Source organism: Bradyrhizobium sp. USDA 4449 (assembly GCF_054056275.1).
Window position 1 is genome coordinate 907,760 of record NZ_JBSRYD010000001.1, and the last position, 108,663, is coordinate 1,016,422.

Genomic DNA, 108,663 nt, shown 5'->3' on the forward strand with positions numbered 1-108,663 from the left:
ACGACGATGAGCGAGGGATCCTCTTCGTGCAGCCGCATCAACGACTGACCGAGCTTGACGTCGTCCTTGCGGTCGGTGGCCGCAACCGACATGGCGAGCACCGGTGGCGTCGGCTCCGACGCCGTGAGTGCAGCCGGCGCGGTCTTGCCGCTCGACACGGTGTCGCCCGTCTTGACGGGATCGAGCTTGGCCAGCGCCACGGTGTCACCGGCTTCGGCCGAGGTCCGCTTGCTGTCGTAAGCGCCGCTCACCGCGAGGATGCCGGAGATACGGCTCGTTGCTCCGGAGGAGGATTGCAGCGTGGCACCGTCGTCGAGATGGCCGGAGAGCAGCCGCGTCAGCGACAGCTTTCCTCCGTGCTGCGAGTGCAGCGTCTTGAACACGAAGCCGAGCGCGTCCTTGGTCTCGGGCGCGCCGAGACGTTTTGCGGTCTCCGCGATTCCCGGCGCCTCGTGGCGCAGCGCCTTCATCAGGCGCAGAACGCCGTTTTCGCGCGCGGCGGCACCGAGCAGCACGGGACAGATCAGCCCTTCGCGCAATTCGCGGGCAAGATCGTCGAACACCGCATCACGCGGCGGCTGGATGTCCTCGAGCAGTTGCTCCATCAGCGCATCGTCGTGATCGGCGAGCTTCTCCAGCATCGAGAAGCGCGCTTCCTTCTCCCGATCGAGATTGCCTCCGTCGAGCGCGACCACTTCGGAGGCCCTGTGCTCGCGATAAATGAACGCACGTTCCAGTGCGAGATCGACAAAGCCTTCGATCAGCTCGTTTTTCCAGATCGGGATCTGGCGCAGCACCAGCGGCACGCGCGAAGCGGGCTGGAGCATCGCGAGCGTCTCACGGATGCGCTCGTTGGCGCGGTCGATCTTGTTCAGGAACAGGAAACGCGGAATCTTCAGCTCCTCCAGCTCGCGCAGGATGATCTGCAGCTGCGGCAGCTTCTTCTCGTCGGCCTCGCAGACCACGATGGCGGCGTCGACCGCGGGCAAAGCGGCGCGCATGTCGTGGGCGAACTCAACGGACCCGGGACAATCCAGGAAAGTGTAGCTGTCGCCCATGAAGCTCGTGCTGGCGGCAGTGAGCCCGACGGTCATCTTGTGCTGACGCGCCTCGGGCGTGGCGTCGCCGACGGACGTTCCGGCATCGACACTGCCGGCGCGGGGGATTGCGCCCGTACGCGCCAGGATCGCTTCGAGAAGTGTGGTTTTACCTGCTTGGAAAGGGCCCACCAGCGCAATGCACCGTGGACCTCGGGGACTTCTGACGTCTTGTCCCATTCGCCGCCTCCTTGGTGTGGAGCTCGGCCCATGATTGGGTCGGCAAGCGCAGATGCTCTGCCCCTCCCCGAGATTTGGCAAGCATCAAACGTCGCTGCGGTGCGTCGTCAGTTCGATTAGGTCGTGACTGTTGGCGTTCCCCCTTTCCCCAGTTGGGAGACGTGAAAGCGGCACCGCCATTGACGCGTCTCAGCGACCCGGACGCAGTTCCAGGCTTTCGAGTCCGGCCGCGACGTTGAGGCCGACCTGGCCCTGCACGCTGAGCGGCTGGAGCGCGATCGAATTGTTGGAGCCGCCGACCAACACGTTTCCACCGAGGCCGACCCCGACCGAGGCGCTGCCCTGCGCGCCCGCGTAATTGCCGGAGAGATCGCCGGGGCCGAGCCGGTTGACCGGCGCGAACACGCCCCAGGCCAGCGTGGTTTCCTGGGTGATGCCGATGTCGAGGCCCACTTTGCGGATCGTCGCGACATAGCGGTCTTCAGGCAGGCCGTCGGCGCGCAGCACGCAGCCGAGATTGGTCACCGATCCCACCACGAAGCCGATGCTGGCACCGCCGCGGCATTCGAGCACGCCGACCTGCACCAAGCGCGACTGAGCGCTGGCGCTCGCGATGGAGGCAACGAGGCTCGCGGCAGCGAGCCCGGCGAGGAGGAATGAGCGGCGCATGAATGTCTCCGGCGATGAATGTGATGCAGGCAAAGAGGCACGGCAGGCGGCCGCACCGGCGTTCTATGCCACAAGTGGCGTGAGCGTGCCAGATCGCTCGAATGTGAAGGAAAAAGGGCCCGCATCGGGCGGGCCCTCCCGTATCGGATCGTTACTTCAAGGCTCAGCGCAGATTGCCGCAGAAGCGCTGGATACGCTTGCAGGCGTCTTCGAGGTCGGAGGTCTTGGTCGCGTAGGAGATGCGGAAGGCCGGGCCGAGGCCGAAGGCCGAACCCTGCACGACGGCGACGCCTTCGGTTTCCAGGAGCTCGGTGACGAACTGCTCATCGTTCGAGATCACGTTCCCCGACGGCGCCTTCTTGCCGATCGTGCCGGCGCAGGACGGGTAGACGTAGAACGCACCTTCGGGACGCGGGCACTCGATGCCGTTGGCCTGGTTGAGCATGGAGACGACGAGATCGCGACGCTCCTTGAACACCTTGTTGTTGGCCGCGATGAAGTCCTGCGGACCGTTCAGCGCTTCCACCGACGCCCACTGCGAGATCGAGGACGGGTTCGAGGTCGATTGCGACTGGATGGTCGACATCGCCTTGATCAGATGCGCAGGACCACCGGCGTAGCCGATACGCCAGCCGGTCATGCAATAGGCCTTCGACACGCCGTTCACGGTGAGCGTGCGGTCGTAGAGGCTGGGCTCGACCTGCGCGACGGTGGTGAACTGGAAGTCGTCGTAGACGAGATGCTCGTACATGTCGTCGGTCATCACCCAGACATGCGGATGCTTGACCAACACGTCGGTGAGCGCCTTCAGCTCGGCCCTGGTGTAGGCGGCGCCGGTCGGGTTCGACGGCGAGCACAGGATGACCCATTTGGTCTTCGGCGTGATCGCGCGATCGAGCGCCGCGGCCTGCAGCTTGAATCCGTCAGCGGCGGTGCAGACCACCGGCACCGGCTCGCCGCCGGCGAGCGCTACCATTTCAGGATAGCTGACCCAATAGGGCGCCGGGATGATCACCTCGTCGCCCGGGTTGATGGTCGCCATCAGCGCGTTGTAGAGCACCTGCTTGCCGCCGGTGCCGACGATGATCTGGTTCGGCTTGTAGGCGACACCGTTCTCGCGCTGAAACTTCGCGATGATCGCGTCCTTCAGCTCGGGAATGCCGTCCACCGCGGTGTACTTGGTCTTGCCTGATTCGATGGCGTGGATCGCCGCCAGCTTGATGTTGGCCGGCGTGTCGAAATCGGGCTCGCCGGCACCGAGGCCGATGACGTTGCGGCCCGCCGCTTTCAGCGCGCGTGCTTTATCCGTGACCGCGATGGTCGCGGACGGCTTCACACGGTCGAGCGCAGCGGCAAGGAAGGACATCGTCATCTCCTGACAAGCGTCGTGAACCCTTTGCTCACGACTCCAATTGTGGGAATGAAGACACCCTAAAACGTGTGCCGCAGCACCGCAAGAAACTTCGGCCTGATCTCGGAAAAGTTTATGGGACCTCAGCGTTTCAAGCTCGATTTCCCGCAATTTTCCGCAACTTTACCCGGCAAACCCCTCATATCCGGCAAGGCTTGTCCTCGGAGCAATTGTGCGTGTGCCATGAGCCGTCATGCCCGGGCTCTTGTCCCGGACATCCACGTTCTGCGCGTCGCGCGGCACGGCGTGGATGGCCGGGCCATAGGCGAGCGGAAGCGACGCCGTCCTTCGGACGGCTTTGCCCGGCCATGACGATGTGGCGACTTCAGCGTACTCTACGCACGACCGCGCGACGCGATGAGTCCTGCATGTTGACGCAAGCGTGATCTGATTTGCAGCGTCGCACGAACATGATCTTTCCTGGAGTTGCAGTGCGGTAGAGTTTTCCAGTTTTTCTATTGAGCGGCCCTTGCGGCGGATTCGCATCGGCATCATTGTTTAGCCGCGATGCGGGACAACAAGCACCGCACCTCCCTGATCCCGGAATCGAACTCCCAGAATGTACAAGCTCTATTCGATGCAGCGCTCGGGCAACAGCTACAAGGTCCGCCTTGCGCTGGCGCTGTTGAACCAGCCTTACGAAGCGGTCGAGGTGGACATTCTGCGCGGCGAGAGCCGCACGCCTGATTTCCTGACCAAGAACCCGTCCGGTCAGGTGCCGCTGCTCGAGGTCGGCGACAACCGCTTCCTTGCCGAGTCGAATGCCATCCTCTGGTACGTTGCCGTCGGCACGCCGCTCGCACCGGAGAACCGCATCGATCGCGCCGAGGCGCTGCAGTGGATGTTCTTCGAGCAGCACGCGCTCGAGCCGAATATCGGTGCCGCCTATTTCTGGCTGTCGCTGGTCAAGGGTGGGCGCGACCTCCAGACCCACGCTCTGGAGGACTGGATGGAGCGCGGCTACGGCGCGCTCCAGGTGATGGAGAACCATCTCAAGGCCAATGCCTACTTCGCCGCGCGCCAGCTCACCGTCGCCGACATCGCGCTGTACGGCTACACCCACCTCGCCGACCGTTGCGACTTCGATCTCGCGCCGTTCCCGGCGATCCGGGACTGGCTGAAGCGCGTCGAGGCTGCCCCCGGCTTCGTGGCGATGGACTGGCGTCCCGCCGACATCGACAACCCCGCCAGCATCGCGGCGGGGGCTTAAATCCGGTGCAGCGTTAAGAAATAGCGGGCATTGCGTTAACCTTTGCCCCAATCCTGCCGTTTTCGACGCGATCGCTGCCCCAATATTGCCGGTTGAAATTGTGACGTTATGAGGCGTCGCGGGTGATTCGCTCGCACGTTGAAGGATTTGGACCCATGATGCGGGCGTCCGGCACGGTCGGCTTTCAGGGCCACACCGATACCGTCGCGTCTTCTCGGCTGACCAGCGCGGTCGCGGCATCGCTCGCCGTCGCCGCCCTCTCGCTGTGCCTGATCGTCACCCTCACGGTGCTGTCGACCAAGGCGAGCATGGCGATGGGCCTGCCGGTCTGATCCCGGTTTCATTCTGGATCGCCTTCAAGGTGCCGCGCGGCCCGCCGCCTATGGCATCCCGATGGGACACCGATGAAATCGCCCGTGGTCATCGTTGCAATCACCCTGACTGCGGCCATCCTGGTCGCGGCCTCGCTGTTGATTTTCGTCGGCACCCGCAAGGGCCCGGGAACGTCGACATGGAACGCGCCCGCCGCGCAACAGCGCATCATGCACGCCCATTTGGTCTAAAATCATCCGAAAGCTTTGGGCCCGCTCGCAAGCGCCCGTTAAGCGCAACAAGCGAATCCGGATTGCGCTCGCGCAACCATGGGTCAGTGTAATCGCCTTCTCGTTCAGGGAGGAACGAGCCAGGCCATGCGGTTCGAATGGCGTACCATATGCGGTCCCGTGCTGACGGTAGTGATCGCACTGCTGGCGACCCCATTCGATCGTCATGCGCTCATGCTCGCACCGCTGTTCGTCTGCATTGTGGCGTTGGCCGCTTCGCTCTCGGGCTTGGCGTCGGCGCTTGCCAGCGCCACCATCGCCGTGATCGGCACGCTGTTGCTGTCGCTCGGCGATCGTTCAACGCCGGGCATGACCGCGACCGATCTCGCTCAGCTCGCGCTGCTCGCGCTCACGACCGGCGGCACCGCCGCAATCACCGGGCTGATGCGCGAACGCCTGCTCGCTGCTTTCGCCGCCGAGCGGCACAACCACGCCAGTGCGGCACGCTTGTCGGCCGCACTCGACCAGGTCGATATCGGCATCGTGCTGCTCGACGGCGAGACCCGCGCCGAATTCATCAACCGCGCCTTCCGTGACTATTTCGCGCTGCCGGACGAAAAGGCCGACGACAAGCCGCCCTTCATCGCGCTGATGTATCACGGCCGGGACACCGACGCGTTCGATCTGCCGGAGGATGAGCTGGGTCTCTTCATCGCGCAGCGGATGGAGATGGTGCGAATCGGCGATGCCACGCCGATCAACATCGCCTTGCGCAATGGCGAGGTGCTGCGCTTCGTGTGCACCGCGCTGCCCGACGGCGGCCGCATGCTGAGCTATACGCCCGTCACCGACCTCGTGCGCCACACCGACGCGCCGGCGCGCGCCGACTACTATCGCTCGCTGCGCGATCCCCAGGGGCGCAAGCTGATCCGCTATCTTCGGCCGGCGGAGTGATGCGACGCCATTGATCGGCGGACCCATCATCACGTATGAAGGCGCAGCATCGATCCACGGATTTCCCAGATGTCGCTCGCCATTCGCTCCGTGACCCGGCAGGACTACGATCAATGGCTGCCGCTGTGGGACGGCTACAATGCCTTCTACGGCCGCTCCGGCCCGACCGCGCTGGCGCCCGAAATCACACGCATGACCTGGCAGCGCTTCTTCGATGCCTATGAGCCGGTGCATGCGCTGGTCGCCGAGAGCGACGGCAAGCTGCTCGGGCTGACGCATTACCTGTTCCATCGCAGCACCACCGCGATCGAGCCGTCGTGCTATCTGCAAGACCTGTTCACGAACGAGGCTTCGCGCGGCAAGGGCGTCGCCTCGGCACTGATCTACGGCGTCTACGAGCGCGCCAGGCTCGCGGGCGCGCCGCGCGTCTACTGGCAGACCCATGAGACCAACACCACGGCACAGGGCCTCTACGACAAGGTCGCGGAACGCTCCGGCTTCATCGTCTACCGCAAGCTGTTCTGATCCTCACCACACCTGTGGATAAGTCCTGCTGTCACCGGCGCGTAACACACCGGGGTTAGGTTGCATTTGCGTCTGATCTGGCCCCCGTCACCGATCAAGCGCCTCAGGCGGTCCCCGTCAGTCGCCGCGTCTGACAGGGGCCGCATTTTTTTGCCTGCAATTCCGTGGCGGCATGGCTGCAACGCAGGCAAGTGCTTGCCGCTGCGTCGCAGCGCGGTCACAATGGCCGCCGGCTCTCCTTTGACAGGACCCGGCATGGAAATTCGCAATCTCGGCGGCTCCGGCCTGCGCGTGTCCGCGGTCGGGCTCGGGTGCAACAATTTCGGCCAGCGCACCGATCTGGAAACCTCGCGCAAGGTGATCCACCGCGCGATCGATCTTGGCATCACGCTGTTCGACACCGCCGATATCTATGCGGGCCAGGGCGGCTCGGAGACCGTGCTCGGCACCGTGCTCGGCGACCGCCGCAAGGACATCGTACTCGCCACGAAATATTCCAAGCCGATGGCGGCCGACGGCACCAAGCAGGGTGCCTCGCGGCGCTACATCATGAACGCTGTCGAGGCCAGCCTGACGCGGCTCAAGACCGACTACATCGATCTCTACCAGCAGCATGATTTCGATCCGCTGACGCCGCTGGAGGAGACGCTGCGCGCGCTCGACGATCTCGTCCGCCAGGGCAAGGTCCGCTACATCGGCCATTCCAACTTTCCGGCGTGGCGCATCGCCGAGGCCGAATTCACCGCGCGCGCGATGAATGTCGGCCGTTTCGTCTCGGCACAGGACGAGTACAGTCTCCTCGTTCGCGACATCGAGAAGGATTTGCTGCCCGCCGCCGAGGAATACAAGCTCGGCCTGCTGCCGTTCTTCCCGCTGGCGAGCGGTCTGTTGACCGGCAAATATCAGCGCGGCGCGGCAGCGCCCGCCGATACGCGCTTCGGGAAGGCGCCGGCGCTGCGCGATCGCTACGTCACGCCGCGCAACGAGGATATCGTCGAGAAGCTTCAGGCCTTTGCGCAGGCGCGCGGCCATTCGATGCTCGAGCTCGCCTTCTCCTGGCTCGCCGCGCGTCCGCAGGTCTCGAGCGTGATCGCAGGCGCCACCCGCATCGAGCAGGTCGAGCAGAACGTCAAGGCGATCGCCTGGCGGCTGAGCGCGGACGATCGCGCCGAGATCGACAAGATCACGCTGGGATGATCGTGTCGGCGCGGCGTCATTGCGCGCCGCGCGCCACCGTCTGCATCACCTCGAAACCTTCGAACTGGGGGTGGCCGAGATACAGCGGCTTGTTGTCGCCGGCCCTGTGATGGGCGGCACGAAACGCTTCCGACTTGGTCCACGCGTCAAACGCCGCGTGATTGGCCCACACCGTATGCGACGCATACAACGTATGGTCCTCGAGCTCCGGTCCGCGCAGCAGATGGAATTCGACGAAGCCGGGCACCTTGTCCAGATGGCTGTCGCGCGACAACCAGACCTGCTCGAAGGCAGCCTCCGAGCCCTTGACGACACGGAAGCGATTCATGGCGATGTACATGGCTTGCCTCTCCTGATGCTCAGGCGATCATGTCGTCATTCCGCGACGCGCCGCAAGGCGCGGCACCGGAATGATGGAATCAAGCGACCAGCCCCTTCATCGGCCTTGCGCTTGCGCTGTCGGGGAACACCGTCTGGGCCAGCACCTGATCCGACAGGCCGAACTGGCTTTGCAGCACGCCCTTGATCACGGAGCGCAGGTCGGTGGTGGGCTTGAGGTCGCGGGCCTCGTGGAGATTGCCGGGCTTGAGGCCGGGCCAGTCTGAGATGATGCGGCCGCCCTTCACGGCCCCACCGGCGAGCAACGCGATGGTGCCGGTGCCATGATCGGTGCCGTCAGTGCCGTTGATGCGCGCGGTGCGGCCGAACTCGGTGGCGACGACGACGACGGTGTCGCGCCAGCGATCGCCGAGCCCGCTTTCGAATTCGGCGAGCGCGCCGTCGAGACCGCCGAGCAGGAAGGCGAGACGTCCGACGGGGCCGCCTTCATTGGCATGCGTATCCCAGCCGTCGAAAGCGAGCGCCGCGATGCGCGGGCCATCATCGGCGGCCATCAGCTTCGCGGCGCCGCGTGCGACCTGGCGCATCTGCGCGACGGCATTGCCGGGCTTCGGCTTCATGTCGTCGCCGCTCGCAGCCTTCTCCAACTGCAGGCCCTGCGTCAGCGCCGAGGCCAGCGCCGGATCGCGATGGCGGTAGAGATCGACCAGCCGCATCGCGGTGTCGTCGTCGGCCTGCGGCAGCGCGACCGGCGCCCAGCCGACGGTCGGCGCATTGCCGCGCAGCACCAGCGGCGTGGTCGGGCCGACCGCGAGTCCGCTCGACACGCGCTCGCCGCGCGGCAGCGCCTCGAGCGCACGATTGAGCCAGCCCGACTGCACGCGACCGGGGCCGGCGTAGCCGCTCTCGAGCACGTCCTGGCCGTCGAAATGCGAGCGATCGCGGTAAGGCGTCGAGACCGCGTGAATCACCGCGGCATGCTGGGCGCGGTACATGCGCGCGAATTCCGGCATCGACGGATGCAGCCCGAAGAAGGAGTCCAGCATCAGCGCGGGATGCGCGCCATCCGCCGTGAGCGCGATCGAGCCGTGCAGGCCGGCATAATCGGGGTCGCCGATCGGCGCGACGGTCGCGAGCCCATCGAGCGCACCGCGCAGGATCACCACGATCAGTCGGGGATCGCGCCCGTCGGCTGCGCGCGCGAATTTCGGCAGATAGGCCCAGGCTGCAAACGACGCGCCGCCGAGCAGAAGGCCGCGGCGCGAGGTGAGGAGCCGGTTTTCGACGCAGTCGATCATCATCATCTCCTCTGAATTTCCGGGGACATCAGCAGCAGCGCCAGCGCCTGCTGGCGCGATTCCGCGCGCTCGATGGTTTTGCGGGTTTCGACCGACGCCGCGTCCGCCGCCGCGAATTCCAGAAGGTCGAGCGGATCGATGTTGGGTCCGAGCCGCGCGCCCATCTGCGAAGCGATATCGAGCCTGAGCTTGATGCCCTCGGGCGCGGCCCAGGCCGCGGCGGTATCCGGAAAACCGTTCGGCCCGGCCGGGGTCCATAACGGCTGGCCGAGCAGGTTCAGACTATTGAGATAGAAGCCGGGATCCTCCGGCATGCGCGCGAGCAGCCGGCCGCTCGCGACCAGGAAATCATAGGGCGAGCGCATCTTGGTCAGCGGCGCTTTCCACGCCTCGTCGGAATCGACCAGCGCCGCGGCCAGTGCCTTGAGATCGCCATCGGTCTTGACGAAGACGTCGCGCAACCGCGCAACCAGCGCCGGCGGCGGATCGTCGGCGACGAAGTGGCGAACGAGTTTGGTCGCGATGAAATTCGCCGTCGACGGATGCCGCGCAATATCGGCAAGTGCGGCCTCGCCCTGCGCGAGACCGTTCGCTTCATAGGTTTTGCCGAGCAGCACCTGCGGCCCCGGCTGGTGCGCATTGGCGTTGAAGACGAACGCGCCGGGCGCGCCAAGCTGGCCTTTCCGGCCCGCAAAGGTCCAGCCGGTGATGATGCGCGCGAGCGAGGTGACGTCGGCTTGCGTATAGCCGCCGCCGACGCCGAGCGTATGCAGCTCCATGATCTCGCGCGCGAGATTTTCGTTCAGCCCGCGCTTGCGGTTCTGCCCGGCGCGCGAATCCGGTCCGAGCGATTGCTGGTTGTCGAGGAAGAACAGCATCGCCGGATGCTGCTCGACCGCTTGCAGCATGTCGGCGAAGCGGCCCAGGACATGCGGGCGGATCGCCTCGCGCTCGAAGGCGCCGGCCCACATCCGCGCCAGCTCGCCCTTGCTCGCGGAGATGCAGAAATGATTCGACCAGAACACGACCAGGCGCTCGGTGAAGCCGCAATCGACCAGCATCGCGCGCTGCAACCGCGCCAGCGCCTCGGCGCGAAAGGTCTTCTGGATCACGTTGAGCGGCTGTGCCGGTTTTGCAGCGGCCGGCGCGGAGACGCCAGGCTGCATGCTTTCGGGCTTCGACGTGGCGCCGGCCTGCTTCGCGTCAGCCGTCTGCTGGCCCGCGATCTCGCTGGTCACCGTGTTGAGCGAAAGATTGCGCCGCAATTGGTTGTCGGCCTTCTGCTCGGCGGGCGGCGCGGGCGCTTCGGCCGGCGTGGCCACCTTCGCGGCTTCGCGCGCCTGTTTGACCTCGTCCTGATACGCGAATGCAGCCTGTCCGAGTTGCGGCGTCGATTGCAGCCCAGGCGCCTCAAGCAGCACGCCATAGGGACGCGCCAGTTCCGCCTTCACAAAACCTCTGGCGTCGGAGGCTGCATTGACGAGATCGCCGGATGCGCCGCCGCGCGGCCCAAAGCCGAAGCGGTTCAGCGCGACGAGAGCGGCTTGCGAATCGCGGGCCATCGATTTGTTCTCCGCGCGTTGCCAACCACTTTCCTGGTTTGCACGCGGCGCCTAATATACTGCAGCGACAGATGAACCCGGCATGAAAATGACGGCAAAGCTTCGACCTGAATCATGACAAATCCGAAAGAAATCACGCTGACCCAACCGGTCCCGCGCCGCCTCGCCTGTTCCCGCTGCGGCACCGAGTTCGGCTGCGATCTCGCGGGCCATTGCTGGTGCGCGGAGGAGACCGCCAAGCTGCCGATGCCGATCAAGGGCGAGGATTGCTTGTGCCGGGAATGTTTGCGGAAGGCGGCGGCGGAGGCAGGATCGTAGGATGGGCAAGCGAAAGCGTGCCCACCATTTCCATGGCGTGGGCACGGCGCGATCCGCCTTTGCCGACCCTGCGAAGTCTACACTGGATGCCCCGGCGATGTCCGCGCCATGCCGTCGAACGCATCGAGCAGCTTTTCGCGCCAAACGTAAATCGGATCATCGGCCTCGATCAGCCTGAACGGGCTCACCACACGTGCCCATTGAAAACCACCGAACACGATGTAGTCGGCATAGTTCGGCGCAGCGCCGCCGAGATAGGGTTGCGTCTTGAAGGTTTGCCGCATCAGTTCCAGCGACTTGCGGAACGCGACGACGCCGGTGTCGCGGCTCGCCATGATCTCTTCGAGTGTCTTGCCGCCGAACCGCGCCTCGCGCGATTGGCGGAAATACGCGGCATCGATCTCGGCCAGATTCTTCGGGATGTCGGCGATGATGAGCGGAAAGATGCCGCCGACGATCGCGATATCGCCCCAGGCATTGATCATGCGCGCCATGGCACGGCCGCCCTCGCCGCCGAACAGCGACGGACGATCCGGAAAATTGTCTTCGAGATAGTTCGCGATCGCCCAGGAATCGACCACCGGCTTGTCGTGATGCAGCAGCACCGGGACTTTGTCCGAGCCGTGCGGCGCGATCGTGCTTTTCTCGGTGAAGCGCCACGGCAGCGATTCCGCCGTCAGCCCCTTATGCGCCAGCGCCATCCGCGTGCGCCAGCAATAGGGGCTGAACGGGCGCGAGGCATCGGTGCCGACGAGTTCGTAGAGTTTGAGCGACATGGTGTGGTTCCGTCATTGCGAGCTTAGCACCGGCCGAAGGCCGACCCGCGCCTGATGTTACGGTCAGTCTACCGCGGCGGAGGCATTCTGGATTGCTTCGCTTGCGCTCGCAACGACGATGTGGCGAGACGCTAGCGCCCGTTGTTTCGCAGCAGCCTCTCACCGTCTTCCGTCACGGCGATGACCAGGCCGAGGCCGGGCAGCGTTTCGCGTGCGACGAAGCCACGATCGGCGGCGTCCTCCCAGATGGTGAGGCGCGGGCAGGAGGTCTTCCAGGTCGCGATCACCTCGGCATAGGCGCGTGGCTCGCGCGCGATCCATTCGACGAAATCCAGCACCAGCGGGTCGGCCGTCTCGCTCATTGCAAACCTCCCTTGGTCAACGCGGCAAGCACCGGCACGCGCAGCAGGAGCCAGCCGCCATAGGCGATGTAGTAGCAACCGATGGTCGTGATCAGCTTGTTCGACCAGGCCACGAATTGCTGGTCGGTCATGGCCTCGAGAAGGCGTCGCGCCAGCGTGGTGCCCAGCATCGAGGCCGCGATCGCAAGGCCGGCCAGCACGGGATCGAGCGAGGCGGCCTGGTCGATGACACCGCCGAAATAGATCAGCTTGGTGAAATGACTGACGATCTGGCACATCGATTTGGTCGCCACCTTCTCGCGCCGGCCGAAATTGCCGCCGAGGAAAAAGGTGTCAAGCAATGGGCCGGAGACGCCGGTCATCAGCATCAAGCCCATGCAGATCGTGCCATAAACGGTGCCCTGCCAGAGGCGATCAGGGTCGGGCTTGATATTGGTCGGCAGCAGCCGCGCCATGAACGGCGTGGCACCCAGCATCAAAAGCGCCATGGGCTTGTCTGGCACGTAGCGCGTGAGCGACCAGGCCGCGAGCGCGATGGCAGCGCCGACCATGTAGTTTGCGACCGGCCGCCAGCGGATATGCTTGCGCCACAGCAAAGCGCGCCAGCCGTTCGAGGCCATCTGCGTGATCGCATGCAGCACCATCGCTGTCGGCAGCGGCATCAGGGCAAGCAGCACGCCGATCAGGATCAGCCCGCCCGCCATGCCGAATAGCCCCGACAGGAACGCGGTGCCGACCATCAGCAATCCAAGCGCAGCAATCATGATGGGCGTCACGTGGGTCTCCTTTCGACAGGCCCGGGACGCAGGCTGCCCATTCCGCCTCGCCCCGCTTGCGGGGAGAGGCGAAAGGCCGTGCGCCCCTCAACAATCAGCATGAATTACGCTGATGTTTGTGCCTCGCTTGCTCTGCCTTCGCAAACTGAGTTATCTTGGCCTGGCATCAGCTTTCCTGAGGGTCGATACGGTTGCGACGGCTGCTCTTTCTCAACGGCATCAAGGCATTCGAGGCGGCGGCGCGGACCGGCAGCTTTGCTGCGGCTGGCATCGAGCTGAGCGTGTCGGCGGCCGCCGTCAGCCGCATGGTCCATCTGCTGGAAGAACGGCTCGGCGTCGCGCTGTTCGAGCGCAAGGCCAACAGGCTGGTGCTGACGCAGGCAGGCCGCGCCTATCAGAGCGGGCTGACGCCGATCTTTGATGCGCTCGCCAGCCTCACCGCGCAGGTGACGGCGCCGTCCAGCGTGCGCGTGCTCACCATCGGCGTCGGACATACGTTTGCGATGCGCTGGCTGATTCCGCGGCTGTCGGAGTTCCGCAACGAAGAGCCTGACATCGAGGTACGCTTCACCACCGGCGGGGCGTCGGTGCCGTTCGGCGAGGACTGGAGCTGCGGCATCAAGCTCGGCACCGGCGACTGGCCGGGGCTCGTCGCCGAGCCCTTGTTCGCCGGCGACCTGACGCCGGTCTGCGTGCCCCGCCTCGCCGCCAGCCTGAAGCGGCCGGCCGACCTCAAAGGCCCGAGCCTGATCCGCGTCGAGCATTCGCCGGAGGATTGGCCGCTCTGGCTGAAGGCCGCGAACCTCACCCGCATCAATCCACGCGGGCCCGAGTTCCAGTTCTACGGCCAGGCGTTGCAAGCCGCGGCCGACGGGCTCGGCATCGCCATGGGCATCCGGCCCTATATCGACGACGATCTCGCCGCCGGACGCCTGGTGGCGCCGTTCTTCGAGCTCTCCGTGCCCAAGGGCATGCGCTGGTACCTGCTGTACCGCAGTTTCCAGACCGAACAGCGCGACTTCGCCGCGTTCCGCCGCTGGATCATGCGGGCGGCAGCGGAACCCGCGGCGAGGCCGCGGCGGTCCGGACGCGTCGCGGCGCGGAGCTGACGCCTAAAAAAGCCGGCCGCTTGTGAACCGCTTCACATTTCCAAATCCGCAAACGTGGTGCTCTAACCCTCCGGCACGAGACCATTTTGGGGACCACCAATGACGACCCTTTACGACGGCTTTGACATCGAATCCTTCGAAGCTGGCAAGGGGCTGTGGCACGCCCGTATCCGGCGCGCCGATTTCAGCCCGGTTGCCATCGATGGCGTGCTGTTTCCGACCATGGAAGTCGGCTTCGCCTGGCCCGATTCCGAAGCCGCGATCGCCGACGCCAAGCATCACATCGACCGCTTCCGCCACCGCGCCGACGACCGCGACGACGAATAGTCGACGGCAACAGGACTGAAGCGCAACAGGGGACACCGGTTCATGTCGGTCATCGAATACGACAACGATCCAGGGTCAAGGATCTATCCGCGCAAGGTGCTGGCGATATGCCCGGAATGCGATGGCGATCTCACGGTGCTCCGTGTGATCGGCGGCCGCGCCGGATGCGAGTACTGGACCATGCGCTGCATCGATTGCGGCGGGATCCATCTCGATATCCTCAAGCCGCGCCTGACGGTCGGCGACGGCGACGGGCCGCTGCCGGTGGCGTAATCGCCAGCGGTCAGGTAACAGGGATCACTGAACAAGGCCTGCTGCCAACCTGCTGTCAGCAGCCTGCGCACGGAACGGGCATTCGCTCTTTTCTGAGGGGCGGACTCGTCCCATATTCGGAGCATGGCGAAGAAACCTGCTCCCCCGAAATCTCCGAAAGCCAAAGCACCGAATTCGAAGGCACATCGGCCCGATGTGCAGCCGATCGGGCCGGCCCTGGCCGAATTGCTCAATCCCGCAATCAATCGCGGCGATGCCGGGCTGGGATCGGGTACCGGGCTGCAGCCGCCGCCGGATAATTCGCGCGATCGCCGCGCCGGGGGCGAGGCCGCGGCGCATCGGGCCCGCGCTTCGACGCCGAAGGAGTTTCCGCAGGATTCGACGCGGCCGATGCCGCTGCGGCCCAATCCGCAGCCGGCAGGCGCCCGCGCCTCGACCGAAGGTCTAGGCGAGGCGCCGCAGGCCAATTACGGAACCGCGGCCACGATCCCGACGCTCGATCCGGAACTGGCGCGTCAGCTCGGCCTGCCCACCGAAGAGGACGATGCCGAGGCACTCGCGCGTCCACCGCGCAGCAAGATGGAGGCGCTCGGCGTCAAGGCGACGGCCGACGCACTGGAATCGCTGATCCGCGAGGGCCGGCCCGAGTTCCGCAAGGACGACGGCTCCACCAAAGTGTGGACCCCGCACCGGCCGCCGCGCCCGGAAAAGTCGGAAGGCGGCGTCCGTTTCGAGATCAAATCGCCATACGAGCCGCGCGGCGACCAGCCGACCGCGATCGCCGAGCTTGTCGAGGGCATCCAGCGCAACGAACGTTCGCAGGTGCTGCTCGGCGTCACCGGCTCGGGCAAGACCTACACCATGGCCAAGGTGATCGAGGCGACGCAACGGCCCGCGATCATCCTCGCGCCGAACAAGACGCTCGCCGCCCAGCTCTACGGCGAGTTCAAGAGTTTCTTCCCCGACAACGCGGTCGAGTACTTCGTCAGCTATTACGACTACTACCAGCCGGAAGCGTATGTGCCGCGCACGGACACCTACATAGAGAAGGACTCCTCGATCAACGAGCAGATCGATCGCATGCGCCATTCGGCGACGCGCGCGCTGCTCGAACGCGACGACGTCATCATCGTCGCCTCGGTGTCCTGCATCTACGGTATCGGTTCGGTCGAAACCTACACCGCGATGACCTTCGCGCTGAAGAAGGGCGAGCGCATCGACCAGCGCCAGCTCATCGCCGACCTCGTCGCGCTGCAGTACAAGCGCACGCAGGCCGACTTTACCCGCGGCACGTTTCGCGTGCGCGGCGACGTCATCGACATCTTCCCGGCGCACTATGAAGACCGCGCCTGGCGCGTGAACCTGTTCGGCGACACCATCGAGAGTATCGAGGAGTTCGATCCGCTCACCGGCCACAAGCAGGACGAGCTCGAATTCATCAAGATGTACGCCAACTCGCACTATGTGACGCCGCGCCCGACGCTGGTGCAGGCGATCAAGTCGATCAAATCTGAACTGAAGCAGCGGCTCGACCAGCTCAACAACCAGGGACGCCTGCTGGAGGCGCAGCGGCTGGAGCAGCGCACCACCTTCGATCTCGAGATGATGGAGGCGACGGGAAGCTGCGCCGGCATCGAGAATTATTCGCGCTATCTCACCGGGCGGCTGCCCGGCGAGCCGCCGCCGACGCTGTTCGAATACGTCCCCGACAACGCGCTGGTGTTCGCCGACGAAAGCCACGTCACCGTGCCGCAGATCGGCGGCATGTTCCGCGGCGACTTCCGCCGCAAGGCGACACTGGCCGAATACGGTTTCCGCCTGCCGTCATGCATGGACAACCGCCCGCTGCGCTTCGAGGAATGGGACATGATGCGGCCGCAGACGGTCGCGGTATCGGCGACCCCGGGCAGCTGGGAACTGAACGAGAGCGGCGGCGTGTTCGTCGAGCAGGTCATCCGCCCGACCGGGCTGATCGACCCGCCCGTCGACATCCGCCCCGCCCGCACCCAGGTCGACGATCTCGTCGGCGAAGTGCGCGCCACCGCGCAGGCCGGCTACCGTTCGCTGATCACGGTTCTCACAAAACGCATGGCGGAGGACCTCACCGAATATCTGCACGAGCAGGGCATACGTGTCCGCTACATGCACTCCGATATCGACACGATCGAGCGCATCGAGATCATCCGCGACCTTCGCTTGGGCGCGTTCGACGCGCTGGTCGGCATCAACCTGTTGCGCGAAGGCCTCGACATCCCCGAATGCGCGCTGGTCGCGATTCTCGACGCCGACAAGGAAGGCTTCCTGCGCAGCGAGACCTCGCTGATCCAGACCATCGGCCGCGCCGCGCGCAACGTCGACGGCAAGGTGATCCTCTATGCCGACCAGATGACCGGCTCGATGGAGCGCGCCATCGCCGAGACCAACCGTCGCCGCGAGAAGCAGGTCGAGTACAACAATGCCAACGGCATCACGCCGGAGAGCGTGAAGAAGCAGATCGGCGACATCCTCAACTCGGTCTACGAGCGCGACCACGTGCTGGTCGAGATCGGCGGCCACGACATGACCGACGACGTCATCTCGATCGGCCACAATTTCGAAGCCGTGCTCGCCGATCTCGAGACGCGCATGCGCGAGGCCGCCGCCGATCTGAACTTCGAGGAAGCCGCCCGCCTCCGCGACGAGGTCAAGCGCCTGCGCGCCACCGAGCTCGCCGTCGTCGACGACCCCACCGCCAAGCAGCGCACCGTGCAGGTCAAGGCCGGCGCCTATGCCGGCACCAGAAAGTATGGCGATGCCGCGAACCTGCCGGTCAGCGCCATGAAGAAAAAGACCGTGAGCTCCGCGCTGAAAGCCAGCGGCGGCGGCAGCGGCTCGAAAGTGCACAAGCCGCATCTCGACGAGATGCACGGCCCGGAATCGCTGCCCTATCGGGAAAACCAGTCGCTGCCGTCAAAGCCGTTCGGCAGCACGAGCCGGATCATCCAGCCGACGGATTCACGGCAGTCGGGACCGGAGTTCGGGCCGGCACCGAAGTCGACGGGTGGTGCGCCGGGGCGACGGGGTGGGTGGAAGAAGAGGTAGGTGCTCGTTTGGTCGATGAGTGGCGGGTGTCCTCACCGCGCACTCACCGCCATCACGGACAGTATCAGCCCGGTCATCGCGAGCCGACGCGATGCAGCAGGTTGGGTGCATCATTCAGTGATCTTGTCGGAGAGCGACAGGCGCTTACAGCTTGCCCTGGCCGTTCACCTGGCTCTGCTGTTGCTGCTGCCTGTCCTGCTCGTTGGCGCGATGGCGGCCGTAGAGGCAGCCGGCGGCGGCGCCGAGCATGCCGTGATGGCCGGCATAATGGCCGGCCACGCCGCCGACGATGGCGCCCTTGATGCAGCCCTTGGCGTTGGCGGCGGAGCTTGCGCCCAGCATGAGGAGCGCGGCGGTGATCGCGATGAGCGGGGATTTCATGATTGTCTCCTGCGGTGTCCGGCGTCTCAACGAACACAAACGCGCTGGGTTCCCGCACTCGCCGCGTGGCGAGACGCGCTCACATGCACGGCGTCAAGATGTCCGCCGTCATCCCGGCGAAGGCCAGGTCGGCACGGGGAGTGAGCACTGTCGCGGGCTTGAACCTCCCTCGCCTGTCCTTCGACTGATCAGGGGACGTTGGGAACGCCGGCTGGGGATCGGTGCCGATGAAAGTTGCGTTGCTTGCAATGTTGGGACTGTTCCTGGGCGCATTGGGCGGAGCCGCGCTCGGCATCGGGGCCGGGCTCGCCTGGGTCGAGATCGCGCATACGACGCGTTTCGAAGGCTATAGCGGCATGCTGGTGTTTTTCACCTTCATGCCGGTGGGGGCCGCCATCGGCGGGATCGGCGGCGGGGTGCTGTTCGCCCTGCTGGCCATGCGCGACGACGTCATCGCGGTTGAGCCGGGGTCCGCGACCGAGCCGGCCCGTGGCCGGGACCGGTAAAATTGCGGGGTTCTATTGTAAATCTCACATTTCGCGCTCACTTGCGCATTGCAAAAACGTGATTTGAGTTTTTCCGGAAATCCCGTATTTGTTCGTATACGAATGAATTGACCGGCCCTTCGGCACCTTGCTGTGCACGGGGTTGTTTTCCGTTTTTCTGCAAGCCAGTTTCAGGACGCCCCAAAATGACGGAGCACAGTCTCTGGCGTTTCTCGCGTGCGTTGCACCGCGCGATCAACGACCGGCATTTCGACGATATCGAGGCCCTGATCGACGAGGACGTCGAGTGGGCGATCTACGGTCCGATCGACATGTTTCCGTTCCTGGGCGCGCGCCAGGGCAAGGCGGCCGTGCTCCAGGTCATCCGCCAGCTCGCCGACAATTTCCGCGTCCGCCGCTTCGACCGCGAGAGCATCATGCTGGGCATCGATTCCGCCTCCTCGATGCTGCGCTATTCGCTGACGGCCCTCGATTCCGACAAGCCGATCAGCTTGCGCGTGGCGCAGTTCGCCCAGTTCAGGGCTGACAGGCTCGTCAGCATGCGGGTGCTGGTCGATACGTTCGATCTGGTCGAGCAGGCACTCGGCCGCGCCATTCATCTGCCAAGGATGACCGGCGTCGGCTGAGCGGGACACCAACGGGCTCCGCAATGCGGGACCGGTCGATTGATGCTACCGCGACTTCGTCATGGCCTCCAGCCCCGCCGGACGGCGTCGTGGACAAGCTCGTCGTCGGGCGCGCGCCTTTCGCGCGGCCCGTTGGTTCGCTATTCTGAACGCCACAATTTCGCAACGATAGTTCCGCATCTTCCGCGCGAACTGGGCTCGCGGGCAAGGCAATGGAATTCTCGACAGGTTTAGGCCGGATCAGGCTGCCGCTGGCGGCCGCGTTCATTTTTGGCTCGATGCTGACGGCCCAGGCGCAGATCATTCCGCCCTTCTCCCCCGCCCCCGGTGCGGTCACGCCTGATGACGAGGAGGCCGAGCTCGCCGAGACGGCCCCTGACGTCAACGACGCCGACGTGCTCAAGGGGATCGACGTCGACAAGCTCGACTGGAGCCAGCTCGCCATCGACGCCGGCACGCTCAACGACATCATGGCCGCCAAGAAGCGCGCGAAGGCCGCCGCCGCCAGCGGCATGAATTGGTCGACCAACGTCAATGCCAACGGCTCCTCGGCCGTCACGGTGAAGCAGTCGGTGTCGCCGTTCTGGGACACCCGCATCGGCGCCGACATGACCGTGACGAAAGAGCCGACCACGATGTCGGAGCTGCTGGCGGAGAAGGCCGCCAATGGCGGCAACCTGCCGCAATCCTCCGGCACCGCCTGGGCCGCCGCCACCGCGCCGGGCGCCGGCGTCGTCTGGGACAAGACCGCGGTGGAAGCCCGCGTCGATCCCGGCACCGAGCAGAGCAAGCTCGCGGCGTCGCTGACCAAATCGCTGCCGCTGTCGGGCGATACGTCGCTGACGCTGCAGAACGGCTACAGCGTCAACCAGCAGGGCACCGCGGCGCTGCCCGGCGTCGGCGGGCACATCAATTACGAGACCGACCAGTCTGCCAAGGTGACCCTCACCGACACCGGCACCAGCATCACTGCCGGCCAGACCATGTCGACCAACGACGACAAATGGCTGCGCAAGGTCGGCGCCGAGCAGAAGCTGTTCGACAACGTCACCGTCTCCGGCTCGGTCGGCGAGACCTCGCAAGGCGCGATCAGCAAGAGCGTGACGGCCGGATTCAAGAAGAGCTGGTGAGCCTTCTTTAGACTCTCGTAACCATGCGCCACGGCAAAGCCCCCGAATGGTCCGGCCTTGCCGCATCTCGGCCCCGTTGCGGTCAAAATCCGACGCCCAGATGCGCCGGCCTGACACACATCGTCGTGCGGGGGACACTCGCGCTGCGCTCAACGCGAACAGGGGAATAACGATGAACGCCATGCGTCCGGAAAAGACCGAGACCACCGAGACCGAGACGGTCGACAGCAACCTCGCCGCCGTGACGGAAGTCGAAGCCGGCATCCGCGATTTCGTCCGCAACGATATCGCCTATCTGCGCCGGCCCGCCGCGACCACCACGGCCACGGATTCGCCGCCGCTCGATCCCAGCGCGGAAGCAACCGTCACCAACGTCAACTCGCTGATCCAGCGCGTCGCGGGCACCTCGCTTGCCGAGATCGAGAATCTGATCTCCGAGCTCGAAAGCCTGCGCGACCTGCTCCACGCCGAAGGCCAGCGCGTCCAGCGCGAGATCTCCGGCTACGCCCAGCTGAGCCAAGCCGCGATGAAGTCGACCCGCATGATCGCCGACAACGTCGCTCAGTGGAAGCGCGCCGCCGACGGCCTGCGCAACAGCTGATCGCGCCGACCCCGGCATCACCAGCCGCCGCGTTCCGGAAGGGACGCGGCGGTTTTGATTCCGGATGGAGTTCGTGCTCAACCGTGAACCGTCCGCCCCGCTCCGGCGACCAATGCCTTGGTGCCCGTGCCGCCGACGGCCGGGCCTCGGGGACATCTCAGATGGAAAGCATTCGGCCCGATAACACGGACCCGATACCGTTGCGGCCCGCGCCGAACCAGTTCGGGACCATCATGCTGCGCTTTGTCGGGCTGCTGGCTGTTGCAATCGGGATCTTGGCGCTCGTCTACAGCCGCTGAAGGCGAAGGCCGCGTCGCGGCTCCCAGAAGTTAACGAGGCCTTAACGGCTCGCTTCGACCGTCGAGGCTTCCAGGGTGTAGGCGCCGTCGGCGTAACCCTTCACCACCATCCCGGCCACCAGCATCACGGCCAGGGTCGTGGTAGCGAAGATGAATCCGACCAGCTTGAGTGCGCCGCGGTCTGCCATTGTTCTCGTCCCCTGTACTCTGCCCAGTTCGTTCAAATAGACAGCGACAGGTTCATAATTGGTTAGCAACTCGATGGTTCCGGCAGCCGCTTTGCGAGCGCCAGCCATCTTGGGGAGGCTTATGGCAGCCACCCGGAATCGCGTCCATAGCGCGCGGGCAACACTCGCGCGCTGTTTTTGTCGTTCATTCTGGAACTGGTCTAACCGCCCTTCCGCATCGGCACGAACGCGCTGGCGGTGATGGAATACACCTCCTCGCCGCGCTGGTTGGTGCCGGTGGTGCGGGCAGTCAGAATGCCCCACCCAGGGCGCGAGGCGGAGCTGCGCTTGTCGATGACGACATTTGCGTAACTCACGGTATCGCCTGACAGCACCGGCCTGATCCAGCGCAGATCGCGAAAGCCCGGTGACGGGCCCCACACCGCGACCTCCTCGCCGCGTGCTGCGGCTTCCCGCGCCTGACGCTGGCCGTCGGCGACAAGCAGGCTCATGCAGGCCGAGCCGACATGCCAGCCGGACGCAGCGAGCCCACCAAATAGCGAATTCTTGCCCTCCTCCTCGTCGAGATGGAAGCGCTGCGGATCGAACTTGGCGGCGAAGGCCTTGATGGATTCCGCAGTGAATTTATAGCTGCCGATGTCGCGACGCTGCCCGATCTCGATCTCTTCGAAGAACCGCATCAGACCGCTCCCGCGCGCCGTTCGATCAGGATCGGCGAGACCATCTCGCCGAGCGCTTCGCCCCTGCCGTTGCGCACCGTGCATTTGAACTTGACGATGCCGAGATTCGGACGGCTCTTCGAGGTACGGGCCTCGAGCACGTCAACATCCAGTGTCAGGTCGTCGCCCGGTCTGAGTGGCGACAGCCAACGCACTTCATCGACCCCGGGAGATCCGAGCGACGCGGCACGGGTAATGAACCCGTCGGCCATCATCCGCATCATCAGCGAGCAGAGGTGCCAGCCGGAGCCGGAGAGGCCGCGCAGCATGCTTTTGCCGGCAGCCTCGTCATCGAGGTGCATCGGCTGCGGATCGAACTCGGCGGCAAACGCCAAAATCTCGTCGCGGCTGACGTGGCGCGGGCCGAACGTTCCATAGCGGCCGGGCGGGAAATCTTCGAATGTCAGGGTCATCTCGGAAAAGCTTTGCGGGAAGGACAGATTGTGGCCGCACTTTGCGGCAATCTCAACCGGCCGGTCCGCATGGCTCGTGCTACATTCAGCGAGTAGGGTCAGACCTGTCTCATCGTCTGCTGGCGCGGCCGGGGGGCGCGATCCGGCACGGGGGAGAGAGATGTTTTCATTCAGCGACCTGTTTCAATGGGACCGCTTCATCACGCCGACGATCATCAAGACCTTCTACTGGCTGGTGATCGGCGTGATCTGCCTGTTCGGGCTCTCCGGAATCTTTGCCGGCCTCACCGCGATGGCAATCAGCCCGTTTGCCGGGTTCCTCGTCGTGCTGGAATCGATCGCGGGCGTCGTCGTCGGCATCGTGTTCTCGCGCATCGCCGCGGAATTGATCCTGATCGTGTTTCGCATCAACGAGCATCTCGGCGCGATCAGGGATCAGGGCGGCGGGATGCGGTGAGGCACCCCGCTTCGCGCCTTACGTATTGAACCGGAAGTGCATCACGTCGCCGTCGGCGACGACGTATTCCTTGCCTTCCAGGCGAAGCTTGCCGGCATCGCGGGCGCCAGCTTCACCGTTGAAGGCGATATAGTCCGAATAGGCAATGGTCTCGGCGCGAATGAAGCCCTTCTCGAAATCGGTGTGGATGACACCGGCGGCGCCCGGCGCCTTGGTGCCACGATAGATGGTCCAGGCCCGCGCTTCCTTCGGGCCGACAGTGAAATAGGTGATGAGATCGAGCAGCGTGTAGCCGGCGCGGATCAGGCGATCGAGGCCGGCTTCTTCCAGACCCAGCGTCTCCAGGAAGTCGGTGCGCTCGTCGCGCGAGATGGTCGCGATTTCGGATTCGATCTTGGCGGAGATCACGACGGCCACGGCGCCTTCCTTCGCCGCCTGCTCCTGCACAGCCTTGGAGAACGAATTGCCGGTCGCAGCCGAGCCTTCCTCCACGTTGCAGACATAGAGCACGGGCTTGGACGACAGCAAGCCGAGCATGCCGAAAGCACGCTCCTCCTCCGCCTTGCGCTCCACGAGCCGCGCGGGCTTGCCGTCGCGCAGCAGCACCAGCGTGCGGTTGACGAGGTCGAGCTGCTCCTTGGCGTCCTTGTCGTTGCCCTTGGCCTTTTTGGTCAGGTTGTCGACGCGCTTCTCGAGGCTGTCGAGGTCGGCGAGCATCAACTCGGTCTCGATGGTCTCGATGTCGGCGAGCGGGGCGATCTTGCCCTCGACATGGGTGATGTCGGAATCTTCAAAGCAACGCACCACATGCGCGATGGCGTCGACCTCGCGGATGTTGGCCAGGAACTGGTTGCCGAGACCCTCACCCTTCGAAGCGCCGCGCACGAGGCCGGCGATGTCGACGAAGGTCAGGCGGGTCGGAATGATCTGCGCCGATTTGGCGATCGCCGACAGCTTGTCGAGCCGCGGATCGGGCACGGCGACCTCGCCGACGTTGGGCTCGATGGTGCAGAACGGATAGTTCGCGGCCTGCGCCGCAGCCGTCTCGGTCAACGCATTGAACAAGGTCGACTTGCCGACATTGGGCAATCCGACGATTCCGCATTTGAATCCCACGAGCGTTATTCCTTGCCGTTTTCGTCCTTGGTCAAAAATCCCTTCGCCTGCATCGCCAGATGCACCCTGTTGGCGAAGGTCGCGTCCGTGCCCTTGGCGATCAGTGCGGCGTGCTCGGCCACCGCGTCGCAGAGCGTCGTCACCCAGTCGTTGTCGGCCTTGGCGAAGTCCGACAGGACATGGCCGTGCACCATCTCCTTGACGCCGGGATGACCGATGCCGAGCCTGACACGGCGATACTCGTTGCCGATATGCGCCGAGATCGAGCGCAGGCCATTGTGGCCGGCGATGCCGCCGCCGATCTTCACCCGCACCTTGCCCGGCGGCAGCTCGAGCTCGTCGTGAAACACCGTGGTGTCGCCGGGCGCGATCTTGAAGAAGCTCGCCGCTTCCTGAACGCTGCGGCCGGACTCGTTCATGTAGGTCGTGGGCTTGAGCAGGATCACGCGCTCAGTGCCGAGCGTGCCTTCCGAAGTCTCACCCTGAAAGCGACGGCGCCATGGTGCGAAACCATGACGCCGCGCAATCTCGTCGACGGCCATGAAGCCGATATTGTGCCGGTTACGTGCGTATTTCGCGCCGGGATTGCCGAGCCCAACAAAGAGTCGCATGACGCGGCGCGCCCCTCAGCCGGAGCGCGATCGGAGATCACGCGCCGGCTCTTTTGAGAGATTACTTCTTCTTGTCGCCGCCGGCGGGAGCCTTGGCAGCAGCCGCAGGCGCAGCAGCCCCCGCAGCCGGAGCCGCAGCGCCAGCTGCCGGAGCAGCCGCCGCGCCGGGAGCCGCGCCACCGGCAGCAGCCGCAGCAGCGGCCTTCTGCTCTTCGGCGTAGCCGGACGGCGGCACGATGGTGACCAGGGTCGCGTCCTCGCGGGTCAGCGCCTTCACGCCAGCCGGCAGCTTGATGTCAGACAGATGCAGCGAGTGACCGATTTCGAGCGAGCCGACGTCGGCCTCGATGTACTGCGGGATGCTCTCGACGCCGCATTCGAGCTCGATCGCGTGGGCAACGATGTTGACGGTGCCGCCGCGCTTCACGCCGGGCGAACCTTCCGCCTTCACGACATGCAAGGGAACGCTGATGCGAATGGTAGCGCCTTCGCCGAGCCGCATGAAGTCGACATGGATCGGGAAGTCCCTGACCGGATCGAGGTGGTAGTCGCGCGGAATCACGCGATGCTTCTTGCCCTCGAGGTCGATGTCGACCAGCGTGGTCAGGAACCGGCCGGCCAGAATGCGCTGGCGCAGTTCGCGATCTTCGATCGAGATCGTGACGGGGGGCTGGTTGTTACCATAGATCACTCCGGGCACTCTGCCGGCGCGACGCTCAGCCCGGGCGGCCCCCTTGCCGCTCTTCGGACGTGCGGTCGCCTTCAATTCCTTGACGGTCGTCGCCATAGTCTAAGTCCTTGTTTTTGCAAAAGTTAATGGGCCGCAGCGCGGCCCATGGCATGGTCCACAGCAAGCCTCCAGGGGTGCGGGGGCCGTGAACGTGGCGGGCTTTTACCCGGAAGATGCGGAAATGACAAGGAAATGCGGGGATTTTTTGCGGGGGCCGGTCTGGCCCGGAACACTGTCATGGCCGGGCTTGGCCCGGCCATCCAGGAGTTGCGAGGTGGGAGGATAGACGTGGATGCCCGGGACAAGCCCGGGCATGACGACCTCAGCCGGTGGCCCCGCCGAGCTTGGCCTCCAGCGCCGCGATGCGTGCCTTCAGGGTCTCGTTCTCCTCGCGCGCCAGGCGGGCCATGTCCTTGACCGCCTCGAACTCCTCGCGCTTGACCAGGTCCATGTCGCGCAGGAATTTTTCAGCCTGGTTGCGCATGACAGTGTCGAACTCGCGCTTGACGCCCTGAGCCGCACCGGCGGCATCGTTCATCATGCGGCCGATCTCGTCGAAAAACCGGTTGGTGGTCTGGGTCATGTCGGTCTCCTGTATCGGTCGCTTATCGATCTGGTGGCGGCCCCGATAAACTTTGCGCGAACACGTGGAAAGACAATGGCAATCCGCGGTGACAGGTTCAAGGGCCGCGCCGCGGTATCCTTGTCATGCCCCGGTTTCCTTGCAATCGTATTCAACGTCCCGGCATAACGGGAATCACAACGCGGAACGCAAGACATGATCGAGCAGCAGATCGCAATCCCCACCAGGGACGGCCACACCGCGACCTTCATCGTCCATCCCGAACGCGGCGGACCGTTCCCGGTGATCCTGTTCTATATGGACGCGCCGGCGATCCGCGAAGAGCTGCGCGACATGGCCCGCCGGCTCGCGACCTCCGGCTATTACGTGATGCTGCCGAACCTCTATTACCGCTCCGGCGTGATGGAGCTCGGCGCGCTGCCGGCCGACCCGGACGCGCCGGAGCGCAAGCGCATGTTCGCGCTGATGGGCTCACTGACCATTCCCATGATCATGGACGACACGCGCGCGCTGCTCACCTATGCCGAGGGTCAGACGGCTGCGAACAGCAAAATTGTCGGCACCGTCGGTTACTGCATGAGCGGACGCTACGCCATCAACACCGCCACGCACTTCCCTGAAAGCGTCAAGGCCGCCGCCTCGATCTACGGTGTGCAGCTCGCGACCGACCAGGATGACAGCCCGCATCTCGCGGCCAGCAAGACCAAGGCTGAGCTGTATTTCGCCTGCGCCGAGACCGATATCTACGCGCCGCCGGAGATTATCGAGAAGGTCAAGCAGGGCATGAGCGGCGCGAAAGCCGAGGTCGAGGTCTATCCCGGCACGCATCACGGCTTCGCCTTCCCCAAGCGCCCGGTCTATGACCGCGACGCCGCCGAGCGGCATTGGGAGCGGCTGCTGGCGCTCTATCGCCGCAATCTCGTCCAGCAATAGCAGGCGCGATGCCCCCTCTGCTCATCGACTTCCCGTCCTTCAACCCGATCGCGGTCGCGATCGGGCCGTTCGCGATCCGCTGGTACGCGCTCGGCTATATCTGCGGGATCACGTTCGGCTGGCTGTATGCACGTTCACTGATCAAGAAGGACAGGCTATGGGCCGGCGCATCGCCGATCAGCCTGACGCAGATCGACGATTTCATCCTGTGGGTGACGCTCGGCATCATTCTCGGCGGCCGCACCGGTTACGTGCTGTTCTACAATCTGCCGTTCTTCACCGAGCATCCGGCGGCCATCTTCAAATTGTGGGAAGGCGGCATGTCGTTCCACGGCGGCTTTCTCGGCTGCGTCGTGGCGGTGATATGGTTCGCCCGGAAGAATGGCATCTCGATCCTGTCGCTCGGCGACATCACCTGCGGCGTTGCGCCGATCGGAATTTTCCTGGTGCGACTGACCAACTTCATCAACGGGGAGCTGTGGGGCCGCGCAGCCGACCCGAGTCTGCCCTGGGCCATGGTCTTTCCGACCGGCGGTGATGTGCCGCGCCATCCGAGCCAGCTTTACGAAGCGGGCATGGAGGGCGTCCTGCTGTTCGTCGTGCTCGCGGTGATGATCCGAAGGGGGGCCTTGAAGCGTCCCGGCATGATCCTCGGTGCCTTCATCCTGGTCTATGGCCTGGCACGGATCATCGGCGAGCATTTCCGCGAGCCCGACGTTCAGCTCGGTTATCTCTGGGGCGGATTAACCATGGGTATGCTGTTGTCGATCCCGATGCTTATTGTCGGCAGCATACTCATTGTATTGGCTCTCAGGCGCGGCGCGCCGAGGGCCACCGAAGCCGTTCGTTAATTCATTTCGAGAAGACACGTGACCGAACAGCCCCTGCTCAACGAGATCAAGGCATTGATCAAATCGTCAGGCCCCATGCCGGTCTGGCGATACATGGAAGCGTGCCTGATGCATCCGCGCTACGGCTATTACGTCTCGCGCGATCCGCTCGGGCGCGAAGGCGACTTCACCACTTCGCCCGAAGTCAGTCAGATGTTCGGCGAACTGCTGGGGTTGTGGACGGCCTCGGTCTGGAAACAGATGGGCTCGCCGCAATCCCTGCGACTCATCGAGATCGGTCCCGGCCGCGGCACCATGATGGCCGACGCGTTGCGCGCACTGCGCGTGCTCCCACCGCTCTATCAGGGGCTCCGCATTCATCTGGTCGAGGTCAATCCGGTCCTGCGCGAGCGGCAGCAGGCGACCTTGTCGGGCGTACGCAACAATGTCTCCTGGCACGACACTATCGACGACGTGCCTGAAGGACCGGCAGTCATTCTCGCCAACGAATATTTCGACGTGCTGCCGATCCACCAGATGGTGAAGCGCGAAGACGGCTGGCATGAGCGCGTGATCGAGATCGATCCGAACGGCAAGCTCCAGTTCGGCGCCGCATCCGAGCCGACGCCGCGCTTCGACGTGCTGCTGCCGCCCCTTGTGCGGGCGGCGCCGGTCGGCGCAGTGTTCGAATGGCGGCCCGATACGGAGATCATGAAGCTCGCCACGCGCGTGCGCGACCAGGACGGCGCGGCGCTGATCATCGACTACGGCCATCTGCGCAGCGATGCCGGCGACACTTTCCAGGCGATCGCGCGTCACAGCTTCACCGATCCGCTGAAGGCTCCCGGCCAGGCCGACGTCACCGCCCATGTCGACTTTCAGGCGCTGGCGCGGGCGGCCGAAGACGTCGGCGCGCGCGTGCACGGGCCGGTGACGCAAGGTGACTTCCTCAAGCGCATCGGTATCGACACCCGCGCGGCGGCGCTGATGCAGAAGGCGACGCCTGAAGTCGCCACCGACATTTCGGTGGCGCTGAAGCGGCTGACCGACACCGGGCGCGGCGGCATGGGCGCGATGTTCAAGGTGCTCGGCGTCTCCGAGCCGCGGCTGACGGGCCTTGCCGGCCTCAGCGATCTGGAACCGGGCGGAGGCAATTGATGACCGTCACGTCGTCGCTGCTGTCGGCGGTGCCCGGCCTGCGCCATTCCTTCTTCACGCGTGAAGGGGGCGTCTCCAGTGGGATCTATGCCGCGCTGAACGGCGGGCTCGGCTCCTACGACGATCAGGCCCTGGTTGCAGAGAACCGCCGCCGTATGGCCGAGCATGTCGGCGTCGCAGCCGACCGCTTCCTCAGCCTGCACCAGATCCACTCCCCCGACGTGCTCGTTGCCGACGCGCCATGGCCGAGCGGACCGCGGCCGAAGGGTGATGCGCTGGTGACCCGAACGCCGGGCATCGCGCTCGGCGTCTCCACCGCCGATTGCGGCCCGGTGCTGTTCGTCGACCCCGATGCCCGCGTGATCGGCGGCGCACATGCCGGCTGGAAAGGCGCGCTGACCGGCGTGCTCGAGTCCACGATTGCGACGATGGAGAAACTCGGCGCCTCGCGCAGCGGCATCATCGCCGCGATCGGTCCCTTGATCCGGCAGGACAGCTATGAGGTCGGCAACGAGTTCGTTGAACGCTTCATCGAGGCGGATGCCGAGAATGCTGCATTCTTCATCCCGTCGGTGCGCGAGGGCCACGCGATGTTCGATCTCGCCGGCTTCATCCGCAGGCGGCTGGAAGCCGCCGGCATTCTGATGATCGACGACCTCGGTCTCGATACCTACGCGGACGAACGCTTCTTCAGCTATCGCCGTTCGGTGCATCGCAAAGAGTCGGACTACGGCCGCCACGTCCACGCGATCGCGCTGGAAGGGTGAACACAAGAGCAACACACTGTGTCATTCCGGTGCTCGCGAAGCGAGAACCCGGAATCCATCGCTCAGCAGTTGACGCGGCGAAACGAATTCCAGGCTCGCGCCGAGAGGCGCGCCGGGGAATGACAGTGGTCTGTGGCGCCTCTGCCCTAGACCTTAATCGATTTTAACGATATCGCTGCCCTCAATGAGGGAAGCGTCATCCAACTTGCGCCATGCGGGCTCGCGCGTGCTGGCGGTCGTGCTGCTGACGGCAGCGACTGTGCTGGCCGGCTGTGCCGGCGGCAACGCGCCCGCCAACTCCTACGCGATGGCGACGCCGAGCGCCGGCTCCGGCGCGACGGTGGCATTCGAGTCCATTGACGGACCGCCGCCGCAGGTGTTCGACCGCATGGTCGGCGTGCTCGACAGCGAATCCAAGCTGCGCAGTCTCTCGATCGTTTCCCGCGAGGGGACGGCCGCCTACCACGTGCGCAGCTACCTCTCCGCCCAGGTGGTGCGCGGCAGGACCGTGATCGCCTGGGTCTGGGACGTCTACGACGCCAACCAGCAGCGTGCGCTACGGCTGTCCGGCGAGGAACCAACCACAGCCAAGGGCGGCCGCGACCCCTGGCAGGCTGCCGACGATCTGGTGCTGCGGAAGATCGCCCAAGCCGGATTCAGCGGACTTTCCAATATGATCAATGGTGCGCCGACCGATGCGCCAGGTTCGGTTCCGGACCTGCGCGGACCTGCCGTGGCCAGCGTCACGCCGGAGGCTGCGGCGCCGGCGATGCCGGCCGGAGCGCTCAGTTATGCCCAGCAATAACCACCGCTAAACCACGGGCCCGGTTTACCGCCAAGCTGTTGGCCCGACTCAGGGTTTTCAGAGGGAAAACGTAGCATCCCGGGTTGCCATTGCGGCCTCTCGCCTGATATTTCCTCGCCCGTCGTAACCGTGCTGCCAGTGGGTATTTTCTGATGTTGAACGTCGTATCCAGCAAAGCGCGGGAGGAAGCGTCCATGTCGGCCAAGAACGGCTCCATCAAGCTTGTCGCCGGCAACTCCAATCCGGCTCTCGCGCTAGCCATCGCGCAGGGCCTCGATGTGCCGCTGACCAAAGCGGTGGTGCGGCGCTTCGCCGACATGGAGATCTTCGTCGAGGTCCAGGAGAACATCCGCGGCTCGGATGCCTTCATCATCCAGTCGACCTCGTTTCCGGCGAACGACAATCTGATGGAGCTACTGATCATCACCGACGCGCTGCGCCGCTCATCGGCGCGCCGCATCACCGCCGTGATCCCCTATTTCGGCTATGCCAGGCAGGACCGCCGCTCCGGCTCGCGCACGCCAATCTCGGCCAAGCTCGTTGCCAATCTGATCACCCATGCCGGCGTCGACCGCGTCATGACGCTCGACCTGCACGCCGGACAGATCCAGGGCTTCTTCGATATCCCGACCGACAATTTGTTCGCCGCGCCCGTGATGGTGCGTGACATCCGCGAACGTTTCGACCTCGGCAAGGTGATGGTGGTCTCGCCCGACGTCGGCGGCGTGGCCCGCGCCCGCGGCCTCGCCAAGCGCATCAACACCCCGCTCGCGATCGTCGACAAACGCCGCGAACGACCGGGTGAGTCGGAGGTCATGAACGTGATCGGCGACGTCTCCGGCTACAGTTGCATCCTGGTCGACGACATCGTCGATTCCGGCGGCACGCTGGTGAACGCAGCCGATGCGCTGATCGCCAAGGGCGCCAAGGAGGTCTACGCCTACATCACCCACGGCGTGCTCTCCGGCGGCGCGGCCGCCCGCATCGCCGGTTCGAAGCTGAAAGAGCTCGTCATCACCGATTCGATCCTGGCCACGGAAGCGGTGACCAAGGCGCCGAACATCCGCACGCTGCCGATCGCCAGCCTGATCTCCGACGCCATCGCGCGCACCGCGGCGGAAGAGTCGGTCTCGAGCCTGTTCGACTGATCACGCTGACTTCTTAGGGTGGGTCAGCCGTGGAGATGCGCAAAGCGCATCTGCTCGGCGTAACCCAGCCTACGGCATCGAACCCTGGCGCGCCGCCCCCACGGGTTGTTGCCGGCGGCTACCCATGACATCATCGTGACATTGAGTCATCCCCTCTGGATACCTGATGCCGCGCCGGAAACTCGCTTGGGAAAAGCTGTCGGATGACGAGCTGCTCAAGCAGCGCCTCTCCAGCCTGAAAGTTAAGGTCGAAGGCACCTGGCTCGCGGATTGCGTCGCCGCGCTGCACGAGGAGATGGAAGAGCGCGGCATCCGGCTGCGGCCGCATACTTGGATCTCGAGCGAATGGTTCAGCCCGGGTGACGTGCCCGGAATCGCGATTCCGTTCTATCTCGCCCATCCGCGCCTGATGAAGCTCGAGAAGAAGATGATGTTCGACGTCGAGGGCGGCACCTGGCGCGAGTGCATGGCCATCCTTCGTCACGAGGCCGGCCATGCCGTGCAGCACGGCTTCCAGTTGCAGCGCCGGCGGCGCTGGCAGCAGCTGTTCGGACCGTCTTCGAAGCACTATCCACGCTATTATCGGCCCAACCCGGCGAGCCGGCGTTACGTCCAGCACCTCAGGCTCTGGTACGCGCAGAGCCACCCGGACGAGGATTTCGCCGAAACGTTTGCGGTGTGGTTGCGACCGCGCTCGAACTGGCGGACGCGATATGCCGGCTGGCCGGCGCTGAGAAAGCTTGAATATGTCGACGAGCTGATGGGCGAGATCGCGGGAAAGCGACCTGTCATCACCACGCGAGAACGCGTCGATCCGTTGGGCCAGCTCAGCCAGACGCTGGAAGACCACTACAAGAAGAAGCAGGCCTTCTACGCCTTCACGCCGCCGAAGACCTACGATCGCGACCTGTCCCGGCTGTTTTCCGCCGATCCACGGCATCATCGGTCCCGGCCCGCAGCGAGCCTGATCCGGCGGCACCGTGGCCGGATCAGGCAATTGGTCGCGCGATGGACCGGCGAGAACCAGCTCACCCTCGATGCCGTGCTCGACGACATGATCTCCCGCTGCCGCGAGCTCGACTTGCGCGCGGTGGGTCCCGAACAGAAGCTCGTTCTCGATTTCACCGTCCTCGTGACCGCCAAGACGATGCACGCACTGTTCGGCCCGTCTCGGCGCAAATGGATCGCGCTATGAGACGACTCCGTGTTCTCGTGCTGATGCATCCGGACTTCGTGCCCCCGGACTCCTCCGACGGCTACACGGCGCGGGAGATCAACAACTGGAAAACGGAATACGACGTCGTCAGCACCTTGCGCGCGGCCGGCCATGAGGTCCGCGCACTCGGCGCGCAGGAGGAAATCAGGCCGGTCCGCGAAGCAATCGAGGAGTTCAAGCCGCACGTGGTGTTCACGCTGCTGGAGGAATTCCACTACAACGTCGCCTACGATCAGCACATCGCCAGCTATCTCGAGCTGATGAAGGTCCCCTATACCGGGTGCAACCCGCGTGGCCTGATCCTGGCGCGCGGCAAGGACCTGTCCAAGACGCTGGTCCATCACCGCCGGATCGCGGTCCCGGCCTTCGCCGTTTTCCCGATGCGGCGCAAGGTCAAGCGGCCAAAGCATCTTGCGTTGCCGCTGATCGTCAAGAGCCTCAACATGGATGGATCTGCCGGCATCTCGCAGGCCTCCATCGTCGATACCGACGAAAAGCTCGCGGAGCGCGTCGCCTTCATCCATGATCGGAGCGAAACGGCCGCCATCGCCGAACAGTTCATCGAAGGCCGCGAGCTCTATGTCGGCGTGCTCGGCAACAACCGGCTGCGCGTGCTGCCGGTCTGGGAATTGAAGTTCGGCAGCATGGGCGGGCGCAGTTCACGCCATATCGCCACCGAAAAAGCCAAGCACGACACCGACTATCAGGAGCGCGTCGGCATCGTCGACGGACCGGCGAAGGATCTCGCGCCCGAAGTCACCGCGCGCATCCAGCGTGCCGCGAAACGCATCTACCGGGCGCTTGGCCTCGACGGCTACGCGCGCATCGATTTCCGCCTCGCTGCCGACGGCACGCCGTATTTCATCGAAGCCAACCCCAACCCCGAGATCGCCAAGAGCCAGGAGTTCGCTACAGCGGCTCAACATGACGGGCTGAAATACAAGGAGCTGCTACATCGAATCCTGACCCTCGGGATCAGCCGCGCCAAGGCCGGGGTGTCGCTGGGGTGAGCTACGCGCTCCTCAGGAAGAGGAGCGCGAGTCTTTGCGACTGCTATACAATCCCCGCCGCGACCTGGCCGCGCAGCCGCTCCAGGCCGTGCAACGTCTCCGCACAGGCGGCTGCGACCTCGATGCCCTTGATCGTGAAGTGCCTGCGGAAGAAATCGTAGTGCACCTCGGTCTCGTGGAATTGCTGCGGCGTCAGCACGGCGGAGAACACCGGCACCTCGGTGCGCAGCTGCACGTCCATCAGCGCCTTGATCACGGTGTCGGCGACGAACTCGTGACGATAGATGCCGCCGTCAACGACGAGGCCCGCTGCGACGATGGCGGTGTAGCGCCGCGTCTTGGCGAGGACCTGCGCATGCAGCGGGATCTCGAACGAGCCCGGCACCTCGAACACGTCGACGTGGGTGAGATGGCGTGCCTCGGCCTCCTTCAAGAAGGCAATGCGGGCTTCCGCGACCACGTCGCGGTGCCAGCAGGCCTGCACGAAGGCCACCCGCTGTGGTTTTGCGAAGCGGGGATGCTCGGTCACTGGAACCGGCGGTTGTGCTTGGGAGGTTTCGGTTTGGGGATCTTGCAGCATCTGATTCATGGCTTTCCTCTTCAGGACCAGAATCAGGGCACACGGAACGACAGACAGCCGCATCCTGCGATGCGTCTGCCACCGACCGTTCTCTTTCATCCGGACTTTAACCGTCGGCTTCGGAGTTGCACCGAATCTGCTGACCCTTCCCCTCAGCCAAAACCTTGGGGAAGGCGCTCGCGGGCTTGGGCCTTTCGGCCCTTACCGCCGGTGGGGACTTTCACCCCGCCCTGAGAACATCGGCCGTTCGGGATGAACGACCTGACCGGAAATATGACGCCGGTCCGCGGCCACAGCAAGCCTGTTCCGACCCAAAAAGCCGCATGGTCCCATTCCGCTGGAGCGAGACGGCCCCCGCAGGGCGGAATTAACGATTGAGCCGGCGGCCGGCTCGATCCGATTCCGGTTTGTTCTCAAATTAATAATTGTGTCCGAGATGAGCTGTGGACGAACGAGTCCTGGCTTGTGGACGGACTCGCGACCCAGTTGCGCAGATTCCGCAAATCACATCAGTTGATCCGCGACAAGCCCGCGCTGGTCCGAGGATCGCTGAAAGCGACTCCGAAGAGATTGCCCTTAACCAGGTTAAGGAAGCGCGCGCCGGACCAACCGCGTGCGTATCTAAAGACAACAAGAAGGCAAGAGGTCGAGACGGCATGTCCCTGCTCGAAGGCACTATCGATTCCAAAAGCCATCCCCTCGCGGTGGTCGAGGATATCGCTGCCAGCAACAACTGGCCGTTCGAACGCTCCGGCGAAGACGAACTGACCATTGTCTCGAAGGGACAATGGACCGACTACCAGATCTCTTTCACGTGGATGGGCGAGATCGAAGCGCTGCATCTGGCCTGCGCATTCGACATGAAGATTCCGGTCGCGCGGCGCGGCGAGGTGCAGCGATTGGTTGCGGCCGTCAACGAGCAATTGTGGATCGGCCATTTCGACCTCTGGACCAACACCGGCATGATCATGCACCGTCAGGCGCTGGTGCTGCCCGGCGGTCTCACGGCCTCGGCCGCGCAATGCGAAGCCATGCTCGCCGGCGCCATCCATGCCTGCGAACGCTACTTCCCGGCGTTCCAGTTCGTGGTGTGGGCGGGCAAGACCACGGCGCAGGCCATGGACGCGGCGATGTTCGATACGGTGGGCGAGGCGTAAGGCCCGCGTCCGATACGGCGGGGGACGGATAGCTTCCTCTCACCCGTCGTCCTGGCGAAAGCCAGGAGCGATACCGCAAGGTCTCTCGGTCGCCCGCGATGCTTGTTGCTCCGGCCGCCATCCACTAAAACCTCCTCGGGGTCATGCGCCCTGGCTTTCGCCAGGACGGCGGATTTGGCGGCAGCGATGGCAAACAACACACTCCAAGACATCACCGGCACCATCCTGCTCGCCGGCGCCGGCAAGATGGGCGGCGCGATGCTGACCGGCTGGCTGGCGGGCGGGCTCGATCCACGGCGCGTTGCGGTGATCGATCCGCACGTTTCGCCCGGGATCACCGCGCTGGCTGCCAAGGGCGTTGCGGTCAATCCCGACATGAAGACAGCAGGCACCGTCGAGACGATGGTCGTCGCGGTGAAGCCGCAAATGTTCCGCGAGGCCGGCGCCGGGCTGAAATCGTTTGTTTCGGAGAAGACCTCCGTCGTCTCGATCATGGCGGGAACCACGATCGCTTCGCTCGAGGAGGTCTGCGGCGGGGCGGTCGTGCGCGCGATGCCGAACACGCCGGCCGCGATCGGGCGCGGCATCACGGTGGCCGTCGCCGCGAAGAATGTCAGCACCTCACAGCGCAGGGTGGCCGATGCGTTGCTGCGCGCCACCGGCTCGGTCGAATGGGTCGAGGATGAAGGCCTGATGGATGCGGTGACCGCCGTGTCCGGTTCGGGGCCGGCCTATGTATTCCTGCTCGCCGAAGAGCTCGCGCGTGCCGGCGTCGAGGCGGGATTGCCCGAAGCGCTCGCGACCAAGCTCGCGCGCGAAACCGTGGCGGGCTCCGGTGAGCTGTTGCATCAGTCGGACCTTCCCTCCAGCACCTTGCGCCAGAACGTCACCTCGCCCGGCGGCACTACCGCGGCGGCCCTCGGCGTCCTGATGGGCGAGCCGGGCCTGCGCGACCTCATGATCCGCGCGATTGCGGCAGCGACGAAGCGATCGAGGGAACTGGCGAAGTAGAGATTACGCGCCGAGCCGCTTGTTGAACATCTCGACATTCACAAGCCCGCGCGCGTGACGTCCCTCGCCGAGCTTGCGCGCGCCCTCGAACGCTTCAACGTCGAAGCGGATGACCCGGCGCTCGACGGCGATCACTTTCGCGGTGGTCCGGACCGTGGCGCCGACGAGGGCGGCCGCGAGATGGCGGATGTCGACTTCGGTGCCGACGGTGACCCAGCCCGCCTGAAGCGCAGGGCGGATCGCATCGCCCGCCGTCATCTCCATCTCCAGGATCATCATCGGGGTCGCATAGACCATCGGCATATCAGGCACGAAATGCCCGACCGTGCGTTCCACCGGGACCACCAGCGTGCGCTCGGCGCTCATGCCGACCTTGATGAAATCACGTGCGTCCATGGTGCTCGCTCGTCGTTCCGGGGCGCGCGACGCGCGAACCCGGAACCAGAAATTGCGGATCGAGAGTCCGGGTTCAGCCCTCGCGGGCTGCCCCGGAATGAGGCTAACGCGTCACTTCTTCGCAGCCGCCGCGCGTTCCACGAAGGTCTTGCCGCCCTTCATCTTGTGGCGGAGCGGGGCTTCGTTGATCTGGATGACGACGGCATCGGCGTCGACGCCGAGATTCTTCACCAGCGCCTGTGTGATGTCGCGCATCATGCCGGCCTTCTGCTCGTCGGTGCGGCCTTCGGCCATGCTGACGGTAATCTCAGGCATATCATTTCTCCTCTCGCCTCTCCGTCATGGCCGGGCTTGTCCCGGCCATCCACGGACTTCGCCATCAAACAAGACGTGGGTGCCCGGGACAAGCCCGGGCACGACGATCGAAACGAATGGCTAGCCCCAGCTCACGTCATGGCGCGCCAGCACCTCGCGCACCTTCACGACGAGGTCCGCTTCGCTGCACGAAAACTGCGCGGGGCGCGTCTCGCGCCATTCCTGGTTGGAAGCGATCGCGGCCGCGGCCTTCGCGCCCTCGACCAGATCCTTGATCTGCAGCTCGCCGCGCGCCTTTTCATCCGAGCCCTGTATGATCACGCAAGGCGAATTGCGGCGGTCGGCATATTTGAGCTGGTTGCCCATGTTCTTGGGATTGCCGAGATAGAGCTCGGCGCGAATCCCGGCCGCGCGCAAGCTCGCGACCATCTTCTGATAGTCGGCGACACGGTCGCGGTCGAACACGGTCACGACGACGGGACCGACTTCAGGGCGCGTGTCGAGCTTGCCGAGCAGCGTCAGCGCGGCCTGCAGGCGCGACACGCCGATCGAGAAGCCGGTCGCCGGCACCGGCTCGCCGCGAAAACGCGAGACGAGGCCATCATAACGACCGCCACCACCGACCGACCCGAAGCGCACTGGGCGGCCCTTCTCGTCCTTGGTCTCGAGCAGCAGTTCGACCTCGTAGACGGGGCCGGTGTAATATTCGAGGCCGCGCACGACGGACGGATCGATCTTGATGCGGTCGGCTCCGTAACCGGACGCTGTGACAAGCTTCGCAATCTCTTCCAGCTCGCTCACGCCGGCCTGACCGATCTCGCTCTTGGCGAGGTAGGTTTCCGCCGCGGCGATGGCTTCTTTCCAATCCTCGCGCGGCTTGGTGACGGCGAGAACGACGTCAGCCTCCGCCGCGCTGAGATTGGCACCCTTGGTGAAGTCGCCCTTGCCTTCCTCGCCACCGTCCCATCGTCCGGGGCCGAGCAGCTTGCGGACTTCATCGGCGGAAAACTTGTCGAGCTTGTCGATCGCGCGAAGCACGGTCAGGCGGCGTGCCGCATTGTCCTCACCCGCGAGCCCGATGGCCTCGAGCACGCCGTCGAGCACTTTTCGATTGTTGACCTTCACCACGTATTGGCCGCGCGCGATGCCGAGCGCTTCCATGGTGTCGGCTGCCATCATGCAGATCTCGGCATCCGCCGCCGGGGTCGCCGAGCCGACCGTGTCGGCATCGAACTGCATGAACTGGCGGAAGCGGCCGGGGCCTGGCTTCTCGTTGCGGAAGACGTAACCGACACGATAGCTGCGATAGGGCAAAACCAGGCCATCGGTGCCGTAGCGCTCGCCGACATAGCGGGCGAGCGGCGCGGTCAGGTCGTAGCGCAGCGAAATCCACTGCTCGTCATCGTCCTGGAACGAGAACACGCCCTCGTTCGGACGGTCCTGATCGGGCAGGAACTTGCCGAGCGCATCGGTGTATTCCATCGCCGGCGTCTCCACCGGCTCGAACCCGTAGAGCTCGTAGACGGCGCGGATCTTCTCGACCATCTCGCGCGTCGCCCGGATCGCTGAGGGGTCGCGATCCTCAAGCCCGCGCGGCAAGCGCGCCTTCAGTTTCTGCGGTTTTTTGGGTTTTTCGGCCATGCGCGCGTTTACCAGCCGACGCGCGATGCGGCAACTGCCGGCTGATGGCCTCCCCGGATGCTGCACAGCGCGTCGCCTCCCGGCGGCGTGATGCGCTGCTGATCCGGGCTCCAGCAACCGGCATTCTGGTCCCGGCTCGCGCTTCGCGCGTCCGGGACACGAGAGATCAAATCACCTTGCGGATCCAGTTGTGGGGATCGTTGGTGCGGCCGTACTGGATGTCGACGAGCTGCTTGCGCAGGCCCATGGCGACGGGGCCCGCGGCGCCGCCCGAGATCTCGAAATCGCCGCTGACCGAGCGCACCCTGCCGATCGGCGAGATCACGGCGGCAGTGCCGCAGGCAAACGCTTCCTTGAGCCTGCCGCTCGCTGCATCCTTGCGCCACCGGTCGAGCGAATACGGCTCCTCGCGCACGGTCTTGCCGGCATCGCGGGCGAGCGCGATGATGGAGTCGCGGGTGATGCCGGGCAGGATGGTGCCGAGCGGCGGCGTCGACAGCGAGCCATCGTCGAACACGAAGAAAACGTTCATGCCGCCGAGCTCCTCGACGTAGCGGCGCTCGACCGCATCGAGGAACACGACCTGATCGCAGCCGTGCTGGATCGCTTCGGCCTGCGCGCGCAGGCTGGCCGCATAATTGCCGCCGCACTTGACGGCGCCGGTGCCGCCGACGGCCGCGCGCGTGTAATTCTCGGACACCCAGATCGAGACCGGCGCGGGGCCGCCCTTGAAATAGGAGCCGACGGGTGAGGCGATCACCGCAAAGATGTATTCGGACGACGGCTTGACGCCGAGGAAAGTCTCGCTCGCGATCATGAAGGGACGCAGATAAAGGCTGCCCTCGCCGCCCGGCATCCAGGCGCGGTCGATACGCACGACCTGCTCGACCGCCTCGATGAAGACGTCCTCGGGTATCTGAGCCATCGCCATGCGGTCGGCGGAGTCCTTGAAGCGGCGCGCATTGGCGTCGGGACGGAACAGGTTCACGCCGCCGTCGTCGCGCTTGTAGGCCTTGAGGCCTTCAAAGATTTCCTGCGCGTAGTGCAGGACCGCGCCGGCGGGATCGATCTGGAAGTTGGCACGCGCCTCGATCTTCGCCTCATACCAGCCGCCCTTGGACTGGTTGTAGCGGACCACCGCCATGTGATCGGTGAACACGCGCCCGAAGCCGGGGTCCACCAGCTTGGCGATCCTGTCCTTCTCAGGCGTCGGATTGGATGCGGGCTGGATGTCGAATTTCATGCTCATGTCCTTGCCTCCCGCTGCCGGTGGCGGCGCTGTTTCTCGCGCCCGCCTGCCCGTTTTCGGGCCCGGCTGGCTCATTAGGTTTCTGGCCGAACCTCCGCCAGCCTTGTTACGGCCGGTTTCCGTGACCAGCATGTCTTCCGAGGACATGCTTTTGCGGAAGGCGGAAGTCCAGTATGTTTTGCCGAAATGCCGCTCGACAATCGCACGGTAGATCTGCTTCGGCCGTCACCGCCTGTCGGGCACACTCCGGCCGATTCTGGAAATGCTACCCGACGCGAAACGATCTAAAATTTCGTGCGGGCCAATCGTTTTGTAACATTGAACCCAAGATACGTCAATATGCCTGACATAAATTTCGCAACTCCCTCTCAAGACACTGCCGAGCCACGGCCGGCGGCAGGCGAAGGAGGCAATTTGCGCTGGGATATCATCGAGCTGCTGTTCTTCGCCTATCGCGATTTCGTCGGCGATCCCGACCAGGAGCTGGAGGCTTTTGGCTTCGGCCGGGCCCATCACCGGGTCATGCATTTCGTCTACCGCTACCCGGGCCTCAAGGTCGCCGACCTTCTCGACGTCCTGCGCATCACAAAACAGTCGCTCGGCCGCGTGCTCAAGCAGCTGCTGGACGAGGGCTACATCGTGCAGAAGACCGGCGACAATGACCGACGCCAGCGGCTGCTCTATGCGACGCCGAAGGGCGAGGCGCTGGTGCAGAAGCTCGCCGGGCTCCAGACCACGCGGATCACCAAGGCGCTCGCCGAGATGGCGCCTGATGATGCCGAGACCGTCAAGCGCTTCCTGCGTGCCATGATCGACCGCGACGATCCGGACAAGGTGCTGGAGACGATCTTCGCCACCAATCAAGCCTCAAAGGAGTGACCGTGCCGCTCGCTGCCACGCTCGCCCGCCCGCCGGCACGACCGGCCGACGACGCCCCGCATCTGCTGCTGGTCGACGACGATCGCCGCATCCGCGATCTCCTGTCGCGCTTTCTCTCGGCCGAAGGCTATCGCGTCACCACCGCGGCGAGTGCCGGCGATGCCCGCGCGAAGCTGCTGGGACTGCATTTCGACTTGTTGATCCTCGACGTCATGATGCCCGGCGAGACCGGCTTCGATCTCGCCCGGTTCATCCGCACATCCTCCTCGGTGCCGATCGTGATGCTGACGGCGCGGCATGAGGCCGAGGCCCGTATCGAGGGCCTCCAGATCGGCGCCGACGATTACGTCGCAAAGCCGTTCGAGCCGCGCGAGCTGGCGCTGCGCATCAACAACATCCTCAAACGCGCCGCGCCGCCGGTCCAGGCCGCGGCGGTAGAGAAGATCGCGTTCGGTCCCTACGTCTATCATCTCGATCGCGGCGAATTGCGCCAGGGCGAGGAGGTCATCCATCTCACCGATCGCGAGCGCGAGATGCTGCGGATTCTCTCGGAGACGCCGGGCGAGACCGTGCCGCGCAGCGCGCTGACCGGCAACGGCAGCGTCAACGAGCGCGCCGTCGACGTCCAGATCAATCGCCTCAGGCGCAAGATCGAGACCGATCCCGCCAATCCGCTGTTCCTGCAGGCGGTGCGCGGCATCGGCTACCGGCTCGTGGCCTCGCCGTAGACCTTGAGTGAAGCAGGACCGATGAGCACGATCGATACCGGCCTGACGCTTCTGAAGAGCGCCGCCGGCCGTGTTTCGCGCGCCAACGGCTGGATGGGCAACGCATTCAAGGGCTGGATGCCGACCGGCCTCTATGCGCGCGCCCTGCTCATCATGATCGTGCCGATGGTGATCCTGCAATCGGTCGTCGCCTTCGTGTTCATGGAGCGGCACTGGAACACGGTGACGCGCCGCCTCTCGGCCGCCGTGGTGCAGGACATCGCCGCGCTGATCGACATCTACAAGGGCTATCCACAGGACAAGGACCGCGAGCAGATTCGCCGCATCGCCCTGCAGCGCCTGCAGCTCACCGTCGATTTCCTGCCGCCTGGCGACATGCCGCCGCCCGGACCAAAACCGTTCTTCTCGCTGCTCGACCAGACGCTGTCGGTGCAGCTGGGCCGCCAGATCGGACGCTCGTTCTGGATCGACACGGTCGGCCGCTCCAACCTCGTCGAGATCCGCATCCAGCTCGACGATGCCGTGATGCGCGTGTTCGCGCAGCGCAGCGCCGCGTATGCCTCGAACTCGGAGATCTTCCTGTTCTGGATGGTCGGCACGTCGTCGATCCTGCTGATCGTGTCGGTGCTGTTCCTGCGCAACCAGATCAAGCCGATCCTGCGGCTTGCGGATGCAGCGGAAAGCTTCGGCAAGGGCCGCGAGGCGCCGAACTTCAGGCCGCGCGGCGCGCGGGAAGTGCGGCGCGCGGCGGGCGCCTTCCTCGAGATGAAGTCGCGGATCGAACGCGCGATGGAGCAGCGCACCGCGATGCTCGCCGGCGTCAGCCACGATCTGCGCACCATTCTCACCCGTTTCAAGCTCGAGCTGGCGCTGATCGGCGACAACCCCGAACTCGAGGGCATGCGCAAGGACGTCGACGAGATGTCGATGATGCTGGAGGATTACCTCGCCTTTGCCCGGGGCGATTCCGGCGAGCAGTCGCAGCCGACCGACATGGTGCAGGCGCTCGAGGAGCTGCGCAGCGACGCCGAACGCCACGGCCATGCCGCGACCGTGACATTCAGCGGCCTGCCCGTGGTGACGGTGAAGCCGGCCTCGTTCAAGCGCTGCCTCGCCAACCTCGTCACCAATGCCGCGCGCTATGGCAAGGCCATCGCCATCTCCGGCCAGCGCGATCACCGCTATCTGACTGTGACGGTCGACGACGACGGCCCGGGTATCCCGGTGCATTTGCGCGAGGAAGTGTTCAAGCCGTTCCTGCGGCTCGACAATGCCCGCAACCAGGACGAAGGCGGCACGGGCTTAGGCCTCGCGATCGCCCGCGACATCGCCCGCTTGCATGGCGGCGACATCACGCTGGGCGACAGCCCGATGGGCGGATTGAGGGCGAGCGTCCGGATACCGGTGTAGCTTTCGCACCTCGCTCAGCACGAGCGAAGCCCGTCGCATCCCAGTAAGAACGCGGCGAGGAGCGCACCGGGTTTCCGGGACTACTGCTTCGGCAGCAGCGCCTTCAGCTTGTCGACGTCGCGCACGTTCATCTTGAACCCGCCGGGCATCACGATGTCGCCGGGCTTCTGGTCCGCCTTGCATGCGCCAAGCCATTTGGCCTCCAGCGTCATGGTGGTGTCGCGCCCTGCGGTACCGGCGGCACCGCCCTGCGCATGTGACGAGGTCTTCACCGTGTAGGCCGAATTGAAGTCGCCTGTGATCTCGGCGTGCGAGGTCGTGGACATGCCGGCGACGCTGCACTCGGAATCGCTGACATAGCCGGTGGCCGTCTTCTTGACGTCTTGCTTGGAGCAGACCTGCTTGGCCATCGGCGAGATGTTGTTGCTCATCTCCTTGTCGACAGCCTCATCGGTGCAATGCTGCATGGTCATTTCCGGCATCGCAGAGCCGGTCCTGACCATTTTCATTTCCCAGAGGCCTGCCTTGCGCACCGGCAGGTCGTCAGCGACGGCGCTGCCCGCCGACAGCACGAGACAAGCGACTGATCCGAGCAAAGCAAGCTTGCGCGTCATGGCAGAACTCCCGGCTGAGATGTCGAGGCTCGCCGTTCCGAAACGCCTCAGTAGAGGGTGCGGATCGGCCGATCGGCGGCGCCGTAGGGCACCCAACGACAGGCGAACGAGATGTAACCGCCCTGATAGGCCTGCACCGCGAGGAATTTCACCACCTTGCCGTACTGCGCGCAGTGATCGACCGCGACCTGGCGCGCATCGACCTGGGTCGCCATCGAATAAGCGATGATGCCGCCGGTGTCGTTGCCCTTGAAAGGCGGCACCGGGAGGATGTCGGCGCGCGCCGACTGGCTCGCCATCATACCCAAGGCAAGAAGGCCCGCGGCCGCAATGATTCGCATTCCCGTCACTCCGATTGATTGCCGGCAGTTTACGTTGCCGGCGCGGCGGTGGAAAGAACCGAAGGCCTGTCGAATGCGACGTTGTGATCAACTCCTGCCCGAGTGTTGCCGCGCTGCACTTGACCTCCCCCGCCCTTCGCGGCACCGTCTGACCTTCGCAGATCATGCTGTCTGGATTGCCCATGCGCGCCTCGACCTCCCCGAAATCGCTTCGCTTAGCCGCCGTTCTCGGCCTCGTGTTCGGGGCGCTGTCGCTCACCGAGGCCAAGGCCGCCAATCCGCTGGAGCTGAATTTCTGGCTGAGCGGGCCGCGGTATGACGGCAATGTCGCCGAATGCGACAAGGCGCTGCCGACGATCTCGAGCCAGTTCTGGGAGAAGGAAAGCTCGTTCTGGAATTCGCCCTTGCAAATCACGGGCTTCGCCAACGTTCACGAGACCGCTTTCCGGCCCTGGGCTTCGGACAACATTCCGCGCCGCTTCTGCACCGGCGAGGCCATGCTGACTGACGGCAAGGTGCGCAGGGTGCACTTCTCGATCATCGAGGATGGCGGCTTTGCCGGATATGGTCAGGGCGTCGAATGGTGCGTGGTCGGGCTCGACCGCAACTGGGCGTACAACCCGTCCTGCCGCGCAGCCAAGCCCTGAGCCGAAGGCCCTGATTCGGGCTCATCGAGCCACCGGATCATCCGGCGCCGGAATTTTGTTCTTGAAATGTTCTCGTTGCCTGCTAGGCTTCTGCACAGTCTAGTTGAGGGGCGTCACCATGTTTCATTTTAGATTGCATTCGTTCTTCCGTCTCGTGATTTCGCTGACCCTCCCCCTGACCCTTGCCGCCGGGCTGATCTCGCTCGTCGACGGTGCAAAGGCGCAGGACAAGCGACAGAACACACCCGGTGAATTCGACTTCTACGTGCTGTCGCTGTCGTGGTCGCCGTCCTTCTGCGAGGAAGCGGCCGAGCGCGGCCGCGGCGGCGGGCGCTCCAACATTCAGTGCGAGGGACGGCCTTATTCCTTCGTGGTTCACGGGCTCTGGCCGCAATATGAGAGCGGCTTTCCGGAATATTGCCAGCGGCCGTCGCCGCGGCTGAACCGCAGCATCGTCTCTTCGATGCTCGATTTGATGCCGGCGCCAGGATTGATCTTCAATGAATGGGACAAGCACGGCACCTGCTCAGGGCTCACCGACCGCACCTATTTCGAGACCATTCGCAAGGCGCGCGCCGCGATCAAGATCCCGGCCGAATATCTCGAGCTGTCGGAGGCCAAGACGGTGGCGCCGGGCGAGGTGGAAGAAGCCTTCATCAAGGCCAATCCCGGTTTGAGCAATGCGGCCATCTCGATCACCTGCAACCGGACGCGGTTGTCCGAAGTCCGCATCTGCCTCAGCAAGGACCTGCAGTTCCGCGCCTGCGAGGAGCTCGAACGCCGCTCCTGCCGCCGCGACCAGGTGACGATGCCGCCGATCAGGGGCGGTTAGATCAGGCATTCGTGCCCCGACGCAGCGCAGTTTCTCTTCGACGATGCGCTGCAGAGCCGGGCCGCGCTGCATGGGAATCCCAAGCCCCTGGGAGCCGGCTCTGCGCAGCAGCGTTGCACGCTGCCACGCGTCCGGGACACTCGCGCTTGCCTCTTTGCTCAAGCCGCCGCGTGGCGTAGTGCTCTTGCATGAACTATCGCCACGCCTTTCATGCCGGGAATTTTGCCGACGTCATCAAGCACATCGTGCTGGCACGCATCCTGACTTATCTGCAGGACAAGCCAGCCGCCTTCCGCGTCATCGACACCCATGCGGGTGCCGGGCTCTATGATCTCGACAGCGACGAGGCGCGCCGCAGCGGCGAGTGGCTGACCGGCATCGCGCGACTGATGCAGGCGCGCCTCTCGAACGAGAGCGTCGCGCTGACCAAGCCGTACATGGACATCGTCCGGGCCTTCAACCCGAAGGGTGAGCTCAAGGCTTACCCGGGCTCGCCGCTGATCGCACGCGCGCTGATGCGGCCGCAGGACCGGCTGGTGGCCTGCGAGCTCGAGCCGAAGGCGCGCAAGACGCTGATCGACGCGTTGCGGCGCGACGAACAGGCGCGCGTGGTCGATCTCGACGGCTGGATGGCGCTGCCGGCTTTCGTCCCGCCGAAGGAGCGGCGCGGGCTCGTGCTGATCGATCCGCCCTTCGAGGCCAAAGACGAGTTCCAGCGGCTGGGCGAGGCCTTCTCCACCGCCTTCGCGAAATGGCCGACCGGTATCTATGTAATCTGGTATCCCGCCAAGAGCCGGCGCGCCACCGACACGCTGGCGCAACTCGTGGCTCGCACCGCAGCTGCCGCAAAGACTCCCGGGAAATGTCTCCGCCTCGAATTCAGCGTCGCGCCGCAGGCCGACGGCGCCGCCCTCACCTCGACCGGGCTCCTGATCGTCAATCCGCCGTACACGCTGCAAAGCGAGCTCAAGACGATTCTGCCCGAATTGGAAATGCCGCTCGGCCAAGGCGGAGCTGCCAGATTCCGATTAGAGGTACCCAAGGCGTAAATTAGGAGGTACCCACGACGTAAGGCACCGTGATCTTTGGGAAAAATATGCAGGAGCGGTAGTCAATCTGCAAAGAACCGTATTATGCTGTTTCTGTGACTGGCTTTACGTTCCGCTTCCGCGAATGGTTGCGGCGGAGTGAAGGCCCTAAGAAAGATCCGGACGGACCGATGGGTCTGCCCAAGGATGGCCAGCTCTCCCGGGCTTCGTAATGCCCGGTCATGTCGCGACGCGTGTCTGCTTGCGACGGAGGAGCAATGAGGGGGAGTTTCCCGATGGCCAATACGGGAACGGTCAAGTTCTTCAATGGCGAGCGCGGCTACGGCTTTATCAAGCCGGACGACGGCGGTCGCGACGTCTTCGTTCACATCACTGCTGTGGAGCGGGCGGGACTGAAGGACCTTGCCGAAGGACAGCGTATCACGTTCGAAGTTGAACCGGACAAGAAGGGGAAGGGCCCGAAAGCGGTCAATCTCGTGATCCTTTCGTAAGGCACCTGCTCCAACAAAGCTGGCGCAAAAAAGTCCCGGCCGCAAGCGGCCGGGAGGTTGTGGTCCGGTATTTTCTTATTTCGCTATCAGAAGTGATAGTTGACGCCTGCGCGCACGATGCTGGCGCTGTAGCCGTTTGACACGCCTGTAATTGCGAACTGGCTGGTCGACAGATCGACATAGAGATATTCGAGCTTCGCGCTCCAGTTCGGCGCGAGGCCAACTTCCGCGCCGACCCCGGCAGTCCAGCCGGCCGTCGTGTGCGACTCCGTCCAGCCGAAGGTCTGCGCGCGCAGCTCGCCGAAAGCGAGACCGGCAGTGCCGTAGACCAGCACGTTGCTGAAGGCATAGCCCGCGCGTCCGCGCAGCGTGCCGAACCAGGGATTGGAAAACTTCCACGGTGCGAAGGTATCATCGGCACCGGCGGCCTGGATGTCGCCCTCGACGCCAAACACCCACGGGCCGTTCTGGAAATTGTAGCCGGCCTGCACCCCGCCGACGAATCCGGATGGCTTTGCGGGATTGTTGTCGACCGAGCCCCATTCATAGCCGAGATTGGCGCCGAGATACGGGCCGGCCCAGCTATATGCGTTGAGTGGCTGATTGACGGTATAGGGTGCACGCTGCCCGTAACTGAGATCGGCGGCCGCGGCCGAAGCTGTCCAGCCGGCTGCAACCAATGCGGCTGCGCCCACAATGAGCCCCTTCATCACACACTCCAACGCAACTGCCGTAACCGGGTGCGAGGCCCGCGCCGCCCGCACGGAGCCAAACTGCATGGTTACGGAACCACCACTTTTTCGCGTAGGATTTATCGAGAGTTTTAAGTTAAAGGCCTGTTAAGACCCGTTACCGCGCTGTTAACAGACTTAAGGAAGCGTTACCGGGAACTGCGCGCCTTCCTGTGCGCGGCAGCCCGGCCGGAACTTCAAATCGATCCCCCCAGCGCTTAAATTCGCTCCATGGTTCACGATTCCACCGACAAGCCGGACGACGCCCGCGCGCGCACCTCGCAGCTGGCCGCTCCGACCAAGGCCCCAGCCCAAGAGGTGGCCCCGCCGGACCTCGATCCCGCCACCGCCGGCGGCGATGACGAGGACGATGCGCGGCTGCCTGACATCCTGGAAGAGAGCGGCGCGATCGGCGAAGAGCCGCTGGCGACGGGTCATGAGGCGATCGAGCGCGCGGTGCGTCTCGCGCCGACCTCGCCCGGCGTCTATCGCATGCTCAGTGCGAACGCCGACGTCCTCTATGTCGGCAAGGCCAAGAACGTCAAAAAGCGCTTGTCCAACTACGCGCGCCAGAGCGCGCCGCTACCGGCGCGCATCCTGCGCATGATCGCGGCCACGGTGACCGTGGAGATCGTCTCGACCGCGACCGAAACCGAAGCGCTGCTGCTGGAAGCCAACCTCATCAAGCAGCTGCGGCCGCGCTTCAACGTGCAGCTGCGCGACGACAAGTCGTTTCCCTACATCCTGATCACCGGCGACCATTGGGCGCCGCAAATTTTGAAGCATCGCGGCGCGCAGACCAGGGCCGGGCGCTATTTCGGTCCGTTCGCCTCCGCCGGCGCCGTCAACCGCACCATCACGGCCTTGCAGCGCGCATTCCTGATCCGCTCCTGCACGGACTCCTTTTTCGAGAGCCGCACCCGGCCCTGCCTGCTCCACCAGATCCGCCGCTGCGCCGGCCCCTGCACGCGCGAGATCGACTTCGGAGGCTATACGACGCTGGTGCGCGAGGCGACCGACTTCCTGTCCGGCAAGAGCCATGCGGTGAAGCAGGAGCTTGCCGGCGAGATGGAGAAGGCCTCCGGCGAGCTCGAATTCGAGCGCGCGGCGCTCTATCGTGATCGCCTCGCGGCATTGTCAGCGATCCAGTCCCAGCAGGGCATCAATCCACGGACGGTCGAGGAAGCCGACGTGTTCGCCATCCACCAGGAGGGCGGCTTCTCCTGCGTCGAGGTGTTCTTCTTCCGCACCGGACAGAACTGGGGCAATCGCGCCTATTTCCCGCGCGCGGAGAAGACCTATACGCCGGAAGAGGTGCTTGGCTCGTTCCTCGCCCAGTTCTACGACGACAAGCCGCCGCCGAAGACCATTCTGCTCTCGCACGAGATCGACGAGATGGAGCTTCTCGCCAACGCGCTGGCGATCAAGGCGGGCCACAAGGTCGAGGTCATCACGCCCAAGCGCGGCGAGAAGAAAGAGCTCGTCGCCCACGCCCTGACCAATGCGCGCGAAGCGCTTGGCCGCAAGCTCGCCGATACCGCGACCCAGAGCCGCCTGCTCGATGCCATCGCCACGACACTGAGCCTGCCGCACGCGCCCAAGCGCATCGAGGTCTACGACAACAGCCACATCCAGGGCACCAATGCGGTGGGTGCCATGATCGTCGCCGGCCCCGACGGGTTCGTCAAAAACCAATACCGCAAGTTCAACATCAAGTCGGAAGGGATCACGCCGGGCGACGACTTCGCCATGATGCGCGAGGTGCTGGAGCGCCGCTTCAAGCGCCTGATCAAGCCGCCCGACGAGGGCGCGGCCAACAAGGCCAGGGACGACGATTTCCCGCAATGGCCCGACCTCGTGATCATCGACGGCGGCCGCGGCCAACTGAATGCCGTCAGGGAGATCTTTGCAAATCTCGGGCTGACCCAGGTGTCGCTGATGTCGGTCGCCAAGGGTCCCGACCGCGATGCCGGCCGCGAAACCCTGTTCATGCCCGAGCGCGAGGCGATCAAGCTGGAGCCGCGCGACCCTGTGCTCTATTTCATCCAGCGCCTGCGGGACGAGGCCCACCGCTTCGTCATCGGCTCGCACCGCAAGTTGCGCAAGAAGGACATCCGCGAGGCCGGCTTGCAGGAGATTGCGGGCATCGGCCCGTCACGTAAACGTGCCTTGCTGCATCATTTCGGAACCCTGAAGGAGATCGAACGGGCCTCGATCGCCGATCTCGGCAAGGTTCCTGGGGTCAGCGCCGAAAGCGCCCGCAGGATATTCGACTATTTCCATCCCCAGCCGGGGTGAACTAAAGGGGCCGTAGTCATATGGTCGTCGCATGCCGTGCCCCATTTGGGCGCGGACGGTTGACCTTCGGGCTTGAGCGGTATTGGTAGGACGGATGAACATCGCCACGACACGAGGGACGACCAGCCGCGCGATGTCCCTCCCGAACATCCTGACCTATGGCCGGATCGCCGCGATCCCGGTCGTGGTCGGATGCATCTATGCGCAGTCGATCATGGACTACCCGCTGTGGCTGCGCTGGGTCGCGGTCGCCATCTTCATCGGCGCCGGGGTGACGGATTATCTCGACGGCTATTACGCGCGGATCTGGAATCAGCAATCGGCGTTCGGCCGGATGCTCGACCCGATAGCCGACAAGCTGCTGGTGGCCTCCTGCCTGCTGATGCTGGCGGCCGATGGCATCATCCACGGCTGGTCGCTATGGGCCGCCATCGTGATCCTTTGCCGCGAGATCCTGGTCTCGGGCCTGCGCGAATACCTCGCGGCGCTCCGCGTCAGCGTGCCCGTCACCAAGCTCGCCAAGTGGAAGACGACGGTGCAGCTCGTCGCCATCGGCTTCCTGCTCGCAGGTCCCGCCGGTGACGAGGTGCTCCCCGTGGTCTCGCTGATCGGCCTCATCCTGCTGTGGGCCTCGGCAATCCTGACCATGTACACCGGCTACGATTATTTCCGCGCCGGCATCCATCACCTCATCAAGGAGGATGAAGGATGAAGGTGAAGTATTTCGCCTGGGTGCGCGAGCGTGTCGGCAAGGCCGAAGAGACCATCGAGCCGCCCGCGACGGTGCGCACCGTCGCGGAGCTGATCACCTGGCTGTCGGGCCAGAGCGACGCTTACGCTTATGCCTTCGAGAAGCCGAAGGTGATCCGCACCGCGATCGACCATGCCCACGTCAAGGCGGACGCTGCCATCGCCGGCGCGCGCGAGATCGCATTCTTTCCGCCGATGACCGGCGGCTAGGCCATGACCTCTTCCGTCGCCAGCTGCCCCGTCGCCATCCGCATCCAGGAAGACGATTTCGACATCGCGCGCGAGATCGCGGTCCTGACCCGTAGCCGCACCGATATCGGCGCGGTCGTCAGCTTCTCCGGCATCTGCCGCGCCGACGAGGATAGCTCTGACATCGCCGCGCTCACGCTCGAGCATTATCCCGGCATGGCGGAAGAAGAGATCAAGCGCCATGTCGACGAAGCCTTGTCGCGCTGGCCGCTGAACGGCGTCACCGTCATCCATCGCGTGGGGCGGTTCGTGCCCGGCCAGAACATCGTGCTGGTGCTCACCGCCTCGCAACACCGCCGGGCGGCATTCGAGGCGGCCGAGTTCCTGATGGATTATCTCAAGACCAGCGCCCCGTTCTGGAAAAAGGAAGAGAGCGCCACCGGCACCGGCTGGGTCGAGGCCCATGCGCGTGACGACGAGGCCGCCGCACGCTGGACCAAATCCTGATGGCAAGAGCATCCAAGAAGGGCGGCCGCGCCGCGCCCAAACTCGCCAAGGTCGGCCCCGGCGAGCTCGTCTCGCTGCTCGATTTCGTCCGCTATGCGGTGAGCCGTTTCGTGGAAGCGAAACTCGCCTTTGCCCATGGCACGACCGATCCGGTCGCCGAGGCGATCTTCCTGGTCTGCGAGGCGCTGCATCTGCATCCCGAGCAATTCGAGAGCTTTGCCCAAGCTCGCGTCACCGTAGCGGAGGGCAGGGCCCTGCTCGATCTGGTCCATCAGCGCATCACCACCCGCAAACCGACGGCCTATCTCGTCAACAAGATCTACATGCGCGGCCTGCCTTTCTATGTCGACGAGCGCGTCATCGTTCCGCGTTCCTTCATCGGCGAGCTGCTCGATTCCCATTTCGGCGGCGACGGCGAGGTCGGCTCGCTCATCGACGATCCGAGCTCCGTCGCGCGCGTGCTCGATCTCTGCACCGGTTCAGGGTGCCTCGCGATCCTCGCCGCGTATCATTTCCCCAATGCCGAGGTCGACGCGGTCGATGTCTCCAAGGGGGCGCTCGAGGTCGCCACGCGCAATGTCGGGGAACATGGGCTGGATGAACGGATCACGCTGCACCGCGGTGATCTGTTCGCGCCGCTCGGCGGCAACAAATATGATCTGATCATCACCAACCCGCCTTACGTCGACGCCGAAGGCATGGCGGCATTGCCGCCGGAATGCCGGGCCGAGCCCAGACTTGCCTTCGACGGTGGCCCCGACGGTCTCGATGTCATCAGGCGCATCCTGCGCGACGCGCCCGATCACCTGACGCCGGACGGCGGCCTGCTTTGCGAGATCGGCCGCGGCCGCGAGCTGGTCGACGAGGCCTTTCCGGAACTGCCCCTGCTCTGGCTCGACACGGAAGATTCCGAGGGCGAGGTATTCTGGATCGCGGCCGCCGATCTCGGCTGATCGAGCGAGCGCTCCGGAACAAGTCAAATTCCGCCACGTTCACCCCCGACGAATGTTTCGCTGTCGGAGGATGTCCACATGCTCGCGCCATCGGGCGAATTGCTGCGCGCCGGTATGGCGCTGAAAATCAACCATCTCAAGCGCGCGGCCCGATCTTACCTGCGTGACCGCACCAGTCAGACCACTGGACGGATCACGTCCTACGCGGTCGCGGCCGGGCTGTTCGCGGTGGCCGGGCTGTTCTTGGTCGCAACCTTCTTTGTCGGCCTGATCGCGCTGTATCGCTGGATCGCTATCAGTTACGGACAATTCTGGGGCTTTGGGGCCGTTGCGGCGGTGCTCCTGGTGCTCGCCGCAGCCTGTGCCGGAGTGGCCATGGCTCAAATCCATCGCCGGACCAAGCCGATCGTGCCGCTTGCAAGTCGGATGCGCGTGGCGATCGCCACGCCGCGGATCCCGCGTGGAACGGTCAAGCAGGCCGTGAAAGAGGTCGCGACGACGATCCCTCTGGTACCGCTGGCGCCGGGAGAACGCAGCCGGGACGGCAGGACTGCGACAGTTCTTGCCAACCGCCCCGTGCAACTCGGCTTGATGCTCGCGGCCGTCGGGCTGTTGGGTGTCACGGCAGCGCGCCGAAGGCGCTCCCGCCACGGATTGGACGCCTGACATGCGTGCGCGGCACACCGAGCAGCAGCTCGACAGCTGGCTCCTGGTCGCCGCCACAGCCGTGTTCGTGTTGAGCGCAGAACGCTACTTTCAGGATTCCGGCTTGATCCGGCCGCGGCCTCCTCAAGACCAGCGCAACAGCGAAGGACATTCGCCTGAAACGAGCCCGGCGGGCGCAGCGACGCAGCCCGGGCACGGGCGCCGGTCGAAAAGTCCGTTCGCCATTCCCTGGGCGGGCTGGAAGGATATTTTCTGGCGTACCTATCAGCGCATCGGCGACGATCGCCTGCTGGCGACCGCCGGTGGGGTCGTCTTCTTCGGGCTGCTCGCGATCTTTCCCGCCGTGACTGCACTGGTTTCATCCTACGGCCTGTTCGCCAATCCCGCGACCATCACTGACAATCTCCAGAAGCTCGCGATGATGCTGCCCGAAGGCACCTTCCAGATCGTCCAGGAGCAGGTCGGACGCGTCGTATCGAAAGGCAACACGGCGCTTGGCGCCACCTTCCTGTTCGGTCTTGCGCTCGCAATCTGGAGCGCCAATGCCGGGGTTAAAGCGATCTTCGACGCCCTCAACGTCGCTTATGAGGAGCGCGAGAAGCGCGGCTTCATCAAGCTCAACCTGATTACACTCTGCTTCACGGTCGGTGGCATCATCGCGCTGCTGCTGATGGTGGCCGCCGTCGTCGCCTTCCCGCTTGCGCTCGATCATCTCGGCCTTGCGCCGGAGAGCAAGCTGATCGTCGCGCTCGCCCGCTGGCCGCTGCTGCTCGTCATCCTGCTGGTGGCGCTTGCCATCCTCTACCGCTTCGCACCCAGCCGCGACCAACCGCGCTGGCAATGGCTGAGTGTCGGCGCCGTGACCGCCGCCCTGCTCTGGATCGCCGGCTCGGCGCTGCTGTCCTGGTATCTCTCGGCCTTCGCCAATTACAGCGCCACCTACGGCTCGCTGGGCGCCGCGATCGGCTTGATGACGTGGATGTGGATGTCGGCGATCGTGATCATGTTCGGCGCCGAGCTGAACTCGGAGATCGAACGGCAGACCCTGCGCGACACGACCACAGGACGCCCCAGGCCTCTCGGCAGCCGCGAGGCAGTTTCGGCCGACACGGTCGGCGCCGCCGCACCCTCCTGACGACCTCCACGCGAGCCCGCGGCTGCTATCCCCTCGAATCAACAATGATGTTAAGGTCATGCATGCTTGGGGGAGCATGAGGCGCGACGGGTGCGAATTGCGACCCGTGTTTTCCCGGGTGAGGCAATCAGCTCTTGAGGCGTAGCGCGCGGCATGATTCGTATTTCGACGATCTTCATCGCCTTCTGCATGGTTCTGGTCGCAGCCTCGCTCGGGCTGGTGCTCTACTCGGTCGCCGGCATCAACGGAACCGAATCCGCGATCGTGGCGCTGACTGCCCTGACCTTCCTGATCCTCTACAATGCAGTCTCGATGCGGCTCCGCGACCGCAGCGACGTCGGCGGGCAGATCGCCGACCTGTCGCGGGGCACCGCCGACCTTGCCCGCCAGGTGGCCGAGTTCGGGCGCCGGCTCGCCGCGATCGAAGGCCGCATCGCCTCGTCCAATTCGACCAACTCCGATCGTGTCCAGTCGGTGATCGGCGAAATCAACGAGCTCGGTGGACTGGTCAGGCAGCTTGCCGCCACGGTATCGACCCATGAGGACATGCTGGCCGGTCAAGCGCCGGCGCCCGCGCCCGCTCCGGTCGCCCGGCTGGAGCGCGAAGCCCCCGTCGACCAGATCACGCCCTTCGAGGAGCGGCCGGCCGCTCCTCCGCCGCTTGCGGCACCGCCACCCCGGCCGACGCCGCCGGCGGTCCAGACCAGGCCAGCCAATGCCGTTCAGACCGTCAACGGCCGTAACCAGACCCAGATGCTGGCGACGCTGCGCAACGCCATCGACGAGAACCGCATCGACATCTTTCTCCAGCCGATGGTGACGCTGCCGCAGCGCAAGGTCCGCTTCTACGAGGCGGTGACCAGGCTCCGCGACGAGCGCGACCAGCTGATTGCGGCGGAAGAGTTCATCAGCATCGCCGAAGCCTCCGGACTGATCGGACGCATCGACAACATGGTGTTGCTGCGCTGTGTCCAGGTGTTGCGCCGGCTGATGGTGCGCAACAAGGATGTCGGTGTGTTCTGCAACGTGGCGGCCTCGACGCTCGGCAATTCCACCACCTTCGCGCAATGCCTGGATTTCCTCGAGGCCAACCGGGCGCTGGCGCCGTCGCTGGTGCTGGAGTTCAAGCAGGCGACCTTCCGCGGCCTCGGCCCCGCCGAGACCGAAAGTCTCGCGGCCCTCGCGCAGCGCGGCTTCCGCTTTTCGATCGACCATGTCACGGACCTCAGGATCGAGCCGCGCGAGCTCGCCGATCGCGGCGTGCGCTTCATCAAGGTCCCGGCATCGCTCCTGCTTGACCCCAGGCAAGCCTCGAGCTCGGACATCCATCCCTCCGACCTGTCCGACCTGCTCGGCCGTTTCGGCATCGATTTGATTGCGGAGCGGATCGAGGGAGAGCGCGCAGTGGTCGATCTGCTCGACTATGACGTGCGGTTCGGCCAGGGCTTTCTGTTCGCGCCACCCCGGCCATTGCGGCCCGAGGGGGCATCTGCTACCGGCGGAGCGGCGCCGAACCAGGCGCAGGATATTCAGGGATCCAATGGCTCCGGTACTTCAAGCCCAAGCGCAACTTCAGCTGCGACGCCCGCCGCTCCGCCATCATCGCGCGTCACCGGCAACGCAGCCCTCGCGCGCCGCATCTGATCGGCCGCGCGCATCATGACCACGCTGCACTTCGCACAGAGCCTGCGCGAGCTTGTGGCCGGGGTCGATGTCGTGCTCAGCGACATCTGGGGCGTCGTCCATAACGGTCTGGAATCGTTCCCGGAGGCCTGCGAGGCGCTGCACACCTATCGCAGCCGCGGCGGCACGGTGATCCTGATCACCAATGCGCCGCGCCCGGCTGACTCCGTGCAGCGGCAATTGCGCAAGCTGGGCGTCGCCGACGAGACCTACGACGCGATCGTCTCCTCCGGCGATTTGACGCGGCTCTATGTCGCCGAGCATCCCGGCCGCAAGATGTTCTGGCTCGGCCCCGAGCGCGACAACTCGATCTATCGCGGCCTCGGGGCGACGACTGCGCCACTGGAAGAAGCCGACTACATCGTCTGCACCGGCCTCTATGACGACGAGACCGAGACTGCGGAAGACTATCGCGGCATGATGCTGAAGGCCCGCGAGCGCCAGCTGACACTGGTCTGCGCCAACCCGGACATCGTGGTGGAGCGCGGCGACCGGCTGATCTATTGCGCCGGCGCGATTGCCGAGCTGTACCGCGAGCTCGGCGGCGAGGTGATCTTCTACGGCAAACCCCACCGGCCGATCTATGAACGCGCGATGGCGCTCGCCGGCGAACGCCAGGGGCACCCGATCGACCGCAAGAAAGTGCTGGCGATCGGCGATTCCGTCCGCACCGACCTGACCGGCGCGCGCGAATTCGGCATCGACTGCCTGTTTGTCACGCGCGGCATTCATGCCGAGGAGTTCGAGGGCCTCGACCAGCTCGATCCGAAGTCGGTGACGGAATTGTTCGGCCACCCGCCGAAGGCGCTGATGCGCGAATTGAAGTGGTAACGGCCGGGCCGTCACCGTTCCAGCGCGGAAAAGCCCGGGACGAGCCCGGGCTTTTCGAATTCAGCTGATGGCGTCAAGCGCGCTTACGCGCTGGCCATATCAGGGAAAACCGCCTCGATCTTGGTCTTCAGCGTCGCCGCGTTGAACGGCTTGACGATGTAGTTGTTCACGCCGGCCTTCTTGGCCGCGATCACGTTCTCGGTCTTGGATTCCGCCGTGATCATGATGAAGGGCGTGGTGGCGAGGTTGGGATCTGCCCGCACTTCGCGCAGCAGGTCGTAACCCGTCATCGGCTCCATGTTCCAATCGGAGATCACGAGCCCGTACTTCTTGCCGCGCATCTTGTTCAGCGCCGCCGAACCGTCGCTGGCATCGTCGATATTCTCGAAGCCAAGCTGCTTCAGGAGATTCCTGATGATACGGATCATGGTGCTGTAGTCGTCGACCACCAGAACCGACATCGACAAATCAACCGCCATCTCGACTCCCCCAACGCATACCCAGGACTATTCAAAATCGGACCTGACAGGCCGGGCCCTCAGTTCCATCTCCCAAGCACTAGCACCAAGGCGTTAAACAGCGCGTTAACTGCGGCGGCCCGCGACGGATCGGAAATCATGTTCCAGGCGACGGCCCGCTGCAGCTTGACTTCATCGGCCGGCTCAAGCCACGGTCCCGGCCGGTCCCGCCGGCTCGAGAATTCCCCTGATGGCCCCGCAATTTACCGTTATCCGCGATACCACGCCGGAATCCGCGATCCCCAAGGGGGCCGTGGTGGCCATGGGCAATTTCGACGGGGTCCATCTCGGCCACCGGGCCGTCATTACCGCTGCCCTGGAAATGGGCCGGGCGCATGGCCGCCCTGCGCTGGCGCTGACCTTCGAGCCGCATCCACGCCGGTTTTTCAGCCCCAACACCCCGCAATTTCGCCTGACCGACGAGCGGGCCAAGCTGCGGCTGCTGGCCGGGACCGGACTGGCCGGCGCCGTGGTCATGACCTTCGACAAGGCCCGCGCCGGGACCAGCGCGCAGGATTTCATTCACCATGACCTGATCGAACGTCTCGGCGTCAGCGGGATTGCGGTCGGATACGACTTCCATTTCGGCAAGGGACGGGTCGGTTCACCGAGCCTTCTGGTCAACGAAGCGCCCCGGCTCGGCATCGAGGTCGACGTGCAGCCGCATGTCGACATCGACGAGCGCCCGGTCTCCTCCAGCGCCATCCGGATTGCGCTCGCCGAGGGGCAGGTCGACGAGGCCACCACCATGCTGGGCGCGCCCTGGTTCATCACCGGCGAGGTCATCCACGGCGAGAAACGCGGCCGCGACCTCGGCTATCCCACCGCCAACATCCGGCTCGATGCCAATTGCGGCCTGAAGCACGGCATCTACGCCGTGCGGGTCGGCCGCGGGCCTGAGCGACTGAACGGGGTGGCGAGCTTCGGTCGCCGCCCGACCTTCGATAACGGTGCGCCGCTGCTGGAAATCTTCCTGTTCGACTTCCGGGGTGACCTGTACGGGCAGGCTCTCGACTGCGCCTTTATCGGCTTCATCCGCGAGGAGCTGAAGTTCGACGATATCGACACCCTGATCCGCCAGATGGACGACGATTCCGCCCGGGCCCGCGCGATGCTGGGGGCCGCCCCGGACGCATTTCCGCGGCTCGGGACCGTCGATTAAGGGCGGCCCCAAAGCCCGCCCGCCGGACCTTTGCGCTTCCCCCGCTCGGCTGCTATGGAGAGCCCATGTTTGCGCGGCGCATCATAGGGATTAGCAGCCCGGCTTCCGCCTGAGTCTCAAGGCTCGGCGCAAGACCGGGATTTCGTCGTTTCACCCCGCGATTCCGCATCGCCATCCGTTCCCGCGCCATTCCGAGCCAGTCAACCTCATGTCCGAAAAGCCGCAAAAGTCCCCAAAGTCCGAAGCCAAAGACTATTCGAAGACCCTGTTCCTGCCGCAGACCGAATTCCCGATGCGTGCCGGCCTGCCCCAGCGCGAACCGGAGATCCTCAAGCGCTGGTACGAGATCGGCCTCTACGAAAAGCTGCGAGACCGCGCGAAAGGCCGAGCCAAGTTCGTGCTGCACGACGGGCCGCCCTATGCCAACGGCAACATCCATATCGGCACGGCGCTGAACAAGATCCTCAAGGATCTCGTCACCAAGAGCCAGCAGATGCTCGGCTTCGATTCCAACTATGTGCCCGGCTGGGACTGCCACGGCCTGCCGATCGAATGGAAAGTCGAGGAGGAGAACTATCGCAAGAAGGGCAAGCAGAAGCCCGACTTCCGCGACAGCGCCGCGATGATCGATTTCCGGAAGGAGTGCCGCGCCTACGCCACGCACTGGCTCAACGTGCAGCGCGAGGAATTCAAGCGTCTCGGCGTGATCGGCGACTGGGCTCATCCTTACGCCACCATGAACTATCCGGCCGAAGCCCAGATCGCGCGCGAGCTGATGAAGTTCGCGGCCAACGGCACGCTCTATCGCGGGTCCAAGCCGGTGATGTGGAGCGTGATCGAAAAGACTGCGCTCGCCGAGGCCGAAGTCGAGTACGAGGACTACACGTCCGACATGGTCTGGGTGAAATTCCCTGTCACCTCGCCCGCGCATGGCGCGCTCGCTACAGCAAGCGTCGTGATCTGGACCACCACACCCTGGACCCTGCCCGGCAACCGCGCCATCTCGTTCTCGCCGAAGATCGGCTACGGCCTCTACAAGGTGACCGACGCGCCCGCGGACAATTGGGCCAAGACCGGCGATCTCCTGATCCTGGCCGACGCGCTCGCTGAAGAGGTGTTCAAGCAGGCGCGCGTGGCCGCTTTCGAGAAGGTTCGCGACATCCCAGGCGACACCATGGACGCAATCGAATGCGCCCATCCGCTCAAGGGGCTCGCCGGTGGCTACGACTTCATCGTGCCGCTGCTGTCCGGCGACCACGTCACCGACGACACCGGCACCGGTTTCGTGCACACCGCGCCCAGTCACGGCCGTGAGGACTTCGACGTCTGGATGGCGAATACGCGGGAACTCGACGCCCGCGGCATCAACACCGCGATTCCCTATACCGTCGACGAGAACGGCGCCTATACCGACCAGGCACCCGGCTTCACGGGCAAGCGCGTCATCAACGACAAGGGCGAGAAGGGCGACGCCAACGAGGCCGTGATCAAGGCGCTCGTGGAGAACGGCAAGTTGCTCGCGCGCGGCCGGCTCAAGCACCAATATCCGCACTCATGGCGCTCGAAGAAGCCGGTGATCTTCCGCAACACGCCACAATGGTTCATCGCGATGGACAAGGATATTGCCGCAAACGGCAAGACCAAGTCCGGCGACACGCTGCGCGCCCGCGCACTGCACGCGATCTCGGTGACGCAGTGGGTGCCACCGTCGGGAGAGAACCGCATCAACGGCATGATCGAGGCCCGGCCCGACTGGGTGATCTCACGCCAGCGCGCCTGGGGCGTGCCGATCGCCGTGTTCGTCCGCGAAAAGGGCGACGGCTCGGCCGAGGTCCTGCAGGATGAGGCCGTCAACACCCGCATCGGCGACGCCTTCGCGAAGGAAGGCGCGGACGCCTGGTATGCGACAGGTGCCCGCGAACGCTTCCTTGGACCGCGTGCTGGCGAGGATTGGCAGAAGGTCGACGACATTCTCGATGTCTGGTTCGATTCCGGCTCGACCCACGCCTTCGTGCTCGAAGACCCCGTGCAATTTCCCGGCTTGGCCGGCATCAAACGCAAGGTCGACGGCGGCACCGATACCGTGATGTATCTCGAAGGCTCGGACCAGCATCGCGGCTGGTTCCACTCTTCGTTGCTGGAGAGCTGCGGCACGCGCGGCCGCGCGCCCTACGACATCGTGCTGACCCACGGCTTCACCCAGGCCGAGGACGGCCGCAAGATGTCGAAGTCGCTCGGCAACACCATTGAACCGCAGTCCGTCATCAAGGAATCCGGCGCCGACATCCTGCGGCTTTGGGTTGCGTCCTGCGACTACACCGACGACCAGCGCATCGGCCCCGAAATCCTGAAAAACACCGTCGAGACCTACCGCAAGCTGCGCAATACCGTGCGCTGGATGCTCGGCACGCTTCATCACTACAAGCCGACCGAGGCCGTCGCGCCTGCCGCGATGCCCGAGCTCGAGCGGCTGATGCTGCACGAACTCGCCATTCGCGCCGAACTTGTCCGCAAGGCCTACGAGACGTTCGACTTCAAGAGCGTGGTCGCGACGCTGTCCGCCTTCATGAACAGCGAACTCTCGGCGTTCTACTTCGATATCCGCAAGGACACCCTCTATTGCGATCCACCGTCATCGGCGACACGCAAAGCGGCGCTGACCACGATCGACCTGCTGTGCAATTCAATCCTGAAATGGCTGGCGCCGGTCCTGAGCTTCACTGCGGAAGAAGCTTGGCGGATGTACAGGCCGGATGCGGAAGCGTCGGTGCATTTGACGCTGTTCCCGGAAGGTCTCGATAAGCTACGCGACGAGACCCTCGCCGCGAAATGGGAAACCATCCGCAATGTCCGCCGCGTCGTCACCGGCGCGCTGGAGCTTGAACGCGCCGCCAAGAACATCGGCTCCTCGCTCGAGGCCTCGCCGGTGATCTATGTCGCCGGCCGCGACGTGCTGGCGACGTTGTTCGACACCGATCTCGCCGAGATCTGCATCACCTCGAATTACGAGGTGCGCGAGGGCGAGGCGCCGGCCAATGCGTTCCGTCTCGACGGGGTACCGGGGGTCGCGGTCGTAGTGGAGAAGGCCGTCGGCACCAAATGCGCCCGCTCCTGGAAGATCTCGCCCATGGTCGGTGAGGACGCTGAATACCCCGACGTCACTCCGCGCGATGCCCAGGCGTTGCGCGAATGGAAAGCGTTGGGCTCGAGCATCTGATCGAACGGCCATGACCCCGCTCCGCGCCGGCATCATCGCGGCCGTGCTGACCCTCCTGGCCGATCAGGCCTCGAAGCTCTGGCTGCTGAACGGCTTCGACCTCGCCCGCAAGGGCGTGGTGAAGGTGACCCCCTTCTTCGACCTTGTGCTGGCCTGGAATATCGGGATCAGCTTCGGCTGGCTGCAGAACGACAGCCATGCGGCACAGATCGCACTGATGGCAGTGAAGGTCGTCGCGGTGATTGCACTGGCGATCTGGATGGCGCGGTCGCAGACCCGGCTCGCCACGGTCGCGCTGGGCCTGATCATCGGCGGCGCCATCGGCAACGGCATCGACCGCGTGGCCTACGGCGCGGTGGTCGACTTCGCCCTGTTCCACATCGAAATCGCCGGAAATACCTATGATTGGTACGTCTTCAACCTCGCGGACGTGGCTATCGTTGCTGGTGTGACGGCCTTGTTGTATGATTCCTTCTTGGGGGTACCCGCCGCAAAAGCGCCCTGATCCCGGTCGATACGGAACGGAGGCGGAACCTTGCTTGGCGAGCGGCGGTCGCGCGAGGCGCGACAAGACGTGCTACTCCAAGATTTGCACAGTTCAAGACTGCCACAATATGGAACAGGTACAGGAATGCGCAGCTCCGAGACCAGCGGTTCGATGGGTCGAGACTCCCGGCGGGGACTTTGGCTGGCGCTGAAATTGTCAGCCGTCGCACTTGGCATTGGTCTCGTCATGTCCGCGGGCCCGGTCCGCGCCGGCGACGATGACGATGACGACATGACCTTCGAAGAGAAGCTCATCGACAATTTGATGTCGGGCCTCGGCGCCAAGGGCATGGAGAAGAAGGGCATCGAGTACCGCGAGCGCTCGCCGCTGGTGGTGCCACCGAGCCTCGACCTGCCGCCGCCCGCCAGTGCCGACGCCGCGAACGCACCGAACTGGCCGAAGGATCCCGACGAGAAGCGCCGCAAGGAGGCCATCGCCGCGCGCAAGAAGGCGGGCAACAAGGCCGCGCAATATCTGAAAGATGCGCGGCCGCTGTCGCCATCCGAGTTGGACGCCCACAAGACGGCCCCGCAGCAGGCCAGCAATGACCCGGTCCAGCCGGGTACCAACGGCACCAACCCGACACTCAGCCCGGCCCAGCTCGGTTACACCGGCGGTCTGTGGAACATGTTCAAGGGTAGCAAGCCCGAGTCCAAGCCGTTCGTCAGCGAGCCACCGCGCCAATCGCTGGTCGAGCCGCCGCCGGGATATCAGACACCTTCGTCGAACTATGCCTATGGTTCCGGAGAAGATACCACACGCAAGACCTATTTCGACGTCATGTCGGGGAAGGAAAAGGAGCAATAAGCTCCCTGTCCGTCGCAAGCAGGCGTGTACCGCCGCAACGTCCGGTGTCGGCCGGATGCGGCAGATGACTTATTCTTAAGTACAACTCGACGGCGTTCTCTGCTTCGTGACCCGAAGCTCAAAGCCGCGCGGTGTAGCATGCCGTGCTTTCACGCCCGGACTTGAGGGTTCGGGCTTTCACAAGGATCGTGATGTCCTCACACCGATCGATTGCCTGCCTCTTCGCCGCGCTCCTCTCGACATCAGCCCTCGAGGTCGGCAGCGCATTCGCCCAGACGACGGTCACGTCCGCGCCGCCCGCCAGCTTCACGCTCAGCAACGGCCTCCAGGTCGTGGTGATCCCGGACCATCGCACGCCCGTTGTCACGGAGATGATCTGGTACAAGGTGGGCTCGGCCGACGAGACGCCGGGCAAATCCGGTCTCGCGCACTTCCTCGAACATCTCATGTTCAAGGGTACCGAGAAACATCCGATCGGCGAATTCTCCAAGACCGTGCTCCGCGTCGGCGGCAACGAGAATGCCTCGACGTCGGTCGATTACACCGACTACTACCAGCGCGTCCCGAAAGAACAGCTCCCGACCATGATGGAGTTTGAGGCCGATCGCATGACCGGCCTGATCCTCAAGGACGAGAACGTGCTGCCCGAACGTGATGTCGTGCTCGAAGAGTACAACATGCGCGTCGCAAACAGCCCCGACGCGCGCCTCAACGAACAGATCATGGCCGCGCTCTATCTCAATCATCCCTACGGCCGGCCGGTGATCGGCTGGCACCAGGAGATCGAAAAGCTCAATCGCGAGGACGCGCTCGCCTTCTACCGTCGCTTCTACGCACCGAACAACGCGATCCTCGTGATCGCCGGCGACGTCGAGGCTGCCGACGTACGCCCGCTGGTCGAGCGCGATTTCGGCCCGATCCCGTCGCAGCCGGCGATCCCTGCACGTCGCATCCGCCCGCAGGAGCCGGAACCGGTCGCGCCGCGCACCGTCACGCTGTCCGACCCGCGCGTCGAGCAGCCGAGCCTGCGCCGCTATTATCTGGTGCCCTCGGCGACCACCGCCGCGGCCGGCGAGAGTGCCGCGCTCGACGTCCTGGCGCAGTTGATGGGGAGCGGCAGCAACTCCTATCTCTACCGCGCGCTCGTCGTCGACAAGCCGCTCGCGGTCTCCGCCAGCGCCAGCTATTCCAGCATCTCGCTCGACCCGACCCAGTTCGCGATCTCGGCTTCGCCGAAGTCGGGTGTCAGCTTTGCCGAGGTCGAGCAAGTGATCGATGGCGTCATCGCCGACATTGCGCAGAATCCGATCCGTGCCGAGGATCTCGAGCGGGTCAAGACCCAGCTGATTGCGGAAGCGATCTACGCCCAGGACAACCAGGCCGTGCTGGCGCGCTGGTATGGCGGCGCACTCACCACGGGCCTGTCGATCGAGGATATCAGAAGCTGGCCCGACCGCATTCGCGCCGTCACCGCAGAACAGGTCCGCGGAGCTGCGCAAAAATGGCTGGAGAAAAAGCGCTCGGTGACCGGCTATCTGATCAAGGACACCAGCACCGCTGCCAAGCGCGAGGAGAAGCGTTCGTGACCCATTCTTTCCTTCGCGCACGCCATTTCGTGTTGTCGTTCGTCACCGGTGCGGCACTCGCTCTCGCCGCGATCTCGCCGTCGCAGGCCGCTGCGAAGATCCAGCATCTGGTCTCGCCCGGCGGCATCGAGGCGTGGTTCGTCCAGGACGCGACCGTGCCGCTGATCGCCATGGAATATTCCTTTGCGGGTGGCTCCGCACAGGATCCCAAGGAGAAGCCCGGTGTCGCCAATCTTGTCGGCGACCTTCTCGACGAGGGCTCCGGCGACCTCGATTCCAAGACGTTCCATGAGCGGCTCGACCGCCGTGCCATCGAGCTCTCCTTCAGCGCGACCCGCGACACCTTCCGCGGCAGCTTGCGCATGCTGCGCGACAACAAGGACGAAGCCTTCGACCTGTTGCGATCCTCACTGACCTCGCCGCATTTCGACCCTGTTGACGTCGAGCGCATCCGCTCGCAGGTCATCTCGGGCCTGCGCCGCGACACCACCAACCCGACCTCGCTTGCGAGCAAAAAATTCCTGGAGATGGCGTTCGGCGATCACCCCTATGGACGGCAGACCAACGGGACGCTCGAGAGCGTGCCGACGATCACGGTCGCCGACATGAAGGATTATGTCGGGCGCGTCCTCGCCAGGGATACGCTCAAGATCGCGGTGGTCGGCGACGTCGATCCGGCCACGCTCGGCAAGCTGCTCGATCACACGTTTGGTGCCTTGCCTGCCAAGGCCAATCTCGTGCCGGTCCCCGACATCGAGGCGGCAAAGCCCCCGCAGCGCGCCTTCGTGCCGCTCGACGTGCCGCAGACCGTCATCACCTTCGGCGGACCGGGCGTGATGCGCGACGATCCGAATTTCATGGCGGCCTATGTCGTCAACCACATCCTCGGTGGCGGCGGCCTGTCCTCGCGGCTCTATCGCGAGGTCCGCGAGAAGCGCGGGCTTGCTTATTCCGTGTTCGAATCGCTGCTCTGGATGGAGCATTCGGCAGTCTTCATCGGCAACACCGGTACCCGCGCGGACCGTGCCGGCGACACCATCGACGCGATCGAGAAGGAAGTGCGTCGCATCGCCGACGAGGGCCCGACCCAGCAAGAGCTCGACGAGGCCAAGTCCTATCTCAAGGGCTCGCAGATGCTTGCGTTGGATACCTCCTCCAAGCTCGCACAGGCGCTGCTGCAATATCAACAGGACAAGCTGCCGATCGACTATATCGAGAAGCGCAACGCCATCGTCGACGCGGTGACGCTCGACGACGCCAAGGCCGCCGCCAAGCGGCTCTGGAGCCAGGGCCTCCTGACCGTCGTCGTCGGCCGCGCGCCCCAGGCTGCCGCGCAGCCGGCCGCGGCACCGGCCACCAAGTCGAACTGACGTCACCTCACGTTTCCTGAAATGGCCGGGTTCGCCCGGCCATTTGCGTTTCCAGAGTACCATTGCCGAACATGGACGTTCCGCGATATGTCCTGAGATCATCAATGGTGCCATCATGCTGCGGATATCCCGCGATCTCGTCATCGACGAGGACGACATCGAGATCGGCTTTGTCCGCGCCTCCGGCCCGGGCGGGCAGAACGTCAACAAGGTCTCCACCTCTGCCCAGTTGCGCTTCGACACGCGCAAGCTGACCATCCCTGAAGATGCAGCGGTCCGGCTCGCCCGTGTCGCCGGCCAGCGCATGACCAAGGACGGCGTGATTGTGATCCACGCCCAGCGCTTCCGCACCCAGGAGCGCAATCGGCAGGACGCCGTCGACCGGCTCGTTGCGATCCTGACCGAGGCGATGATCCGGCCGACACCGCGTCGCGCGACGCGACCGACTTACGCGTCCAAACAGCGCCGGCTGGACGGCAAGAAGCGTCGCAGCGACGTCAAGGCCGGACGCGGCGGTCGCTTGAACGATTGAGGGGCCTGTTCCGGAGCAACCGGGATGTGGGCATCCGGGACTTGCCCCATGCAATTGCGCGCAGGCGGGGCTAAATTGAGCGCCCGAACGCTCCCCTCGAGTCGCTCCATGCCCGTCCGTCAGCTTCCAGAGCAGGTCGTCAACCGCATCGCGGCCGGCGAGGTGGTCGAACGTCCGGCCAGCGTGGTCAAGGAACTCGTCGAGAACGCCATCGATGCCGGCGCGAGCCGGATCGACGTCTTCACCGATGGCGGCGGGCGGCGGCGGATTGGCATCACCGACGACGGCAGCGGGATGACCCGGAGGGACCTGGCGCTCGCTGTCGAGCGACATGCCACCTCCAAGCTCGACGATGAGGACCTTCTGCAGATCCGTACCCTCGGCTTCCGCGGCGAGGCGCTGCCCTCGATCGGCTCCGTGGCGCGCCTCTCGATCACCACGCGGCATGCGAACGAGCCGCATGCCTGGGCGCTTACCGTCGAGGGCGGTGAGAAGTCCGAGATCATGCCGGCCGCGCTCGCGCATGGCACCCGCGTGGAGGTCAACGATCTCTTCTATGCGACGCCGGCGCGGCTGAAATTCCTGAAGACCGACCGCACCGAGGCGGAGGCGATCCGCGAGGTGGTACGGCGTCTCGCGATGGCGCGGCCCGATGTCGCCTTCACGCTCGCGGGCGAAGAGCGCGCACCCGTGACTTGGGCCGCGGCGCTGCCCGGCGCGGCGGGACGCCTGACGCGACTCGGCGACATTCTCGGCACGGAGTTCCGCAGCCACGCCTTCGAAGTCCATGCCGAGCGCGAGGGTGTCGTCGTCGCGGGCTACGCCGCGGCACCTGCGCTCACCAAAGCCAACGCGCTCGGGCAATATCTCTTCGTCAACGGTCGTCCCGTCCGCGACAAGCTGATCCTGGGGGCGGTGCGGGGCGCCTATGCCGATTATCTGCCGCGCGACCGGCATCCGGTGCTGGCGCTGTTCGTCACGCTCGATCCGCGCGAGGTCGATGCCAATGTGCATCCGGCCAAGACCGAGGTCCGCTTCCGCAACGCCGGCCTTGTGCGCGCGCTGATCGTACACGGGCTGAAGGAAGGCCTCGCGCGCGAGGGACGCCGCACCGCCGCCAACAGCGGCGAGAATGCATTGTCGTCGTTCCGGTCCGCCTTTACGCCGCAGCGACCGGCAAGCTGGGACTGGCGGGCTTCGCCATCCGCGCCGATGCCGTCATTCGAAGGCTCGGCCGCGCCTGCGTTCGCAGAACGCCCGCAGGCTGCGTTCGACGTTGGCGCACCAAGCGCGGACGTGCGGTTCGAAACCCAGCCGGTGACCGATCTCGTTGATCGTCCGCTCGGCGCGGCGCGTACGCAGCTGCACGAGACCTATATCGTGTCGCAGACTCGCGACGGCCTGATCATCGTCGACCAGCACGCCGCGCATGAACGCATCGTCTATGAGCGGCTCAAGGCTTCGCTCGCCGAGAACGGCGTGCAGCGACAGATCCTCTTGATCCCCGAGATCGTCGAGATGGACGAGGCCACGGTGGAGCGCCTGCTTGAGCGCAGCGACGAGCTCGTTTCATTCGGCCTTGCGATCGAATCCTTCGGCCCCGGCGCGGTCGCGGTGCGCGAGACGCCGTCGCTGCTCGGCAAGACCAACGCCGGCGGGCTGCTGCGCGATCTCTCCGAACATATGGCCGAATGGGATGAGGCTCTGCCGCTGGAGCGTCGCTTGATGCACGTCGCCGCGACCATGGCCTGCCACGGCTCGGTGCGCGCCGGCCGCCGCTTGCGGCCCGAGGAGATGAACGCCCTGCTCCGCGAGATGGAGGAGACGCCGAACTCCGGCCAGTGCAATCACGGCCGGCCGACTTACGTCGAGCTGAAGCTTGCCGACGTGGAAAAGCTGTTCGGGCGGAGATGAACTACGCGTTGCGTTTCAAAAACACGAACTCGGTGTCGTCATACGCCCGCCGCTCCAGCTCCTCAAAACCTTCCGGCGCCGCGAACTGCGCGGCCTTGGCCTCTTCCACCACCAGCAGCGCGCCTGATGTCAGCCAGCCGCCGTCACGCAAGCTCGCAAGCGCTTTCTCCGCAAAACCCTTGCCGTAGGGTGGATCGAGAAACACCAGCGAGAACGGCTCGACGGGATGTGCGGGACCGAGATCGGTCGCGTCGCGGCGATAAACCTTGGTGGCACCGCCGAGGCCGAGCGACTCGACATTGTTGCGCAGCAGCGCGCGCGCCTCAGCCCCATTGTCCACGAACAGCGTGAACTTCGCGCCGCGTGACGACGCCTCGATGCCGAGCGCGCCAGTGCCGGCGAAGAGATCGAGCACGCGTGCGTCCGCAATCGGGTTGTCATAGGCGTGCACGAGGATGTTGAACACGGATTCGCGCAGGCGATCCGCCGTGGGACGGATGTCGCGCGACGACGGTGAGGCGAGATTGCGCCCCTTTAAACGGCCGCCGACCACGCGCATGCTATTCGTCCCGCGGCGTCAGATCGCGTTTGCCGTGATAGCCGCGCTTGGGACGACGCGGCGGGCCGTAGCCGTTGGCCTGTTCCTCGTTGCGCTCGCGCGCTTCATCGCTGCCGGTACGCTGCACCAGCACGCGGCGGCCCTTGCGGTCGGCGATCACGGCGCGCTTGGAGGTCTTCTCGCCCTCGCCTGACGACTTCTTCGGCACGTCGAATTGCGCGCCCGACTTCTCGATCACCTTGTCGCCGAGCTGCTCACGCAGCACGCGCGAGCGGACCTCCTCGACCTGGCCCTCGGGGACCTCGCCGAGCTGGAACGGACCGTAGGAGACGCGGATCAGTCGGTTCACCTCGAGCCCGAGATGGGCGCAGACGTTGCGGACCTCGCGGTTCTTGCCTTCGCGGATCGCGAACACCAGCCAGACATTGGCGCCCTGGTCACGCTCCAGCGTCGCTTCGATCGGACCGTATTTCACGCCCTCGACCTCGATGCCGTCCTTGAGCTGGTCGAGCTGCGCCTGGGTGACATCGCCATGGGCGCGGACGCGGTAGCGGCGCAACCAGCCGGTATCAGGCAGCTCGAGCGTGCGAGCGAGGCCACCGTCATTGGTGAGCAGCAGGAGGCCTTCAGTATTGAAATCGAGCCGGCCGACGCTGATCAGCCGCGGCAGGCCTTCGGGCAGATTGTCGAACACGGTCGGACGACCCTCGGGATCGTCATGCGTGGTCATCAGCCCGCGCGGCTTGTGATAGAGGAACAGCCGCGTGCGCTCGCGCTCCGGCAACGGCTTGCCATCGACCAGGACGACGTCGTTCTTGGTGATGTCCAGCGCCGGCGAATTGATCACGCGGCCGTTGACGGTGACGCGTCCCTGCGTGACCATCTCCTCGGCATCCCTGCGCGAGGCGAGGCCTGCGCGCGCCAACGCCTTGGCGATGCGCTCCCCGGCCTTTTTCGGCTTCGGCGGCTCTTCGCGGCGCGGCCTTCCCTCGAAATCACGCTCGCGCGCGCGATAGGCGCCACGACCGCCGAAGGCGGGGCGTTTCTCGAAGATCCTGCTGTCGTCCTCGTTGTCGCGGCGCGGACGATCGCCAAAGCGGCCTTCGCTGCGCGGATGCTCCTGCCAGTCCATGCGGCCCTCGGGCCGCTCGCGCGGACGATCGAACTTCGGACGGTCTTCGCGCGACCGGTCAAACTTTGGACGATCGCGGAACGGACGATCGCCAGAGGCGCGATCATCGCGTGAGCGCGAGAAACGCGGACGGTCATCACCACGGCCGCCGTCACGACGGTCGTCGCGCTGGCGCCAGGGCTTTTCCTCGCTGCGATCGCGGCCGCGGAAATCCTTGTCGAACGACTTGCGCGGACGGTCGCCATGCGGACGATCATCGCGCTTCTGCCAGGGCTTGGAATCGCTGCGCTCGCCACGGTCGCGCGAAAATTTCCGCTCGCCGTCGAACTTGCGCTCGCCACGGTCACCGCGCGGCGCATAGGGCCGCTTGTCGCCGAACTTCTTGTCGCCGAAGCGACCCGCGGGACGGGCATCGTCGCGGTCCCGGCTGCGCGGCGGACGGTCGTCGCGGCCATAGGACGGACGGTCGCCGCGCGGCTTGAAGCCGCGCTCGCCGCGGCCCTCGCCGCCACGGTCATCGCGCTTGAAGCGCGGGCGGTCGGAAAAATCGCGACGCGGGGCATCGCCCTCCTCGCGTCGGCGGAAGGGGCGGCTGTCGCGAGGCGGGCGGCTGTCGCGATCGCCTTTGCCCTCAAAGCCGCGCTTGGCGAATTTCTTGTCGGGGCCGCGCGGCTTGCCGCTGCGGCCGCCTTTGGGGGGACCTCGCCGGCCGCGGGAATCGTTGTCTTTGTCGCTGTCGCGAGGCATGAATAATCTCACTCAGGGGGTGGCCAGACGCATTACGCGCGCTCATTCCGAGCCGCGTGCTCAGGCAAAAATCGTAAGCACTTCTGCTGAAGGCGCAGCTACTAGCAGGTTTCTTCGGATGATACGAGGCTTGAAAGCCCCTTCTTTCATGGATTTGGCGCTCAAAACGGCCGAAAATGCCGGAAAGGCTGGCGAAGTTCCGATCGGGTGCGTGGTGGTCCGCAACTACGAGGTCATCGCCACCGCCGCCAACCGCACCCTGACCGACTACGACCCCACGGGCCACGCCGAGATCATCGCGCTGCGCGAGGCGGCGAAAAAGATCGGCAGCGAGCGGCTGGTCGACTGCGACCTCTACGTGACCTTGGAGCCCTGCACCATGTGTGCGGGCGCGATCTCCTTTGCAAGGGTCCGCCGGCTCTATTACGGCGCGGCTGACCCCAAGGGCGGCGCGGTCGAATCGGGCGTGCGGTTCTTTGCCTCACCGACCTGTCACCACGCCCCGGACGTTTATTCCGGGGTCGGCGAGAGCGAGGCGGCGCGGCTGCTCAAGGAGTTCTTTCGCGAGCGGCGCTAGCTGCCTGCAAAAAACGAAAGCAGCGCCCGCGTGGTGACGTCGGGGTTCTCCTCGGTGAGGAAGTGACCGGAATCGACAGGCTGGCCTCCGACATTGGTCGCCCATTGCTTCCAGACATCGAGCGGGGTCGCGGCGGCTTGCGCAATGCCGGCGCCGCCCCACAGCGCCAGCATGGGCACGGTGATCTTCTTGCCGGCCTCGAAATCGGCCTTGTCGAGGTCGTAGTCGATATAGGCGCCGGCGCGGTAGTCCTCGCACATCGCATGGATGCGGGCGGGATCGCGGAACGGGGCGAGGTAGTGTTCGAGCGCGCGCGGGTCGATCGCATCCAGCGTTCTCGATTTGGTCTGGCTCGCCATCTTGAAGCGCAGGAAGAACTCGCCCTGGCCCGAGATCAGCGTCTCCGGCAGCGGCGCGGGCTGCGCCAGAAACGTCCAGTGATAGATCTTCAGCGCATAGGCGCGGTTCATCCGCTCCCAGTAATTATAGGTCGGCAGGATATCGAGCACGGCGAGCTTCGACAGCCGGCCGGGATGATCCAGCGCCAAGCGATACGACACGCGGCCGCCGCGATCGTGGCCGGCGAGCGCGAAGTGGACGTGGCCGAGCCGCTCCATCATCTCCACCATGGCCTTGGCCATCGCGCGCTTGCTGTAGGGCATGTGCAGCGCATCGCTCTCGGGCATGTCGGACCAGCCATAGCCGGGCAGGTCGGCGATGATCAGCGTGAAGGCGTCGGCCAGCTCAGGCGCGACGCGGTGCCACATCACATGCGTCTCGGAGAAGCCGTGCAGCAGCAGCAGCGGCGGCCCGTTGCCACCGATGCGGGCGAAGATGCGGCCGAACGAGGTGTTGACCCATTCGGAGGCGAAGCCGGGATAGAGGTCGGCGAGATCGGACATCAGTTCCACCCACTCAAAATGTCGAAACAACCCCATGCACCGTAGCGGTATTATCAGCGGGGTGACTAACCCTATCTGCTGATTGCGTATTTCTGGAATGTCGAGATCAAGCCACAGTCCCGGAGTCCGGATCGGCGCGCTGCCCGCGCCGGCGGGGACGACGCGCTAGCCCCTCGCCTTCTCGGCCTCCACCGCCTGCCAGCCGATGTCGCGGCGGCAGAAGCCTTCCGGCCAGCGGATGCGGTCGACGGCCTGATAGGCGCGCGCCTGTGCTTCGGCCACGGTCGCGCCCAGCGCGCAGACATTGAGCACGCGCCCGCCATTGGCGAGGATGGCGCCGTCCTTCGCGACCGTGCCGGCGTGGAAGATCTCGACCGTGTCGACCTTGGCGGCATCGTCGAGCCCCTCGATCTCGGTGCCCTTCTGGTAGTCGCCGGGATAGCCCTTCGCCGCCATCACCACGGTGAGCGCGGATTCCGGATACCAGCGCAGGTCAAAATTCTTCAGCTGGCCGTCGCAGGCGGCGAGGAACGCCGGCACGATGTCAGACATCATCCGCAGCATCAGCACCTGGCATTCGGGATCGCCGAAGCGGACGTTGAACTCGAACAGCTTTGGGCCCTGCGTCGTCAGCATGATGCCAGCGTACAGAATGCCGCGGAACGGCGTGCCGCGCTGCTTCATGCCCGCGACCGTCGGCAGGATGATCTTCGACATGATCGCGTCGTGGATCGCCGGCGTCACCAGAGGCGTCGGCGAATAGGCGCCCATGCCGCCGGTGTTCGGGCCGACGTCGTGGTCGAACACGCGCTTGTGGTCCTGGGCGGAGGCGAGCGGAATGGCGGTCTCGCCGTCGCACAGCGCGAAGAAGCTGATCTCGCGGCCCGGCAGGAACTCCTCGATCACCACTTCCGCGCCGGCCTCGCCAAACGCGCCCTCGAACATCATGGCGATGGCGTCCTCCGCCTCGCGCACTGACTTCGCAACGACGACGCCCTTGCCGGCGGCAAGGCCGTCGGCCTTCACCACGATCGGCGCGCCCCGGCTTTGCACGTAATCGCGCGCGTCCTGGGCGTTGGTGAATCGCTTGTAGGCGCCGGTCGGAATGCCGAACTCGGTGCACAGCGCCTTGGTAAAGCCCTTGGAGCTTTCGAGCTGCGCCGGGATCTTGTTCGGCCCGAACGCCTTGATATCCGCAGCGGTGAGATCATCGACGATGCCGGCCGCCAGCGGCGTCTCCGGGCCGACCACGACCAGGTCGACCGCATTCGTCTTGCAGAAGTCGATCACGGCGGCATGGTCGGCAACATCGAGCGCCACGCACTCCGCCTCGCGCGCGATGCGCATGCCGGCATTGCCGGGCGCGCACCAGAGTTTGGTCACCAGGGGGGACGCCGCAATCTTCCACGCCAGAGCATGTTCGCGGCCGCCGGAACCAAGCAGGAGAATGTGCATCGAAGGCTCAGAAATTGAGGGGTTTTGCTGGAGGGCGGAGGTCGCACGAATCGGGGTGGGGCTCAAGGGGGGATGTTACCCTCCAACTGTACCTCTTCGCGAGCCTTGGCAGCGCGCCTCCGCGCGTAAGAGACATTTCGACCATTTGGGATTTAAAGCGCCATGTTCGAACTTCCGCCCTTTCGCAAATGTCCTCGCTGCAAAAGCGAGTCGTTCGGTACGCTGTCTGTCGGCGGCAATTGCGTGACGAAGCGCTGCAAAGAGTGCAGATATTCGCGCGAAGAGGTGCTTCCCCGCGTTGAAAAGCGTGTCGTTACCTTGATCAGCCCGTAGGATGGGTTGAGCCCTGGCGAAACCCATCACACGTGTTTCGCGAAGCATCCGTAGAGCCAGCCGACCACTTGCCGTTGGAAGATAGCTGCGAAGACGGAGAGCGGGAAAGGGAAAGCGATGGGTTTCGCAAAGGCTCAACCCATCCTACGAACTCAATGGGCTGCTGCCTCCCCTTCCGTCGTTCCGGGGCGCGCAAAGCGCGAGCCCGTAGGATGGGTTGAGCCCTGGCGAAACCCATCACACGTGTTTCGCGAAGCATCCGTAGAGCCAGCCGACCACTTGCCGTTGGAAGATAGCTGCGAAGACGGAGAGCGGGAAAGGGAAAGCGATGGGTTCCGCAAAGGCTCAACCCATCCTACGAACTCAATGGGCTGCTGCCTTCCCTCCCGTCATTCCGGGGCGCGCAAAGCGCGAGCCCGTAGCCCGTAGGATGGGTTGAGCCCTGGCGAAACCCATCATACGTGTTTCGCGAAGCATCCGTAGAGCTAGCCGACCGGGCGCCATCCGCGATTCATCGTCACTTGCAGTCGGAAGATAGCTGCGAAGACGAAGAGCGGGAATGGGAAAGCGATGGGTTTCGCAAGGGCTCGACCCATCCTACGAACTCAATGGGCTGCTGCCTTCCCTCCCGTCATTCCGGGGCGCGCAAAGCCCGTAGCCCGTAGGATGGGTTGAGCCCTGGCGAAACCCATCACACGTGTTTCGCGAAGCATCCGTAGAGCTGGCCGACCGGACGCCATCCGCGATTCATCGTCACTTGCAGTCGGAAGATAGCTGCGAAGACGGAGAGCGGGAATGGGAAAGCGATGGGTTTCGCAAGGGCTCAACCCATCCTACGAACTGCCCAAAATTCCGGCGACAGTGCCCAAAACTCTGCACTCTCACCGTAGGCCGTCTCAGCGAGAGTCTGGCTTTCTCCTCTACGAACTGACCAGGCGTGGCGCGGCCGAAAGCTTCCACGGCGATGGCGCGTCGTCCCATGGCTCGGGATACGCGAACCCCACGCAATTCGCTTTCATCAACGGATTCAAGCTCCAGTTGCAGCCGACACGCGAGCACGCATCGCGAACGACGGGCCGTGGCGCGCGGCGGCGGCTCCGGGCGGCCTGCGTCTCACCTGATCGAACGTTATAATTTATTTATCGAACGTTAAAAAATGGCACGCCGCTTGCATTTTGGGGCGAAGCCGCGCGACGCGTGCAGAGATCGAATGCGCGGATCCTTGTTTTGCTTGGAAGGTGAAAGACAATGAGTCCCAAACTGCCCGAAGCCCCCGGAGGCGCTGTTTCCGAGGCCCATGCCCGCGTTATCATCAAGCCCGGCTATCATCCGGAGCTGACCAATGAAGACCTTGCGCCGCTCAAGGAACAGACCTGGAGCGCGTACAATATCTTCGCATTCTGGATGTCCGATGTGCACAGTGTCGGCGGCTATGTCACCGCGGGAAGCCTGTTCTCGCTCGGACTGGTCGGCTGGCAGGTGCTGATCGCGCTCCTGGCCGGCATCATGATCGTGCAACTGTTCTGCAACCTCGTCGCCAAGCCGAGCCAGGTCACGGGAACGCCTTATCCCGTCATCTGCCGCGCGCCGTTCGGCGTGAAGGGCGCCAATATCCCGGCCATCATTCGCGGCCTCATCGCGGTCGCCTGGTACGGCATCCAGACCTATCTGGCCTCGAGCGCGTTCATGGTGGTGGCGCTCAAGTTCTTTCCCACGCTGGCGCCCTATGCCGATGTCGGCCAGCACGGGTTCGTCGGCCTGTCGGCGCTCGGTTGGGCCTGCTTCATGTTCCTGTGGGTGCTGCAGGCGATCGTGTTCTGGCGCGGCATGGAGGCGATCCGCGTCTTCATCGACTGGGCCGGCCCGGCCGTGTATGTCGTGATGATCGTGCTGGCGGCCTATCTCATCGCGAAGGCGGGCATCGCCAACATCGGGCTCACGCTCGGCGAGGTCAAATACAGCGGCTGGGACGCGCTGCCCGTGATGATCAATGCGATCGCGCTGGTGGTCTCGTATTTCTCGGGACCGATGCTGAACTTCGGCGACTTCTCGCGCTACGGAAAGAGCTTTGGCGCGGTGAAGGCCGGCAACTTCTGGGGCCTGCCGGTCAACTTCCTCGGCTTCTCGGTGCTCACGGTCATCACCACGTCGGCCACGCTGCCGGTGTTCGGCCACATGATCACGGACCCCGTGGAAACCGTCAGCAAGATCGACAGCACGTTTGCGGTCGTACTCGGCGCGCTGACCTTCATGATCGCGACCATCGGCATCAACATCGTGGCCAACTTCGTCTCGCCGGCCTTCGACTTCTCGAACGTCGCGCCGCAGCGGATCAGTTGGCGGATGGGTGGCATGATCGCCGCGGTCGGCTCGGTCTTCATAACGCCGTGGAACCTGTACGACAATCCGCAGGTCATCCATTACACGCTCGACATCCTCGGCGCGTTCATCGGTCCGCTGTTCGGAATCCTGATCGCGGACTTCTACATGGTGAAGAAGCAGCAGATCGTCGTCGATGACCTCTATACTCTGAGCGAGAGCGGCCTTTATTGGTACGAGGGCGGCTACAACAGGAACGCGATCCTCGCGATCATTCCCTCCGCACTCGTGCCGGCGATCTGTGCATTGGTCCCATCGTTGTCGGTGCTGGCCAATTTCACCTGGTTCATCGGCGTGGGCCTGGGTTACGGTATCTACAACTATCTCATGCTCCGTCAGACTGCGCTCGCTTCTCAGCCGGCCTGACCGGCTTGCGGGGACGGCCCGCCCGCAGCGGGCCGTCCTTTTCGCCGATGCGCTTCTTCTATCGCTGCCTGGCGCGTTACAGCTGCTTCCCCGCAATGATTTCCTGCAGGGTCGCGACATGCCGCGCAAACGCCCCGCGGCCCGCCGCGGTGGCCGTCACCGTGGTCTGCGGTTTCTTCCCCACGAAGGCTTTGTCGACCGAGACGTAGCCCGCCTTGGCGAGCGTCTCGATATGTGCGCCGAGATTGCCGTCGGTGGCGCCGGTGAGTTTCTTCAGCCGCGCGAATTCCAGGCCTGAGGCGACCGGCAGCGCGTTCAGGGCCGCCATGATCTTCAGCCGCAGCGGCTGGTGGATGATGTCGTCGAGTTCGGCCATCAGATCCGCCGCATCCAGAGGCCGCCCAGGATCAGGCCGCCGCCGTTGACGAAGGCCATCCAGAGCGGGAAGGCTTCGCCGATGGTGAAGAAGCCGACCAGCGTCAGTGCGGTGATGCCGAGTCCGATCGCGACGAACGCAGTGCCGAACCACAGACCGGCAAGCATGTAGAACAGCATGAAATAAACAGGCCAGAATGCGCCGAGCTCGCGTGGGCCGAAATGACCGAGCACGTTGGTGCAGACATAACCGAATGCGAAGAACAGCGCGAACACCAGCGGCACCCTGACGTCGAAGGCGGCACCATGGAGACGTGACGGCGTGAGCCAGCGGAGCGCGATCAATCCGCCGACACCCAGGATGTCGACGGTCGGCCAGGCGTAACGCGCGTAGAAGGGCCAGAGCCAGGTCACGAGATTGCCGGCGAAGACCAGCATGCCCCACCATATCGCCCCGAGGCTCGCCAGCTCATAGAGCTGCGATTGCTTCACGCGCTGGACGATGTCGTCGATATCGGCCAGCGCTGCGGACGCCTCCTTGCTGTCGATCATGACTGGCCTGCGCCCCGCGTCGCCACGTCGTCGGCGATCGCGTTGACCGCCTTCGCATGGGTGACCATACCCATGTGGTTGACGCCGTCGATGATCTTGACGTCGATATCAGGCCTGATCGCCTGCACGGTCTCGGCATATCTGGCCGAGATCATCATCTCGTCCTCGGCGCCGCCGAAGATCGTCATCGGATGCGTCACCGCAGCCAGATCGAGGCGATAGCCGCGCGTCGCGAAGTTGCGCATCAGGCGGTCGGAATAAACAGCGGTCAGATAACGCTCCGAATTCGCAGGCACCGCGAAGGCGAGCACCGGCAGCTGCGAACAGCAATCGATGCCGAGCTTGCGCAGGGCGGTGAGCCCGATGAAGCGCGGGATGTCGGGATTGGCCCAGCCGCCGGAATGCGCGACATTGGTCGGCGCGTCATAGCCGAGATAGGGCGCGACCAGCACGGTGCGGACGAACAGGTCCTGCACGATCGGCGTCGCGGCGACGCGCAGCGAGAAGCCGGCGCCGGCGGAATGACCGATCAATGTCAGCGGCAGATCGGGCGTGCTCTTGCGGACATGGGCGACGAAGTCGACGAGGTCGTCCTCGAGCTGGCCGACATAGCCGATGTCGCCGTGCGTGCCGGAGGCGCCGTGGCCGCGGATATCGAGCGCCCAGGTCTCGACGCCATGCGCGGCAAGCGCGGCCGTCAGGGCATGATTGACGGTGCCGGAGGAGCCGGACGAGCCGTGGATGAAGATCGCGCCGCGGTCGGTGGTTGCTCCCTTCGGCTGATAGTGCCGATAGCCCAGCCAGGTGCCGTCGCGGGCCTGGAAGCGCTCCAACGCCGGCAGCGTGGACCAGTCGATGCCCTTGGCGGAGTCCGAGACCGAGCGCATCTCCGCGGGCCGCTGCAACGGCGTCGCGATCAAGGCGGTGAGGATCAGCGCCGTGGCGCCGACCGCGCACAGGCCCCATTTGAGCAAGCCCAAAACACCTCGCAGTATCGGTATCGCCATGGTCCAAACTCCCTGAACTTCCAATCAATAGAGAACTCTATAATACAGAGTACTCTCCCAATCAATCCCCCGGATGGCGTCGCGCTGCGAAAATCCTTAACGTCTGAACTGACCCCAAAATGCCGAATCGATTGCCGATGCCGCCTGCGGAACCTCTTCACAACGCGCCCGAATTCACCGTTTCCGAGCTCTCGCAGTCCCTGAAGCGGACGGTGGAGGACACCTATGGCCATGTCCGGGTCCGCGGCGAGATCTCCGGATTCCGCGGCGCCCATTCATCCGGGCACTGCTATTTCGCGCTCAAGGACGAGAGCGCCAAGATCGAGGCGGTGATCTGGAAGGGCGTGCACGGCCGCATGCGCTTCAAGCCCCAGGAGGGGCTGGAGGTCATCGCGACCGGCAAGCTCACGACCTATCCGGGCTCCTCGAAATACCAGATCGTGATCGAGGCGCTGGAGCCGGCCGGCATCGGCGCACTGATGGCGCTGATGGAGGAGCGCAAGAAGAAGCTCGCCGCCGAGGGCCTGTTCGACGAGGCGCGCAAGCAGCTGCTGCCCTGGCTGCCCGAGGTGATCGGCGTGGTGACCTCGCCGACCGGCGCCGTGATCCGCGACATCCTGCACCGGCTCGAGGACCGCTTTCCCCGTCACGTGCTGGTGTGGCCGGTGAAAGTCCAGGGCGAAGGCTCGGCCGAGCAGGTCGCGGCCGCAATCCGCGGCTTCAATGCCTTGCCCGAGGGCGGCAGGATTCCGCGGCCCGACGTGCTCATCGTCGCGCGCGGCGGCGGCTCGCTGGAGGATCTCTGGTCCTTCAACGAGGAGATCGTGGTGCGCGCAGCAGCCGAGAGCATGATCCCGCTGATCTCGGCGGTGGGCCACGAGACCGACATCACGCTGATCGATTTCGTCGCCGACAAGCGCGCGCCGACGCCGACGGCGGCGGCCGAAATGGCAGTCCCCGTGCGCAGCGATCTGTTCGTCGAGGTCGCCGATCTCGCGCGGCGCACGCGGGCCTGTTGGCAGCGTGGCCATGAAAACCGCCGCAACGAATTGCGCGCCGCGGCACGCGCGCTGCCCGCTGCGTCAGATCTGCTCGCGATCCCGCGGCAGCGGCTGGATTCGGCAGGCAGCGCCCTGCCCCGCGGGCTCAAGGCCAACACGCATGCGCATTTCCGCAGGTTCACCGCCGCAAGCGCCAAGCTGACGCTGCGGGTGCTGCACGGCCAGATCGCGCAGGCCGATCATCGCCTCACGGTCTGCGGCGAACGGCTCGGCCTGTCCGCGCGCTCGCTGCTGCGGCGGCGGCGCGACCGCTTTGCCGGACTCGAAGTGCGCCTGCGCGCCTCAAAGCTCTCCAACGCGCAGGCGCAGCGCAATGCGATTGCCCGCCAGCGCGAGCGCACCCATCGCCTGGCCGAACGCGCGGGGCGCGCGCTGGTCACCCTGCTGCAGCGGCTGGACGCCCGCGTCGAGAACAGCGGCAAGCTGCTGTCCGCCTTGTCCTATCGCGGCGTGCTCGCCCGCGGCTTTGCGCTGGTGCGCGACCAAGCGGGCCATCCGCTGCATTCGGCCGACGCGATCGGTCCCGGCGCACGCGTGGAGATCGAGTTCGGGGATGGACGCGTGGGGGCGACCGCGGATGCGGATCGGCCGGCGCCGACGGCCAAGCGCGCGCCGGCGCAGCCGAAGGCCACGGCGCAGGAGGCGAAGCCCGCGCCGAAGCGGAAGCCGGTGGATCAGGGCAGTTTGTTTTAGAGGCGCGATGTTGCTGCAAGCACCGCCGCGTTCCCTCCCCCTTGTGGGGAGGGAGCGCAGTGTGCCGCACGGCACGACTGCGTGCTGCTGCAACGAAACCAACAACGAACTCTTACAAGATGTGGTGAAGATCGTTGGTCCGTGGTCCGCCGCCTACCGGCAGGACAACCCCGCCTCCATCGTGGTCCAGAAGCCGCAATGATCAGGTGCGCGCAGGGGCGAGCCGGCGTGGGCTTCGAACAGGAACACGGCGACGGTGAAGACGACCAGTGCGGATGAGAAGATGACGATGCGGTTGCGCATGACAGATGCGTTTAGCCGACATCATGGTCGAACTAAGGCGTTGCTACCGCGCCAGCCACTCCGCGACTTCCTTCTGCGATTCCGCGCGCGCTTCGGTATCGGTGCCGAGATGGCCGCGGTCGGGCGCGGCGGCGTCGCTGCTGGCGGCGGCGGCGTGCAGCGGCGTGTTGGCCCGGTCGAAATCGTGATAGGCGCCGGGATAGACCACGATACGCGCGAGCGCGCTGCGGCCATGCGCGCCGTCCACCATCTGGCGGCAGGCCGGCGGCGACGAGACGTCGTCATTGGCGCCGATCAACACCAGCGTCGGCACCCGCGTGCTCCAGCCGAGGCCGGCGGAGATCCGGCAATCCGGATAGAACGCGATCGCGGCGCGGAAATCCGGGCCTGTTTCGCGCGCCACCGCTTGCGGACGCACGGCCCAGAGCAGCGCGCTGGCGCCGTTGGCCCAGCCGATCAGGCTGACACGGTCGCGCGCCACCCAATTCTGCTTCATCAGCCAGGCCCGCGACGCCGCAATGTCGGTGACGCGTTCGCGCCGCGCCTTGACGTGCGTATCCTTGACGCGGCATTGCGGCCCAAGCTCGCGCGAGCCGTAGCTGTCGGGCAGCAGCACGGCATTGCCCGCCTTGAGCAGACGTTCGGCCCAGTCACGATAGCGCGGCTGGACGGAATCGGACCGGCTGCCGAGGCCGCCGCAGCCGTGCAGCGCGATCACGGTCGGGAACGGCCCCGCGCCCTCGGGCTTGAACAGCTGCGCATGAAGGATGCCCGACGACAGGGGAATCTCGACCTGCGCAGGCGCCGACGACGCCGCAGCCGCGTGCGCGGCCGACATCGAGACAGTCAGGAACAGGGCGGTCAGTCGAAAACGCATCGGACTCTGTCCCAGGCGGTACCGTAAGGCTCCCAGCACTATCATGCACAAACGGCGGCAAAACATCACAAACCGGTGGGTTTAACGGGCGGACAAGCCACCCTATCTGTGCTACTTCAGGTCCAACACATCGTACCCCCCGAGGTCTTCCATCAAGGATTTCCAGGGAGGGCCCTTCCACGGAGACTTTCGACCGTGCTGAACAAGTTCGGCCCCTCGGGCAATGGCGAAGCGCAGGTGCAATATCTCGACGGCGACTTCCGCGTGATCTCGCCGGGCACGTTCGTGCGCTGCGCCATCACCGACACGCGGATCCCGCTCGACGAGCTGAAATATTGGAGCGTGGACCTGCAGGAAGCCTACGCCACGCCCGCCGCCGTGCTGCAGCGGCATTTCCCCAACGCGCCGAAACCGCAATCGTGAGGCTTCGCGCGCGCGGCTATTGCTGCCTGGGATCATCGGTGCCCACGCAGGTCTTGATCGCACTCTTGCGCGCTTCGCCGACCACCTTCTGATCGATCGCCTGTTTCAGGCAATCGAGCCGCGCCTGTGCCATGCAGAGCTGCATCTGGTCGCGCTTGTCCTGCCCTTTCAGATTCTGCGTCGAGCCGAGACACGTCACGCGCTTGGTCGCGGGAACCGGCACCGCGGCGGCCGGAGCAGCGGGCGGCGTCTGCGCAAACACCGGCGCAACGATCAGACACACAAGACCGGCGGCGAGGGCAGCAGAGAACGGTTTCATCGGAGTCTCCAGGATCGCCGGAGAGCGATAGCGGTCTTGCGATGAATGTCGGCTGAATAGCGGAATGCCGAAGGGTAAGTTACGCCTTCGACTAACCCCTACGAGATCTGTCTTGCGGCGAGATCATCGCGTGCTGAAGCGCCGCTCGCGGGCCTCGTAGCGACGATCGCTGATCAGTTGCGGCAGCTGGCCGGGTTGGCGGACTCTTCCGCCAAAGCATTAAATCGAAAAGTCGCTGCACTTCCCGGCAAGTCAGTTCGCTCTGTGGTTGGAATTTTTTTGCGGATCGGCGCCCTCAAGTTGTTTGACGAAGTGCTGGTGAAACACAAGGCTGCTACACTGCATGCTAGGTCATCGGCCCTGCTCTTTTTATCGCACAGACAATCAAGTCGCCCAAACGGCCATGGCGCTTTGGAACCGACGCAGTCTGTGAACGGGCTCATATCGAAGAGCCATCTGGCGGGCTACGATCACCACGAAAATTCGCGGTGGAATATCAAGCCAAACGATGGGGTGATCATGTCCGCCATATTCGAGTTGCTCTATCGTGAATATTGCCGCGCCCGTCTCGCCGAGATGCGAAAACAGCTTCTGATCGCACCTGAACGCGCTGAAGCTCTCGACGCGGATCATCTCCCCGCAACTCGGACTTCCGATGGCGGGATGGACACACATCGCAAGCCCGCTCACCACGTGCCCCACTGAAGCGGCCCGGACACACGCACCGCGCCGTCGTCCGTCAATGGACGCCAGCGCACTTCACCTCGAGCTGGGATGTTTTGCTCCACGTGGGAAGCGTTGCCGCCGCGTAGCACGATTGCGGCGGCCCGCTTCCAATCCGGATGTCAGCTTCCGGGCGGCGAATACGATGAACGCAGCTTCGCGGCGTTCTGGCGAACCTGCTTGATCTCGTCCTGGGTGAACAAGCGCGTCAGCTTCACGTTCTGCAGGGTGCCCGCCGTCACGGTGAGCCCCGAGATGGCCGGGGCCGCACCCGGATCAGGCACGTCGAAGATCACGAGAACGCCTGGGCCGTCGGTCGCAACGCTGTACATCGATATCAGCTTTCCGCCGGCCGCCTCGATGAGTTTTCTCGCCGCTTCCTGGCGATTGGTCGTGGGATTTTCCAGGATGGCATTGAGAGCGCGTGGGGTGTATTGACCTGTGAGGCAAAAATGCATGGCATGTTCTCCTCTGAGCTTTTGAAAACAGTCCTCCCTGCCGTTCCGAACTCGTCGTTCCGGCCACCGCATTTGAAATGGCAAGGTACGCTGCCCGCCGTGGGCATCAACGCCGCCGATAATTGCCGGGAGTTCGGCACGTCCCGGTGACGGCTCTCATCGAAGGCTACATCAACTCCCGAACACGCGGAAGAGGATTCCGCCAGCGGCGACATGTCGCTTTCGGGCTAGGGCAGAAACGTTGCCCAACGTACGAGATCAAGGCGCGCTGAATCGGCGCTCGCGCGCGTTGTACAGATGATCGCCGATCAATCGCCGCAGCTTTTCCGGTTCATCGAACTCGAGCTGGACCGCGAACGGCATGATGCCATCAGGCACACAATCGGTGCCGCACAGGCGCGCGAGATCTTTTTCCGTCGTTGCCAGCGTGAGCTGCTCGCGCGAGGCATCCGCCACGAGCGCGGCGATCTCGGCTTGCGAAAACACGTGGTGATCGGCGAAGGCGCGCGTGCGCGCGACGGTGATGCCGCTGGCGCGCAATGTGCGGAAGAAGCGCTCGGGATCGCCGATGCCGGCAAATGCGAAGACAGGTTTGCCGGAGAGCTGCGCGACCGAGGCCGCATCCGGCTTCAGATGCGCACGCAGCACCGGCTTGTTGCGCGCAGCCAGCTGGGCAGCGACATCCTCCGCGGCTTGACCGTCGCCGATCAGCACCAGCGCATCGGTGCGCGCGAGCTGCGCTCTCAGCGGCGCGCGCAGGGGGCCCGCAGGGAACACCTTGCCGTTGCCGAGGCCGCGTTCGCTGTCGATCACGATCAGCGAGGCATCCTTCAACAGAAGGGGGTTCTGAAAGCCGTCATCCATCAGGATCACGGTGGCGCCTTGGGATTTCGCCAGCGCGACGCCGTCGCGGCGATCGCGTGCCACCGCGACGGCAACGTCGCGCGCCATCATCAACGGCTCGTCGCCGATATCGGCGGCGGTGTGACGAAACCGATCGACCATGACCGGGCCGTGCAAGCGCCCGCCATAGCCGCGGCTGAGCACCACCGGGGTCTCGCCGAGCTCGCGCAACAGCCTGGTCAACGCCAGCACGGTCGGCGTCTTGCCGGCGCCGCCGACATGGTAATTGCCGACGCAGAGCACGGGAATGCCGGCGTCAAAACCCGTGCGGGCCATGCGGCGTGCGGTGATGGCGCCATAGAGCGCGCCCAATGGGCTGAGCAGATGCGACTTCGGGGAACGCGGCCGGTACCAGAAGGCCGGCTCACGCATTGGCGGCTCCCATCTCGATCCGCAATTGCATCAGATACGGCTCGAGCGCCGTCATCGTGCGATCGAGCGCGCCGCCGAGCTGCTCGACCACGCCGGCGCCGGCGCGCTGCATCTTGTCGCGCACGGTCGGCTCGGCCAGCAACAGGCCGAGCTGCCTGGTCAGCGCCTCCTGCGTGTCGGCCTGGCGCGCGCCGCCGCTCTGGTCGAGGGCCGCATAGAGTTCGCTGAAATTGGCGACGTTCGGTCCGTGGACGATCGCCGCACCAAGCTTGATCGCCTCGATCGGATTCTGTCCGCCTTCGCCGACCAGCGATTTGCCGATGAACACGACTTGCGAGAGGCGGTAGAACAGGCCGAGCTCGCCCATGGTGTCGGCGACATAGACGTCGGTCACGGCGGTCGGCTGCTCGTCGCGCGAGCGCAGCGCCGGCTTCAGGCCCGACGCCGCGATCATGCCCGCAATCGATGAGCCGCGATCCGGATGCCGCGGCACGATCACGGTCAGAAGATGCGGAAAGACGCCGGCGAGGCTGCGGTGCGCGGCGACCAGCATCTCGTCCTCGCCCGGATGGGTCGAGGCCGCGACGATGATCGGACGCCCGCGCGTCATCGCCATCAGCCGCTCGAGCTTGGCGGGATCGGCGGGCGGCGCCGGCACGTCGAGCTTGAGATTGCCTGTCGTGACGACGTCGCGGCCACCGAGCGCGGAGAAGCGTTCCGCGTCCAGCTTCGACTGCGCGAGGCAGATGTCGAAGCGCGACAGCAGCGCCGAGATGGTGCCGTGCATCCGCCGCCAGCGCGGGAAGGAGCGCGGCGACATCCGCCCGTTGATCAGCACCATCGGCACCCGGCGCGCCGCGCCCGCCAGAATCAGATTCGGCCAGAGGTCGGATTCGATGAACAGCGCCAGCGACGGCTGCCAGTGATCGAGGAAGCGCGCAACGTAGCGCGGGGAATCATACGGCACGTATTGATGGATGACGTCGGGCGGAAAACGCTTGGCCACGACGGCAGCCGAAGTGACGGTGCCCGAGGTGAGCAGGATGCGGAGGTTGAGATCGCGCAGGCGCTCGATCAGCGCGGCTGCCGCCAGCACCTCGCCGACGCTGGCGCCGTGAATCCAGACCAGCGGGCCGTGCGGCCGCACGTCGCGGGAGAGCCCCCGCCGCTCGCCGACGCGCGCGGGATCTTCCTTGCCCTGCTTCAGCCGCCGCTTGATCAGCGCAGGCGCGAGCGGCACCAGGCCGGTGGCGAGGCGCCGATACATCCGCAGCGTCATCGGCAAGGACTTGGGCAGCGAGTTGGGCAGCGAGCTAGCCATCTGCAGGTCCCGGCCGGCCGAGTTGCTCATAGGCGCGACGAGTCGCTTCGTTCAGAGTCTCTTCCAGATCCAGCCGCAGCGCTTCCATGGTGGCCGCATCGGCATCCGCGGGGACGTGAATTTCCTTGATGCCGACCAGGACGCCATGGCCGAACGGCAGGTTGATGGTGGTGCGGTCCCAGTTCTTGAGCCGGATGAAGCGGCTGGTCGCCATTGCAAAAGGCATGATCGGCCGCCCCGATTCCCGTGCCAGCATGATGATGCCGAGGCCTGCCACGCGCGAGCGCTTCGGCACATCGGCGGTCAGCGCGACATTACAACCGTCCTCGAGCGTGTACACCATTTCCCTGAAGGCGCCGACCCCGCCCTTGCGGTGGAAGGCGCCGCCGTGATCCCCGGACCCCCTGACGGTGCCGACGCCGAGCCGCTCGACCGCGATCGCGTTGAACTCGCCGTCGCGGTGGCGGGAGATCAGGACCTTGGCGCGGTAGGAATCCTTGTTCTTGATGAACGGAGTGAGGAAATGCTGGCCGTGCCAGAATGCGAAAATCGCCGGCATCTGCGGCTCGACGAGGTCGTAGACGTCGGGTGGATCGAACGTGAACCTGTTGGTCCGCCAGACAAAGCGCAGATATTCGGCCGCCAGGACCCCGGCGGCACGCTGAACAAGGCTGCTTCGCAGCGCATTGCGAAGCAGTTTTTTCAACGCGCCGGCTTCGGTTCTTGGTTGGGGTCGAGCAGCCGATGGAGGTGGACGATGAAATAGCGCATCTGCGCGTTGTCGACCGTGCTCTGCGCCTTGGCACGCCAGGCGACATGGGCGGAGGCATAGTTCGGATACAGGCCGACGATCTCGACATCGTCGAGGTTCTTGAAGGTGTTGTGCTCGAGATCGAGCAACTCACCCCCGATGACGAGGTGAAGCAGTTGTTGCGGGGCACTATCTGACATGGATTCGGTTCCTAACAGGTTGCCCGGCAAGCAGTGTTCGACAAGCGCGGCGACGATGCTCAGGCCGGGGGACGGTTTCGAAAATGCGCGACAATGCTCGCATGACGATCGCGTCCCGCTGCCACAAGCACCCCGTGCGTCACTTCCCGGCGATTATAGAAGATGGGATCTCCAGAGAGGTCGCTCATCCTACCATCCGCTTCCTGCACGATCAAATCGGCCGCCGCAAGGTCCCAATCATGGCTATTGCCGCCGGCAAAGGCCGCATCGAGCCCGCCATTGGCGACCCGGCACAGCCGCAGCGCCAGCGAGCCGATTCGCGGATGCAGCTTGATGTCGCCGAGTGACGGCTTCAGGCGCTCGACCAGAGGCTTGGGGCCTGCGACGCGTGCGAAATCGAGCGCGGTCCCGGGTGTTGCCCGCACGGGCTTGTCATTCAGCAGCGAGCCCTGGCCGCGGACGGCGAAAAAGTACTCGCCGCTGGCAGGCGCGAACACCGCCGCCAGCACGGGCGAGGCATCCTCGACCAGCGCGACGCTGACGCACCATTCGTCATGGCCATTCAAATAATTGCGTGTGCCGTCGATCGGATCGACCACCCAGGTCAGCCGCCGCGACAACCGGGTCGCATCGTCGGCGCTTTCCTCCGACAGCCAGCCATAATCAGGCCTGGCGCCGCGCAGGCGCCCTTCCAGAAAATCGTTGACCGCGATGTCGGCTTCCGAAACCGGCGAGGATGCGCCCTTGATCCACGTCTTCAGCTCGGTGCGGAACATCGACTGCGCGAGCGCGCCCGCCTCCCGCACCGTGTCTTGCAGCAACGCTACATCGCGTCTCAGGATGGTCGCGTCCGAAAGATCAGCGCCCGCCAAGCGTCAAACCCTCGATGCGCACCGTCGGCGCATTGATGCCGTAACGGAACTCGAGATTGTTGGCCGGCTGCATCGACTTGAAGATCTCGAACAGGTGGCCGGCGATCGTCACCTCGCTGACGGGATAGGTAAGCTCGCCATTCTCGATCCAGAAGCCGGAAGCGCCACGGCTGTAATCGCCGGTGACGCCGTTGACCCCGGAGCCGATCAGATCGGTGACGTAGAAGCCCTGCTTGATGTCGGCGATGAGTTCGGCCGGCGTCGGTGTGCCCGGCTCGAGATGCAGATTGTACGGTCCGGGCGATGGTGAGGACGAGACGCCGCGATGGGCATGGCCGGTGGTGGTGAGACCGAGCTCGCGCGCGGTGGCGCAGTCGAGCAGCCAGGTCGTCAGCACGCCCTCGTCGATCAGTGCAGTTCTCTTCACGGCGACGCCCTCGGCGTCGAACGTCTGCGAGCGCAGGCCGCGCTTGCGCAGGGGATCGTCGACGATGCGGATGTTTTTCGCAAACAGCTGCTGGCCGAGCTTGTCCTTGAGGAAGCTGGTCTTGCGTGCGATCGAGGCGCCGTTGATGGCGCCGACGACATGGCCGACCAGTGAACCCGCAACGCGCGGATCGAACACGACCGGCACCTTGCAGGTCTCGACCTTGCGCGGACCGAAGCGCGCCACGGTGCGCTCGCCGGCGGAGCGGCCGACGGTCTCGGGCGACAGCAGATCGGCACCGTGCGGCGCCGAGGTGAAGTCGTAGTCGCGCTCCATGCTGGTGCCTTCACCGACGATGGCGGTCGCCGAGATGCCCTGGCTGGAACGCAGATAAGAGCCGTGGAAGCCGGTCGAGGTGACGAGCACCATGCCGCCGATGCCAGCGGAAGCCGAAGCGCCGCCGGATTTGCTCACGCCCTTCACGGCAAGTGCCGCAGCCTCGGCCTCAAGCGCGCGGCGCTCGAGCTCGGCCGTGGCGGGCACATCGGGATCGAGCAGATCGAGATCGGGGAAATCGCGCGCGAGCAGCGCTGGATCGGCGAGCCCGACATATTTGTCATCGGGCGCAACCCGCGCCATCGCGACGGCGCGCTCGGCAAGCTTGGTCACGGCGTCTCCGCTCGCGTCATTGGTGGAGACTACGGCCTGGCGCTGGCCGACCAGCACGCGCAGGCCGACATCGTCGCCTTCGGAGCGCTCGGATTCCTCGACGCGGCCGTCGCGCACCTCGACGCCTTGCGAGATGCCGCGCACCGCGACCGCATCGGCCGCATCCGCGCCGGCGCGCTTCGCCGCCTCGACCAGGCGCTGCGCGAGATCGGAGAGCGCGGACTGATCGAACAGGTCGCGATTGGCTTTGGACGAAAGCGTCGAGCTTGGTGAAGGGTTCACAAACGAAATCCTGTTGGGGCGGGGTTCGGGGACCGGAACCACAGATGTGCCCTGATCGCGCGGACTTCAAGCATTTTCAGCCTGTAAAAGCTCAGATTCGCTGCTCTCGCGCAACGTCTCGTCAATCATGCGCGCCAAGGTCTTGTCAATCATGAGCCGCAGTGACGGTGGGTTAACCAGCCTTTTTAAGCGGTTTCGGAAAGGCCCGCGTTAAGGTCCTCGCATCGACCGGGAACATAATCCTGGCGGGGAGAACGAAAGCCGTGAGGCGTCAAACAGCAACATGTGGGGTCAACCCCACCGGGTCGAGCCGCTCTCTGCGGCTCGACCCTCTTTCCCTTCCGGTCCGCTTCGATGCGCATGATCCGCGTGCCGACGGCTATACCAGGCAGGTCGAGCTTCATCGCGAACGTGTCGTGTTACGCCGTGCCGTTCGCGGCATGCAGATGGCGATCAACGTGCGTGTCAGCGACTTCACCGGCGTCGCGCTGCGCGGCAGTGACGCGGCGCAGACCCTCGTGCTGGTGCATCGCGACCCCTCACTCTCCGTTCCGCTGCTGATCAGCGCCGATGGCGACGATCTTGCCGAGGCCTGGGCGATCTGGAGCGAGCTGTTCGCGCTGCCGCAGCTCGACGAAGCTGCCCGCAAGCCGGCACCGCGTCGCCGCCGCGCCAATGCGATCCGCGATCGTCGTCCGAAATTTTTGATGCGCCGCCGCACCGCCATGGCGCGCGAGCTGCCGATTCATCGTGCGGAGCGCGAGATCATCGCGCGGACCTAGGCCGCGCGGATCACCGCGTCGGCCAGCAATCCCGCGAACAGCAAGGCCCCGGCATACTTGTTCGAATAGAACAGCCGCTTGCACAGCTCAGGATCGTCGATCCTGAGCCGCATGATCTGCGACGCCAGATGCGCGGCAAAGGCGGCAAGCCCGAGCCACGCCGGCCATCGCGCATCGCCTGACGCCAGCGCGACACCGATCAGCATCACCGCCACCAGATAGAACAGGATCAGCGCCCGATGCGTATGCGCGCCGAACAGGCGCGCGGTGGACTTGATGCCGATCAGCGCGTCGTCCTCGGCATCCTGATGCGCATAGATCGTGTCGTAGCCGATTACCCACGAAATCGCGCCGGCGTAGAGCACCAGCGCAGTGACACCGATGTGTCCGAAGGTGACGGCGAATCCCATCAGCGCGCCCCAGGAGAAGGCCAGCCCGAGCACGATCTGCGGCCACCAGGTGATGCGCTTCATGAAAGGGTAGACGGCGACGATCAGAAGCGAGGCGATGCCGGTCGCGACCGCGAAGCGGTTGAACTGCAGCAGCACCACGAGACCGATCAGCGCCTGCGCGACCATGAAGGCCAGCGCCTGCTTCGTCGTCACCTGCCCTGACGGCAGCGGCCGCGAGCGCGTGCGCTCGACCTTGTCGTCGAGGTCACGATCGGTGATGTCGTTCCAGGTGCAGCCGGCGCCGCGCATCACGAAGGCGCCGATGAAGAACAGTACGATCACGCGCGGCAGGCGGTGGACGTCATGCGCCATGCCGCTAGCGAGCGCCGCAGACCACCAGCATGGCATCAGGAGCAGCCAGGAACCGATCGGACGATCAAAGCGGGACAGCCGCAAATAGGGCCGCGCCCAGTGCGGCGCAAGCGTATCGACCCAGTTGCCGGTAGAGTCGGCAACGCGGGCGGATGCGTCACTCATCGGGTGAGAACGTTGCCGTTGAGCGTGTCGAAGGTGCTACCGCCCTTCTTGCCGGCATTGGCTTCCGGCGCAGTGCCTGAACCCAACACCTCGCTCAGCGACGGCCCGGCCGGGCCGCGCGGCTGGTTGGCCATCTGCTGCGCGACGTTGCAGACCTTCGTCTGCATCGACTCGGTATTCTTGTGACCGGTCTTCATCTGCTCGCCGACGTTCGGCGGGATTCCGCATTTGGCGGCGTGACTCTCGATGTATTTGATCATCTTGAGCTCAGCCTGGCTGAAGTTCCTGATCAACTTGCAGGCTTCGTCAGGCGGGGCGTGGCGATCGCTGGCGGCCTTGATCAGCTTGCCGCGCTTCTCGGCTTCCTCGCGGAGCGGCATGAACGCCTTCATGCAGTCCTCGCCGGGACCGGCCTGCGTCGGCGGGGCCGCACTGAAAGCGCCGGCGCCACCGATGGGGGCCGCGCCGTTGGTCGGGAACGAGGCTTGCGGCGCGCCGCCGATCGAGGCAACCGGCGCCCGGCCGTTGACGGGCGGAAACGCCGGATCGCTTGCGCCCTGATTGGGCAGCGGCGCCGGGAACCCCTGGGCATAAGCTCCCGCGGCGCCCATGGCGACCATGGCAGCGGTGATCGGAACCATCAAACGACGGATCATCAAGATAGTCTCTCCGGCAGGCGCTACGGGTTTCGGCGCCTGCCCAAATGAAGCGCAACCAGCGTGCTCGCGTTCTTACGATTCCTGCCGGCGCTTAACAACCCGCCGAATAGGGCAAGAGCGCGGCGTGCCGACGCACCAATCGGGCGATATTTACCCCCAATGGACCGGTTTCGGTTAAGAAACGGCAACAAATCGGACCTGAATGATGCCTTCCTACGATTTTCGCGGCCCCCGCCTGTTCGTCGACGCCCCCCTGGCTCAGGATGCCAGGGTTCCGCTCGACCGCGACCAGAGCAACTATCTCGGCAACGTGCTGCGGCTTGGCGCCGGGGCCGAAGTCCTGGCGTTCAACGGCCGTGACGGCGAATGGCAGGCCGCCATCGACGGCCGCAAGCGGCCCGACAACCTCATCATTCTCCAGCAGGTCCGGCCCCAGGACCGGCCGGCTGATCTTGCTTACGTCTTCGCCCCGCTCAAGCATGCCCGGCTCGATTATATGGTCCAGAAGGCCATCGAGATGGGCGCCGCCACGCTTCAACCGGTCCTGACCCGGTTCACCCAGGCCTCCCGGGTCAACACCGAGCGCATGCGCGCCAACGCCGTCGAGGCGGCCGAGCAATGCGGCATTTTGAGCATCGCCACGGTCAACGAGCCGGTGCCGCTCGACCGCTATCTCAGTCAGCGCCCGGCCGAACGCTTGCTGATTTTCTGCGATGAGGCGGCGGAGCTTCAAAGCCCCATTCAGAGCCTGCTGGATGCCCGCCAGACCGGCCAAGGTCTCGACGTGCTGATCGGCCCTGAAGGCGGTTTTGCCGAGGAGGAGCGTGCCCTGCTGCTGCGGCAACCGAAAATCCTGCGGCTCGCCCTGGGCCCGCGGATCATGCGCGCCGACACGGCTGCGGTCGCGGCGTTGGCATTGGTCCAGGCTGTACTGGGCGACTGGGGCGGCAGGGGCAGCTGAAAACGGATGAGTTTTTGTTGATGGATGCCGGCCAGGGCTCACATCTCCCCGTTGGGGAGAGGTGACCGAGCAAGCCGATCGAGCCCTTTTCCATGACGGACCAGGATTGCGATCCCTGCGTCAGCTGTGCTCGCGCAGCGATCGATTCAGGGTCTCGGAGGGCAGCTCTCCGAACGCGGCCCTGTAGCTCGCCGCAAACTCACTGAGATGCCAGAAGCCATGTGCAATCGCGCAGGCCTTCACGCTGCGTCGTCCCGGACCGACGCGCAACTGCCTACGCACCGACCAGAGTCGCAGGACCCGGCCATAGCGATGCGGGCTCATGCCGCAGATGGCCTGCGTCGCACTCTGCAGCGTGCGAACCGACACGCCAACACGCTCTGCCATTTCGGTCATCTTGAGCCAGATCGTCAGATCGTGCCGGATCAGTCTTTCCATGTCGGCGACGATCCGCAGGTAGCTCGCCGTGGTGGCATGCACGGATTTGCTGTTTACGCCGGAGCGAATGACCGCATCCATCGCGCTGAGCAGGGATTGTTCGAGCGCCGTTTGCGACGCCGGCCGGGCCAAATAGTCCGGATCGTTGGCGGCGGTTTCGAGGGTCGTGGAGATCAGGCCACGCAAAGAGGCGAGCTCGTTCGAGGCCAGGCTCAGCAAATGATAACCATCATCCAGATGGCACCAGGGCTCGCACGCGGGCGGCGTGAAGTAGACGACACCGATCAGACGACCGACCGGCTCATAGACCAGGCAGTCGGATACCCCCTTCAGAATGACGACCGAGCTGCCGATCGATTGCCCGTTGATGCGGGTCGAGGTGACGTGATCCATCGGCACCACCACGGCGGCGGCATGCGCGAGCTGATAGCCACGGATAATCCGCGGGAAGGTCTTCACCAGAGACAGGCTCAGGTTCGGAAGACTGAGCCGCGCGCGCATGATCGCCGTCGAGCCAGCAGACAAGGGCATGCTGGATGCGCCGGCATATCTCTCACTGTCGCCGAAATGATCGATGTCATACGACCGGAGCTCGAGCGCGGTGGATGGCTTGAGGCCCTGGAACGACAACGCGCACTCCGAGGCGCCCTTCTGCGCTTCATCGCAAGCAATGTTGAGAGGGCTCCGATCCATCGTCCTGCCGCTTACCTCCCCTTCCCGGCCGCTGCAGCGCGCTCGGGCGCCCGCAAATCATCCGGCCCATTGATGCCGGCGCGCTTGAGATCGCGAAGCAGTTTCGTGAGCAGCAACATGTTGGTCTTCTGTAGTTCGTGGTTGTTGCCGAACTTGAATGCGTTCTGCTCGGTCACGATCAGCCCCGCCTTGGTCTCCGCCAGAATTTTCCGTCTCTTCAGCCCCGTCACGCGACGGCGAACCGTCTCCAGCGGCAGGCTGAGGAAGCGAGAGAGCGCCGCGCGGGACACGCCCTGCTTGATCACATCCGGCTCGACCGTGTGAATGCTGGAAAATTTCTCGTCCAGCGCCGGATCGTTCATCACGTTGATGACGTTCGCATTGAGAATCGCATGAACGATCAGAAGGTCCATCGGATCGAATTCGTTGTAATTCCGGAACATCTCGCTGATCGAAAACAGCATGTAGGCCAGTGTGTGTCGCGAGACCGTCCGGATGATGTCTGAAGTATTGCGCATGAATCGGAAACCAGCATTCATCTTGTAAACGATGGCTGCAGCGGACGTATCATCCGACATACCCAAATTGAGTATGCGGCAATTTGCCAGCCACGCTCAATCTTCATCATGATCTCGTGGGCCTGCGGACGCGGGTGCATGGAGGCGAACCGCACTGAATGCTCGATCGGGCGCAGCGGCCCGCTGACGAGGCCGCATCCGACGCCACTGGAGATGCCCAAACATTCATAGCGCATCGGCCACCGTTGCCAGCAGCCCATCTCAGCACAAGGTATTTTGTTACCGTACGTGAGGGGCTCCAAACTCGTTAAGCGATTGATCCTTTGGAGGTCGAAACCGTTTTCCGGCCATGCTAAGGGCTGCGCGAAATCCTGTGCCTCCCTGGCACCCCTGCCCTCGCCCGGTTCCACCGGAACCATGGACCCCAGAGATGACCGCGACTGCCACCTCGAATGCTGCCGGCTCCGCCGCCTGGGCGGATACGCTGCTGTTGTCGTTTGCGCAGGCCGGCTACGTCAGGGCCGAGCCCGCCATCCTGCAACCGGCCGAGCCGTTCCTCGACCTGTCCGGCGAGGACATCCGCAAAAGCCTCTATCTGACCACGGACCTGTCGGGCGAGGAGCTTTGCCTGCGCCCGGACCTGACGATCCCGGTGGCGCGCGACTACCTCGCCTCCAGCCGCGCCGGCCAGCCGGCCGGGTTCAGCTATCTGGGTCCCGTGTTCCGCTACCGCAGCGGCCACAGCAGTCAATTCCTCCAGGCCGGGATCGAGTCGTTCGGCCGCCAGGACAGCGCCGCCGCCGATGCCGAGACGCTGGCGCTGGCACTGGAGGCGACCGCCGCCTTCGGCGTGCGCGACGTCGAGATCCGGACCGGCGACGTCGCGCTGTTCAACGCTCTGCTCGACGCGCTCGACCTTTATCCGGTCTGGCGCCGCCGCCTGGTCAAGGACTTCAACCGCAAGATCAGCCTCGAGCAGGATCTGGAGCGGCTGGCAGCCGAGACCACCGCGACCCGCAGCGAATATGAGGGCGTGCTGGCCGCCCTCGCCGGCTCCGACCGCAAGGCGGCGCTGGCCTTCGTCACCGATTTGATGTCGATCGCCGGCACCACCAATGTCGGCGGCCGTACCACGGCCGAGATCGCCGACCGCTTCCTCGAGCAATCGACGCTGAAGGGCGGTGCGTTGCCGCGCGAGGCGATCACCGTGCTGAAGCGCTTCCTGTCGATCTCGGGGAATCCCGATGAGGCCGTCGCCGCGCTGCGCGCGCTCACCGCCGACGCCAAGCTCGACCTCGCCGGGGCGATCGACCAGCTCGAGAGCCGGGTCGGCTTCATGGCCGCGCGCGGCATCGACGTGAAGACCACGCGCTTCTCGACCGCGTTCGGGCGTGGGCTCGACTATTACACCGGCTTTGAGTTCGAGCTGCATCACCGGGGCAACGGCGCCGAGCCGCTGGTTGCCGGCGGCCGCTATGATGGACTGATGACCCAGCTCGGATCGCGGACCCCCATTCCGGCCGTCGGCTTCTCGGTCTGGGTCGATGCGCTGACCAGGATCGGCCGCAAGGTGGGAGCTTAAGTCATGAGCGCGCCATTCGTTCTGGCCGTTCCCTCCAAGGGCCGCCTGCAGGAAAACACCGAGGCCTTCTTCGCCCGCGCCGGGCTCAAGCTGTCCAAGGCCGGCGGCGCCCGCGACTATCGCGGCACCATCGCGGGCCTCGACAATGTCGAAGTCGCCTATCTCTCGGCGAGCGAGATCGCATCGCAGCTGTCCCGCGGCCTCGCGCATTTCGGCGTCACCGGCGAGGACCTGGTGCGCGAGAATATCGCCGATGCGGAGACGCGCGTGTCGCTGATCGACGGTCTCGGCTTCGGTTATGCCGACGTCGTGGTCGCGGTGCCGCAGGCGTGGATCGACGTGCGCACCATGGCGGATCTCGACGACGTCGCCACCGGTTTCCGCGAGCAGCATCACATGCGGATGCGGGTCGCGACCAAGTTCATCAACCTCACGCGCGCGTTCTTCTCGCAGCAGGGCATCGCCGATTACCGCATCGTCGAAAGCGCGGGCGCGACCGAAGGCGCGCCGGCGGCTGGCAGCGCCGAGTTGATCGTCGACATCACCACGACAGGTGCGACGCTCGCCGCCAACGGCTTGCGGGTGCTCGACGACGGCGTGATCCTGCGCAGCCAGGCCAATTTGGTCGCCTCGAAGGACGCCGACTGGTCGCCGCAGGCCCGCGAGACCGCGCGCGTCATCCTCGACCACATCGCGGCACGGGCGCGGGCCAACAAGTACCGCGAGGTCCGGACCCGCTTCCGGCAATGCGACGCGGCCCTGCTCGGCGAAGCTCACAGCCGATTCGGCGTTGTGGCTCCGTTCGGCGGACCGACATCGTCGGGAATGCTCACGCTGCACTGCCCGCCCGGGCAAATCTATGCGCTCGCGAGCTTCCTGCGCGAACATGGCGCCGAGACCGTCTCCGTGGTTTCGCTCGACTACGTGTTCGACCGGGAGAACCCGCTGTTCGCCAAGCTCGAAGCGTTCCTGCGGCAGTGAGCCCAAAGGTGTCGAGCTGCTCCGTTCAGCGTAGCGACAGCAACCCTCAGCTATCATATGCTGTTGAGATGATCTCGAACGCCCTCTGGAACCCCGATCAATGACGCTGGGCTCTGACGTTTCCGGCCTGACCACCACCGCGGCGACTGCGGCTGCGAAAGGGCTGTCGATTGTCGTTCCTGTCTACAACGAGGCGGCCGGCCTTGCCGTCCTGCACCAGCGCATCTGCGACATCGCCAAGACCCTGCGGCAACGCTACCGCCTTGCCTGCGAGGTCGTTTATGTCGACGACGGCAGCGCGGATGCGACACTTTCGGTCGCGCGCTCGTTGCCGGCTGACGCGGTCGACGTCCAGGTCGTCTCGCTGTCGCGCAATTTCGGCAAGGAGGCGGCACTGATGGCCGGCCTCGACCATGCCCGCCTGGGCGCGGTCATGTTCATGGACGGCGACGGCCAGCATCCGCCCGATCTGGTCGAGCAGCTGGTGCGGCACTGGATCGAGGACGGCTACGACGTCGTCTATACCGCCAAGGCGCACCGCGACAACGAACCTTTCCTGCGGCGGCTCGCCGGGCGCGGCTTCTACGCGCTGATCAATTGGGGCGCCCGCCAGAAAATCCCGGAAGACGCCGGCGACTTCCGCTTGCTGTCGCCCCGCGCGGTCGCGGCCCTCAGGCAGCTGCCGGAGCGCAACCGCTTCTTCAAGGGACTGGCAAGCTGGATCGGCTTCCGTCAGATCCGCGTCGACTATGAGCCAGCAGAGCGTGTCCACGGCGTGACGACGTTCAGCGCCGCGCGCCTGCTCGGCCTGTCGATCGAGGGCGTCACGTCGTTCTCGGTCGCGCCCCTGCGCTTTGCCAGCCTGCTCGGCGTGCTGCTGGCCGGCATCGCCTTCCTGTTCGGGCTCTCGATCCTCTGGGAAGTGTTCACGACGGGCAAGCAGGTGCCCGGCTATCCCTCGCTGGTGGTCGGCCTGATGACGATCGGCGGCGTGCAGCTCATCATGATCGGCATCGTCGGCGAATATATCGGCAAGATCCTGTCCGAGCTGAAAGCGCGTCCGATCTACTTCGTCGCCGAGCACAGCGAAAAGCACTTCGAGGCCGACAAGGCCACCGACGCGCCGAACAGGACGGCGGCCGAATGAGCGCGGCTGCGGCAGCGCCGCGGCGGATCTGGCTCTGCGCCGACGATTACGGCATCAGCCCGGGCGTCAACCGCGCCATCCGCGACCTGATCGAACGCGGCCGCCTCAATGCGACCTCGGTGATGATGGTAGGTCCCGCGATCGCGCCGCACGAGGTCGAGACCCTTCAGGCCGTAGCGGAGGCAAGCCCGCGCTGCGCGATCGGTTTGCATGTGACCCTATCGGCGCCATTCCGGCCGCTCACCATGCATTTCCGTCCGCTCGACGGCGACATGTTCATGGCCTTTCCAAAGCTGCTGCGCGCCGGATTGATGCGGCGGCTCGACAGCGAATTTTTTCGCAACGAGGTGCGGGCACAGCTTGCGGCCTTTGCCGAAGCCTTCGGCCGCGCGCCCGACTTCGTCGACGGCCATCAGCATGTGCAGTTGTTTCCGCAAGTGCGTGACGGCTTTGTCGAGGCCGTCGCGGAGATCGCGCCGAAGGCATGGGTGCGCCAGGGCGGCCGGGATCTGCCGCTGGCGCAACGGCTGACGTCTCCAAAGGCGATGGTGCTCGATATCCTCAGCGCGCAATTCCGCAAGCGTGCGGGGCGCGCCGGTCTCGCATTCAATCCTGCCTTTGCGGGGGCCTACGACTTCACGCGGGCGGCTGATTTCGGCGCGCTGATGCGCCAATTCCTCGAGGCTCTTCCCGAGGGCGGCCTCGTGATGTGCCATCCGGGCTTCGTCGACGAGATCCTCACCGGTCTCGACCCGATGACGGACGTCCGGGAGCGCGAGCATGGCTATCTCGCCAGCGACGCCTTCGCGCAGCTGCTCGCGACCAGTCATGTGACATTGGGATGAAAGCGGCGAAAGCCAAGCCACGGGCCCATTTGTCGCATACCGAAATTTAATCCGGCGGCCACTGTTGGGGCCACAATGGAACCCTACATCCCGCTTGCGCTTGTTTCGCGCGAGGGAGATGACCATGACGCCGCAGGAACGCCAGCTCGTGGACGAGCTTTTCGACCGGCTTTCGAAGCTGGAAAATGCACCGCGCGATCCCGACGCGATCGCCGCGATTTCGGACGGCTTGCGCAAGGCGCCGGGCGCGGTCTATGCGCTGGTGCAGACCACGCTGCTGCAGGACGAGGCGCTCAGGCGCGCACATAACCGCATCCAGGAGCTGGAAGCGGCCCATGCGCCGGAGCAGCCCCAGTCCGGCGGCTTCCTGGATACGATGCGCGACACGCTGTTCGGCTCGAGTCCGTCGCGCGGCTCGGTTCCGAACGTGCCGCCGCGCGAGCAGCGGCCGGTCTGGAACAGCGGCCAGGCGATGCAGCAGGCCCAGCCGGGTTACGGCCAGCCGCCCTATGGACAGGCTTACGGGCAAGGTCAGGGGTATGGACAAGGTTACGGCGCCCCGCCGGTCGGTGGTGGCGGCGGCTCGTTTCTCGGCACCGCGGCGGCAGCCGCCGCCGGCGTGGTCGGCGGCTCGCTGCTGCTCTCCAGTATTCGCGGCATGATGGGCGGCGGATCGCATCAGGCTTTTGGCGACACCACCATCATCGAGGAACGCGGCGGTGGCGGTCCCTGGGGCGGCGACCAGTCCGGCGGCTCGCTCGCGCGCGATGCCGGCCTCGATGACATCGGATCGAACCGGGATTCCCGTCAGGGCTTCCTCGACCAGGGATCGAACGATCAGGACAACAACGACCAGAATTTCGACAACAACGACGACGGCAATACGGACGTCGCCGACGATAGCGATTTCGGCGGCGGAGACGACGGCGGCAGCGATTACGCGTGAGGCTGCGCCAGCGCCAAGCAGAAACGGCCGCCGGTGAGGCGGCCGTTTTTATTGGAAGGTCAGGCGCTCACATCACCACGACCTTGGTGCCGACATTGACGCGGCCGTAGAGGTCGATGACGTCCTCGTTGCGCATGCGGATGCAGCCGGAGGAGACGTTGGTGCCGATGGTCCAGGGCTCGTTGGAGCCGTGGATGCGGTAGAGCGTCGAGCCGAGATACATCGCACGCGCGCCGAGCGGATTTTCCGGACCGCCTTCCATGTGCCTGGGCAAATCGGGGCGGCGCGCGATCATTTCCGCCGGTGGCGTCCAGTCCGGCCATTCGCGCTTGGCCGTGATCGACTTCACCCCGGTCCAGGTGAAGCCTTCGCGGCCGACGCCGATGCCATAACGCATCGCGCGGCCGTTGCCCTCGACGAGATAGAGGAACTTGTTGTTGGAATCGACGACGATCGTGCCGGCGCTTTCCTTGCCGCTATAGTCGACAACTTGCTTCTCGAACTTCGGATCGAACGGACGCTGGCGCGGATCGACCGCCTCCTGCTGGTAGCTTGCGCCCTGCTGATATGCACCCTGCATCTGCGGTTCGCCCATCGGCGGCATCCGGCGCGGATCGGCATAGGCCGGCTGCTGCTGATAGATCGGCTGTTGCGGCGAATAGGCCGGACCGCGGCCGGGACCATCGCCGAACAGGAACTCGATGAAGCCGCCGCCCATGTTGGCATTGGAGGCGACGCGCACCGGCGCCGGAGCGACCTGCCGCTGGTAGAGCACTGCAGGCGGATCGTTCGGCACGCTGTTGTCGAAGGCGCTCGCGCTGGTAGCGCCGACAATGAAGGCGCATGCGCTGCCGAGCAGCGCGACAGACATTTTCTTGAACATCGACGTACTCTGTACTGTTTCGTCTCGTTGCATTCGCCGCCGAACGCGCTGGTTGTTGGCGTCCTCGACGTGGTCAATAAAGAGCAAACTCCGTTTCGTTTGGTAAACGCAGCGGCCGTTTCGATTCACCACGTCGCGAACGGCGGTGCAATTTGGCGATCAGCGTTTATTTTCGATGAAGCGCAAAGCCTCATGGTTAATCGCGCGTTTGCACGCCGTCGCACGCGGCCGCACCACACTTCCGGACGTGAACCTCGTGTTAAATTGCTTCTGCCTACAAAGACGCGTGAGTGAGGTGGGGGAGTATCCTGATGGCTGTTCACCGCAAGCGTTTTCGTGTCGAGGATATCGCCGGTGGCGAGATGCCAGTTCTGGACGTAACCGACGAGTCGGGCCCGATGCATACCGAGATCATGGCAGAGCTGCGCGCGATCCGCGCACAGATGGCCCGAAGCGGTCAGCCCGCGCTGCCGCCGAGCGAAGGCGTCGTGGCGCAGGAAGTCGCGGAGACGCGCGCGTTGCTCGACACCTACCGGGCCCAGATCGAGCAATGCGAGAAGCTGAAGGTCGAGCTCGACCTCATTCATGACGCCATCGACCGCACCAAGCGCGAGATCGCGACCCTGCACGGCAAGAGCTTCGACGGCGGCGAGATGGCCAAGGTCAATGGCGAGCTCGGCGCGGTGGTCGGCGGTACCGAGCAGGCGACCCAGCAAATTCTCGAAGCGGCCGAATCGATCGACCAGGCCGCGAGCGCCATGTCCAAGGTGCAATCGGCCGACCAGCAGAAGCGGCTCGCCGACGACATCCAGGAACGCGTCATCTCGATCTTCGAAGCCTGCAACTTCCAGGACCTGACCGGCCAGCGTATCAGCAAGGTCATGAACACGATGAAGTTCATCGAGCAGCACATCAATTCGATGATGGACATCTGGGGCGGCGTCGACGCCATCAAGTCCCACGCGCCGGTGCCGGTCGACACCCGCAGTGAAGACGAAAAGCTCCTCAACGGTCCGAAGCTCGCCGGCGACGTCGGTCACGCCTCGCAGGACGATATCGACGCGCTGTTCGACTGAGCGAACGCGAGATCAGAAAAACGAAACGCCGGCGCAAGCCGGCGTTTTTTGTTTTGGGCTGTCATTGCGAGACCCCTTCCTTCTTCCCTTGCGGGAGAGGGGACGTCAGACATCACGCCCGCGGCGCGCAACGAACGTAGACCATGTTGCCGTAGCGGGTGGCGGCGTCCTTGTCGACGAAGCGGGTGATCATGACGCGACCGTCGAAGGAGACGACCTCGCGATCCAGCTCGCCCGGCGTCGGGCCGGGGGGGCCGATATAGTTCTTGCCGCTCGGCGAGCCCTTCAGCCGCAGCTCCTGCGGCGTCGCCTGATCGGCGAGATGCATGATCACGCCGCCGGAGGACCCGGCGCCGATCACGTAGGGATTTTTGCACTGGGCCCGCGCGGCCGCTTCGGTGCGGGCGCGGTCGGCCGGGTTCTGGAACGAGGCGAGGCCCCATCGGCCGACGATCTCGTCGGCGCGGATGGAGGCCGGCATTTCCGGCCCGGTGCCGGGCTCAGCCTCGGGCGCCGGCTGGGACGACGAGAAGGACGGCAGGCTCATGCCGCCGCCGCAGGCACCCAGCAGCAGCGCAAGGCAAGAGGCCGCCGCCAGATTGGCAACCGTGCGCGCGTGAGCTGAACTGATCATGGCATTCCCCCAAGCAAGCCTTTGGCCGCGCCCCTCCCGCAGCCAAGCGCAAAACCGCTGCCGGAGCAATGACGTCCTACTACACGCCGGCGCTCCGAACGAATTTCTATTGCCACCATCCTATATCCGCCTCACCAATCGCTTAACCACCTTTGCTTGACAGGATCGCGGCCAAGCCATATTTCCGTGGCGCACTATTAGCACTCGGAAAGCCCGATTGCTAAGCGCGCCGTGCGACCCTCGGGAGGGGGAACGGCGGCGCCGCCCCCACCCACTTCCGCTGCTTTCAGAGAAGCGAGCCTCCAAAGGGAAACGTCATGGCTAAGTCCAAATTTCGTCCGCTGCATGACCGTGTCGTGGTCAAACGTATCGACGCCGAGGAAAAGACCAAGGGCGGCATCATCATCCCCGACACCGCCAAGGAAAAGCCGTCCCAGGGCGAAATCGTCGCCGTCGGCCCCGGCGGCCGTGACGAGGCTGGCAAGCTGATCCCGATCGACCTCAAGGTCGGCGACCGCGTGCTGTTCGGCAAGTGGTCGGGCACCGAGGTCAAGATCGACAACGAAGATCTCCTGATCATGAAGGAGTCGGACATCATGGGCGTGATGGCCTAAGGCCATCTGCCTGAACAGCCGCTGAATGTCATGCCCGGATCATCAGGTCCGGGCATCCATCATTCCGCCTGATATCACCACGCACGACACATCACGAATGAACAGGGATTGCAGAACATGGCTGCCAAGGACGTCAAGTTTTCCGGAGACGCGCGCGATCGCATGCTGCGGGGCGTCGACATTCTCGCCAACGCCGTCAAGGTGACGCTCGGCCCCAAGGGCCGCAACGTCGTCATCGAGAAGAGCTTCGGCGCGCCCCGCATCACCAAGGACGGCGTCACCGTCGCCAAGGAGATCGAGCTCGAGGACAAGTTCGAGAACATGGGCGCCCAGATGGTGCGTGAGGTCGCCTCCAAGACCAACGATCTCGCCGGCGACGGCACCACCACCGCGACCGTGCTGGCCCAGGCCATCGTCCGCGAAGGCGCCAAGGCGGTTGCCGCCGGCATGAACCCGATGGACCTCAAGCGCGGCATCGACAGCGCGGTTGCGGCCGTCGTCAAGGACATCGAAAAGCGCGCCAAGCCGGTCGCCGCCTCCTCCGAGGTCGCCCAGGTCGGCACCATCTCGGCCAACGGCGATGCCGCCATCGGCAAGATGATCGCCCAGGCGATGCAGAAGGTCGGCAACGAGGGCGTCATCACCGTCGAGGAAAACAAGTCGCTCGACACCGAAGTCGACATCGTCGAGGGCATGAAGTTCGACCGCGGTTATCTCAGCCCCTACTTCGTGACCAATCCCGAGAAGATGACCGCCGAGCTCGAGGACGCCTACATCCTCCTGCACGAAAAGAAGCTCTCCGGGCTGCAGGCCATGCTGCCGGTGCTGGAAGCCGTGGTGCAGTCGGGCAAGCCGCTCGTCATCATCGCCGAGGACGTCGAGGGCGAAGCTCTCGCCACCCTGGTCGTCAACCGCCTGCGTGGCGGCCTCAAGGTTGCCGCGGTGAAGGCGCCGGGCTTCGGTGATCGCCGCAAGGCCATGCTCGAAGATCTCGCGATCCTGACCGGCGGCCAGCTGATCTCCGAAGACCTCGGCATGAAGCTCGAGAACGTCACGGTGAAGATGCTGGGTCGCGCCAAGAAGGTCGTGATCGACAAGGAGAACACCACGATCGTCAACGGTGCGGGCAAGAAGCCCGACATCGAGGCCCGCGTCGGCCAGATCAAGGCCCAGATCGAGGAGACCACCTCGGACTACGACCGCGAGAAGCTGCAGGAGCGTCTGGCCAAGCTCGCCGGCGGCGTCGCGGTGATCCGCGTCGGCGGCGCGACCGAGATCGAGGTCAAGGAGAAGAAGGATCGCGTCGAGGACGCGCTCAACGCCACCCGCGCCGCGGTGCAGGAAGGCATCGTCCCCGGCGGCGGCGTGACCCTGCTGCGCGCCAAGAAGGCCGTCGGCCGTCTCACCAACGCCAATGCCGACGTCCAGGCCGGCATCAACATCGTGCTGAAGGCGCTGGAAGCCCCGATCCGTCAGATCTCCGAGAACGCGGGCGTGGAAGGCTCGATCGTGGTCGGCAAGATCCTGGAGAACAAGTCCGAGACGTTCGGCTTCGACGCCCAGACCGAGGACTATGTCGACATGATCGAGAAGGGCATCATCGATCCCGCCAAGGTGGTGCGCACCGCGCTGCAGGACGCTTCCTCCGTGGCCGGCCTGCTGGTGACCACCGAAGCGATGGTCGCCGAAGCCCCGAAGAAGGACGCCTCGCCCGCCATGCCGGCCGGCGGCGGCATGGGCGGCTTCTAAGCCCATCCTGACCTGACGATGTTGCGAAGGCCGCCTCCGGGCGGCCTTCTTTTTTGCCGATCGTGGGCCGTGCTACTACGGTGGCGCCCGATTCCATTCGTTCGAGGATTTCGTCAATGCGCGCGCTTCTGTTTTGCCCGACGGCTGTTTTGGCGTCCCTGCTGGTGATTTCGCCAGGGCTCGTGTCCGCCCAGATGAAGCTGTCGCCGAAGGCCGCGGCACCCGGCGGCGTGGAGACACGCTACTTCACCTCGATCGACGGGCTGATGGACGGCAACGCCGACGTGATCCTGAAGGAGACGCGGCAGGGCAAGACGGTTACCGCGGCCGTGCTCGACGTCTGCTATCCCGTGGCGAAGAATTCCGACCGCAAGGACCGCTTCGTCGTCAATCTCCAGGTCTCCGGCCAGACGCTGACCGGCACGACCACGAGCCTCGGCGCGAAGGCGCCTGTCACGGTCAAGCTCACCCGCAAGCCGACCGGCGACACGTTCGAATTCCGCGGCCAGATCGGCATCGGTCAGGCCGTGACGGAGGTGACCTCGCCCGACAATGCCGATCTCAGCGAGAAGGAATTCTTGGACAACCAGACCACCGACGACGGCATCACGCCGCAGCCGAAGGATTTTACCGAAGTCTCGCCCGAAGCGATCGCCGTCAAGGTCAAGCTCGATGCCGCGACCGACTTCCTGAAGAGCCTCAAGGGCCAGGACGTCGAGGTGACGCTGGCAAGTCTCTCCGTCGGCTGCGACGCGCTGCGTGCCGGCGAGCAGACCATCAACATGTCGGTCGATCCTGAGCACGCGGCGGCGCTGCTCGCGAAATTCAAGGCGATGCCGGGCGTCACCGCCGCCGGCTGGACCGCGGGGCTCGTGGAGATGGATCGCACCATCCGCATCGGAGCCGCCGATTGGCGCGACGGCGACAAGATCAACCGCGACAAGCTCGCCACCGCGATCGCCGGCGTGCTGAGCAAGACGCTCGCGGCCAAGCCGGTCTCGCAGAGCTTCAGCGCCTCAACCGGCAAGCTCAAGCTCGTCTTCAAGCGGCCCAACCAGGATTTCCCGGCGCTCGAGCTCACCGACACGATCGAGGTTGCGGGCCTCGTCTCCGCCGACAAGCCAGGAGCAACCGACAAGCTGATCGTCTGGATCGGCAGTCCCTCGACCACGACCGCCGACGAGAGCACCGGCGCCAAGCTCAACGTATCCGACGAGGCGGCAGCCGACGAGGAAGGCGACCAGCCCGACGACGACGGCTCGGTGGATGCGCTCACCCGGGAACTGAAGGGCCAGCGCTGGGACGCCGACAAGTCGGTCTGGAAGTAGGCGAAGCTCTCGTGCCCCGACGCAGCGCAGCACCCCAGTGATGCGCCTTGTCCGGGACACGAATGAGCGAGCTAATTCCCGTTCTCGCGGAAACGCAGCGTCTTCGGGCCGATCAGCGTGAGCATGTCGCCCTGGCGCTTCCAGGTCTCGACGGCGGCGAGCGCCGCGACGAGATCGTCATCGGCCTGGGCCTTGGCCGGCGGACAGGACCGATCCTGAATTGCGCCGGGAACGAAGATCACGGTGTTGCCCGCCACCGAGAATTGACCCTTGCCGCCCTTGCACCAGAGTTCGAGCACGACCTCGCCATTGTCGCCGATCTCGAGGTTCGGGATGCGCTTCGAGCCGGGCTGCGGCACGGCCTCCATCGTCATCTCGGTGCCGAAGGGAAAGCCCTCTTCCGCACGCGCGACCGCGGACATCACAAGCAACGCCGCCGCGCCACACACCATCTGCTTCAACGACACCATGAGACCTCTCGACCGACCCGATTTGCCGGGTCTTCTATAAGAGGAAGAAGCCTTTGAGAAGGTTCGTGGGTTCACGACACAAAAATCCCCGCCGGAAAGGTCCAGCGGGGATTTGCGTCGAAGCCGCCCGTCGCCTGCTACTTCAGGACGAGCTCCGTGAACGGATAGACATAGGCTTGCAACGTCACGAACACACCGACGAGGCAGGCCAGCACGATCGAGTGCCAGAACACGAAACGCAGGATCGTGCCTTCGTGGCCGTACCAGTTGGTGGCGGTCGAGGCGACGACGATCGATTGCGCATCGATCATCTTGCCCATCACGCCGCCGGACGAGTTCGCCGCCGCCATCAGGATCGGCGACAGGCCGAGCTGCTGCGAGGTGATCTTCTGGAGGTTGCCGAACAGGATGTTCGACGATGTATCGGATCCGGTCAGCGCCACGCCCAACCAGCCGAGCAGCGTGCCGAAGAAGGGATAGAGCACGCCGGTTGCGGCAAAGGCGAGTCCCAGCGTCGCGTCGACGCCGGAGAGGCGCGTCAGCGTGCCGATCGCGAGCATCGCCGAGATCGTGATCAGCGAGATCGCACAGAGCCTTATGGTGCGGCCGTATTCAACCAGCAGCCGGCCAGGACCGACGCCCATCAGGAAGCCAGAGATGATCGCCGCGATCAGCATGCCGGTGCCGGTGAAGGACAGATAGGTGAAGCCGAACACCGCGGCTTCCTTGGTCGGCGCGGGCGCCACCGGCGGCATCTTGTTGATCATCTGGTGCAGCTCAGGGACGGCGTAGTTCCAGGTGAAGATGCCGTTCGCCCAGGTCTTGAAGGCACCATTGCCCCAGATCAGCATCACGACGCAGACGATGAACCACGGCAACAGCGCGCTGAGGAGCTCAGCTTGCGTCAGCGGCGTCCTGTCGAGCGATTTTGCCGAGGCCATGGTCGCTGCCGATTCATCACGTCCGCGCAACGCCGGCGACAGCCACAGCTGCTTCGGCTGCCAGACCTTCAGGAACAGGATCAGCGCGCCCATCGAGATCAGCGACGCGCCGATGTCGACGATCCAGGGATTGACGAAGTTCGAGATCACGAATTGCGGGACCGCGAACGTCACGCCGGTAACGAGGATGGCCGGCCAGACGTCTTTCATGCCCTTCCAGCCCGCGAACGCCCACACCACCCAGAACGGCACGATCAGCGAGAACAGCGGCAATTGCCGTCCCACCATGGCGCCGAGAATGTAGGGATCGAGCCCGGTGACGGAGGCGAGGCCCTGGATCGGTGTGCCCAGCGCGCCGAAGGCAACGGGCGCGGTGTTCGCGATCAGGGACAGGCCGGAGGCCGCGAGCGGCGAGAAACCGAGACCGATCAGCACGGCGCCGGTGATCGCCACCGGGGTACCGAAGCCCGATGCACCCTC

118 protein-coding genes and 1 riboswitch (2 of these 119 only partly in view) are annotated in these 108,663 nt (G+C 64.9%); of the genes, 67 read left to right on the plus strand and 51 right to left on the minus strand.

The genetic code is table 11. From position 1 onward, the window contains the following. The 3 genes from ACVIIW_RS04240 to ACVIIW_RS04250 form a co-directional block, all read right to left on the minus strand. Window positions 1–1,277, minus strand: partial view of an elongation factor G gene (locus ACVIIW_RS04240; RefSeq protein ID WP_456699585.1) — the 5' portion only. Its footprint begins 772 nt before the window's first position; 1,277 of the gene's 2,049 nt are visible here — the first part of the coding sequence; it begins with the start codon at window positions 1,275–1,277; its stop codon lies off the left edge, out of view. 189 nt (window positions 1,278–1,466) lie between these two features. After that, window positions 1,467–1,946: a DUF992 domain-containing protein gene (locus tag ACVIIW_RS04245; protein WP_456699586.1), complete on the minus strand. Its 480-nt coding sequence runs from the start codon at window positions 1,944–1,946 to the stop codon at window positions 1,467–1,469. Window positions 1,947–2,109: 163 nt separating this feature from the next. Then, a complete protein-coding gene (locus tag ACVIIW_RS04250; protein WP_456699587.1) occupies window positions 2,110–3,312 on the minus strand; it encodes a pyridoxal phosphate-dependent aminotransferase in 1,203 nt (400 codons plus the stop codon). Window positions 3,313–3,916: 604 nt separating this feature from the next. On the opposite strand from ACVIIW_RS04250, the gene ACVIIW_RS04255 reads away from it, so the two are divergent. The 6 genes from ACVIIW_RS04255 to ACVIIW_RS04280 all read left to right on the plus strand — a co-directional run bounded on the left by ACVIIW_RS04255 (window position 3,917) and on the right by ACVIIW_RS04280 (window position 7,785). Next, the gene (locus ACVIIW_RS04255) at window positions 3,917–4,567 is read left to right on the plus strand and encodes a glutathione S-transferase family protein (RefSeq protein WP_456699588.1); all 651 of its coding nucleotides are present in this window, start codon (window positions 3,917–3,919) and stop codon (window positions 4,565–4,567) included. A gap of 155 nt (window positions 4,568–4,722) precedes the next feature. After that, window positions 4,723–4,899 carry a hypothetical protein gene (locus ACVIIW_RS04260; protein ID WP_456699589.1) on the plus strand — a complete coding sequence of 59 codons (177 nt, stop codon included), beginning with the start codon at window positions 4,723–4,725 and terminating at the stop codon, window positions 4,897–4,899. Window positions 4,900–4,971: 72 nt separating this feature from the next. Beyond that, window positions 4,972–5,130 carry a hypothetical protein gene (locus ACVIIW_RS04265; RefSeq protein ID WP_456699590.1) on the plus strand — a complete coding sequence of 53 codons (159 nt, stop codon included), beginning with the start codon at window positions 4,972–4,974 and terminating at the stop codon, window positions 5,128–5,130. Between the two features lie 126 nt (window positions 5,131–5,256). Beyond that, the gene (locus ACVIIW_RS04270) at window positions 5,257–6,063 is read left to right on the plus strand and encodes a PAS-domain containing protein (protein WP_456699591.1); all 807 of its coding nucleotides are present in this window, start codon (window positions 5,257–5,259) and stop codon (window positions 6,061–6,063) included. 69 nt (window positions 6,064–6,132) lie between these two features. After that, window positions 6,133–6,588: an N-acetyltransferase family protein gene (locus tag ACVIIW_RS04275; RefSeq protein ID WP_456699592.1), complete on the plus strand. Its 456-nt coding sequence runs from the start codon at window positions 6,133–6,135 to the stop codon at window positions 6,586–6,588. A gap of 255 nt (window positions 6,589–6,843) precedes the next feature. Beyond that, a complete protein-coding gene (locus ACVIIW_RS04280) occupies window positions 6,844–7,785 on the plus strand; it encodes an aldo/keto reductase (RefSeq protein ID WP_456699593.1) in 942 nt (313 codons plus the stop codon). Window positions 7,786–7,801: 16 nt separating this feature from the next. On the opposite strand, the gene ACVIIW_RS04285 is transcribed toward ACVIIW_RS04280, so the two are convergent. The 3 genes from ACVIIW_RS04285 to ACVIIW_RS04295 form a co-directional block, all read right to left on the minus strand. Then, the gene (locus tag ACVIIW_RS04285) at window positions 7,802–8,125 is read right to left on the minus strand and encodes an antibiotic biosynthesis monooxygenase family protein (RefSeq protein ID WP_456699594.1); all 324 of its coding nucleotides are present in this window, start codon (window positions 8,123–8,125) and stop codon (window positions 7,802–7,804) included. Between the two features lie 79 nt (window positions 8,126–8,204). Further along, window positions 8,205–9,422: a DUF1501 domain-containing protein gene (locus tag ACVIIW_RS04290; RefSeq protein ID WP_456699595.1), complete on the minus strand. Its 1,218-nt coding sequence runs from the start codon at window positions 9,420–9,422 to the stop codon at window positions 8,205–8,207. A 2-nt stretch (window positions 9,423–9,424) separates the two neighbouring features. Next, on the minus strand, window positions 9,425–10,984 hold the full coding sequence (locus ACVIIW_RS04295; RefSeq protein WP_456699596.1) for a DUF1800 domain-containing protein: 1,560 nt from the start codon (window positions 10,982–10,984) through the stop codon (window positions 9,425–9,427). Between the two features lie 114 nt (window positions 10,985–11,098). On the opposite strand from ACVIIW_RS04295, the gene ACVIIW_RS04300 reads away from it, so the two are divergent. Further along, window positions 11,099–11,302, plus strand: a complete 204-nt coding sequence (locus tag ACVIIW_RS04300; protein ID WP_456699597.1) for a cysteine-rich CWC family protein — start codon at window positions 11,099–11,101, stop codon at window positions 11,300–11,302. A gap of 77 nt (window positions 11,303–11,379) precedes the next feature. On the opposite strand, the gene ACVIIW_RS04305 is transcribed toward ACVIIW_RS04300, so the two are convergent. The 3 genes from ACVIIW_RS04305 to ACVIIW_RS04315 form a co-directional block, all read right to left on the minus strand. Continuing rightward, window positions 11,380–12,078, minus strand: coding sequence for a glutathione S-transferase family protein (locus ACVIIW_RS04305; RefSeq protein ID WP_456699598.1), 699 nt, complete (start codon window positions 12,076–12,078; stop codon window positions 11,380–11,382). A gap of 131 nt (window positions 12,079–12,209) precedes the next feature. Further along, window positions 12,210–12,440, minus strand: a complete 231-nt coding sequence (locus ACVIIW_RS04310; RefSeq protein WP_456699599.1) for a hypothetical protein — start codon at window positions 12,438–12,440, stop codon at window positions 12,210–12,212. After that, entirely contained in the window at window positions 12,437–13,216 is a 780-nt protein-coding gene (locus ACVIIW_RS04315; RefSeq protein ID WP_456699600.1) for a TSUP family transporter, read from the minus strand. The genes ACVIIW_RS04310 and ACVIIW_RS04315 overlap by 4 nt, the downstream gene beginning before the upstream one ends. Before the next feature lie 191 nt (window positions 13,217–13,407). Between ACVIIW_RS04315 and ACVIIW_RS04320 the strand changes: the two genes are divergently transcribed. The 4 genes from ACVIIW_RS04320 (at window position 13,408) to uvrB (ending at window position 18,006) form a co-directional block, all read left to right on the plus strand. Beyond that, window positions 13,408–14,325, plus strand: a complete 918-nt coding sequence (locus ACVIIW_RS04320; RefSeq protein ID WP_456699601.1) for a LysR substrate-binding domain-containing protein — start codon at window positions 13,408–13,410, stop codon at window positions 14,323–14,325. A 99-nt stretch (window positions 14,326–14,424) separates the two neighbouring features. After that, on the plus strand, window positions 14,425–14,652 hold the full coding sequence (locus ACVIIW_RS04325) for a hypothetical protein (RefSeq protein WP_456699602.1): 228 nt from the start codon (window positions 14,425–14,427) through the stop codon (window positions 14,650–14,652). A 42-nt stretch (window positions 14,653–14,694) separates the two neighbouring features. Further along, window positions 14,695–14,925: a hypothetical protein gene (locus ACVIIW_RS04330; protein ID WP_456699603.1), complete on the plus strand. Its 231-nt coding sequence runs from the start codon at window positions 14,695–14,697 to the stop codon at window positions 14,923–14,925. A 123-nt stretch (window positions 14,926–15,048) separates the two neighbouring features. After that, window positions 15,049–18,006, plus strand: coding sequence for an excinuclease ABC subunit UvrB (gene uvrB / locus ACVIIW_RS04335; RefSeq protein ID WP_456699604.1), 2,958 nt, complete (start codon window positions 15,049–15,051; stop codon window positions 18,004–18,006). Between the two features lie 144 nt (window positions 18,007–18,150). Here the strand turns inward: uvrB and ACVIIW_RS04340 are convergent, their stop codons facing one another. Next, window positions 18,151–18,387, minus strand: coding sequence for a hypothetical protein (locus tag ACVIIW_RS04340; RefSeq protein WP_456699605.1), 237 nt, complete (start codon window positions 18,385–18,387; stop codon window positions 18,151–18,153). Window positions 18,388–18,614: 227 nt separating this feature from the next. Between ACVIIW_RS04340 and ACVIIW_RS04345 the strand changes: the two genes are divergently transcribed. From ACVIIW_RS04345 to ACVIIW_RS04365, 5 genes are all read left to right on the plus strand, one after another. Then, window positions 18,615–18,893 carry a hypothetical protein gene (locus ACVIIW_RS04345; protein ID WP_456699606.1) on the plus strand — a complete coding sequence of 93 codons (279 nt, stop codon included), beginning with the start codon at window positions 18,615–18,617 and terminating at the stop codon, window positions 18,891–18,893. Window positions 18,894–19,078: 185 nt separating this feature from the next. Beyond that, window positions 19,079–19,519 carry a nuclear transport factor 2 family protein gene (locus ACVIIW_RS04350; protein WP_456699607.1) on the plus strand — a complete coding sequence of 147 codons (441 nt, stop codon included), beginning with the start codon at window positions 19,079–19,081 and terminating at the stop codon, window positions 19,517–19,519. Window positions 19,520–19,731: 212 nt separating this feature from the next. Next, complete coding sequence (locus tag ACVIIW_RS04355) at window positions 19,732–20,649, plus strand: hypothetical protein (protein WP_456699608.1); 918 nt, start codon at window positions 19,732–19,734, stop codon at window positions 20,647–20,649. Window positions 20,650–20,821: 172 nt separating this feature from the next. Further along, window positions 20,822–21,250, plus strand: a complete 429-nt coding sequence (locus ACVIIW_RS04360; protein WP_092230134.1) for a hypothetical protein — start codon at window positions 20,822–20,824, stop codon at window positions 21,248–21,250. Between the two features lie 161 nt (window positions 21,251–21,411). Beyond that, the gene (locus tag ACVIIW_RS04365) at window positions 21,412–21,549 is read left to right on the plus strand and encodes a hypothetical protein (RefSeq protein ID WP_456699609.1); all 138 of its coding nucleotides are present in this window, start codon (window positions 21,412–21,414) and stop codon (window positions 21,547–21,549) included. Window positions 21,550–21,590: 41 nt separating this feature from the next. Here the strand turns inward: ACVIIW_RS04365 and ACVIIW_RS04370 are convergent, their stop codons facing one another. From ACVIIW_RS04370 to ACVIIW_RS04380, 3 genes are all read right to left on the minus strand, one after another. After that, on the minus strand, window positions 21,591–21,737 hold the full coding sequence (locus tag ACVIIW_RS04370; RefSeq protein WP_456699610.1) for a hypothetical protein: 147 nt from the start codon (window positions 21,735–21,737) through the stop codon (window positions 21,591–21,593). Between the two features lie 200 nt (window positions 21,738–21,937). Then, entirely contained in the window at window positions 21,938–22,417 is a 480-nt protein-coding gene (locus ACVIIW_RS04375) for a MaoC family dehydratase (RefSeq protein WP_456699611.1), read from the minus strand. Next, complete coding sequence (locus tag ACVIIW_RS04380) at window positions 22,417–22,869, minus strand: MaoC family dehydratase (protein ID WP_456699612.1); 453 nt, start codon at window positions 22,867–22,869, stop codon at window positions 22,417–22,419. The genes ACVIIW_RS04375 and ACVIIW_RS04380 overlap by 1 nt, the downstream gene beginning before the upstream one ends. Before the next feature lie 160 nt (window positions 22,870–23,029). Between ACVIIW_RS04380 and ACVIIW_RS04385 the strand changes: the two genes are divergently transcribed. Continuing rightward, window positions 23,030–23,326, plus strand: coding sequence for a DUF4282 domain-containing protein (locus ACVIIW_RS04385; RefSeq protein WP_456699613.1), 297 nt, complete (start codon window positions 23,030–23,032; stop codon window positions 23,324–23,326). 18 nt (window positions 23,327–23,344) lie between these two features. On the opposite strand, the gene ychF is transcribed toward ACVIIW_RS04385, so the two are convergent. From ychF to ACVIIW_RS04405, 4 genes are all read right to left on the minus strand, one after another. Further along, window positions 23,345–24,442, minus strand: coding sequence for a redox-regulated ATPase YchF (gene ychF, locus ACVIIW_RS04390; protein ID WP_456699614.1), 1,098 nt, complete (start codon window positions 24,440–24,442; stop codon window positions 23,345–23,347). A 5-nt stretch (window positions 24,443–24,447) separates the two neighbouring features. Further along, window positions 24,448–25,053 carry an aminoacyl-tRNA hydrolase gene (gene pth, locus ACVIIW_RS04395; protein WP_456699615.1) on the minus strand — a complete coding sequence of 202 codons (606 nt, stop codon included), beginning with the start codon at window positions 25,051–25,053 and terminating at the stop codon, window positions 24,448–24,450. 61 nt (window positions 25,054–25,114) lie between these two features. Beyond that, complete coding sequence (locus tag ACVIIW_RS04400; RefSeq protein WP_456699616.1) at window positions 25,115–25,840, minus strand: 50S ribosomal protein L25/general stress protein Ctc; 726 nt, start codon at window positions 25,838–25,840, stop codon at window positions 25,115–25,117. Window positions 25,841–26,105: 265 nt separating this feature from the next. Continuing rightward, the gene (locus tag ACVIIW_RS04405; RefSeq protein ID WP_456699617.1) at window positions 26,106–26,366 is read right to left on the minus strand and encodes an accessory factor UbiK family protein; all 261 of its coding nucleotides are present in this window, start codon (window positions 26,364–26,366) and stop codon (window positions 26,106–26,108) included. A 195-nt stretch (window positions 26,367–26,561) separates the two neighbouring features. Between ACVIIW_RS04405 and ACVIIW_RS04410 the strand changes: the two genes are divergently transcribed. From ACVIIW_RS04410 to ACVIIW_RS04445, 8 genes are all read left to right on the plus strand, one after another. Continuing rightward, window positions 26,562–27,299: a dienelactone hydrolase family protein gene (locus tag ACVIIW_RS04410; RefSeq protein ID WP_456699618.1), complete on the plus strand. Its 738-nt coding sequence runs from the start codon at window positions 26,562–26,564 to the stop codon at window positions 27,297–27,299. A gap of 8 nt (window positions 27,300–27,307) precedes the next feature. Continuing rightward, complete coding sequence (lgt, locus tag ACVIIW_RS04415) at window positions 27,308–28,150, plus strand: prolipoprotein diacylglyceryl transferase (RefSeq protein ID WP_456699619.1); 843 nt, start codon at window positions 27,308–27,310, stop codon at window positions 28,148–28,150. Window positions 28,151–28,168: 18 nt separating this feature from the next. Then, complete coding sequence (locus tag ACVIIW_RS04420) at window positions 28,169–29,287, plus strand: class I SAM-dependent methyltransferase (protein WP_456699620.1); 1,119 nt, start codon at window positions 28,169–28,171, stop codon at window positions 29,285–29,287. Continuing rightward, on the plus strand, window positions 29,287–30,054 hold the full coding sequence (gene pgeF / locus ACVIIW_RS04425; protein ID WP_456699621.1) for a peptidoglycan editing factor PgeF: 768 nt from the start codon (window positions 29,287–29,289) through the stop codon (window positions 30,052–30,054). Before ACVIIW_RS04420 ends, pgeF begins: the two co-directional genes overlap by 1 nt. A 184-nt stretch (window positions 30,055–30,238) precedes the next feature. After that, window positions 30,239–30,859 (plus strand): hypothetical protein, encoded by a 621-nt coding sequence (locus tag ACVIIW_RS04430; protein ID WP_456699622.1) that lies wholly within the window; start codon window positions 30,239–30,241, stop codon window positions 30,857–30,859. Window positions 30,860–31,053: 194 nt separating this feature from the next. Continuing rightward, window positions 31,054–32,007, plus strand: coding sequence for a ribose-phosphate pyrophosphokinase (locus ACVIIW_RS04435; RefSeq protein ID WP_456699623.1), 954 nt, complete (start codon window positions 31,054–31,056; stop codon window positions 32,005–32,007). A 166-nt stretch (window positions 32,008–32,173) separates the two neighbouring features. Then, window positions 32,174–33,202 carry a putative zinc-binding metallopeptidase gene (locus ACVIIW_RS04440; protein WP_456699624.1) on the plus strand — a complete coding sequence of 343 codons (1,029 nt, stop codon included), beginning with the start codon at window positions 32,174–32,176 and terminating at the stop codon, window positions 33,200–33,202. After that, window positions 33,199–34,233 carry a D-alanine--D-alanine ligase family protein gene (locus ACVIIW_RS04445; RefSeq protein ID WP_456699625.1) on the plus strand — a complete coding sequence of 345 codons (1,035 nt, stop codon included), beginning with the start codon at window positions 33,199–33,201 and terminating at the stop codon, window positions 34,231–34,233. The genes ACVIIW_RS04440 and ACVIIW_RS04445 overlap by 4 nt, the downstream gene beginning before the upstream one ends. 43 nt (window positions 34,234–34,276) lie before the next feature. Here the strand turns inward: ACVIIW_RS04445 and ACVIIW_RS04450 are convergent, their stop codons facing one another. Then, window positions 34,277–34,822 carry a 6,7-dimethyl-8-ribityllumazine synthase gene (locus ACVIIW_RS04450; protein ID WP_456699626.1) on the minus strand — a complete coding sequence of 182 codons (546 nt, stop codon included), beginning with the start codon at window positions 34,820–34,822 and terminating at the stop codon, window positions 34,277–34,279. Between the two features lie 74 nt (window positions 34,823–34,896). Then, a riboswitch (FMN riboswitch) is annotated at window positions 34,897–35,055 on the minus strand. A 414-nt stretch (window positions 35,056–35,469) separates the two neighbouring features. Here ACVIIW_RS04450 and ACVIIW_RS04455 point away from each other — a divergent pair. Together ACVIIW_RS04455 and proC are read left to right on the plus strand one after the other, a co-directional pair. Further along, window positions 35,470–35,970 carry a YbjN domain-containing protein gene (locus tag ACVIIW_RS04455; protein ID WP_456699627.1) on the plus strand — a complete coding sequence of 167 codons (501 nt, stop codon included), beginning with the start codon at window positions 35,470–35,472 and terminating at the stop codon, window positions 35,968–35,970. 186 nt (window positions 35,971–36,156) lie between these two features. Continuing rightward, window positions 36,157–36,981 carry a pyrroline-5-carboxylate reductase gene (gene proC / locus ACVIIW_RS04460; RefSeq protein ID WP_456699628.1) on the plus strand — a complete coding sequence of 275 codons (825 nt, stop codon included), beginning with the start codon at window positions 36,157–36,159 and terminating at the stop codon, window positions 36,979–36,981. 3 nt (window positions 36,982–36,984) lie between these two features. On the opposite strand, the gene ACVIIW_RS04465 is transcribed toward proC, so the two are convergent. The 4 genes from ACVIIW_RS04465 to ACVIIW_RS04480 form a co-directional block, all read right to left on the minus strand. Then, the gene (locus ACVIIW_RS04465; protein WP_456699629.1) at window positions 36,985–37,377 is read right to left on the minus strand and encodes a thioesterase family protein; all 393 of its coding nucleotides are present in this window, start codon (window positions 37,375–37,377) and stop codon (window positions 36,985–36,987) included. A gap of 111 nt (window positions 37,378–37,488) precedes the next feature. After that, window positions 37,489–37,692, minus strand: a complete 204-nt coding sequence (locus ACVIIW_RS04470; protein ID WP_008144861.1) for a tautomerase family protein — start codon at window positions 37,690–37,692, stop codon at window positions 37,489–37,491. Window positions 37,693–37,812: 120 nt separating this feature from the next. Beyond that, on the minus strand, window positions 37,813–39,333 hold the full coding sequence (gene hisS, locus ACVIIW_RS04475; RefSeq protein ID WP_456699630.1) for a histidine--tRNA ligase: 1,521 nt from the start codon (window positions 39,331–39,333) through the stop codon (window positions 37,813–37,815). A gap of 166 nt (window positions 39,334–39,499) precedes the next feature. Then, window positions 39,500–40,582, minus strand: coding sequence for a branched-chain amino acid aminotransferase (locus ACVIIW_RS04480; RefSeq protein WP_456699631.1), 1,083 nt, complete (start codon window positions 40,580–40,582; stop codon window positions 39,500–39,502). 339 nt (window positions 40,583–40,921) lie between these two features. On the opposite strand from ACVIIW_RS04480, the gene ACVIIW_RS04485 reads away from it, so the two are divergent. Genes ACVIIW_RS04485 through ACVIIW_RS04495 form a run of 3 tightly spaced genes read left to right on the plus strand, consistent with a single transcriptional unit; the run spans window position 40,922 to window position 43,599 of the window. Continuing rightward, on the plus strand, window positions 40,922–41,461 hold the full coding sequence (locus ACVIIW_RS04485; RefSeq protein WP_456699632.1) for a MarR family winged helix-turn-helix transcriptional regulator: 540 nt from the start codon (window positions 40,922–40,924) through the stop codon (window positions 41,459–41,461). Next, complete coding sequence (locus ACVIIW_RS04490; protein WP_456699633.1) at window positions 41,458–42,189, plus strand: response regulator; 732 nt, start codon at window positions 41,458–41,460, stop codon at window positions 42,187–42,189. Before ACVIIW_RS04485 ends, ACVIIW_RS04490 begins: the two co-directional genes overlap by 4 nt. 21 nt (window positions 42,190–42,210) lie before the next feature. Then, window positions 42,211–43,599 (plus strand): ATP-binding protein, encoded by a 1,389-nt coding sequence (locus ACVIIW_RS04495; protein ID WP_092230097.1) that lies wholly within the window; start codon window positions 42,211–42,213, stop codon window positions 43,597–43,599. Window positions 43,600–43,679: 80 nt separating this feature from the next. Here the strand turns inward: ACVIIW_RS04495 and ACVIIW_RS04500 are convergent, their stop codons facing one another. Together ACVIIW_RS04500 and ACVIIW_RS04505 are read right to left on the minus strand one after the other, a co-directional pair. Then, window positions 43,680–44,213, minus strand: a complete 534-nt coding sequence (locus ACVIIW_RS04500; protein WP_456699634.1) for a DUF3617 domain-containing protein — start codon at window positions 44,211–44,213, stop codon at window positions 43,680–43,682. Window positions 44,214–44,260: 47 nt separating this feature from the next. Then, the gene (locus tag ACVIIW_RS04505) at window positions 44,261–44,554 is read right to left on the minus strand and encodes a hypothetical protein (protein ID WP_456699635.1); all 294 of its coding nucleotides are present in this window, start codon (window positions 44,552–44,554) and stop codon (window positions 44,261–44,263) included. Between the two features lie 182 nt (window positions 44,555–44,736). On the opposite strand from ACVIIW_RS04505, the gene ACVIIW_RS04510 reads away from it, so the two are divergent. The 4 genes from ACVIIW_RS04510 (at window position 44,737) to ACVIIW_RS04525 (ending at window position 47,573) form a co-directional block, all read left to right on the plus strand. Continuing rightward, on the plus strand, window positions 44,737–45,201 hold the full coding sequence (locus tag ACVIIW_RS04510) for a hypothetical protein (RefSeq protein WP_456699636.1): 465 nt from the start codon (window positions 44,737–44,739) through the stop codon (window positions 45,199–45,201). Between the two features lie 118 nt (window positions 45,202–45,319). Further along, window positions 45,320–46,033 carry a ribonuclease T2 family protein gene (locus ACVIIW_RS04515; RefSeq protein WP_456699637.1) on the plus strand — a complete coding sequence of 238 codons (714 nt, stop codon included), beginning with the start codon at window positions 45,320–45,322 and terminating at the stop codon, window positions 46,031–46,033. Between the two features lie 188 nt (window positions 46,034–46,221). Beyond that, window positions 46,222–47,082 (plus strand): 23S rRNA (adenine(2030)-N(6))-methyltransferase RlmJ, encoded by an 861-nt coding sequence (locus tag ACVIIW_RS04520; RefSeq protein WP_456699638.1) that lies wholly within the window; start codon window positions 46,222–46,224, stop codon window positions 47,080–47,082. 275 nt (window positions 47,083–47,357) lie between these two features. Then, window positions 47,358–47,573 carry a cold-shock protein gene (locus ACVIIW_RS04525; RefSeq protein WP_027534220.1) on the plus strand — a complete coding sequence of 72 codons (216 nt, stop codon included), beginning with the start codon at window positions 47,358–47,360 and terminating at the stop codon, window positions 47,571–47,573. A gap of 86 nt (window positions 47,574–47,659) precedes the next feature. Here the strand turns inward: ACVIIW_RS04525 and ACVIIW_RS04530 are convergent, their stop codons facing one another. Next, a complete protein-coding gene (locus ACVIIW_RS04530) occupies window positions 47,660–48,283 on the minus strand; it encodes an outer membrane protein (RefSeq protein ID WP_456699639.1) in 624 nt (207 codons plus the stop codon). 252 nt (window positions 48,284–48,535) lie between these two features. Between ACVIIW_RS04530 and uvrC the strand changes: the two genes are divergently transcribed. The 9 genes from uvrC to ACVIIW_RS04575 all read left to right on the plus strand — a co-directional run bounded on the left by uvrC (window position 48,536) and on the right by ACVIIW_RS04575 (window position 57,316). Then, window positions 48,536–50,602, plus strand: coding sequence for an excinuclease ABC subunit UvrC (gene uvrC, locus ACVIIW_RS04535; protein WP_456699640.1), 2,067 nt, complete (start codon window positions 48,536–48,538; stop codon window positions 50,600–50,602). Window positions 50,603–50,696: 94 nt separating this feature from the next. After that, the gene (pgsA, locus tag ACVIIW_RS04540) at window positions 50,697–51,314 is read left to right on the plus strand and encodes a CDP-diacylglycerol--glycerol-3-phosphate 3-phosphatidyltransferase (RefSeq protein ID WP_456699641.1); all 618 of its coding nucleotides are present in this window, start codon (window positions 50,697–50,699) and stop codon (window positions 51,312–51,314) included. Next, complete coding sequence (gene moaD / locus ACVIIW_RS04545) at window positions 51,311–51,562, plus strand: molybdopterin converting factor subunit 1 (RefSeq protein ID WP_456699642.1); 252 nt, start codon at window positions 51,311–51,313, stop codon at window positions 51,560–51,562. The genes pgsA and moaD overlap by 4 nt, the downstream gene beginning before the upstream one ends. Before the next feature lie 3 nt (window positions 51,563–51,565). Further along, window positions 51,566–52,048: a molybdenum cofactor biosynthesis protein MoaE gene (locus tag ACVIIW_RS04550; protein ID WP_456699643.1), complete on the plus strand. Its 483-nt coding sequence runs from the start codon at window positions 51,566–51,568 to the stop codon at window positions 52,046–52,048. Continuing rightward, a complete protein-coding gene (gene prmB, locus ACVIIW_RS04555) occupies window positions 52,048–53,001 on the plus strand; it encodes a 50S ribosomal protein L3 N(5)-glutamine methyltransferase (RefSeq protein ID WP_456699644.1) in 954 nt (317 codons plus the stop codon). Before ACVIIW_RS04550 ends, prmB begins: the two co-directional genes overlap by 1 nt. A 78-nt stretch (window positions 53,002–53,079) precedes the next feature. After that, window positions 53,080–53,667 carry a phage holin family protein gene (locus tag ACVIIW_RS04560; RefSeq protein ID WP_456699645.1) on the plus strand — a complete coding sequence of 196 codons (588 nt, stop codon included), beginning with the start codon at window positions 53,080–53,082 and terminating at the stop codon, window positions 53,665–53,667. A 1-nt stretch (window position 53,668) separates the two neighbouring features. Beyond that, entirely contained in the window at window positions 53,669–54,802 is a 1,134-nt protein-coding gene (locus ACVIIW_RS04565; RefSeq protein WP_456699646.1) for a YihY/virulence factor BrkB family protein, read from the plus strand. Window positions 54,803–54,955: 153 nt separating this feature from the next. Further along, window positions 54,956–56,446 carry an EAL domain-containing protein gene (locus ACVIIW_RS04570; RefSeq protein WP_456699647.1) on the plus strand — a complete coding sequence of 497 codons (1,491 nt, stop codon included), beginning with the start codon at window positions 54,956–54,958 and terminating at the stop codon, window positions 56,444–56,446. Between the two features lie 15 nt (window positions 56,447–56,461). Then, the gene (locus ACVIIW_RS04575; protein WP_456699648.1) at window positions 56,462–57,316 is read left to right on the plus strand and encodes a TIGR01459 family HAD-type hydrolase; all 855 of its coding nucleotides are present in this window, start codon (window positions 56,462–56,464) and stop codon (window positions 57,314–57,316) included. Window positions 57,317–57,399: 83 nt separating this feature from the next. Here ACVIIW_RS04575 and ACVIIW_RS04580 read toward each other — a convergent pair whose 3' ends face one another. Further along, entirely contained in the window at window positions 57,400–57,795 is a 396-nt protein-coding gene (locus ACVIIW_RS04580) for a response regulator (RefSeq protein WP_007596883.1), read from the minus strand. A gap of 229 nt (window positions 57,796–58,024) precedes the next feature. Here ACVIIW_RS04580 and ACVIIW_RS04585 point away from each other — a divergent pair, with 229 nt between their 5' ends. From ACVIIW_RS04585 to mutL, 8 genes are all read left to right on the plus strand, one after another. After that, window positions 58,025–58,996, plus strand: coding sequence for a bifunctional riboflavin kinase/FAD synthetase (locus ACVIIW_RS04585; RefSeq protein ID WP_456699649.1), 972 nt, complete (start codon window positions 58,025–58,027; stop codon window positions 58,994–58,996). 208 nt (window positions 58,997–59,204) lie between these two features. Beyond that, on the plus strand, window positions 59,205–62,213 hold the full coding sequence (gene ileS / locus ACVIIW_RS04590; protein ID WP_456699650.1) for an isoleucine--tRNA ligase: 3,009 nt from the start codon (window positions 59,205–59,207) through the stop codon (window positions 62,211–62,213). Window positions 62,214–62,223: 10 nt separating this feature from the next. Next, window positions 62,224–62,718 carry a signal peptidase II gene (gene lspA / locus ACVIIW_RS04595; RefSeq protein ID WP_456699651.1) on the plus strand — a complete coding sequence of 165 codons (495 nt, stop codon included), beginning with the start codon at window positions 62,224–62,226 and terminating at the stop codon, window positions 62,716–62,718. Between the two features lie 126 nt (window positions 62,719–62,844). Beyond that, window positions 62,845–63,567, plus strand: a complete 723-nt coding sequence (locus ACVIIW_RS04600; protein WP_456699652.1) for a hypothetical protein — start codon at window positions 62,845–62,847, stop codon at window positions 63,565–63,567. A gap of 191 nt (window positions 63,568–63,758) precedes the next feature. Beyond that, window positions 63,759–65,153 (plus strand): M16 family metallopeptidase, encoded by a 1,395-nt coding sequence (locus tag ACVIIW_RS04605; protein WP_456699653.1) that lies wholly within the window; start codon window positions 63,759–63,761, stop codon window positions 65,151–65,153. Beyond that, entirely contained in the window at window positions 65,150–66,523 is a 1,374-nt protein-coding gene (locus ACVIIW_RS04610) for a M16 family metallopeptidase (protein WP_456699654.1), read from the plus strand. Before ACVIIW_RS04605 ends, ACVIIW_RS04610 begins: the two co-directional genes overlap by 4 nt. A gap of 115 nt (window positions 66,524–66,638) precedes the next feature. Then, the gene (arfB, locus tag ACVIIW_RS04615; protein ID WP_456699655.1) at window positions 66,639–67,055 is read left to right on the plus strand and encodes an alternative ribosome rescue aminoacyl-tRNA hydrolase ArfB; all 417 of its coding nucleotides are present in this window, start codon (window positions 66,639–66,641) and stop codon (window positions 67,053–67,055) included. 108 nt (window positions 67,056–67,163) lie between these two features. Further along, window positions 67,164–68,969: a DNA mismatch repair endonuclease MutL gene (gene mutL / locus ACVIIW_RS04620; RefSeq protein ID WP_456699656.1), complete on the plus strand. Its 1,806-nt coding sequence runs from the start codon at window positions 67,164–67,166 to the stop codon at window positions 68,967–68,969. A 1-nt stretch (window position 68,970) separates the two neighbouring features. On the opposite strand, the gene rsmD is transcribed toward mutL, so the two are convergent. Together rsmD and ACVIIW_RS04630 are read right to left on the minus strand one after the other, a co-directional pair. Further along, entirely contained in the window at window positions 68,971–69,528 is a 558-nt protein-coding gene (rsmD, locus tag ACVIIW_RS04625; RefSeq protein WP_456699657.1) for a 16S rRNA (guanine(966)-N(2))-methyltransferase RsmD, read from the minus strand. A gap of 1 nt (window position 69,529) precedes the next feature. Continuing rightward, window positions 69,530–71,407 carry a pseudouridine synthase gene (locus ACVIIW_RS04630; RefSeq protein ID WP_456699658.1) on the minus strand — a complete coding sequence of 626 codons (1,878 nt, stop codon included), beginning with the start codon at window positions 71,405–71,407 and terminating at the stop codon, window positions 69,530–69,532. 118 nt (window positions 71,408–71,525) lie between these two features. Here ACVIIW_RS04630 and ACVIIW_RS04635 point away from each other — a divergent pair, with 118 nt between their 5' ends. After that, entirely contained in the window at window positions 71,526–71,984 is a 459-nt protein-coding gene (locus ACVIIW_RS04635) for a nucleoside deaminase (RefSeq protein WP_092230031.1), read from the plus strand. Here ACVIIW_RS04635 and ACVIIW_RS04640 read toward each other — a convergent pair. Both ACVIIW_RS04640 and purD read right to left on the minus strand, forming a co-directional pair. After that, window positions 71,981–72,886 (minus strand): alpha/beta fold hydrolase, encoded by a 906-nt coding sequence (locus ACVIIW_RS04640; RefSeq protein WP_456699659.1) that lies wholly within the window; start codon window positions 72,884–72,886, stop codon window positions 71,981–71,983. The genes ACVIIW_RS04635 and ACVIIW_RS04640 overlap by 4 nt on opposite strands. Before the next feature lie 165 nt (window positions 72,887–73,051). After that, on the minus strand, window positions 73,052–74,341 hold the full coding sequence (gene purD / locus ACVIIW_RS04645) for a phosphoribosylamine--glycine ligase (RefSeq protein ID WP_456699660.1): 1,290 nt from the start codon (window positions 74,339–74,341) through the stop codon (window positions 73,052–73,054). A 1,581-nt stretch (window positions 74,342–75,922) separates the two neighbouring features. Between purD and ACVIIW_RS04650 the strand changes: the two genes are divergently transcribed. Beyond that, window positions 75,923–77,419, plus strand: coding sequence for an NCS1 family nucleobase:cation symporter-1 (locus ACVIIW_RS04650; RefSeq protein ID WP_456699661.1), 1,497 nt, complete (start codon window positions 75,923–75,925; stop codon window positions 77,417–77,419). Between the two features lie 76 nt (window positions 77,420–77,495). On the opposite strand, the gene ACVIIW_RS04655 is transcribed toward ACVIIW_RS04650, so the two are convergent. From ACVIIW_RS04655 to ACVIIW_RS04665, 3 genes are read right to left on the minus strand one after another with little or no spacing between them, the layout of a single operon-like run. Next, window positions 77,496–77,795, minus strand: coding sequence for a winged helix-turn-helix domain-containing protein (locus tag ACVIIW_RS04655; RefSeq protein WP_456699662.1), 300 nt, complete (start codon window positions 77,793–77,795; stop codon window positions 77,496–77,498). Beyond that, entirely contained in the window at window positions 77,795–78,346 is a 552-nt protein-coding gene (locus ACVIIW_RS04660) for a hypothetical protein (protein ID WP_456699663.1), read from the minus strand. Before ACVIIW_RS04660 ends, ACVIIW_RS04655 begins: the two co-directional genes overlap by 1 nt. After that, window positions 78,343–79,353, minus strand: a complete 1,011-nt coding sequence (locus ACVIIW_RS04665) for an alpha/beta hydrolase (RefSeq protein WP_456699664.1) — start codon at window positions 79,351–79,353, stop codon at window positions 78,343–78,345. Before ACVIIW_RS04665 ends, ACVIIW_RS04660 begins: the two co-directional genes overlap by 4 nt. A gap of 137 nt (window positions 79,354–79,490) precedes the next feature. On the opposite strand from ACVIIW_RS04665, the gene xseA reads away from it, so the two are divergent. Beyond that, window positions 79,491–81,107: an exodeoxyribonuclease VII large subunit gene (gene xseA, locus ACVIIW_RS04670; protein WP_456705088.1), complete on the plus strand. Its 1,617-nt coding sequence runs from the start codon at window positions 79,491–79,493 to the stop codon at window positions 81,105–81,107. A gap of 153 nt (window positions 81,108–81,260) precedes the next feature. Here xseA and ACVIIW_RS04675 read toward each other — a convergent pair whose 3' ends face one another. Continuing rightward, on the minus strand, window positions 81,261–81,410 hold the full coding sequence (locus ACVIIW_RS04675; RefSeq protein WP_456699665.1) for a hypothetical protein: 150 nt from the start codon (window positions 81,408–81,410) through the stop codon (window positions 81,261–81,263). A 43-nt stretch (window positions 81,411–81,453) separates the two neighbouring features. Beyond that, window positions 81,454–82,287 carry a dienelactone hydrolase family protein gene (locus ACVIIW_RS04680; protein WP_456699666.1) on the minus strand — a complete coding sequence of 278 codons (834 nt, stop codon included), beginning with the start codon at window positions 82,285–82,287 and terminating at the stop codon, window positions 81,454–81,456. 195 nt (window positions 82,288–82,482) lie between these two features. Here ACVIIW_RS04680 and ACVIIW_RS04685 point away from each other — a divergent pair, with 195 nt between their 5' ends. Then, window positions 82,483–82,710, plus strand: a complete 228-nt coding sequence (locus ACVIIW_RS04685; protein ID WP_212327099.1) for a DUF2093 domain-containing protein — start codon at window positions 82,483–82,485, stop codon at window positions 82,708–82,710. 16 nt (window positions 82,711–82,726) lie between these two features. On the opposite strand, the gene ACVIIW_RS04690 is transcribed toward ACVIIW_RS04685, so the two are convergent. Then, on the minus strand, window positions 82,727–83,029 hold the full coding sequence (locus ACVIIW_RS04690) for a hypothetical protein (protein ID WP_456699667.1): 303 nt from the start codon (window positions 83,027–83,029) through the stop codon (window positions 82,727–82,729). Between the two features lie 177 nt (window positions 83,030–83,206). On the opposite strand from ACVIIW_RS04690, the gene ACVIIW_RS04695 reads away from it, so the two are divergent. Then, window positions 83,207–83,734: a hypothetical protein gene (locus ACVIIW_RS04695; RefSeq protein ID WP_456699668.1), complete on the plus strand. Its 528-nt coding sequence runs from the start codon at window positions 83,207–83,209 to the stop codon at window positions 83,732–83,734. Between the two features lie 140 nt (window positions 83,735–83,874). On the opposite strand, the gene ACVIIW_RS04700 is transcribed toward ACVIIW_RS04695, so the two are convergent. From ACVIIW_RS04700 to ACVIIW_RS04730, 7 genes are all read right to left on the minus strand, one after another. Next, window positions 83,875–84,210 (minus strand): GYD domain-containing protein, encoded by a 336-nt coding sequence (locus ACVIIW_RS04700; protein ID WP_456699669.1) that lies wholly within the window; start codon window positions 84,208–84,210, stop codon window positions 83,875–83,877. A gap of 258 nt (window positions 84,211–84,468) precedes the next feature. Continuing rightward, the gene (gene lpxK / locus ACVIIW_RS04705) at window positions 84,469–85,485 is read right to left on the minus strand and encodes a tetraacyldisaccharide 4'-kinase (protein WP_456699670.1); all 1,017 of its coding nucleotides are present in this window, start codon (window positions 85,483–85,485) and stop codon (window positions 84,469–84,471) included. Beyond that, on the minus strand, window positions 85,478–86,836 hold the full coding sequence (locus ACVIIW_RS04710; RefSeq protein WP_456699671.1) for a 3-deoxy-D-manno-octulosonic acid transferase: 1,359 nt from the start codon (window positions 86,834–86,836) through the stop codon (window positions 85,478–85,480). Before ACVIIW_RS04710 ends, lpxK begins: the two co-directional genes overlap by 8 nt. Next, window positions 86,799–87,512, minus strand: a complete 714-nt coding sequence (locus ACVIIW_RS04715) for a lysophospholipid acyltransferase family protein (RefSeq protein ID WP_456699672.1) — start codon at window positions 87,510–87,512, stop codon at window positions 86,799–86,801. The genes ACVIIW_RS04710 and ACVIIW_RS04715 overlap by 38 nt, the downstream gene beginning before the upstream one ends. Beyond that, window positions 87,509–87,757: a DUF4170 domain-containing protein gene (locus tag ACVIIW_RS04720; RefSeq protein WP_456699673.1), complete on the minus strand. Its 249-nt coding sequence runs from the start codon at window positions 87,755–87,757 to the stop codon at window positions 87,509–87,511. Before ACVIIW_RS04720 ends, ACVIIW_RS04715 begins: the two co-directional genes overlap by 4 nt. A gap of 59 nt (window positions 87,758–87,816) precedes the next feature. Next, the gene (locus tag ACVIIW_RS04725) at window positions 87,817–88,629 is read right to left on the minus strand and encodes an inositol monophosphatase family protein (protein ID WP_456699674.1); all 813 of its coding nucleotides are present in this window, start codon (window positions 88,627–88,629) and stop codon (window positions 87,817–87,819) included. After that, window positions 88,616–90,007 carry a TldD/PmbA family protein gene (locus tag ACVIIW_RS04730; RefSeq protein ID WP_456699675.1) on the minus strand — a complete coding sequence of 464 codons (1,392 nt, stop codon included), beginning with the start codon at window positions 90,005–90,007 and terminating at the stop codon, window positions 88,616–88,618. Before ACVIIW_RS04730 ends, ACVIIW_RS04725 begins: the two co-directional genes overlap by 14 nt. A gap of 263 nt (window positions 90,008–90,270) precedes the next feature. On the opposite strand from ACVIIW_RS04730, the gene ACVIIW_RS04735 reads away from it, so the two are divergent. Further along, complete coding sequence (locus ACVIIW_RS04735; protein ID WP_456699676.1) at window positions 90,271–90,789, plus strand: DUF6101 family protein; 519 nt, start codon at window positions 90,271–90,273, stop codon at window positions 90,787–90,789. On the opposite strand, the gene ubiA is transcribed toward ACVIIW_RS04735, so the two are convergent. Then, a complete protein-coding gene (ubiA, locus tag ACVIIW_RS04740; protein ID WP_456699677.1) occupies window positions 90,786–91,718 on the minus strand; it encodes a 4-hydroxybenzoate octaprenyltransferase in 933 nt (310 codons plus the stop codon). The two genes, ACVIIW_RS04735 and ubiA, sit on opposite strands and share 4 nt — an antisense overlap. After that, entirely contained in the window at window positions 91,715–92,374 is a 660-nt protein-coding gene (locus ACVIIW_RS04745) for a hypothetical protein (protein ID WP_456699678.1), read from the minus strand. Before ACVIIW_RS04745 ends, ubiA begins: the two co-directional genes overlap by 4 nt. A 208-nt stretch (window positions 92,375–92,582) precedes the next feature. Between ACVIIW_RS04745 and ACVIIW_RS04750 the strand changes: the two genes are divergently transcribed. Continuing rightward, a complete protein-coding gene (locus tag ACVIIW_RS04750; RefSeq protein WP_456699679.1) occupies window positions 92,583–93,338 on the plus strand; it encodes a 16S rRNA (uracil(1498)-N(3))-methyltransferase in 756 nt (251 codons plus the stop codon). A 120-nt stretch (window positions 93,339–93,458) separates the two neighbouring features. On the opposite strand, the gene ACVIIW_RS04755 is transcribed toward ACVIIW_RS04750, so the two are convergent. Together ACVIIW_RS04755 and ACVIIW_RS04760 are read right to left on the minus strand one after the other, a co-directional pair. Continuing rightward, complete coding sequence (locus ACVIIW_RS04755) at window positions 93,459–94,277, minus strand: helix-turn-helix domain-containing protein (protein ID WP_456699680.1); 819 nt, start codon at window positions 94,275–94,277, stop codon at window positions 93,459–93,461. Window positions 94,278–94,480: 203 nt separating this feature from the next. Continuing rightward, window positions 94,481–94,987, minus strand: coding sequence for a hypothetical protein (locus ACVIIW_RS04760; RefSeq protein ID WP_456699681.1), 507 nt, complete (start codon window positions 94,985–94,987; stop codon window positions 94,481–94,483). A gap of 430 nt (window positions 94,988–95,417) precedes the next feature. On the opposite strand from ACVIIW_RS04760, the gene ACVIIW_RS04765 reads away from it, so the two are divergent. From ACVIIW_RS04765 to ACVIIW_RS04785, 5 genes are all read left to right on the plus strand, one after another. Beyond that, entirely contained in the window at window positions 95,418–96,569 is a 1,152-nt protein-coding gene (locus ACVIIW_RS04765; RefSeq protein WP_456699682.1) for an ATP phosphoribosyltransferase regulatory subunit, read from the plus strand. A gap of 3 nt (window positions 96,570–96,572) precedes the next feature. Next, window positions 96,573–97,550, plus strand: coding sequence for an ATP phosphoribosyltransferase (gene hisG / locus ACVIIW_RS04770; RefSeq protein WP_456699683.1), 978 nt, complete (start codon window positions 96,573–96,575; stop codon window positions 97,548–97,550). A 100-nt stretch (window positions 97,551–97,650) separates the two neighbouring features. After that, complete coding sequence (locus ACVIIW_RS04775; RefSeq protein ID WP_456699684.1) at window positions 97,651–98,697, plus strand: glycosyltransferase family 2 protein; 1,047 nt, start codon at window positions 97,651–97,653, stop codon at window positions 98,695–98,697. Next, window positions 98,694–99,542: a ChbG/HpnK family deacetylase gene (locus ACVIIW_RS04780; protein ID WP_456699685.1), complete on the plus strand. Its 849-nt coding sequence runs from the start codon at window positions 98,694–98,696 to the stop codon at window positions 99,540–99,542. The genes ACVIIW_RS04775 and ACVIIW_RS04780 overlap by 4 nt, the downstream gene beginning before the upstream one ends. A 124-nt stretch (window positions 99,543–99,666) precedes the next feature. Beyond that, a complete protein-coding gene (locus ACVIIW_RS04785) occupies window positions 99,667–100,488 on the plus strand; it encodes a DUF2076 domain-containing protein (protein WP_456699686.1) in 822 nt (273 codons plus the stop codon). 67 nt (window positions 100,489–100,555) lie between these two features. Here the strand turns inward: ACVIIW_RS04785 and ACVIIW_RS04790 are convergent, their stop codons facing one another. Then, entirely contained in the window at window positions 100,556–101,371 is an 816-nt protein-coding gene (locus ACVIIW_RS04790; protein WP_456699687.1) for a L,D-transpeptidase, read from the minus strand. Between the two features lie 311 nt (window positions 101,372–101,682). On the opposite strand from ACVIIW_RS04790, the gene ACVIIW_RS04795 reads away from it, so the two are divergent. Next, on the plus strand, window positions 101,683–102,447 hold the full coding sequence (locus ACVIIW_RS04795) for a protein phosphatase CheZ (RefSeq protein WP_456699688.1): 765 nt from the start codon (window positions 101,683–101,685) through the stop codon (window positions 102,445–102,447). A 112-nt stretch (window positions 102,448–102,559) separates the two neighbouring features. Here the strand turns inward: ACVIIW_RS04795 and ACVIIW_RS04800 are convergent, their stop codons facing one another. Further along, window positions 102,560–103,081 (minus strand): hypothetical protein, encoded by a 522-nt coding sequence (locus ACVIIW_RS04800; RefSeq protein ID WP_456699689.1) that lies wholly within the window; start codon window positions 103,079–103,081, stop codon window positions 102,560–102,562. Window positions 103,082–103,398: 317 nt separating this feature from the next. Here ACVIIW_RS04800 and ACVIIW_RS04805 point away from each other — a divergent pair, with 317 nt between their 5' ends. The 3 genes from ACVIIW_RS04805 (at window position 103,399) to ACVIIW_RS04815 (ending at window position 106,772) form a co-directional block, all read left to right on the plus strand. Further along, a complete protein-coding gene (locus ACVIIW_RS04805; protein WP_092229977.1) occupies window positions 103,399–103,695 on the plus strand; it encodes a co-chaperone GroES in 297 nt (98 codons plus the stop codon). A 117-nt stretch (window positions 103,696–103,812) separates the two neighbouring features. Beyond that, a complete protein-coding gene (gene groL, locus ACVIIW_RS04810; RefSeq protein ID WP_456699690.1) occupies window positions 103,813–105,444 on the plus strand; it encodes a chaperonin GroEL in 1,632 nt (543 codons plus the stop codon). A gap of 116 nt (window positions 105,445–105,560) precedes the next feature. Continuing rightward, on the plus strand, window positions 105,561–106,772 hold the full coding sequence (locus tag ACVIIW_RS04815; protein WP_456699691.1) for a hypothetical protein: 1,212 nt from the start codon (window positions 105,561–105,563) through the stop codon (window positions 106,770–106,772). A gap of 71 nt (window positions 106,773–106,843) precedes the next feature. Here ACVIIW_RS04815 and ACVIIW_RS04820 read toward each other — a convergent pair whose 3' ends face one another. Both ACVIIW_RS04820 and ACVIIW_RS04825 read right to left on the minus strand, forming a co-directional pair. Continuing rightward, window positions 106,844–107,242, minus strand: coding sequence for an META domain-containing protein (locus tag ACVIIW_RS04820; protein WP_456699692.1), 399 nt, complete (start codon window positions 107,240–107,242; stop codon window positions 106,844–106,846). A gap of 137 nt (window positions 107,243–107,379) precedes the next feature. After that, a protein-coding gene (locus tag ACVIIW_RS04825) for an L-lactate permease (RefSeq protein WP_456699693.1) crosses the window boundary here: on the minus strand, window positions 107,380–108,663 show its 3' portion. The gene runs 381 nt beyond the window's last position; the window shows 1,284 of its 1,665 coding nt (coding positions 382–1,665); its start codon lies beyond the right edge, outside the window; its stop codon occupies window positions 107,380–107,382.

Coding starts and splice junctions, on each gene's coding strand:
- ACVIIW_RS04245 (WP_456699586.1), bottom strand. CDS start 1,946: ATGCGCCGCTCATTCCTCCTCGCCGGGCTCGCTGCCGCGAGCCTCGTT.
- ACVIIW_RS04250 (WP_456699587.1), bottom strand. CDS start 3,312: ATGTCCTTCCTTGCCGCTGCGCTCGACCGTGTGAAGCCGTCCGCGACC.
- ACVIIW_RS04255 (WP_456699588.1), top strand. CDS start 3,917: ATGTACAAGCTCTATTCGATGCAGCGCTCGGGCAACAGCTACAAGGTC.
- ACVIIW_RS04260 (WP_456699589.1), top strand. CDS start 4,723: ATGATGCGGGCGTCCGGCACGGTCGGCTTTCAGGGCCACACCGATACC.
- ACVIIW_RS04265 (WP_456699590.1), top strand. CDS start 4,972: ATGAAATCGCCCGTGGTCATCGTTGCAATCACCCTGACTGCGGCCATC.
- ACVIIW_RS04270 (WP_456699591.1), top strand. CDS start 5,257: ATGCGGTTCGAATGGCGTACCATATGCGGTCCCGTGCTGACGGTAGTG.
- ACVIIW_RS04275 (WP_456699592.1), top strand. CDS start 6,133: ATGTCGCTCGCCATTCGCTCCGTGACCCGGCAGGACTACGATCAATGG.
- ACVIIW_RS04280 (WP_456699593.1), top strand. CDS start 6,844: ATGGAAATTCGCAATCTCGGCGGCTCCGGCCTGCGCGTGTCCGCGGTC.
- ACVIIW_RS04285 (WP_456699594.1), bottom strand. CDS start 8,125: ATGTACATCGCCATGAATCGCTTCCGTGTCGTCAAGGGCTCGGAGGCT.
- ACVIIW_RS04290 (WP_456699595.1), bottom strand. CDS start 9,422: ATGATCGACTGCGTCGAAAACCGGCTCCTCACCTCGCGCCGCGGCCTT.
- ACVIIW_RS04295 (WP_456699596.1), bottom strand. CDS start 10,984: ATGGCCCGCGATTCGCAAGCCGCTCTCGTCGCGCTGAACCGCTTCGGC.
- ACVIIW_RS04300 (WP_456699597.1), top strand. CDS start 11,099: ATGACAAATCCGAAAGAAATCACGCTGACCCAACCGGTCCCGCGCCGC.
- ACVIIW_RS04305 (WP_456699598.1), bottom strand. CDS start 12,078: ATGTCGCTCAAACTCTACGAACTCGTCGGCACCGATGCCTCGCGCCCG.
- ACVIIW_RS04310 (WP_456699599.1), bottom strand. CDS start 12,440: ATGAGCGAGACGGCCGACCCGCTGGTGCTGGATTTCGTCGAATGGATC.
- ACVIIW_RS04325 (WP_456699602.1), top strand. CDS start 14,425: ATGACGACCCTTTACGACGGCTTTGACATCGAATCCTTCGAAGCTGGC.
- ACVIIW_RS04330 (WP_456699603.1), top strand. CDS start 14,695: ATGTCGGTCATCGAATACGACAACGATCCAGGGTCAAGGATCTATCCG.
- uvrB (WP_456699604.1), top strand. CDS start 15,049: ATGGCGAAGAAACCTGCTCCCCCGAAATCTCCGAAAGCCAAAGCACCG.
- ACVIIW_RS04340 (WP_456699605.1), bottom strand. CDS start 18,387: ATGAAATCCCCGCTCATCGCGATCACCGCCGCGCTCCTCATGCTGGGC.
- ACVIIW_RS04345 (WP_456699606.1), top strand. CDS start 18,615: ATGAAAGTTGCGTTGCTTGCAATGTTGGGACTGTTCCTGGGCGCATTG.
- ACVIIW_RS04350 (WP_456699607.1), top strand. CDS start 19,079: ATGACGGAGCACAGTCTCTGGCGTTTCTCGCGTGCGTTGCACCGCGCG.
- ACVIIW_RS04355 (WP_456699608.1), top strand. CDS start 19,732: ATGGAATTCTCGACAGGTTTAGGCCGGATCAGGCTGCCGCTGGCGGCC.
- ACVIIW_RS04360 (WP_092230134.1), top strand. CDS start 20,822: ATGAACGCCATGCGTCCGGAAAAGACCGAGACCACCGAGACCGAGACG.
- ACVIIW_RS04365 (WP_456699609.1), top strand. CDS start 21,412: ATGGAAAGCATTCGGCCCGATAACACGGACCCGATACCGTTGCGGCCC.
- ACVIIW_RS04370 (WP_456699610.1), bottom strand. CDS start 21,737: ATGGCAGACCGCGGCGCACTCAAGCTGGTCGGATTCATCTTCGCTACC.
- ACVIIW_RS04375 (WP_456699611.1), bottom strand. CDS start 22,417: ATGCGGTTCTTCGAAGAGATCGAGATCGGGCAGCGTCGCGACATCGGC.
- ACVIIW_RS04380 (WP_456699612.1), bottom strand. CDS start 22,869: ATGACCCTGACATTCGAAGATTTCCCGCCCGGCCGCTATGGAACGTTC.
- ACVIIW_RS04385 (WP_456699613.1), top strand. CDS start 23,030: ATGTTTTCATTCAGCGACCTGTTTCAATGGGACCGCTTCATCACGCCG.
- pth (WP_456699615.1), bottom strand. CDS start 25,053: ATGCGACTCTTTGTTGGGCTCGGCAATCCCGGCGCGAAATACGCACGT.
- ACVIIW_RS04400 (WP_456699616.1), bottom strand. CDS start 25,840: ATGGCGACGACCGTCAAGGAATTGAAGGCGACCGCACGTCCGAAGAGC.
- ACVIIW_RS04405 (WP_456699617.1), bottom strand. CDS start 26,366: ATGACCCAGACCACCAACCGGTTTTTCGACGAGATCGGCCGCATGATG.
- ACVIIW_RS04410 (WP_456699618.1), top strand. CDS start 26,562: ATGATCGAGCAGCAGATCGCAATCCCCACCAGGGACGGCCACACCGCG.
- lgt (WP_456699619.1), top strand. CDS start 27,308: ATGCCCCCTCTGCTCATCGACTTCCCGTCCTTCAACCCGATCGCGGTC.
- pgeF (WP_456699621.1), top strand. CDS start 29,287: ATGACCGTCACGTCGTCGCTGCTGTCGGCGGTGCCCGGCCTGCGCCAT.
- ACVIIW_RS04430 (WP_456699622.1), top strand. CDS start 30,239: ATGAGGGAAGCGTCATCCAACTTGCGCCATGCGGGCTCGCGCGTGCTG.
- ACVIIW_RS04435 (WP_456699623.1), top strand. CDS start 31,054: ATGTCGGCCAAGAACGGCTCCATCAAGCTTGTCGCCGGCAACTCCAAT.
- ACVIIW_RS04440 (WP_456699624.1), top strand. CDS start 32,174: ATGCCGCGCCGGAAACTCGCTTGGGAAAAGCTGTCGGATGACGAGCTG.
- ACVIIW_RS04445 (WP_456699625.1), top strand. CDS start 33,199: ATGAGACGACTCCGTGTTCTCGTGCTGATGCATCCGGACTTCGTGCCC.
- ACVIIW_RS04450 (WP_456699626.1), bottom strand. CDS start 34,822: ATGAATCAGATGCTGCAAGATCCCCAAACCGAAACCTCCCAAGCACAA.
- ACVIIW_RS04455 (WP_456699627.1), top strand. CDS start 35,470: ATGTCCCTGCTCGAAGGCACTATCGATTCCAAAAGCCATCCCCTCGCG.
- proC (WP_456699628.1), top strand. CDS start 36,157: ATGGCAAACAACACACTCCAAGACATCACCGGCACCATCCTGCTCGCC.
- ACVIIW_RS04465 (WP_456699629.1), bottom strand. CDS start 37,377: ATGGACGCACGTGATTTCATCAAGGTCGGCATGAGCGCCGAGCGCACG.
- ACVIIW_RS04470 (WP_008144861.1), bottom strand. CDS start 37,692: ATGCCTGAGATTACCGTCAGCATGGCCGAAGGCCGCACCGACGAGCAG.
- hisS (WP_456699630.1), bottom strand. CDS start 39,333: ATGGCCGAAAAACCCAAAAAACCGCAGAAACTGAAGGCGCGCTTGCCG.
- ACVIIW_RS04480 (WP_456699631.1), bottom strand. CDS start 40,582: ATGAGCATGAAATTCGACATCCAGCCCGCATCCAATCCGACGCCTGAG.
- ACVIIW_RS04485 (WP_456699632.1), top strand. CDS start 40,922: ATGCCTGACATAAATTTCGCAACTCCCTCTCAAGACACTGCCGAGCCA.
- ACVIIW_RS04495 (WP_092230097.1), top strand. CDS start 42,211: ATGAGCACGATCGATACCGGCCTGACGCTTCTGAAGAGCGCCGCCGGC.
- ACVIIW_RS04500 (WP_456699634.1), bottom strand. CDS start 44,213: ATGACGCGCAAGCTTGCTTTGCTCGGATCAGTCGCTTGTCTCGTGCTG.
- ACVIIW_RS04505 (WP_456699635.1), bottom strand. CDS start 44,554: ATGCGAATCATTGCGGCCGCGGGCCTTCTTGCCTTGGGTATGATGGCG.
- ACVIIW_RS04510 (WP_456699636.1), top strand. CDS start 44,737: ATGCGCGCCTCGACCTCCCCGAAATCGCTTCGCTTAGCCGCCGTTCTC.
- ACVIIW_RS04515 (WP_456699637.1), top strand. CDS start 45,320: ATGTTTCATTTTAGATTGCATTCGTTCTTCCGTCTCGTGATTTCGCTG.
- ACVIIW_RS04520 (WP_456699638.1), top strand. CDS start 46,222: ATGAACTATCGCCACGCCTTTCATGCCGGGAATTTTGCCGACGTCATC.
- ACVIIW_RS04525 (WP_027534220.1), top strand. CDS start 47,358: ATGGCCAATACGGGAACGGTCAAGTTCTTCAATGGCGAGCGCGGCTAC.
- ACVIIW_RS04530 (WP_456699639.1), bottom strand. CDS start 48,283: ATGAAGGGGCTCATTGTGGGCGCAGCCGCATTGGTTGCAGCCGGCTGG.
- uvrC (WP_456699640.1), top strand. CDS start 48,536: ATGGTTCACGATTCCACCGACAAGCCGGACGACGCCCGCGCGCGCACC.
- pgsA (WP_456699641.1), top strand. CDS start 50,697: ATGAACATCGCCACGACACGAGGGACGACCAGCCGCGCGATGTCCCTC.
- moaD (WP_456699642.1), top strand. CDS start 51,311: ATGAAGGTGAAGTATTTCGCCTGGGTGCGCGAGCGTGTCGGCAAGGCC.
- ACVIIW_RS04550 (WP_456699643.1), top strand. CDS start 51,566: ATGACCTCTTCCGTCGCCAGCTGCCCCGTCGCCATCCGCATCCAGGAA.
- prmB (WP_456699644.1), top strand. CDS start 52,048: ATGGCAAGAGCATCCAAGAAGGGCGGCCGCGCCGCGCCCAAACTCGCC.
- ACVIIW_RS04560 (WP_456699645.1), top strand. CDS start 53,080: ATGCTCGCGCCATCGGGCGAATTGCTGCGCGCCGGTATGGCGCTGAAA.
- ACVIIW_RS04565 (WP_456699646.1), top strand. CDS start 53,669: ATGCGTGCGCGGCACACCGAGCAGCAGCTCGACAGCTGGCTCCTGGTC.
- ACVIIW_RS04570 (WP_456699647.1), top strand. CDS start 54,956: ATGATTCGTATTTCGACGATCTTCATCGCCTTCTGCATGGTTCTGGTC.
- ACVIIW_RS04575 (WP_456699648.1), top strand. CDS start 56,462: ATGACCACGCTGCACTTCGCACAGAGCCTGCGCGAGCTTGTGGCCGGG.
- ACVIIW_RS04580 (WP_007596883.1), bottom strand. CDS start 57,795: ATGGCGGTTGATTTGTCGATGTCGGTTCTGGTGGTCGACGACTACAGC.
- ACVIIW_RS04585 (WP_456699649.1), top strand. CDS start 58,025: ATGGCCCCGCAATTTACCGTTATCCGCGATACCACGCCGGAATCCGCG.
- ileS (WP_456699650.1), top strand. CDS start 59,205: ATGTCCGAAAAGCCGCAAAAGTCCCCAAAGTCCGAAGCCAAAGACTAT.
- lspA (WP_456699651.1), top strand. CDS start 62,224: ATGACCCCGCTCCGCGCCGGCATCATCGCGGCCGTGCTGACCCTCCTG.
- ACVIIW_RS04600 (WP_456699652.1), top strand. CDS start 62,845: ATGCGCAGCTCCGAGACCAGCGGTTCGATGGGTCGAGACTCCCGGCGG.
- ACVIIW_RS04605 (WP_456699653.1), top strand. CDS start 63,759: ATGTCCTCACACCGATCGATTGCCTGCCTCTTCGCCGCGCTCCTCTCG.
- arfB (WP_456699655.1), top strand. CDS start 66,639: ATGCTGCGGATATCCCGCGATCTCGTCATCGACGAGGACGACATCGAG.
- mutL (WP_456699656.1), top strand. CDS start 67,164: ATGCCCGTCCGTCAGCTTCCAGAGCAGGTCGTCAACCGCATCGCGGCC.
- rsmD (WP_456699657.1), bottom strand. CDS start 69,528: ATGCGCGTGGTCGGCGGCCGTTTAAAGGGGCGCAATCTCGCCTCACCG.
- ACVIIW_RS04630 (WP_456699658.1), bottom strand. CDS start 71,407: ATGCCTCGCGACAGCGACAAAGACAACGATTCCCGCGGCCGGCGAGGT.
- ACVIIW_RS04635 (WP_092230031.1), top strand. CDS start 71,526: ATGATACGAGGCTTGAAAGCCCCTTCTTTCATGGATTTGGCGCTCAAA.
- ACVIIW_RS04640 (WP_456699659.1), bottom strand. CDS start 72,886: ATGTCCGATCTCGCCGACCTCTATCCCGGCTTCGCCTCCGAATGGGTC.
- purD (WP_456699660.1), bottom strand. CDS start 74,341: ATGCACATTCTCCTGCTTGGTTCCGGCGGCCGCGAACATGCTCTGGCG.
- ACVIIW_RS04650 (WP_456699661.1), top strand. CDS start 75,923: ATGAGTCCCAAACTGCCCGAAGCCCCCGGAGGCGCTGTTTCCGAGGCC.
- ACVIIW_RS04655 (WP_456699662.1), bottom strand. CDS start 77,795: ATGGCCGAACTCGACGACATCATCCACCAGCCGCTGCGGCTGAAGATC.
- ACVIIW_RS04660 (WP_456699663.1), bottom strand. CDS start 78,346: ATGATCGACAGCAAGGAGGCGTCCGCAGCGCTGGCCGATATCGACGAC.
- ACVIIW_RS04665 (WP_456699664.1), bottom strand. CDS start 79,353: ATGGCGATACCGATACTGCGAGGTGTTTTGGGCTTGCTCAAATGGGGC.
- xseA (WP_456705088.1), top strand. CDS start 79,491: ATGCCGCCTGCGGAACCTCTTCACAACGCGCCCGAATTCACCGTTTCC.
- ACVIIW_RS04675 (WP_456699665.1), bottom strand. CDS start 81,410: ATGCGCAACCGCATCGTCATCTTCTCATCCGCACTGGTCGTCTTCACC.
- ACVIIW_RS04680 (WP_456699666.1), bottom strand. CDS start 82,287: ATGCGTTTTCGACTGACCGCCCTGTTCCTGACTGTCTCGATGTCGGCC.
- ACVIIW_RS04690 (WP_456699667.1), bottom strand. CDS start 83,029: ATGAAACCGTTCTCTGCTGCCCTCGCCGCCGGTCTTGTGTGTCTGATC.
- ACVIIW_RS04700 (WP_456699669.1), bottom strand. CDS start 84,210: ATGCATTTTTGCCTCACAGGTCAATACACCCCACGCGCTCTCAATGCC.
- lpxK (WP_456699670.1), bottom strand. CDS start 85,485: ATGCGTGAGCCGGCCTTCTGGTACCGGCCGCGTTCCCCGAAGTCGCAT.
- ACVIIW_RS04710 (WP_456699671.1), bottom strand. CDS start 86,836: ATGAGCAACTCGGCCGGCCGGGACCTGCAGATGGCTAGCTCGCTGCCC.
- ACVIIW_RS04720 (WP_456699673.1), bottom strand. CDS start 87,757: ATGTCAGATAGTGCCCCGCAACAACTGCTTCACCTCGTCATCGGGGGT.
- ubiA (WP_456699677.1), bottom strand. CDS start 91,718: ATGAGTGACGCATCCGCCCGCGTTGCCGACTCTACCGGCAACTGGGTC.
- ACVIIW_RS04745 (WP_456699678.1), bottom strand. CDS start 92,374: ATGATCCGTCGTTTGATGGTTCCGATCACCGCTGCCATGGTCGCCATG.
- ACVIIW_RS04750 (WP_456699679.1), top strand. CDS start 92,583: ATGCCTTCCTACGATTTTCGCGGCCCCCGCCTGTTCGTCGACGCCCCC.
- ACVIIW_RS04755 (WP_456699680.1), bottom strand. CDS start 94,277: ATGCGCGCGCGGCTCAGTCTTCCGAACCTGAGCCTGTCTCTGGTGAAG.
- ACVIIW_RS04760 (WP_456699681.1), bottom strand. CDS start 94,987: ATGCGCAATACTTCAGACATCATCCGGACGGTCTCGCGACACACACTG.
- ACVIIW_RS04765 (WP_456699682.1), top strand. CDS start 95,418: ATGACCGCGACTGCCACCTCGAATGCTGCCGGCTCCGCCGCCTGGGCG.
- hisG (WP_456699683.1), top strand. CDS start 96,573: ATGAGCGCGCCATTCGTTCTGGCCGTTCCCTCCAAGGGCCGCCTGCAG.
- ACVIIW_RS04775 (WP_456699684.1), top strand. CDS start 97,651: ATGACGCTGGGCTCTGACGTTTCCGGCCTGACCACCACCGCGGCGACT.
- ACVIIW_RS04780 (WP_456699685.1), top strand. CDS start 98,694: ATGAGCGCGGCTGCGGCAGCGCCGCGGCGGATCTGGCTCTGCGCCGAC.
- ACVIIW_RS04785 (WP_456699686.1), top strand. CDS start 99,667: ATGACGCCGCAGGAACGCCAGCTCGTGGACGAGCTTTTCGACCGGCTT.
- ACVIIW_RS04790 (WP_456699687.1), bottom strand. CDS start 101,371: ATGTTCAAGAAAATGTCTGTCGCGCTGCTCGGCAGCGCATGCGCCTTC.
- ACVIIW_RS04795 (WP_456699688.1), top strand. CDS start 101,683: ATGGCTGTTCACCGCAAGCGTTTTCGTGTCGAGGATATCGCCGGTGGC.
- ACVIIW_RS04800 (WP_456699689.1), bottom strand. CDS start 103,081: ATGATCAGTTCAGCTCACGCGCGCACGGTTGCCAATCTGGCGGCGGCC.
- ACVIIW_RS04805 (WP_092229977.1), top strand. CDS start 103,399: ATGGCTAAGTCCAAATTTCGTCCGCTGCATGACCGTGTCGTGGTCAAA.
- groL (WP_456699690.1), top strand. CDS start 103,813: ATGGCTGCCAAGGACGTCAAGTTTTCCGGAGACGCGCGCGATCGCATG.
- ACVIIW_RS04815 (WP_456699691.1), top strand. CDS start 105,561: ATGCGCGCGCTTCTGTTTTGCCCGACGGCTGTTTTGGCGTCCCTGCTG.
- ACVIIW_RS04820 (WP_456699692.1), bottom strand. CDS start 107,242: ATGGTGTCGTTGAAGCAGATGGTGTGTGGCGCGGCGGCGTTGCTTGTG.